We start from the raw sequence: 111,278 nt of genomic DNA on the forward strand, positions 1-111,278 counted from the left end.
GTTTTTCCTGGGCTCTTTTTGCATCAATGCGTCCGGGCCGCATTTGGGGGCCAAAACCCGGGTTCCGCGGGGGGGGGGGGGTTGTTTTTAAATTTTTTATTTCGGGAAACACGCGGGCCCCCCCTGGGGGGGCCCCCGCGCCGCCGCGTTGCCGCCCGCCGCTCCTGTCTCCGCCCCGCTATGGCCGGCCCCGCTGGCGGCGCAAGGAACGGGGTGGCGGTCGGCAGAGCAGGTTGGACCCCGGACAGGCTGTCCGGCCCGGCGTGGCCAGGTCACGGCCGATGGTTGCCCGCCGTTCGTTCGGGCCCCCCGCCGCCCGATTCTCCGGGGCGAACGGAACCCGTCAAGCCCGCACCGCTCGCCACCGTCGCCACGCACAGGCCCGTACATGCGGGCTTGACCGAACCCGCCCGCCCCTACAACTCGGCAGCTATCGGGGGGCCCGACCGGAATGGCGCCCCGCATGCCACCACCACACCGGCCGAGTCCCGCACATGCCCCATCCATCACGCTGACCCTCAGTCAGAAATTCGCTCTGAACATGCCTCCGGCCCCGGTACCATGCGGCACCAGGGCTGGTCAGCGAGGTCAGCTCGCCGCCGGACCACCCTCCCCGCCAAGGTCAGGGGTGGTCCGGCGCGCTTATGAGGTTGTCGGGGTTGCGCCTGTGGTTCAGGCCGACTCGGCGGTGAGAAGGAAGTCGTCGGCGACGGCGTCCATCAGCAGTTCGTCGCAGGGACGACCCAGCCAGTAACCCGACTGCCGCAGTCGGCCGGCGGGCTGGAACCCGGCCTTCTGGTAGGCCGAGATGCCCGCCGCGTTCGGTTCCAGGACCTTGAGCCACACCATGCGCAGGGCCGTGTACTCGAAGGCCCAGCGGAGCGTCAGCTCAGTGGCCTCAGCGGCGAAGCCCTTCCCGCGCGCCTCGGGGGCCAGGAGGATCACGTACTCGGCGGTCCGCACGGCCGGATCGATCTGGAGCGTCGTGATGCCCACCGGGGTGTGGTCGTCGGCGGTGACCACCTCGAACTGGGGGTAGTCGCGGTTGCGGCCCTGGGCCTCCCAGCCTCCGGCGCGGACCTCCCAGGACTGGGCGACCTGCGTGCCGAAGCCGAGGATCGTGCCGGGGTCGTTCTCCCAGCGGTGGTAGTCGGTCAGGTGGTCACGGTTGGTCATCGCCAAGCTGACGCGCTTGCCGGGCAGCAGGATGTTCGGAGTGGGCATCGGGGCCTCGTTCCAGGTCGGTTGGTGCGTTGATCGGCGTGTAGTCGCCAGTGTGCTCGGGTTCTTCGACCGGCAGGCCGTGAACGTCACAGATCCAGGCGTGCAGCCGTATCGGGTCGGTGGCTACCCCGTGCCGCCAGGCGCCCCCACGGCCGCCGAGAGCGAGCAGGAGCGAAGCCGCGGTGGACTCCTCCAGACACGCGACGCGGGCCGGGAAAGCGCGAGCGGCCCAGCGGACCGAGCGTATCGCCAGGCGGGCGTGGGCCGTTGTCGGCAACGGGAGGTCCCCGCCCAGTTCGGCGAGGTGGCGCAGGCGGCCGAACTTCGATCCCGGGCGGCCGGCGGTGCGCACGGCAAGGGTCGCCGCCAGCACGGCAGCAGCAGCCAGGCGCCAGGCCAACGGCGGTGAGACGAGCGCTTCCAGGCGGGCGGGGGCCTCACTCGTGCCCCAGGACACCTCCGAGTCCCGGACCGTCACTGGGGCCGGAGCCGGGCTCTGCCCCAGGGCACCGAGCCAGCGAGCGAGTGCGCCACCCGTGAGGACGATCGTCTCGCCGGTCCGGTAGTTGACGACGACGCCCGCCCTGCCGGTCAGGGCGGTGCGCGTGTACGAAGTCGGCACGGGTGTGGTCACGCTGTCTCCTCCCACTGAATCGCCTGTCCGACAGCCGTCGAGGACCGGAGCCATAGCTCCGTGCCGAGGACGGGTTCGATCAGCCCCCACGGGATGTCCACGCCGAGCACGGCATTGCCCAGCAGCGAGCGCAGGGCCGCCGGGTGGACGAGGCCGAGGTCCGCGAGGTAGCCGCCCGTGAGATCCAGGACACCCGCCTTGTTCGCGCGCAACCCGTGGTGATGGTCGGCCGCGAACACCCCCTTGGCCCCGCGCTGGAGGACACCGGGAGGCAGGAGACGAGCCACGACATCGGTCAGCAGGGGCTTGTACCGGTGCGCGGACCACCGCTCGGGCGCGGGTGTGGCGAGGACGGCTTCCACGATGCGGGTGTCCGTGAAGGGGTTGTGCATCTCGATGCCGTGCGCGGCGGCGAGCTGGTTCTCCGTCGCAGCGCTCCGGCCGACGTAGCGGGCTTCCTCCAGGAGGTGGCGGTCCGCGTGCCCGAGACCGTTCACCTCCGGGTACGGAGCGGTGACGGCGTCGGCCAGGTCGAGCGAGTAGCGGGTGAGCCACGGCCTTGGCGCCGATGCCCCGCCGAGCTTGCCCGGGGCATTGCAAGCGGCGGCCACCGCCGTCCAGGGGCTTGACCGGTAGAGGCGCGCCCATGCCTGTGCGTCGCTGGCCAAGCGTAGGAAGCGGCCCGATCGGGCCAGATCGGCCATGTGCACGGGCGGTGGCATGAACAACGAGTCGCCACCGTCGCCCGTCAGATGGACATCGACGCCCTCCGAACCCAACATGTCGAGCTGTGCGCCCAGTTGGGCGTGAACCATGGCGGACGGCGCTGGCTCGTCCGTCAGTGGGAGGGAACCGAGGCCGGTGAACGGCAGGTGCTCCGGGCCCAGGGCCATGAAGCGGTGGCGGATCGAGGGAAACGCGCGGGCGACGGCACGGGCGTGGTCGATGTCTCCACCGCTCTCCCTGCCCTTGGGGTGGTAGGTCAGGCCGGTGACCGGACCACACTGGGCGGCGAGGGCCGCGAGGGTGCTGGAGTCCAGACCGCCCGACAGATCCGAGGAGGCCGCACGACCAGAGACGCGGATCAGGACGCCGTCCGCCAGGTCAGCGCGCAGCCGCCGCACGGCATCGGCCCAGGCGATATCCGGCACCCGCCAGAACGGGGTGAAGCCGGACGTGCCCGACGCGGTAGCCGACCAGCGGTGCCCCGGCGGTACCTGTTCCACTCCCGTCCAGGCCGACCGGCCGGGAACCCACTCGGTCGGGTCGGCCAGGTGCGCGGCCAGCCAGGCGGTATCGGGCTCGGCGCCGAGCAGGGAGGCCAGCGCGAGCGAACTCGACGCCCACACCGGAGCCCCGTCCATGCGGGCCGTATAGACGGGGGCGGCGCCCGCCGGATCGGCCCACACCGTGCACACGCCGTACCCGTCATCGAAGACCAGGGTGTACGCGCCCGCCCAGGCCGTAGCCGCCACGTCCAGGGCGCGCAGGTCCGCAGAATGGACAAGGCGGATCAGCTCGGCGTCCGTCGCCCCGCACGGGCCGAACACAGCCAGGCGCCGCCCACCCGCACCCTTCGCCGAGCGCACAGGAGCACCCGCCGACCAGGCCAACGGCCCGCGCCACACAACCCGTGCACCGACCGGCACCCGGGACGGAGCAGAACGGGAAATCGACCCACCGAACAAGCTCATGTGATCACCTCCGTGAACTGAGCGCGAGAGTGGTGCGGCGGCACCCCACCGGGGGTCCTGGGGTACCGCCGCAGTACTGCCGTTAGGCGTCGTAGGGCGAGCGCTTGCCCTCCACACTCTGGCTGTTGCTGCCCTTCGTCAGGAGCGCCGCGTCACCCAGGACGACGACCTCCTCCTCCGGCTCGGGGTCGAGCCGAGCGAAGTCCTCCATGCTGATCACCTCCCTTCGTTGCCGTAGGGCGTGGCGGGTCCAGTCCCGTCACGGTGGTGCGCCCCCCGCCCCGGTGTCGTCGTCGAGGCCGGGGGGAGTCTTGAGGTGAGCCGATGCTCAGGCCGGCGGTTCGTGGTCCGGCGCCGACAGCGCGGTGTGCGCCAGGCCGTGGTGGTCGGCGTCCAGTTGGTTCACCACGGCGGTTCCGAGGAGGAGCACCGTGATCACGTGCCCGAGCGCCCAGACCCCCGTCAGCACCGTGCCAACGGGATCACGATGCTCGCCACGGTGTTGACCGCGAGCGCCAGTCCCGTTCGAGGTCATGGCGTCACCGTCCTCAGCGCGAACCAGACCCACTTGCCGAACGGGGCCCAGTCCACCCCCCAGCGGAACGAAAGGGATTCCACCAGGCCGAGGCCATAACCGGACTCCGCCTGATCCTCGGGCTCCGTGCGGCACGGCAGCGCGCGGGACGAGTCCCGGACCCCCACCCACACCGACGCCTCCTGCCGGTCCACCGAGACGGAGATCCGCGAACACCCCGTGTGCTTGGCCGCGTTGGCAACCAGCTCGGTCACCAGCAGCTCAGCCACGTCCGCGAGGTGCTCAAGGGACCAGGCCGTCAGAGCGGTAGCCACCAACTTGCGTGCGGTCCCCGCGGATTCGGGGTGGCAGCGCAGATGGAGCAGACACCCAAGATCGCCAGGTCGTACTACCGGGATCTCGATGTGCTCGGTGCCTGATGGGCCGGCGGTCTTGATCAGGCTCATCGGTAGGACCGCCCCCTCCATCAGTCGGGCTCCGGGTGTCCCCCCGGAGGCGATCTCAGAATCCCGGGGCAGGCGGTATCGAAATAAGGCCAGCGCGTGTACCCACGATGGGTAAACTCGCGGTCGGTTATCTCGCGTGACACTGAGCGATGATCTTCCTTGCCCTGGGGGTAGCTGGCCATGAGCGAGTCCACACCGTCACCAGGGCTTCCGCGTCGACTGCTCGCGGACCCCGAGATGGTGGCGGCATGCGCGGAGAGAGACTTCGCGTTGATCTTCCAACTCGCCAAGCGCAAAGGCGGGTTTCACCCGTCGCGCATCGCCCGTGCATGCGAGTTGACGCCCAGCAGGGTCGGCGAGGTGATGAAGGGTCGACCGAAGATCACCAACATGGCCGTCATCGAACGCATTGCGGATGGCCTACGGATTCCGGGGCGGATGCTCGGTCTGGCGGACCGCAGTTGGGAACCGTCGCCGATCCCGCGCCAAGGCCCGACACCGGCGGTCGGGCCTGCCCGTGCCCCGTTGCCGGTCGTGGATTCGCGTTCAGGCAGCGATCTCGACAACATCCTCGCCATCGCGGCGGGCACGCGGGTCACGCCCAACGTCCTGCGGTCCCTCCAAGCGTCCATCGAGGACTACTGGCGGCGCGATGACCAGCACGGCGGCGAAGCGCTCCGGCCGGCGGTGATCGGTCAGCTCAGATACGTCACGGGCATAATGCGCGACACCGCCGATCCCAACTACCGGCGCAGTCTCCACGGCATCGCTGCTGAGCTTGCACGCCTCACCGGGTGGACGTACTTCGACGCACGGCAGTACAACACGGCGCAGGGCTACTTCACCGAGTCGCTTCGGTTCGCACGGGAGATCGACGACCGTCCGTTCATCGCCAACGTGCTGGCCTGTCTCAGCCTCCAGTCGACCTACCAGGACAGGGCACAGGACGCGATCACGCTCGCCCGAGCCGCGCAGGACAGCGCGCGCCTTGTCGGCGGTACGCCGAGGCTGATGGCCATGTTGTCGATGCGCGAAGCATTCGGCCACGCGAGCGCACACGACCAGGAGCCGACCCATCGAGCGATCACCGAGGCGCAACAGCACTTCGAGCGCATCCGCGAGGGGGACGAGGACCCCGCATGGGTCGAGTACTTCGACCACACCAAGCTCACCGTGGACACCGGAATCGCCCTCGGTCAGCTGGGGGACGCGACCGCCGCCGAACCCCTCATCGCCGAAGCCTTACGGGCCGAACCGACGACGAACCTCCGGGGCCGCGCGTTCCACAGCTTTTGGCTCGCACGGACCCAGCTCCAGCGACGGCAGGTCGAGTTGGCGTGCGCTACCGCCACGGAAGCCCTCGACCTCGCGGCAGTGATCGAGTCACCCCGAGTGGTCGCCCACCTCCAGGAGTTCCGCCACCTGCTCAAGCCCTACCGGGCCAATGCCTCAGTAGCGACGTTGGCCGACCGGATCACCAGCGCGGCCAGCTGATCAAAGGCCGGCCTCATCCAGCAGCAGGTAGAGCACGCCCACGAGCGTGCCGCTGCTGACGATCTCGCGGCGGTCGATCATGCCGCGCAGCTCGGACAGCGGAACCCACTCGATCCGGTCGGACTCGTTGCGCTCGGTCGGTGGGCCCACGTACTCGATGGCATCGGCCCGGAAGACGAAGTGCTCGGAGTCGGTGATCCCGTTCGCTGGCTGGGCGTAGATCAGCGGCTTCATCTCGCCGACCTTCCAGCCGCTCTCCTCCAGTGCCTCGCGGGCTGCCGCATCTGCCGGGGTCTCGTCCGGCTCGATGAGCCCCATCGGGAGTTCCCAGGCCCAGGTGTCGGTGATGAAGCGGTGCCGCCACATCATGAGTACCTGCTTCTGGCTGTTCACGATGGCGGCCACGGCCAGGTGCCGCAGCTTGACCACGTGGTACTCCCAGCGGCGCCCGTCAGGCTGCTCGACGTCTGTCAGCCACAAGTTCACCCAGGGGTTCTCGTAGATCGGACGTTCCCCGTGGATCTTCCACTGCATCGCTGCGGCCCCTCTCGCTGGAACTTCAGCATGTCAGACCGTGGAGCTTAGCGGCGCAGTTCCGGCAAATTTGCGTCAGTCTGACGAAATGTCGGGGCTAGCTTGCAGGGTCTCCGGTCTGGAACACAGTGTGGTCTTCCAATGGGTCTGCCGCGCTTGCTGAGGCGGACACGCTCGTAGGCGCGCGGATCGCCGAGTGGTCCGCGCGCCAGGCGAGATTTTGTCGTCAGCGGATGCGTCCTCCGCCTTCTCATCGAAGCAAGGTCAGCCCAGGGCGTTGGCCCTCGGTGGTGTGTGCTGCCTCGACAGCACTACCTCCGCTACATTCTGTGCGGCTAGTTCGGGATCTTCGTGCTCCCACACCCGGATGACAAGCCATCCTGCTGCCCGTAGTGCCTCGTTGGTCTCAGCATCACGGGCTTGGTTTCCCGCGATCTTGTCATGCCAGAACGCCGCGCCCTTTTTAGCGGGGCGAAGGTGCTCCGGGCAGCCATGCCAGTAGCAACCATCGACGAAGACGGCGACGCGTGCTTTGGTGAACACCACGTCGGCTGTACGGCGGAGGTCTGACAGGGGCCTTACCCCGACGCGATACCGCAGACCACGTCTGTGGAGTGCGGACCGCAAGAGAATCTCGGGCTTCGTGTCCCGTCCCTTGTTGGCGGACATTACTGCGCGGGAAGCGGGAGAGGACGCCCACGAGCCGGGCGGAAGGGGCTCGGTTGTCACATAACCGGCGGCGTGAGCCATCTCCCATGCTTTTGCGAGGTTCGCGGCGCGGGTGCCGGCGTCTACCTCGCCGACGTACTGCTCCCGTGTGTCGCCTTCTTGTGACCACCGTAGGTAGGCACGGATGCGACGCGTCCTGCGGTACACGCGCAGAGCGATGGACGCACGTGCGTATCGGCCCTCGCCGATTTCGACCGCGCGTGTGAGGCGGCTGCCGGCGGCTCGGTCCTGCTCAGCGGCCCGGGCATCCCTGGTCATCCCCACTCTGGGCTTCCACGCCCGATCGGGAGGCATCTGATCGTTCCAGCGCCCCTGCCGACCGCTCGCGGCTTCGGTCACTTCCGCTTCTCCGGGACCGACTTGAGGGCTTCAGCGACAGCCTTGGAGAAGGCCATCCCGAGCTTGACGGGCACAGCGTTCCCCAGCTGCCGCATCTTCTCTCCCCGCGGCCCGTCGAGAATCCAACGGTCCGGGAACGTCATGACCCGCGCAGTCTCACGTACGGTCATGTATCGGTAGCCAGTCCCGCCGCCGAAGTTGGCGAAGTCGACGTCGTCAAGCTTCATGACGGATTCCCCGCCCGGGACACCGTGCACGCCCGCCTTCACGGTCTTCGCCGGCCGGTCCAGGAGGTTCGGAGTGTGTCCGGCGTACATGCGCGCGCCAGGCCAGCCGATGTGGTCCGGGATGCCCCCAACGATGACCTTGTTCTTAACCTCTTCCTCGGAAACCGGAGGAAGAGGCTTTCCCTCGTTCTCGTCGATGCCCGCGATCGCGTCACGCAGAGTACGCCACGGATCGAGCTTTAGCTTCTCCTTGACCTTCTCGTTCTCAAGATCGAGTTCTGGAAGGTTGTCGATGACGCGCTTGCGAGCGGCGGCGTCCACCTTATGCCGGGCCCAGTAGGGCCCGCCCTCACGCATGGAGTGGATCATCGACTCCTCGGAGTGTGTCGGCTTGGGCATGAACTTGGCCCAGTCGATTCCGAGGTCAGCGCGGAACGCGACGATGATGACTCGGTTCCGGATCTGAGGAACGCCGTAGTCAGCCGCGTTGACCTCCATCTCCTTTACCACATATCGCTGCGACAGCTCGACGGAGTCGTTAGCGATCAGCTTTTCAAGGACGTCGTTGTGCTCTTCCCATGTCGCGTCCTTTTCGCGCTTGACGAACGGCAGGCGCATCTCGTTCAAGATGTATTCGAAGTAGGGCCTGAAAGACGGTCGGAGCAGGCCACGCACGTTCTCGCAGATGACCGCCTTCGGCTTCAGCTCACGGATGGCGCGGAACATCTCGGGGAACATGTTCCGCTCGTCCTCCATGCCCTTGTGGGCGCCCCCCAGGCTGAAGGGCTGGCACGGCGGTCCGCCGGCGAGGACGTCGACCTCGTCCTTGACGTGGTCAGTGAAGTTGATGATCTCGCGCACATCGCCGGGGATGAGCGGCCAGCGCTTCTCTGGCTCCTTGGGGTCCGGCGGGTTGTTCCGCAGCGACTCGCAGGCTCGTGGGGCGTACTCGTTCACCAGGAGCGGGCGGAAGCCCGCGGCGTGCACAGCCATGGCGAGTCCGCCGCCGCCGGCAAACAGCTCGACGCAGGTCCCCACATCTTGGCGTTCTTCTCGCAGCTCAGGCATGTCCAAAGTGTACCGCGGAGTTGGCGATCATCAAGCACATTTCAGAGATGTGCGCAACTTGCGCCTCTCGTTCACCAGTTAAGGTGATGTCGATCACTCGCCCGAAGGGAGCCAGGCCGTGTCACTGGAGAACCACGCCGAGTTCAAGCTGAGCATCACTCAGGCGCTCGGCGATCAGTTGGCTGCGGCACTTAGAGGGCTGGAGCCAGCGCCTCTGACCGATGAGAACATCGACCTCCTTCCGAATCACAAGGGGGTGTATCAGCTCTACCGGCACGGTGACCCCGTGTACATCGGGAAGGCTGATGTCACCCTCGGTCAAAGGCTGAGGAAGCATCTCAATAAGCTGAGTGGGCGCGAAAATATTCACCTGGACTGGATGAGCTTCAAAGCCTTGTCCGTGGATGAGGATTTCGCTGCAGTCGCACCGGAGAAGCTTCTCATTGACAGGTTTCAGGGCGATGGTCGGGCGCCTTGGAATTTTAATGGTTTCGGCATCAATGATCCTGGAGCCGAGCGCGATACCACGGTTTTCTCTGGTGATCACTTCGATCAGTTGTACCCTGCCAATCTTGACTGGGTGATACGTGATCTCCCTCAGGGGGATCAAAGTCTGCGCTCTATCCTGAAGTTCGCCAAGGATGCTCTCCCCTACACTTTCAGGTTTGCGCACCATCGAACCAAGAGGGAGAGCTACTACGAGCAGTTCCAGGTTGATATTGGCTGGCCTGAGATGACGGCGAATGAGTTCTTTCGGTTCGTGAGCGCAAGGCTTCCCGATTCCTGGCAGATAATGGCACTTCCTGGATATGTCGTGATGTATCAAAAGGAATTGCATTCCAAGAGTGCGCGAAAGTATTACATCGCCGGTGAGGAGCTCCCTGCCGTCGCCGCAAGCTAATTGTGAGACAGGTGCCCCGCCCGTGACGTGAGGTCGCGGGCGGGGCGCACTGTTTGGGCGTCCCTGTCGCGGAGAGCGCCCAGTTCCTCCGCCGGTCCGGGTGCGAAGGGACGTGGGGCTGGCCGGTGCGGTTACGCAGCCATAGGATGTGTATCCCACTCAATCGTTTGGACGATGAGCGGTCCGTCGTTCACGCGGGGAAGCCCTCCACTGGCTGACAGGGTGGTTTGACGCAGACCCTCCAGTGTCGCGCATCGCGGGTGGTGCGCGGGAGGGTGTCCCGGAGTGACCACGGTGTGTGGTCGCTCGTTGGGCTGGCCATGAAGAAGTCGAAGCGTGTTCTCACCGCCCTCGCCCTGATGGGCTCGGCCTTCGCGGCCACCGCCGGTTCGGCCGGTTCGGCCCACGCCCTCGCGGGCATCGGCGAGGGGCCCGGCGGCCTGATCGCGGCGCCCGGGTTCCTGCTCGCGGACACCGTCACCGGGGGTGCGGTGCCGGTCGGGCAGGGGCAGATCGGCAGCCTGGCGGACAAGGCCGTGCAGGAGAAGATGAAGGAGGCGCAGCAGGGGCACTGAGGCCCGCGGGTCACTCGTCGAGTTCCGCGACGCCGGTGATGCGGTGCAGGGCGAAGGTGCGGAGTTCGTCGGCGTGGTGGTCGAAGGCGGTGACGAAGCCGCCTTCGACCTTGACCGGGTCGATGATCCGCTGGCTGGCGATGCCCTCGGCGTTGAGGTAGCCGATCCACACCCGCTCGCCGAGCAGGACGGCCGTCTGGAGGGTGGCCAGGGTCTCGGCGGCGGCGGTGCGGGGGAGGTGGCGCGGGTCGGGGGCGGGTTCGCGGCGGTTGGCGGTGGCGGCGCGGTCGCCGGCCCGGACGGCCTTGACGGCCGCGGCGAGCAGGACGTCGTCGGGGGTCGGCGGGCCGTCGGGGACCGGGACGGGCGCCGTGCGGGGCGGGGTGCGGTGGCTGTCCGGGCGGGTGATCAGCACGTCGCCCTCGGCGGACTCGGCGGCCGGGGCGTAGCCCATGGCGCGCAGGGCGGCGAGCAGGACGTCCGGGGCGGCCTGGGAGGCCAGGACGGTGGGGGCGAGCAGGCGCAGCCGCAGTTCGGCGGAGCGGCGGTCGGCGAGCACCTCGCCCAGCAGGGACGGGTCGTCGCAGCGCAGGTAGGAGGAGGCGGCGCCGACGCGCAGGATGCCGTGCCGGCGGGCGACGTCGTCGATCAGGTAGGCGAGCGGCTGCGGGACGGGCGTGCGGCTGTGCTGCTCCAGGAAGGCCCGCAGGTCGGTGGCGGTGCGGCCGGCGTCGAGGGCGCGGCGGACCGAGGCCGGGGTGAAGCGGTAGACGGTGGCGCCGCCCTTGGACTCGATGTCGGCGCAGAGCGCGAGGGCGTGGGCGAGCGGGGTGAGCAGCGGGCCGGGGGCGATCGCGGTGAGGTCCGGCTGGAGGATCACGTGGTCCAGGGGCTGCGGGAGCAGCGGGGCGAGCACCTCGGCCGGGTCGGCCTCGGCGGTGAGCAGGGCGCGGGCGGGGGAGGCCAGGGCGCCGCGGCCGGTGATGCCGAGGAGTTCGGCCTCGTCGAGGGTCCAGGCGGTGAGGTCGTCGCGCAGCTCGCGGCCGTCCTGGCCGGTGGGGCCGCCGCGCAGCGGGCGCTGCCAGCGCAGGGCGGGGAGCAGTTCCCCGGCGGTGGCCGGGGTGCCGGGCGGGAGTTCGGCGAGCAGGGCGAGGGCGGCGCGGCGGACGGACGGGGCCAGGGTGCGGTCCAGTTCGGGGCCGAGGGCGGCGCGCGGCCTGCCCTTGCCGTCCGGGGTGCCGGTGAGGGCGGGGACGCGGGTGGCGGCGAGCCAGGCGGTGGCGAGGACGGACCAGCGCTCGGCGGTGTCCAGGTGCAGCCAGGTGTCGTACCCGGGGGTCGGGGCCCAGCGTTCGTCCGCCTCGCCGTCGGGGGCCAGCAGCCCTGAGGTGTAGGCGAGTTCGAGCCAGAAAGCGGTCTGCTGCTCGGTGCTCTCCAGGGACTGGGCGGTGCGCTTGAGGTCGCGGACGCCGAGGCCGCCGGCGCGCAGGGTGGGCGGCGGGGTGAGGCCGAGGTGGTCGAGCAGTTCCTCGACGGTCTTGACCGCGGTGTGCGCCTGGCCGGCCGCGGCGCCGTCCACGGCCTGGGGGTCGCGCGGGGCGGCGGCGGGCTCGGGTTCGGGCTGGACGGGTTCGACGGTGCGGTGGGTGCGGCCGCCGCGCAGGTGCAGGGCGAGCTCGCGGGGCAGCACGACGCTGCCGGGGCTGGTGGGCAGCAGCAGGCCGCGGGCGAGCAGCCACTCGACCGGGCTCTGGGCGTCCTCGGCGGTGACCGCGCGGGTGGCGTCCGGGACGGTGCCGGTGGGCGGGCCCCAGACCAGCCGCTCCAGCAGCCGCAGGGCGGCCTCGGGCGCGGTGTCGAGCAGCGCGGCGCAGCGGGTGCGGTCGGTGAGCAGGCCGGTGAGCGCGGCGACGGCGGTGACCGGGTCCGGGGTGGGGGGCTGCCCGGCCGAGGCGAGCAGTTGCTGGAGCCTGGCCGGGGACATGCCGGTGGTGGCGTCGGCGAGGGTGGGGCCGAGGCCGGTGCGGCCCGGGTTGTTGGCGGTCGGGGCGAGCGCATCGCGGACGGCGAGGACCAGTCGCAGGCCGTTGTCCGGGCCCCAGAGCAGCGCCCGGTCGCGCAGGGTGGCGATGGCCCGGGGCAGGGCGTCGGCGACGGCGGACCGGTCGGCCGGGGTGAGCGGGGTGGCGCCGGGGTGCGGCCTGACCTTGGCCGGGCCGGTCAGCAGGGTGCGGACGGTGGCCAGCGAGGCGCCGTCCTGGGCGGTGGCCAGGGCCTCGGCGACCTGGAGGGTGAACCGGTCCAGCCGTTCCAGGGCGCGCAGCGCGGAGGCGCGCGAGGAGAGCCGGGCGGACAGCTGGGTGAGGTCGCCGGGGACGGGGTTCAGCAGGTCGGGGCGGGTGCGGAGCAGGGCGGCGAGCGCGTCGTCGGGACGGGCGCGCAGTTCCTCGGCGAGGGTGCGTGGGCCGGTGGCGGACCTGCCCCGGCGTTGAGGGCCCTGCTGTGTGGTCATTCGACCTAGGTTAGTCGGGTGCGGGGACGGCGAGGTGTCCCGCACGGCGCCGTATCGCCGTACTGCTCGCCGTGCCGTTCGCCGTGCCGCCCATCGCGCCGTTCGTCGTACCGCGTCGTACCGCTCGCCGTACCGCGGTACGGCGGTGACGAGCGGGGCGGACGGACTCGCGCGGTCGGGGGCGGGGTGGGTAGCGTCTCGCCGAGGGCGGTTCGTGGGTGGCCGGTACGGGCGAGGCGGGTGGTCGGTGATGACGGACGGCGAGTGGTGGCGCAAGAGCGGGCCGTGGAGCGAGCGTTCGGGCGGCGGCCCGGCGGAGGCCGCGTCCGGCGGGGCCGCCGACGTCCCGCCCGCGGCCGCGCCTGACCCCGGGCCCGACTTCGACCCCGACAGCGTGTACGACCCGCCGGCGCCGAGTGTGGCCGGCTTCCCGTCCGTGTCGCTGGACCTGCCGGACACGGCCGTCACCGAGGAGCGGGCGGACGCGATCCCGCCGCCGACGGTGTCGAGCACCGGCCCGTGGACCATGACGATGTTCGACTTCTCGGACGGGCCGCGGCCCGCGCCGAAGCCGATCCCCGAGCAGCGCGCCGCCGAGGGGGACGAGGCGGCGGCCGGGCCCGGGACGGCGGCGGAACCCGCCGAGCCCGCCGAGCTGAAGAAGAAGCCGCGCCGGGGCCTGTTCGGGCGGACGGCGCCCGAGCCCGCTCCGCCCGCAGGGAAGACCAAGGGCAAGGACAAGGCCAAGGGGAGGAAGGGGAGGAAGGAGCAGGAGCAGGCCGCGCCCGCCCGCAGGCCCTCCCCGCTGGTCCTGCTCTCCTGCGGCCTGCTGGCCGGCGGGGCGGTCTCCGGCGTCTTCCCGGTCATGCTGGCCGGCTGGGGCCTGGGCTACCTGTCCCGCCAGATCTCCGAGCTGATGCGCAAGTTCGTGGTCCTCGGCATTCCGCTGATCACGATCAGCGGGTCCACGTTCTACTCCATGCGGCAGGCCCGGCAGGGCGGGGGAGGACAGGTCGGCGGCCTCCAGTCGGGCTCCCCGCTGGGCGAGATCAGCTGGACGTCCGCCCCGGGCGTGCTGCGGCTGGCCGCCGGGCTGTCGGCGGTGGTCCTGCTGCTGCTCGCCCTGCGCCGCCGCCCGCCGCAGCAGGGCGAGCAGGGCTGAGCGGCCGCACGCCTGCCGAACGCGGCCGGGCCGGTCTCCGCGGGGGCGGGGGCCGGCCCGGCCGCCGTTCCGACGGCCGTGCCGGGTCGGCTGCTTGTGGATGAAGTGGCCGGAGCTGTCCAGGACGGCGGGGGTGCCGCCGTTGTGGCCGTGGAGGCTGACGGTGCCGTCCCCGCCGCTCGGGCCGTGGTGGCCGAAGACGTCGGAGATGACGTGCACGCGGCCCGAGTCGACGCCTGTCGGCAGAGTCACCGTCGGCTGACGGCCGGCTGCCGGTAGGCCGCCGCTCCTCGCGGTGCTGACGGAGCATCAGTCGTCGGCGAGGTGGACGACGCGGCGGAAGGCCTCCGGGTCGCCGAGGTGGTCGGTGATCCAGCGGGCGACGGTGGCGCGGGTGACGGTGCCGGCCCGGGGGAGCGGCCGGTCGTACGAGACCTGGGGGCCGACGGCCGGCGGTCCGTCCTTGAGCATCGGCACCCGGACGACCGTCCAGGGGGTGTCGGAGCCGGCGAGCACCGCCTCCATCCGGGCCAGGTCGTGGTGGATCTCCCGGTACAGCCGGTCGACCACCAGTCTGCTCACCACTCGCTGGGCGAGCGGGAGCCGGCTGGTGTCCAGGCCCGCCGAGCTCATCGTCACCAGGTGCCCGGCGCCGCCGTCCCGGACCGCGGCGGTCAACTCCCTCGCGCCGTCGGAGAAGACGGTGGTGGCCCGGCGGCCGGTGGTGCCGAGGGCGGCGACCACGGCGTCCTGGCCGTTCAGCGGTTCGTACAGGGAGCCGGGGCGGCCGACGTCGGCGCGGGCGGTGAGCACGGTGCCGTGGCTGAACCCGGGCAGCCGGGCGGGGTCGCGGGCGACGGCGGTGACGGTGTGCCCGGCCGCCAGCGCGAGTTCGACCACCAGCCGGCCGGTGCGTCCGGTGGCGCCCACGACGGCGATCCTCATCGGTTCCTCCTCGGGATGTCCGGGACTCAGGCGGTCCCGGTGGACTCGGGCGGGCCCGGTGCGGGCTCGCTTGGTGCGCGTCCTGCGGGGTGTGCGTCCTGTTGGGTGTGCGTCTTGCGATTCATTCAGACGGACTGTATGAATGAAACCAAGTGAACCACAGCACACCGCGAACGCAAGCCCAAAGGAGCGATGGCACATGGGAGTTCGACAGGCCGGATACCCGGATCTGGACGGCCGGGTGGTCGTGATCACCGGCGGCAGTCGAGGCATCGGCGCGGAGACCGCCCGCGCCTTCGCCATGCAGGGCGCGGCCGTCGCCGTCCTCGGCCGCGACGAGGCGGCGCTGGCGGAGGTGGCCGGGGAGCTGCGGGCGGACGGCGCCAGGGCCGTCGGCCTGGTCGCCGACTGCACGGACGCGGCGGCACTCGGCTCCGCCGCCGAACGGATCGAGCGCGAGCTCGGACCGGTCGACGTCCTGGCCGCCTTCGCCGGCGGCGACGGCTACCCCGTCCCGACCGTCCGCGAGACCGAGGAGCACTGGCGGGCCGTCCTGGACGGCAACCTCACCGCCACCTACCTCACCGTCCGGGCCTTCCTGCCCGGCATGACGGCGCGCGGCAGCGGCTCGATCGTCACCATGGCCTCCACCGCGGGCCGACTGCCCAGCGGCGCCTCCGCGGCGTACGCCACCGCCAAGGCGGGCGTGCTGATGTTCACCCGGCACCTCGCCCTGGAGGTGGCCGGCGACGGCGTCCGGGTCAACGCCATCGCGCCGGGCGCCGTCCGCACCGAGCGGACCGCCGCGCAGATGCCGCCGGAGGTCCGGGCCACGGTCGCCGCCGCGCACCCGCTGGGGCGCCTCGGCGAAGCGGCGGACATCGCCTCGGCCACGCTGTTCCTGGCCTCCGACGCGTCCTCCTGGATCACCGGGCAGACCCTGGACGTCAGCGGTGGGCGGGTCATGCTCTGAGCGCCCGGGCCGCCCCGGCGGGGGGCGGGGCGGCCCGGGCCCGGGTGAACCGATCGGCGATACTGCCAGTTCACGCGGAACGAGTGGAGGCGAGCGGGATGAGCCCCCGGTCCTACCGGATGGGACAGCGGCAGGCGGAGGTCGACGAGACCCGAGCCCGGATCGTCGCGGCCGCCCGCGCGCACCTGACGGAGACCGGCGGGGTGTCGCTGGACGCGGTCGCCCGCCGAGCGGATGTCGCCAGGGCGACCGTCTACTACCAGTTCGGCTCCAAGGCGGGCCTGCTGGAGGCGGTGTGCGACGCCCTCGCCGCGCAGGGCGGCATGGCCGGGCTCGGCGAGGCCTTCTCACTGGCCGACCCCTGGGCGGCGGTGGACCGCTTCGTCGAGGTGCTGGGCGGCTTCTGGGCGGTCGACCGGGTCTGCACCCGCAGGCTGCGGGCGCTCGCCGCGCTCGACGAGGAGGTGGGCCGGGTCATCGCCGACCGTGACGCCCGCCGCCGGGAGGGCGCCGCCGTCCTGTGCGGCCGGCTGCCCGCCGCGCCGCCGGACGCCGTGGGCCTGCTCTTCGTCCTCACCGCCTTCGAGACCTTCGACGGGCTGGCGGCGGAGGTGGAGCGGGCGGGCGGCCGGGCCGCCGGCGGTGACGGCGGTGACGGCGGTGACCTGACCGCGGCCACCCCGGCCGTCCTGCGCCTGGTCCGCGCCGCGCTCGGCGGGCCCGCGGCCGGGTAGCGCCGCATCCGGGCCGGACGGCCCCCGGGGGGGGGTGCGCCCGGCCGTCCGGCCGGGGCCGTGCGGTGCCCGCGCCGGGGATCGCGCCCGGGTGGGCCCCGGCGCGGGCAAGGGGGTTAACACCCCTACGGGACGGGTGCTTTCCCCGTTCCCCGGCCCGGGCGGCCGCAGCAGAATCGGGGCATGCCTGCGCAGCCCGTGATGACGCCCGAAGCGCCCGAAGCCCTCCTTCCCCGGCCGGGGAGCGGCGGCAGCGACTTCGCCCAGTTGACCCGCCGGATAGCCGCCGAGGGCCTGCTCGGCCGGCGCCACGGCTACTACGCCGTGCGCGCGGGCCTGGTGCTCGCCGCCTTCCTCGGCGGCTGGTGCGCCCTGTTCGCGCTGGGCGACACCTGGTGGCAGCTCGTCCTGGCGGCGGCGATGTCCGTCGTCTTCGCCCAGCTCGGCCTGCTCTCCCACGATCTGGCGCACCGTCAGGTCTTCGACCGGCGGCTGCCGAGCGAGGCGGGCGGGCGGATCGTCGCCAACCTGCTGATGGGCATGAGCTACGGCTGGTGGATGAACAAGCACACCCGCCACCACGCCAACCCGAACCACGAGGAGCGGGACCCGGACGTCGCCCCCGAACTCCTGGTGTGGTCCAGGCGGCAGGCCCGGCAGGCGAGCGGCCTCGCCCGGTTCATCGGCCGCCGGCAGGCGTACCTGTTCCTCCCGCTGCTCCTGCTGGAGGGCCTCAACCTCAGCTTCAACAGCTTCCGCGCGCTGCGCAGCCCCATGATGAAGCGCCCGCTGCTGGAGGGCGTGCTGCTGGTCGTCCACTTCGCGGCCTACTTCGGCCTGGTGTTCGCCGCTCTCCCCGCGGGCAAGGCGGTCGCCTTCCTCGCCGTGCACCAGGCGCTGCTCGGCGTCTACCTGGGCTGCGTCTTCGCCCCGAACCACAAGGGCATGCTGATGGTGACGCCGGAGATGAAGCTCGACTTCCTGCGCCGCCAGGTGCTCACCTCGCGCAACGTCCGCGGCGGAGCGGTCATCGACGCGGTGATGGGCGGTCTCAACTACCAGGTGGAGCACCACCTCTTCCCCAGCATGCCGACCCCGGCGCTCGGGCGGGCGGCCCGGATCACCCGGGAGTTCTGCGCCGAGAAGGGCGTCCCGTACTGCGAGACGGGTCTGTTCCGCTCCTACCGGGAGATCTTCGTCCACCTGCACCGGACGGGTGAGCCCCTCCGCTCCGGTTCCGGCTCCGGGGTCGTCTCCGGCGGGTGACCGTCACATCCGGCCGCCGGGATCCGTCGGTGGAGCGACAGGGCGACACCGAGGGTACGGAGGAACAGCACGATGCTGACGGACATCATGTACGTGACGGTCTACGTGACCGACCAGGAGCGCTCCCTGGGGTTCTACGTCGACGGGCTCGGCCTGGAGAAGCGCGTCGACCACCCGGGCCCGGACGGGCGGTTCCTCACCGTGGCCGCCCCGGGCGGCGCGCTGGAGATCGTCCTCTGGCCGCACCCGGCGTCGGCCGGGCTGCCGGCCGGGCGGAAGCCCGGGGTGGGCACGCCGGGGCCGGTCTTCCTGGAATCCGACGACCTGCGGGCGGACTTCGAGGTGCTGCGCGGGCGCGGGGTGCTCTTCGAGCAGGAGGAGCCGGAGGACTACGGTTTCGGCGTCCGGATCGAGGCGGTCGACCCGGACGGCAACCGGATCGCGCTGCGTCAGCGGGCGGCCTGGCAGGGTGGCGGGAAGGACTGACCGCGGGTCCGCGCGGGAGGACGGCCCGGCCCCGTCCTCCCCGCGCGCGACCGCCTTCCGCCGGCACCGCCCGGGTCGTTTCCGCGTTCGTGCCCGTACCATGCCAGGGCAGGGTGGTCGGAGGGCGGAGTGGGCGTGGATCGGTTCTGGCTGCGAGCGGTGCTGACCGTGGTCCTGGGGGTGGCGGTCGTGGGCGCCGGTTCGCTGGGGTGGCGGTCCTACCTCGCCACGGCCATTCCGGCCGCGCCGGACGTCCCGGGTCTGGCCCAGGCCCCGGAGACCGGGGAGGCCCGCCGGGCGGCGGCGCAGCGGATGGACGGCCGGATCGACCGGTTGCCCGAACTGCTGCCGTGGGCCCAGGCGTTGGGGAGGTCGACGGTCGACGTGTGCCGGACGGACTACCGCAGCGACATGTGGTCCGGAGGCCGGTGGCTGCCGACGGCCTGCGAACGGACCGTGAACGTGTACCTGGCCTTCGACGACGGCGACGTCCGGTCGCGGCTGGCCGAGGTGGACCGGTACCTGGGTGCCGAGGGCTGGCAGAACCACCAGTCGTGGCAGGGTCTGGTCGCCGCCGACGAGGACGCGCACCGGCCGCCCGCCGACCCGGCGCCGGGGGAGGTGGAAGCGGCGGCGGCCAGGCCGATCACCCCGTCCGTGACGCTCACGCCGTCGGCGGAGGCGGAGGCCGGGGCGGAACTGGCCGTGAGCGTCGCCCCGGCGCCGGATCCCGAACTCCTCAGGTCCGGCGAGGACTCCTGGTACGAGCGGCACGGCAGCCGGCGCTACCGGAACGACGAGGGGCAGCGGGCCGAGTACCTGACCTGGGAGCCCCTGCGGCCGAGCGAGGTGACGCGGCCGGCCGAGGGCCGCTACGTGCTGCTCCTCGGTTTCACGACCAGGTACCTGGGGGAGCCCGCGGTGCTGTGACCGGTCGCCGGTGACGGTCAGCCAGGAGTTCCGAGGGGCGGGGAGAGCGGCAGGGTGGCGGTGACCCGGAAGCCCGAGCGGTAGGGCGAGGCGGTCAGCTCGCCGCCGAACAGCGCGATGCGCTCGGCGAGTCCGAGCAGGCCGTGGCCGGTGGACAGCTCCCGACGGGCCTCGGGGCGGCGGCCCGCGCCGTCGTCGACCACGTCGAGGGTCAGCACCTCGGACCAGTCGATCCGCACCGCGGCGTGGCTGCCCGGGCCGGAGTGCTTGATGATGTTGGTGACGGCTTCCTGGATCAGCCGGTAGGCCGTCAGGTCGACGCTGTCGTCGAGGTGGGCCGGAGTGCCGCGCACCTCCAGGTCGATCAGGACGCCGGCCCGGCGGGCGTCCTCCAGGAGCGGGCCGAGGTCGGCGAGTCCGCGTCGTACGGCGCTGTCCGCCACGGGTACGTCGGCGGTCCGCAACAGCCGGAGCATGCGGCGCAGTTCGGCCATCGCGTTGCGGCCCAGCGCCTCGATGTCGCCGAGGGCGCCGGCCAGCCGGTCCGGGTCGGCGGGCGCCGTGCTGCGGGCCGTGTCGGCCTGGAGCACGATGACGGCCACCGCGTTGGCCACGATGTCGTGCAACTCGCGGGCGATCTGGACGCGTTCGCTGAGGACGGCCTGCCGGGCCCGCGCGAGTTCGCGCTGGTCGTGCTCGGCGGCGAGGGCGGCGGCCAGGACCCAGCGGCCGGCGCCCCAGGCCACGGCGGTGACCGGCAGGTAGAAGGCGATGCCGCTGATGATCGTCGCCGTCTGGTAGCCGGGGCGCACCGCCCCCGTGGCGATCGGGTTCCAGATGCCCAGGGCGACGGGGAGGCCCGTCACCACGAGGGTGGTGAGGGCGGTGGGCCGGTCGCTCTGCCGGGCCACCGTGTACAGCGCGGTCAGCAGGCCGAAGAAGGGCGTGAAGCCGAAGTCGGCGTTCAGGGAGAGCAGCGCCGCGCCGACGGCGGCGGCCCAGACGACGGCGAACACCGCCACCGGCCACCGTCGGCGGAAGGCCAGGGCGGCGGCCTCCGGGAGCGCGAAGACGGCCACCAGCAGCTGGTCGCGCGCGGTCACTCCCGGCGCGAGCGGGGCCGCGTAGAAGAAGACGTCGGGGACGGTGATCGCCAGCGCCAGCGCGACGTCCTGCACCGTGCCGGCCTGCACCGTGCCGGTCTGCGCCGCGCCGGCCGGTGCCGTGGTGTCCGGTGCCGTGCCGGCCGGTGACCTCCGGCGGCGGGCGCCGTCCGTCACAACCGGAGTTCCCGGCAGCACGAGTGGTTCGAGCCGAGGCAGCACCAGGCCTCGGTGAACGGCGGGACTCCGGCGGTCTGGACGTCGGACCACCACGGTTCCGGTGCCGCGGCGTGCTCCGGCGGGCGGATCGGATAGCCGAGTGCGACGTGTGCGGCCCACAGGTCGCCGTGGTGCTGCCGGAGGGCTTCGACGAGCTGCTCCCGGGTGACCTCGGGGATGCCGGTCGCGTGCCGGGACGGCGTGAGCAGGGCCAGGAAGGCCGCCGCGGTCCGGACGTCGTCGGTGTCGAGGGGGGAGAGGCCGATGCCGGCCACACGCAGGGCCTCCGGGCCGTCGCCGGGGTCGGGGTCGACGGTGATGCGGACGGCGAGGCTCTGCCACGGGTCGCCGACGGTTCTCGGCGGTTCGGGCACCAGGACCGTCCGAGGGCCGAGGAGGAAGCCGTGGGCGAGGGCAGGACCGGTGCTCCCGTCCGACTGGACCTGGTGCACGGTGGCGCCGACGGCGGGGCGCGGGGGCGTCCGTTCGTTCATGGTGGGGCTCCCGGAGGGGAGTGGAATGAGTGGGACCTCTACCCCAGTCGTAGCGCGCCCCGCCGTGCGTCGCCTGCGGGAATGACCGCTCGGGTGAGTGGCCGGCCGGAGCGGCCCGGTGAGTGGCCGGGCCGCGGGGCCCGTCTCCGGAGTCGAGGACGGGCCCGGGGCCGTCTCACCCGCCGAAGCCGGCCAGCAGCCCGCGCGGGTCGAAGGTCACCCGGATCCGGGTGATCCTCCCGTCCTCGACGTGCATCCAGTTCGCGGTCGGGGCCGGCGGCGCGATGCTCGTGCACAGCTCGAACCAGGTGATCACCTCGTCGCCCTCGGCCACCCGGACCTTCACGTCGATCCTCTCCAGCACCCGCCCGAGCCCCTTCAGCCCGGCCAGCGCCTCCTCCACTCCCGAGGCGGTCCCCAGCGCGCCGACGAAGTCGACATCGTCGGCCAGCAGCCCCCGGACGGTCTCGAAGTCGCCCGCCTCCCAGGCGGTGAAGTAGGTCTCGGCGAGCTCACGTGCGGTCTTCGTCGTCATGTCTTCATCCTCCCGGCCGTCTTACTCATCCGTCCAACAGATGGATCGGATGGAATCCATCGCCCCTGGTTATGAATGATGTGCGCGGTGCGTGATCGTCGGCTCACCGTCATCACGATGAGTGAATGTCAGCTGAGGTGGTTTCGGACTCCGGTGCCTGGTAAGGCGCTCAGCGCTGGAACGTGAAGGAGGCGTGAACCGTGATCACTGAACAGCAGGCCCGTTCGATGCTGCACCACCCCGTCCACGACGCACAGGGCAACAAGATCGGCAAAGCGGACCACATGTTCCTCGACGACACCACCGGCAGGCCCGAGTGGGTCAGCGTCAAGACCGGGTGGTTCGGCGCGAGCGAGTCGTTCGTCCCGATCCGCGACGCCCGGGTCGTCGGGGACCACCTGGAGGTGCCGTACCCCAAGGAGAAGGTCAAGGACGCGCCGCTGGTGGACGTGGACCGCGGCGGGCACCTCTCCGAGCGGGAGGAACGGCGGCTCTACCAGTACTACGGCATCGACCTGGACGAGGCCTGGAAGGCCGCCAACCGGCCCGGCGCGGGCGGTGGGGCCGCCGCGGGCGCTGCCGCCGCTGCCGGGGGCGCCACCGCCGGGACCGCCGCCGGCCGCACCGGCACGGCCGGTGCCGCGGGCGCGACCGGGGCCGCCGCCACCGGGGCCGCCGCCACCGGGATCGGCCACACCGCGATGCCGCCGAGTGCCACCACCCGTGCCGCCGCCGCTCCGGGTGCCGTCGGCTCCGCCGCAGGGCGGGCCGGTGTCCACCACGGGAAGGACGAGGCGATGACCCGCTCCGAGGAGCGGATGAGCGTCGGCGTCGAGCGGTACGAGGCCGGCCACGCGAAGCTGCGCAAGTACGTCGTCACCGAGGAGGAGCGGCAGACCGTGCCGGTGCGGCACGAGGAGGTCCACGTCGAGCACGAGCCCATCACCGACGCCAACCGGGGCGCCGCGATGTCCGGTGAGCTCATCTCGGAGGCCGAGTACGAGGTCACCCTGCACGCGGAGCGGCCGGTCGTGCGCACCGAGGCCGTCCCGGTCGAGCGCGTGCGGCTGGTGACGGAGGAACGCGTCGAGGAGCGGACCGTCACCGGTCAGGTGCGCAAGGAGCGCATCGAGGCCGAGCTGCCCGACGGGAAGAAGGCCGGCACGACCATGGGGCAGGCACAGGGCACGGAGATCCTGGGCAAGGACCGCCGTCGGTGACGCCCCCCGGCCGGTGACGCCCCCGGGCCGTGACACCGGTGGGCCGTGACACCCGCGGGCCGTGACCGCCTCGCGCGGTCGCGGTCGCGGCCCGTCCGTCCGGCCGGCGGAGCCCCCGGTCGAATATCGTCACCGGTCATGGAGATGCACCAGCTGCGCTACTTCGCCGCCGTGGTCGACGAGGGGACGTTCACCGCCGCGGCCGCCCGGCTGCACGTCAGCCAGTCCGGCATCAGCACCCAGGTGGCCAAGCTGGAGCGCGAGTTGGGCCAGCAGCTGCTGGAACGGGCGGGCCGGCAGGTGCGCCTCACCCCGGCCGGGGAGGCGGTCCTCCCGCTGGCGAAGAACGCCCTGGCCACCCTCGACGCGATCCGGCACGCCGCCGCCGAGTTCGCCGACGCCGTCCGCGGCCGGGTCCGGCTCGGCATGATCACGGGCTGCTCGATCCCGCCCTTCCTGGACACCGTGGCCGACCTCGGCCGCAGCCACCCCGGCATCGAACTCAGCCTGCACGAGGGGCCGTCCGAGGACCTCCAGGCCCAGGTGCTGGCCGGCTCCCTCGACCTGGCCCTGATCGGCTACGCGGGCGAGGTCTGCGCCGGGCTGGAGGCCACCGTCGCCGTCGACGAGCCGATCGCCGCCGTGGTGCCCGCCGGGCACCCGCTCGACCGGGCCCGGCTGCGGCTCGCCGACCTGCGGGGCGAGAAGATCCTCTGCCTCTCCTCCGGCACCGGCATCCGCGCCGCCTACCGGGACTCCTGCCGCCGGCTCGGCCTCGACCCGCGGGTGGACATCGAGGCCAGCTCGCCGGCCGCCCTGCTCCGGCTGGCCGAGCGCGGCGCGGGCGTGGCCGTCCTCAGCGCCTCCTCCGCGGCGGGCGCCGGGCTGCGGGCCGTCCCGCTGTCCGACGCCGCCACGTACGCCCGGCTCGGTCTCGTCGCCCGCCTCGACCAGCAGTCCCCGGCCGTACGGCTGTTGCGGGCCAGGCTCAGGGCGGCGCTCCGCTCCGGGTGACGGGCGGCGGGTGACGGGCGGCGGGTGACGAGCGGCGGGTGACGGCTGACCGCTGCCCGCCGGCCCCGCGTACCGGGTCGGGCTCAGGCCTTCCAGCGCGGATCGCGCCCCGAGGCGGCCAGCGCGCGGTCCCACGCGGAGGCGTCCTCCGGCAGGGCCACCGACTCGGCGAAGCCCGCGTACTGCCGGTACAGCTCGGCGTTCTCCGCCACGATCTCCCCGGCCAGCAGGGCGAGTTCCTCGTCGACCTCGATCCGCCCGCCGGTCGCCAGAGCGACGTCCCAGCCGTGCAGCAGCAGCTCCAGGGACAGCATCCGGGCGATCCCGACGGCCGGTACCGGGGCGCCGCCGAGGTCGACGTCCCCCTCCCAGACGGCCGGGTCGGCCCAGGCCGCGACCGCGCGCTCCAGCCGGGCCGCGTAGGCGGAGCGCCAGTCGGCGTCGGCGGTGAAGTCCCGCGAGACCAGCTCCTCGGGCAGCTCGGTCCGCCGGGCCCGGTGCTCCAGGCCGTGCGAGGTGTACAGCACCCAGTGGTTGATCAGCGCACGGGTGTCGAACTCCGTGCAGGGCGTCGGTGCGTCCAGCGGCCGGCCGGCCGGGACGGCGGCGGCGACGCCGGCCGCCGCGGAGGCGGCACGGGCCAGGAACGGGTGCATCGGGTGGGCGTTCATGGCGTCGATCCTGCACCGGCCCGCACCCGCCGGTCTTGAAGAAACGCGACGGCTAGCCTGGCCGCCATGGACTCCCCGGACTCTCCCGACCTCGGCCGCGGCGTGCTCCACCCGGCCAGGGCGGCCGAGCTGATCACCGTGGACCGGCTCGCGCCCGACCCGGCCGTGGCGCGGTTCGTCGAGTACTACTGGCTGGTCCGCTGGGACCTGCACGGCCTGCCGCCGTACGAGCAGAAGGTGCTCGCCCACCCCAACGTCCACCTGGTCTTCGAGGCTCCGGGGGCGCGCGTGTACGGGGTGGACCGCTCGCTCTTCGTCCGCCGGCTGGAGGGCGCGGGGCACGTGCTGGGCGTGCGGTTCCGCCCCGGTGCGTTCCGCCCGCTGGCCGGGCACCCGGTGAGCCGGCTGGCCGACCGCTCGGTGCCCGCCGCCGAGTACTTCGGAGCCGGGGCCGACCGGTTCACCGCGGAGATCCTGGCGGCGCCCGGCAGCCCCGCCGCCCTCGCCGACGCATTCCTCGGCCCCCGGCTGCCCGCCCCCGACCCGGTCGCCGCCGAGGTCGCCGCCGTGGTGGACCGGATCACCGGCAGGCCCGACCTCTGCCGGGTCGACGCGCTGGCCGCCGAGCTGGGCCTGACCGTCCGCCGCCTCCAGCGCCTGTTCGCCGAGTACGTCGGCGCCTCCCCGAAGTGGGTGCTGCGCCGCGCCCGCCTCCACGAGGCCGCCGAACGGGCCGGCGCGGACGGCGGGCTGGACCTGGCCGCGCTCGCCGCCGAACTGGGCTACGCCGACCAGGCGCACCTGACCAGGGACTTCACCGCAGCCGCCGGTGTCTCCCCGGCCCGCTACGCGGCCCCGGCGGGGAGCCGCACGCCCTAGAACCCCAGGAAGCGCTGCAACTCGTCCAGCAGGTAGTTGGCCCCGGTGTACCCGATGCCCTGGAACCACAGCTGGTCGTCCACCGGGAACGCCCGGTGCCCCTTGACCGCCCCCAGCGCCCGCCAGCCCGGGCTCGCCAGCGTCGCGTTGGCACCCGACAGGTCCGGATCGCCGTACGTCGCGTACAGCAGCAGGTCGCCGTCCACCCTGGCGAGCTGGTCCGGCGGGACCTCGACGTCCGGCTGGTCGACGTTCTGCGCGTCCGGTCGGCCCACCTGGGCGTCGGCGAGCACCGTCCCGGGGAAGCTCTGCCGGCCGAACATCCGGATGCCGCCGCCTTCCACGAACCGCACCAGGCTCACCCTGCGCCCCGACAGCTTCGCCGCCGCCAGCGTCTGGGCCACCTGCCCGGCGTGCTTCTGGTACGACCCGGCGAAGGCCGCCGCGGCGGCCTCCCGGCTCAGCGCCTGGGCGTGCAGCTGGACGTTCGCCTTCCACGGCGCCCCGGTGGTCTGGGTGAGCACCGTCGGGGCGATCTCCCGCAGCTGTTCGTAGCGGTCGCCGTCGCGGGTCTGGCTGGACAGGATCAGGTCGGGCCGCAGGGCCCGTACGGTCGGCAGGTCGGGCGCGCCGGCCGGGCCGACCAGCCGGATCCCGGCCGTCCTGGAGTCCGGCCAGTACGCGGGGTAGCGGGTGTCGCGGCCCGGGAGCGCGGCGCCGACCGGGGTGATGCCGAGGGTCAGCGCGGAGTCGAGCACGTCGGTGTCCAGCACGACCACCCGCATCGGCGCGCCCGGCACCACCACCGGGCCGGTGGCGGCGTTCACCGTCACCGGGGGCACCGGGGAGGGGGACGGCGAGGCGCCGGTGCCCAGGCCGTCCGAGGCCCCCGGGGCCGGCGGCCGGGCGGTGCAGCCCGCGGTCCCCGCGAGCGCGGCTCCGCCGAGGCCGGTGAGGAAGGTGCGGCGGGAGATCCGGGGCATCGGCGGTCCTCGGGCGGAGAGGCGGGATCGGGGCGCCGTCGAATTATGTCCGAAATGGAGGCTAAAGTGCCGTTAAGTGCGGGCGTGGCCGGGCGCGGGAGCCGCCGAGTGCGCCCCCTTCCCCTCAGGCCTCCACGGCCGCCGCCTTCGTCGCCCACGGGGCGCCCGGCACGACCAGCGGGGTGCCGGTCACCGGGTCGGGCACCACCACCGAGTCCAGCCCGAACACCTCCCGCACCAGCTCGGCCGTCACCACGTCCCCGGGCGCGCCCTGCGCCACCACCCGGCCGTCCCGCATCGCCACCAGGTGGTCCGCGTACCGGGCGGCCTGGTTGAGGTCGTGCAGCACGGCGACGACGGTCCGGCCGCGTTCGACGTTCAGCCGGCGGACCAGGTCCAGCACCTCGACCTGGTGCGCGATGTCCAGGTAGGTGGTCGGCTCGTCCAGCAGCAGGATGTCGGTGCCCTGGGCGAGCGCCATCGCGATCCAGGCGCGCTGGCGCTGGCCGCCGGAGAGTTCGTCCATGCTCCGTTCGGCCAGCTCGGCGGTGGAGGTGCGCTCCAGCGCCTCGGCGACCGCCGTCTCGTCCTCCGGCGACCACTGCTGCCACCAGCTCTGGTGCGGCTGGCGGCCGCGCGCGACCAGGTCGGCCACCGAGATGCCCTCCGGGGCGGTCGGCGACTGCGGCAGCAGGCCGAGCCGCTGGGCGATCCGCTTGGTCGGGATCCGCGCCAGCTCCTCGCCGTCCAGCAGCACCGCGCCCCGGACCGGCTTCAGCAGCCGGCCGAGGGCCCGCAGCAGCGTCGACTTGCCGCAGGCGTTCGGGCCGACGATCACCGTCACCCGTCCGTCCGGGACGGTGACGTCCAGGTCCTCGACGACCGTGCGCGCGTCGTAGGCCAGGGTGAGGCCCCTGGCCTCCAGACGGTGTCCGGACGGCGGGTGCGCGGACGGCTGGTGTCCGGACGGCGGGTGGGCGGACATCAGGAACCTCCACGGCGGGATCGGATCAGCAGCCACATCAGGTACGGCGCGCCGACCATGCCGGTCACCACGCCCACCGGCAGCTCGGTCGGCGCCAGCAGCCGCCGGGCGATCAGGTCGGCGAGGACCACCACCAGCGCGCCGGTCAGCGCCGAGCAGAACAGCGGGACCTGCGCCGAGCGGGCCAGCCGCAGCGCGATCTGCGGGGCCATCAGCGCGACGAAGTCGACCGGCCCGGCGGCCCCGGCCGCGCAGGAGGCCATCACGATGCCCAGCAGCGCCATGCCCAGGCGGATCCGGTCCAGGCGCAGGCCGAGGCCGACGGCGGTGGCGTCGTCGAAGGAGATCGACCGCTGGGCGCGGGCCGCCCACAGCGCGACCGGCAGGGCGGCGAGCAGCACCCAGGCCAGCCACCCGGCCTGGTCGTAGCCGGAGCCGTTCAGGCTGCCGGTCATCCAGACCTTGGCGGCCTGGGCCTGGAAGCCGTCGCCCTTGGTGAGGAAGACGGAGGTCAGCGAGGAGAGCGCGACGCTGATCCCGATGCCGATCAGCACGAAGCGCTGCGCGTGCAGGCCGCGCCGCCAGGCCAGCGCGTACACCAGCAGCCCGGCCACCAGGCCGCCGGCCACCGCCGCGTACGGGGCCTCGCCGGTCGAGCCGACCACGCCGTACGCCATCAGGCCGACCACGGTCGCGGTCGCGCCCCAGGTCACGCCGACCACGTCGGGGCTGGCCAGCGGATTGCGGGCGACGGTCTGGATCAGCGCCCCGGCCAGTCCGAGCGCCAGGCCGACCAGCAGCCCGACCACCACCCGGGGCAGCCGGAACTCGCCGACCACCAGCTCGTGCGGGCTCGGCTGCCCGAGCACCACCTTGACCACCTCGCCCGGCGGCACGGTGGACTCGCCGAGGCAGAGCGAGGCCACCACGGTCACCGCCAGCGCTACCAGCAGCCCGGCGGCGACGGCCACCGAGCGCCGGTGCACCAGGAAGGACGCCCGCCCGGCCCGGACGACGCCGTAGCCGCGCAGGGAGACCGGAGCCGTGAGCCCGCTCATGCCGCCACCACCTTCCTGCGGCGCACCAGGGCGACCAGCACCGGGACGCCGACCAGGGCGGTCATCACGCCCGCCGGGACCTCGGACGGCGGGAACAGGACCCGGCCGAGGGTGTCGGCGAGCAGCAGCAGCGCCGGGCCGAGGACGGCGGAGAAGGCGAGGATCCAGCGGTGGTCGGCGCCGGCCACCGCGCGGGCGGCGTGCGGGACGGCGAGGCCGACGAAGGCGATCGGGCCCGCCGCCGCGACCGCGGAGCCGGTCAGGACGGTCGCGCCGAGCGCGCCGACCACCCGGACCAGGCCGGTCTTGGCGCCCAGGCCCTTCGCGGTGTCGTCGCCGAGCGCCAGCGCGTCCAGTCCGCGTGCCACCGCGACCACCAGCACCGTGCCGACCGCCAGGAACGGCAGCAGCTGCCAGGCCACGTCGGAGGTCCGCCCGGAGAGCGAGCCGACGTGCCAGAAGCGGAACTGGTCCATGGTGGCCGCGTCCGTGGTCAGCACCAGGGTGTTGAGCGAGGCGATGAAGGCGGACATCGCCGAGCCGGCCAGCGCCAGCTTGATCGGCGTCGCGCCGCCCCGGCCGCGCCCGGCGAGCCCGTACACCAGCACGGTGGCGATCACCGCGCCCGCGAAGCCGAACCAGACGTACCCGGTGAGGGTGGAGACGCCGAAGCCGGAGATGGCGACCACCACGCCGGCCGCCGCGCCCTGCGAGACGCCGAGGATGCCGGGGTCGGCGATCGGGTTGCGGGTCAGGCCCTGCATGACGGCCCCGGCCAGGCCGAGCGCCGCGCCGACGGCCAGTCCGACGACCGTGCGCGGCACCCGCAGCTCGCGGATCACCACGGCGTTGGCGGTGTCGCCGCCGTGCAGCAGGGCGTCGAGGGTCTCGCCGAACGGGACGGTCCTGCTGCCGACCGCCAGGCTCAGCAGCACCGCGGCGGCCAGGACGGCGAGTGCGGCGGCGAGCCACAGTATTCGGCGCCGCGGCGCGCGGTACGGCGCGCGGGGCGCACCGGGCGGTGCGCTGGTGTCGGTCATGGGCCCTCTCCGCAGACAACTCAGGCAAACCTAAGTTCCACCGCGAAGCCGGGGCAAATCGCCTCGTGGGCCGCGGCGCCCGTTGGGTAGCCTGGCGGCATGCCCGCGACCTCATCTGCTCCGCTGACCGTCGGCTTCGACCTCGACATGACGCTGCTGGACACCCGGCCGGGTATCCGCGCCACCTACCTGGCGCTCTCCGCCGAGACCGGCACCCACATCGACGCGGACCTGGCGGTCACCCGGCTCGGCCCGCCGCTGCTGGATGAGATCCGCAACTGGTTCCCGGAGGCCGAGGTGGAACGGGTGGCCACCCGCTACCGGGAGCTCTACCGCGACCACGCCTTCGCCCCGACCGTGGCCCTGCCCGGCGCGTACGCCGCCGTCGAGGCGGTCCGCGCCCACGGCGGCCGGGTCGCGGTGATCACCGGCAAGTACGAGCCGAACGCCCGCCTCCACCTGGAGCACGCCGGGATGGCCGCTGACGCCGTGATCGGCGACCTGTGGGCGGAGACCAAGGGCGAGGCGCTGCGCGAGCACGGCGCGAGCGTCTACGTCGGCGACCACCTCGGCGACATCAGGGGCGCCCGGCACGCCGACGCGGTCGCGGTCGCCGTGGCCACCGGGCCGTACGGCGCGGACGAGCTGCGCGCGGCGGGCGCGGACGTCGTCCTGGACGACCTCACCGGCTTCCCGGACTGGCTCGCCCGGCACCTGGCCGGGCACTAGCGCCGCAAGCGCCGTCGCGGTACCGGCCCTGGCCCCCGGCGGCGCTCAGGACTCGACGGGCCCGATCCGGCGGCGCTGGGCCCGCGCGTTCAGCAGCAGCCCGGTCAGCGCCGCCAGGAAGCCGGCCGGCATCAGCATGCTCAGCCAGTACGCGACCGTCGGCAGCGGCGTCAGGTGCAGGAACAGCGGGACGAAGGTGACCAGGGTGGCGAGCGCGCCGAGACCGAAGACGATCGCCCCGGCCTTGACGTACACGTCGCCGGGGTCGGTGCTCTGGCTGTTCACGTCTGCTCACTCCTACGGGCCGGTCGGAACTGCCCCCAGTCTGGCAGAGCGGCCGCCGGGGGTGCCCACCGGAGCGGGCCGGTCACGTTGCGCAGTTTTCCGGCAGCTGAACGTTTTGATCCCTGCTGAGCGGGGGTATGCACGGGGTGCCGAGGGGCGCTGCAGGCGCGTCCCGAGTCCTCAGACCCGGGGGTGTGAGCCGATGGACCGCGCGGAGCCGCGCCGCGGCCGTGCCACGGCCGGGTTGCCCCCGACCTCGAGATCCCGCGTTCCCGCCGCCCCGTACGGGCCTCGGAGCGCGTATCCCTCGCGGAACGCGGACGAGGCAGTGACGGACCGTTAGTCTGCTCCTGACAGCGTGCCGACCACGAGCGCCCACCGGCGCCGAGCCGCGGTCGGCCGCTTCTCCCCACCACCCAGTGATCCCCGGCCAGGGCCGGGATCCCTCACACCCATTCGAGGACTGTTCGAGATGCCCACCGGCCAGGTCAAGTGGTTCAACGAGACGAAGGGCTTCGGCTTCCTGTCGCGCGACGACGGCGGCGACGTCTTCGTCCACACCAAGGCGCTGCCCGACGGTGTCACGTCGCTGAAGCCGGGCCAGCGGGTCGAGTTCGGCGTGGTCGCCGGCCACCGCGGGGACCAGGCGATGGCCGTGCAGCTGCTGGACGCGCTGCCCTCGGTGGCCGCCGCCCAGCGCCGCAGCGCCGACGACATGGCGCCGATCGTCCAGGACCTGATCACCACGCTGGACGCGGTGCTGCCCGGTCTCCAGCGCGGGCGCTACCCGGCCAAGCCGACCGGCCAGAAGCTGGCCGGCCTGCTGCGCGCGGTGGCCGACCAGTTCGACGTCTGACCGCGGGGACGAGCGGCTAGAACGCGAGCGCACCCGGGTCGAGCGGGGGCACCAGCCCCTCCGCGGCGGCCCGGGTGAGCAGCGCGCGGACGGCCGCGTAGCCCTCCTCGCCGAGGTCCTCGGTGAACTCGGTGACGTACAGCCCGATGTGCTGCTCGGCCACGCCCAGGTCCATCTCCTGGGCGTGCGCCAGCACGTACCCGCGGCTCGCCGCCGGGTCCGCCCAGGCCTGCCGGACGGAGGCGCGGATCGCGTCGCCGATCGCCCGCAGCCGCTCGGCGCCGAGCGAGCGCCTGGCGACGATCGCGCCCAGCGGGATCGGCAGGCCGGTCTCCCGCTCCCAGGCCTCGCCCATGTCGGCCAGGCTGTGCAGTCCGTACTGCCGGTAGGTGAAGCGGGCCTCGTGGATCACCAGGCCGGCGTCCACCCGGCCGTCCCTGACGGCGGGCATGATCTCGTGGAACGGCAGGACGACGATCTCGCCGAAGCCGCCGGGCACCGCCTTCGCGGCCCAGAGCCGGAACAGCAGGTAGGCGGTGGAGCGCTCGGAGGGCACCGCGACGGTCTTCCCCGCCAGGTCGGCGGGGGAGTCCACGCCCGGCAGGGTGAGCACCAGCGGGCCGCAGCCGCGGCCCAGCGCGCCGCCGCAGGGCAGCAGGACGTACTCGTCCAGGACCCAGGGCAGCGCGCCGTAACTGATCTTCAGCACGTCCAGCTCGCCGCGCTCGGCCAGGCCGTTGGTGACGTCGATGTCGGCGAAGGTCACCTCGGGGGCGTCCGCCCCCGGCACCAGGCCGTGCGCCCAGGCATGGAAGACGAAGGTGTCGTTCGGGCAGGGCGAGTACGCGATGCTCAGCCGTTCAGCCACGGCCGGCCTCCTCGATCGGTTCGTGGCCGGCGGCCGGTTCGTGGGCCGTGGCCAGTTCGTGGACGGGCAGCGCGGCGAAGGCCCGCTCCAGGGCGGCCAGCGCCTCGCCGATCCGCCAGGCGGCCCGGTCGCGCGGGCCCACCGGGTTGGACACGGTGCGCAGTTCCAGGGCCGGCACGCCGTACCGGGCGGCGGCCTCGGCCACGCCGAAGCCCTCCATCGCCTCGGCGGCGGCCCCCGGGTGACGGGCGGCCAGCGCGGCGGCCCGCTCCGCGCTGCCGGTGACGGTGGAGACGGTCAGCACCGGGCCGACGGCGAGGTCCGGGCCGCCCAGCGCCCGCGCGGCCAGCGCGACGGCGGCCGGGGGCGGGGTGTGCCGGACGGTGCCGAAGCCGAGTTCGGTGACGTCGGCGAAGCCCTCGGCGGTCTGCGCACCGAGGTCCGCGGCCACGATCGCGTCGGCCAGCACGGTGGCGCCGACCGGGGCGACCGGGGCGAAGCCGCCGGCGATCCCGGCCGAGACGGCCAGGGCGTACGGGTGCGCCGCCAGCGCGGTGGCGGTGGCGGCAGCGGCGGCGGCCGGGCCGACCCCGGCGGCCAGCACGTCCACCGGCGCCCGGGCGGCCCGGTGCAGCGTGCCGCCGGGCAGCGGCAGCGCGGCGGACCCGCCGGGCAGGCCGCGCAGCACCGCCTCGGCCTCGGCGGGCACCGCGACGACGACGAGCAGCCGGGCCCGTGCGGGGCCCGGCCGCTCGCCCCGGCCGTCGGTGACGGCGTGCGCGGTCATCGCGGGACCGTCAGCTGTTGTCCTTGGTGTTCAGCTGGAAGTACCAGACGGCGGTCGGGTTGTCCGAGTCCTTCTCGGCCTCGACCACGGTGACCAGGGTCTTGCCGCTGGCGTTCAGCACCTTGTTGGCCTGCTGGGCGCCCGACCAGGTCGAACCCTGGGCGAACGAGGACAGGCTGTAGCGCCCGCCCTGGCCGGTCGAGCCGCCGTTGGTGAAGGCCCACCAGCCGGTCTTGGCCACGTTCGGGGAGACCCCGACACCGACCCGGTCGCTCGACACGACGTCCGAGGAGGGCAGCGTGCCGTTCTTGAGGGCCTCGGTGGCCTTGCGCTGGCACTCCTCCTGGATGTCCTCGGTCAGCGGGCTGCCGGCGTTCCAGCACAGCGGCTCCGCGACGATCGAGGAGTTGCCGACCGTGAGCGTGGCCTGGTGGGAGACGTGCGCGGTCTGGCCGGCGGCGATGGCGACGGAGGTGCCCACCGTGGCGGCGCCGACCACGACGACGGCGCCGAGGGCGGCGATGGCACGGGAATTGAGGCTCATGCGTCAGAATCTACCGGGCCCGGCCGATCACGCGACGCGGGGGTCGGCCACCGCGTGTTGCCGCCCGCCCCGTCAGGCCACCCGGGGGGCCGTCGAGTGGCGCCGCAGACCCACCCGGAAGAGCGAGTGGATCGTCCACAGCAGCGCCAGTCCGACCACACCGGCGGCGATCGACAGACCCAGCCGCCCGTTCAGCGGCAGCAGGATGCCGACCGCGCCGCCGGCCACCCAGGACAGCTGCATCAGGGTCTCCGAACGGGCGAACGCCGAGGTCCGCACCGCCTCGGGGACGTCCCGCTGGATCAGCGCGTCCAGCGCCAGCTTGCCCAGCGAGGCCGCCATCCCGGCCATCCCGGCGACCAGAACCACCGTTACCACGCCGTACCAGAGCGCGGCCGCCGCCGTCACGCCGGTCGCCAGCAGCAGCATCACGGCGACCGTCGGCTCCTGGCCCCGGGTGCGCAGCCAGGAGCCGAGCACCGAGCCCAGCGCGTTGCCCGTCCCGGCCGCCAGCGCCACCACGCCCAGCGCCACCGTCGGCCGCAGGCCGCCGATCGGCTCCTGCCGCAGCAGGAAGGCCAGGAACATCACCAGGAAGCCGACCAGCCACTTCATCGCCGACATCGCCCGCAGCGCCAGGATCACCGACGGGCCGACCGTGCGCAGCGAGGCCCGGACCGGCGGCGTCCTGTGGTGGATCAGGTGCGAGCCCTCGCCGTGCACCTCGGCGTGCAGGACGGCGCGCTGCTCGCCCTTGGCCGAGTCCACCGCGGGCGGCAGGTGGAAGGCCATCAGGGTGCCGATCACGAACACCAGGAAGGCGCCGCGCAGCGGCCAGCCGGGGCCGACCAGGTGCAGCAGCCCGCCCACCCCGGCCGCCACGCCGGTGGCCAGCAGCCCGGCCAGGGTGACCCGGGAGTTCGCCTTCACCAGGGACAGCCGGCTCGGCAGCAGCCGGGGCACCACCACGCTGCGCACCACGCCGTACGCCTTGGACGCCACCAGGACGCCCAGCGCCTCCGGGTAGAGCGCGATGCCGCCGCCGACGATCACCCCGGCCATCGTCCAGGCCAGCACCGCCCTCGCCAGCATCGCCATCGCCATGGCGGCCCGGCGGCCGTGCGGCAGGCGGTCCAGCAGCGGGCCGATCACCGGGGCCAGGACGGCGAACGGGGCCATCGTGATCATCAGGTAGAGCGCGACCCGGCCGCGGGCCTCGCCGGTGGGCACCGAGAAGAAGATGGTGGAGGCCAGCGCGACGGTGATCAGCATGTCGCCGAAGGAGTTGAGCGCGTGCAGCTCGATCAGCTTCGCGAGGCCGGACTCGCCCGCGCCCTCGGCCGAGGTGGCCCGGCGGATCCGGCGGCCGGTGCCGTGCACCACCTTGCCGGTGCGGGCGCCGGCCGCGGAGGCGGTGCGCAGCAGGAAGGGGCGGCGCGGCTCGGGGACCTCGCCCTCGTCCGGTTCCGCCGGGGCCGGGCCCGCGCCGTCCTCGGGCCCGCTCGGGTCCTCGGGCTTGCGCAGGTCCACCGGGGCGGCGGACACCTCGGTGCGGTCCGCCGGCCGCGGTTCGCCCGCGCCGGGGACCGGAGGCTGCTGTCGCGGCACGGCGTCCGTCCGGTCGGGTCCGTCGGCCTGCGAGGCGCGCAGTGCGTGCTGCGACGGGTCGTGGTCCGCCACAAGCCCATCCTGCCCCAGAAACGCCGCGCCGACGCGGGATCGGGCCCCGCTCGGCGCGGCCCCGGAAGGGTCGCGTCCGCCCCGGACTGTGCCGGGGCACCGAGCGGCGGGTAGCCTGCCCAAGGTCCGCCCTCCGAGTCGCCACAGCGCCGGTCGGCCGGTCGAGCGGCGCGGTCGGTACCCGAGGGGGCTTCCGGTCGCGCAGAATGGACGAGGGACTACCGAGCCGCGACGGAACAGGCAACACGCCGTGGGCGACAGAAGAACTGGGAGAGAATCGACGCCGTGAGTGCTGCGATGCGAAGCCGTACCCCCGACCGGCTCTGTGCCGAGGCCGTCGAACTCGCCCGTCAGGCAGCCGAGGAGGCCGTCGGGCCGGAGGCCGTCGGGCCGCACCTGGGCGTCCAGGCGGACGCCGACCGCGTCGTCACTCACACCTTCGAGTGCCTGGACGCGGCATACCGGGGCTGGCACTGGGCGGTCACCGTCGCCCGCGCCCCGCGCGCCAAGAACGTCACCCTGGACGAGGTCGTGCTGCTCCCGGGAGCCGACGCGGTCCTCGCCCCCCAGTGGGTGCCGTGGAGCGAGCGGCTGCGCCCCGGTGACATGGGCCCGGGCGACCTGCTGCCCACCGACGCCGACGACGTGCGGCTGGAGCCCGGCTGGAGCGGCGAGGACGAACCCGCGCCGAACTCCGTGGTCGCCCTGGCGGACGACGAGGACCTGGTCGTCACCGACCCGCACGTCCAGCCCGCCCCGGCCCGTGCCCGGATCGACGCCGTCGCCGAGGAACTCGGCATGGGCCGCAGCCGGGTGCTCTCCCGGCTCGGCCTGCACCTGGCCGCCGAGCGCTGGGAGAAGGCCCACGGACCGCAGACCCCGATGGCGCAGGCCGCCCCGGCCTCGTGCGCGAGCTGTGGCTTCCTGGTCCCGATCGGCGGCTCGATCGGGCAGGCCTTCGGCGTGTGCGGCAACGAGTTCGGCCCGGCCGACGGCCAGATCGTCTCCTTCGCGTACGGCTGCGGCGGGCACTCCGAGGCGGCCGTCATCCCGGCCCCGCCGGCGCCGTCCGAGCTGATCCTGGACGAGCTGGTGGTCGAGCCGCTCCCGCTCCACGCCGACCGCACCTCGGGCTCCGTCGAACCCGACGCCCCGGCCGAGGAGCTCGGCCACTCCTGAGCCCGATCGCCTCCGCGGCCCGCCCGGTCACCGACCGGCGCGGGCCGCGGTGCTTTCCGGGCGCCTCAGGGCGGCGCACGCCGCTCCGGGGCCGGCCCGGGACCGCCGGACCCGTCCCGGCGCCGCGCGCCCCGCGGCGCCGCCCTGTGGCCCCGCCCGGGCCGCGGGCGGCGGGGCCGTGGTCGGGAGCAGTCGGTGGGGCAGGGAAGAATGCCCTACGACGTACAGGGCGGCGGAAGGCGGCAGGTCCAGTGGAACCTCGGATCATCGGCAGCGGCACGGACGAGCACCCCGCGGACCCCTTCGGGAGCGCCGCGCTGCGCCGGCGGGTGCTGGACGCCTGGGCCGCCTCGCCGGCCCGGTTCCGGGAGGACGCCAACGCCGAGGAGGAGCTGGCGCTCGGCGGCTACCGGGACCGCCTGGTCGTGGAGTTGGCGCAGAACGCGGCCGACGCCGCGGTCCGGGCCGGCCACGGCCCCGGCCGGCTGCGGCTGACCCTCGCCGACGGCGTGCTCGCCGCCGCCAACACCGGCGCCCCGCTGGACGCGGCCGCCGTCGAGTCGCTGTCCACCCTGCGCGCCTCCTCCAAGCGCGGCGAGGAGCCCGCCGTCGGCCGGTTCGGGGTCGGCTTCGCCGCCGTCCTCGCGGTCACCGACGAGCCCGCCGTGCTGAGTGCCACCGGCGGGGTTCGCTGGTCGCTCGGCGAGGCCGGGGTGCTGGCCGGGGCGCAGCCCGAGCTGGCCGACGAACTGCGCCGCAGGGACGGCCACGTGCCGCTGCTGCGGCTGCCGTTCGCGGCCGAGGGCCCGGCCCCCGCGGGCTACGACACGGTGGTCGTGCTGCCGCTGCGGGACGCCGCCGCCGAGGACCTGACCCGCCGTCTGCTGGCCGGGATCGACGACGCGCTGCTGCTCACCCTGCCCGGCCTGCGCGAGGTCGTGGTGGAGACCCCGGACGGCACCCGGACGCTCACCAGGGAGGCCGCCGAGACCCGCCCCGACGGCGTCACCGAGGTCACCGTCACCGACGACGCGGACGGCCGGCCGCGGCAGACGGTCTGGCAGACCGCCGGCACCTCCGGCCGGCTCGACGCCGAGCTGCTCACCGACCGGCCCACCGAGGAGCGCGCCCGCCCGTACTGGACGGTGACCTGGGCCGTCCCGGTCGGCCCCGACGGCGTCCCGCAGCGCCCCGCCATCGCCTCCGTGCTGCACGCGCCCACGCCGAGCGACGAGCCGGTCGGCCTGCCCGCGCTGCTGATCGCCTCCTACCCGCTGGACTCCACCCGCCGGCACGTCGCCCCGGGGCCGCTGGCCGACTTCCTCACCGAGCGGGCCGCCGACAGCTACGCCGAGCTGCTGCGCGCCCGCGGCGCAGACCTCGGCTCGCTCGGCCTCGTGCCCACCCCGCTCGGCCAGGGGGCGCTGGACAACGCGCTGCGCGCCGCGGTGCTCTCCCGGCTGCCCGAAACGCCGTTCCTGCCGCACCCGGCGCCGGTCGAGGACGGCACGCCGGCGCTGCGGCCCCGGGACGCGACGCTGCTGGAGGGCGCGGACGGCTCGGTGGTCGAGGCGCTCTCGCCTATCTTCCCCGGGCTGCTGCCGGCCGGTCTGGAGCGGCGCACCGAGCTGCGGGTGCTGAACGTGCGCCGGGTGCCGCTGGCCGAGGTGGTGGACCAGCTGGGCGGCCTGGACCGCGAGCCCGCGTGGTGGCGCAACCTGTACGCGGCGCTCGGCGCGGCCGACCCGGAGGCGCTCGGCGCGCTGCCCGTACCGCTCGCCGACGGGCGGACGGTCACCGGGCCGCGGCGGGTCCTGCTGCCCTCCGAGGACGCAGACTGGGCGGCCTTCCCCGGCTACCCCGAGTCGCTCGCGGACGCGCTCGCCGCGCTCGACCTGCGCCTGGCCCACCCCGAGGCGGCCCACCCGCTGCTGGCCAGGCTCGGCGCCGGCACCGCCACCCCGGCCGGGGTGCTGGACACCCCCGAGGTGCGGGCCGCCGTCGCCCGCTCCTACGAGCTGGCCGAGGACGACCCGGACGCCGCGCTGGAACTCGCCGACGCCGTCCTGGCGCTGGTGAAGGCCGCCGCCCCGGAGCCGGGCGCCCACCCGTGGCTGGCCAGGCTGGCGCTGCTCGACGACGAGGGCGAGCCCGCCCGGGCGGGTGAACTCGTGCTGCCCGGGAGCCCGTTCGCCATGCTCGCCCGCGAGGAGGACGCCGGCTGGGTGGACGACGAGCTGCTGGAGCGCTGGGGCCCCGAGGTGCTCGCCGCCGTCGGCGTGCCGGCGGACTTCGTGCTGGTGCGGGCCGAGGACGTGGTGCTCGACCCGGACGACCTGGAGCGGCTCGACCCCACCGCCCCGGCCGACCGCGCGGCCGGCGGCCACCCCACCGGCCTGCTGGACGAGGCGCCGGACGGGCTCGCCGAGTGGGCCGAGGACGTGCTGGAGGCGCTCCAGGCCGACGAGGCGGTCGGCGTCCCGCCGGTGGCCGCCGAGCTGCTGGCCGTGCGCGACCTCGACCTGGTGGACGACGACGCCTGGCCGGAGGCGCTCGCCGCGCTGGCCCGCCCGCCGTACCGGGACGCCGTGGTCACCCCGGTGCGCACCCTGCTGCCGGACGGCTCGTACGCCGACCTGCCGCCGTACACCGCGTGGTGGCTGCGTGACCACCCGGTGCTGGAGGGCCGCGAGCCGGCCGGTCTGCGGTCCGCCGGGGCCGACCCGCTGCTGCGCGGCCTGTACGACGAGGCCCGCACCACCCTGGACGAGCAGTTCCTGCACGCGCTCGGGGTGTGCACCACGCTGGCCGCGCTGCTCGCCGAGCCGCACGGCCCGGACGAGGTGCTGGACCGGATGACCGACCCGGCCGCCGAGGTCGGCCACCGCCAGCTGCACGGCATCCACACCGCGCTGGCCCGGGTGGACACCGGGCGGATCGAGCCGCTGGACGTGGTGCGGGCGCTGCCGCCGCTGGACCCGGCCACCGGTCGGCGGCCGGACCACACGGTGGTGGTGGACGCCACCGAGGCGGTCGTCGCGGACGCCCCCGACCTGGTCCAGCTGCTGCACCCGTACCCGCTGCTGCCGGTCGCCCCGGCGCTGGCCGCGGACCTCGCGGAGCGGCTGCACGTGTCGCTGGCCAGCGAGGTGGCGGGCGGCCGGGTGCTCTCCGAGGGCGTGCTGCACCGGGTCCCCGCGGTGGTGCGGGAACTGCTGCCGGGCTGCCCGGTCGCGTACGAGGAGCACGAGGACCTGCTGGTCGTCGGGCCCGACGGCGGCGAGGCGGCGGTGGACTGGCGCTGGGACACCGGGGCGGACACCCCGGAGCCGCCGTACGACCCGGAGCTGGCCGAGGCCGGCGACGAGGACGACGAGTTCGAGGTCCCGCCGGTGCCCGGTCTGCTGCACGCGGCCACGCCGGAGGGCCTCGCCGCCGGCCTGGCCTGGTCGGTCGGGCAGTGGCACCGCCGCTTCGAGGTGCTGGCCGCCCTCAGCGAGCCGGACCGCGCCTACGAGCTCTCGGCCGCCCGCGACTTCGAGGGCTGAGCCCGGACGGGCGCGCACCCGGTCTCAGCGGGGGCGCGCCCGCAGCCGCAGGTAGACCGTGACGGTGACGGTCGGCCAGACCGCGCCGAGCGTCACCAGCGCGGCGGTCCGCAGCGCGGGCGTCGGCCTGACCGCCATGCCGAGGCCGGCCATCGCCAGGGCGGTGAGGCCGACGGCCGGCAACCCGCCCAGGAAGGCGATGAACGCCTCCAAGTCCCCGCCCCTGCGCGCCATCCGGCACCCCCTTCGGGGTCATCATCGGGTGCGCGCGGGAGCTTGTCACGCAGTGGCGGTCCTGGCCCGTCACTCCATGCCGCGGCGCTTCATGACGCGCCAGGCGACCTCCAGGGCGATGCCGCAGACCACCGCGACGGCGACGCCCGTCAGCGGGTCGCGGAAGCCGACCAGGGAGAGGTCGAAGAACCTCTTCAGCGGCGGGACCAGCAGGACCAGCGCGAAGGCGCCGCCCATGGTGCCGATCAGCAGCAGGCGCCACCAGCTGTACGGGCGGGCGACGATGGCGAGGACCCAGATGGCGATCAGGAAGAGCGTCAGGGTGGCCACGCTGGTGTCGGCCTTGAGGTCGGTCGCGTGGTCGGTGCGGGCGAGCGTGTAGGCGACGAAGGTGCCGACACCGGCGATGGCGCCGCCGGGGATCGCCAGCCGCAGCACCCGCTTCACGAAGCCGGTGCGGGCCCGCTCGTTGTTGGGGGCGAGCGCGAGGAAGAAGGCCGGGATGCCGATGGTCAGCGAGGACAGCACGGTGGAGTGCCGGGGCAGGAACGGGTACGGCGAGTGGGTGAAGATCACCAGCAGCGCCAGCAGGACGGAGTAGACGGTCTTCACCAGGAAGAGTGAGGCGACCCGCTCGATGTTGCCGATCACCCGGCGGCCCTCGGCCACCACCGAGGGCAGCGAGGCGAAGGAGTCGTTGAGCAGCACGATCTGGGCGACCGCCTTGGTGGCGTCGGAGCCGGTGCCCATCGCCACGCCGATGTCGGCGTCCTTGAGCGCGAGCACGTCGTTGACGCCGTCGCCGGTCATCGCCACGGTGTGGCCGCGGGACTGCAGCGCCCCGACCAGCCGGCGCTTCTGCTGGGGGGTGACCCGGCCGAAGACGCTGGTCCGGTCGGCGGTCTCGGCGAGCTCCTCCGGGTCGGCGGGCAGGGAGCGGGCGTCCAGCGGGTGGTCGGCGCCCGGCAGGCCCAGGTGGCCGGCCACCGCGCCGACCGAGACCGCCGCGTCGCCGGAGATGACCTTGGCCCTGACCCGCTGGCTCTCGAAGTACCGCAGGGTCTCGGCGGCGTCCGAGCGCAGCCGCTGCTGGAGCACCACCAGGGCGAGCGGTGTGAGGCCGGCCGCCGGGTCGGGGGAGTCCAGCGGGACGGGCGTGCGGCCCAGCAGCAGCACCCGCAGGCCCTGGGCGCCCAGCTCGTCCACCTCGGCCAGCGCGGGGTGCCCGGCGGGCAGCAGCACGTCCGGCGCGCCGAGCAGCCAGCTGGCCTCGCCGCCCTGCGGCTCCAGCAGCTGCACGCCGCTCCACTTGCGGGCGGAGGAGAAGGGCATCGCCTCGATCACCCGCCAGCCGTCGCGTCCCGGAGCACCGTCGGAGGCGTCGCCGCGCCCGTACGCGTCGATGACCGCCTGCATGGACGCGTTGGGGCGGGCGTCGGCGCCGGCCATCACGGCCAGCGCGTGCTTGACGGTCTCCGGGGCGACGGCGGCGGGCTCCCCGTTCGAGAGCACCCGCAGGTCGACCACGTCCATGCCGCCCTCGGTGAGGGTGCCGGTCTTGTCCAGGCAGACGGTGTCCACCCGGGCCAGGCCCTCGATCGCCGGGAGCTCCTGGACCAGGCACTGCTTGCGGCCGAGCCTGACCACGCCGATCGCGAAGGCGACCGAGGTCAGCAGCACCAGTCCCTCGGGGACCATCGGCACGATGCCGGCCACCATCCGCCGCACGGCCTCGCGCCAGTCCCTGCCCTCGACGGCCAGCTGGCTGATGATCAGGCCGAGGGCGGTGGGGATCAGCAGGTAGGTGATGAACCGCAGGATGCTGTCGATGCCGGTGCGCAGCTCCGACTTGACCAGGGTGAACTTGCTGGCCTCCTCGGCGAGCCGGGCCGCGTAGGCCTCGCGGCCGACCTTGGTGGCGGTGAACGTGCCGGCGCCCGCCACCACGAAGCTGCCGGACATCACCTGGTCGCCGGGCTGCTTGAGGACCGGGTCGGGTTCGCCGGTGAGCAGCGACTCGTCGATCTCCAGGCCGTCCGCCTCGGTGACCTCGCCGTCCACGATCACCTTGTCGCCGATGCCGAGCAGCACCGTGTCGTCGAGGACGATCCCGGAGACGCCGATCTGCTGGACGGTGCCGTCCCGGCGGACCTGCGGGCGGGCCTCGCCGATCAGGGCCAGGCTGTCCAGGGTCTTCTTGGCGCGCAGCTCCTGGATGATGCCGATCGCGGTGTTGGCCACGATGACCAGGCCGAACAGGCCGTCCTGGAGCGGACCGACGATCAGGATGATCCCGAACATCACGCCGATGATCGCGTTGAACCGGGTGAAGACGTTGGCCCGGACGATCTCCCTGGTGGACCGGCTGGACCGCACCGGAACGTCGTTGACCTGGCCCTTCGCGACCCGCTCCGCGACCTCGGCGGCGGTCAGGCCGCCGCGCCGCCCGGGCAGCAGGCCGAGCGGGTGTGCTCCGTCCGGGTGGTCCCCGTCGGCCGGCTGCTCTTCCGCGGGCTGGGCAGGCTGCGTCATGGCACCGACTCTACGGGTGCCTTATGTCCGGTGCGTGCTACTAAAGGACTATTCAGTCCGACCGGGTGGCAGGGTCCTGGCCGTCGTCCTCGGCGGCGCGTTCGACGGTGTGTCCGGCCGGGCCGGCGGCCGCCTCGGCGGCGCGGCCGCGGGCGATCGCGTCCCGCCGGGCGCGGCAGTACCAGAGGCCGATCAGGCCGAGCAGGCCGCCGGAGAGGCAGATCCAGGGCCAGGTGCCGTGCCCGTGGTCCGAGAGGGTGCCCTGGAAGGGCAGCAGGGCGACGAAGGCGACGAACCACAGCACCGTGCCGCCGCCGACGATGGCGACGTCGTTGGCCTCCAGCGGAGGGGGCGAGGGGTGCAGTGGCGTCCTGGGCATGGGCCTAGCGTACGGTGCGGTGGGGCGCCTTGACGGGCGCGGAGGCCCCGTGCGGGCTCTACGCGCGAAGATAGCGCGTGTGCGATCGGGAAACCATACTTAAAGATCTGCGCCCGGCCATCGTCGCCCCGGGCGTCCCCCTCCCTCTCCTCAGCTCCCCCACAGAGGACGCACGCATGCCTGTGGTCCAGCCGACCACCGAGTCGCCCGAACCCGCCGACGCCGCGCCGAAGCCCCCCACGAGCGCCGTCGACCGCTTCTTCCGGATCAGCGAGCGAGGCTCCACCCTGCCGCGCGAGATCCGCGGCGGTGTCGCCACCTTCTTCACCATGGCGTACATCCTGGTGCTGAACCCGATCATCCTGGCCAGCGGTACGGACATCACCGGGGCCCACCTGGACAGCGGCCAGCTGGTCACCGCCACCGCCCTCACCGCGGGCCTCACCACCCTGCTGATGGGTGTGATCGGCAACGTCCCGATCGGCCTGGCCGCCGGCCTCGGCGTCAACACGATCGTCGCGCTCCAGCTCGCCCCCAAGATGACCTGGCCGGACGCCATGGGCATGGTCGTGCTGGCCGGCTTCGCGATCATGCTGCTGGTCGCCACCGGTCTGCGCGAGCGGGTCATGAACGCGGTGCCGCTCGGCCTGCGCAAGGCCATCGCGATCGGCATCGGTCTGTTCATCAGCCTGGTCGGCCTGGTCGACTCCGGCTTCGTCAGCCGCATCCCGGACGCCGCCCACACCACCGTCCCGCTCCAGCTCGGCGGCAACGGGCACCTGCTCGGCTTCCCGGTGCTGATCTTCGTGGTCGGCCTGGTGCTCACCCTGATCCTGCTGATCCGCAAGGTGCCCGGCGCCATCCTGATCAGCATCGCGGTCTCCACCGCGCTCGCCGCGATCATCGACAAGGTCGCCGACATCCCGGCGCTCAAGTGGGGCCTCACCGTCCCGACCTGGCCGGGCAACCCGGTCTCCGCGCCGGACTTCGGGCTGGTCGGCAAGGTCAGCCTGTTCGGCGGCTTCGAGAAGGTCGGCGTGCTGACCGGCCTGCTGTTCGTCTTCACCGTGCTGATGTCCTGCTTCTTCGACGCGATGGGCACCATCCTCGGCGTGGCCGACGAGGCCCACCTGCTGGACGAGAAGGGCGACCTGCCCGGCATCAACAAGGTGCTGATGGTCGACGGCATCGCCACCGCGGCCGGCGGCGCCACCTCGGCCTCCGCCAACACCTGCTTCGTGGAGTCGACCGCCGGCGTCGGCGAGGGCGCCCGGACGGGCTTCGCCTCGATCGTCACCGGCCTGCTCTTCGTGGTGGCGCTCTTCCTCACCCCGCTCGCCACCATGGTCCCGGCCCAGGCCGCCACCCCGGCCCTGATCACCGTCGGCTTCCTGATCCTGGCCAACTCGATCAAGGAGATCGACTGGGCCGACTACACGATCGCGATCCCGGCCTTCCTGACCATCGTGATGATGCCGTTCACCTACAGCATCACCAACGGCATCGGCCTGGGCTTCGTCGCCTTCTGCATCCTGCGCGTCGCCGCCGGCCGCGGCCGCGAGGTGCCGGTCCCGATGTACGCGGTGGCGTCGGTGTTCGCCTTCTACTACCTGATGCCGGCCTTCGGCCTGCTCTGACGCCGTACGGCCCCCCGACGGCCCCGCGCTCCCCGGAGCGCGGGGCCGTCGGCGTCTCCGCGGGCCCGCCCGGTCAGTGGACGCAGAACTCGTTGCCCTCCGGGTCCTGCATGATCGTCCAGGCGCCGCCGGGCTCCTCGACGTGCCGGAGCGCGGTGGCGCCGAGGGATTCGAGGCGGGTGACGGTGGCCTCCCGCTCGCCCGGGGCGGCGTGGACGTCGAGGTGCAGGCGGTTCTTGCCCTGCTTGGGCTCGGGGACGGCCTGGAACAGGACGCGCCGGCCGAGGCCGGTGTCGGAGGCCGGGTCGAACGGGTCGTCGGGGTGGCGGACGGCGGCCAGGGACCGCCAGGCGGGGTGGCCGTCCACCTCGGTGAGGGCGTCCGGGCCGACGGCGCCGGCGGCGAGCAGCCGGGCGATCAGCGTGCTGTGGTCCTCCGGCGCGTACTCCAGGGCGGCGGCCCAGAAGGCGGCCTGGCGGTGCGGGTCGGCGCAGTCGATGACGAGCTTCCAGTGCAGCGGCATGTAACCGGTTATATCGGTTACCCGGACACCGGGCAATGATCTCGGTCGGAAGCTGTCAAAAAGGCACCCGTGTAGGCGAGTTGGCGGAGGGAATACTGGCTGGACGGAGAAGGGGGAGGGGACTCGACCAATGGTGCAAGAGGATCCGCCGGGGGGCGTCGAGGCACGGCTGCTGCCGGAGCTGTTCCGGACGACGGACAAGGCCTCGCTGGACGGCCAGCGCGAGACGCTGCGCTGGTACCGGGGGCTGATCGCGATGCTGGTGGTCGCCGCCGTGATCGGGTCGTTCCCCGGCCCGGACGACGACAGGAGTGGCGTCGACCCGTGGCCGATGCTCTCGGTGGCCGCCTTCCTGGTGGCCGGGTACTTCTGGTCCCGGCTGCGCCGCAGCAACCCGCAGGGGCGCTGGTACCAGGCCAGGGCGGCGGCCGAGTCGGTCAAGACGCTGGCCTGGAAGTACACCGTCCGGGCCCGGCCGTTCGACGGTGAGGCCGAGTCCGCGGACGTCGACCGCGGCTACCTGCTCCAGGTCGAGGACGTGCTGCGGGCCTTCGAGGATCCGGAGATCGTGCCGCCCGACAGCGTCGCCGAGATCACCCCGGAGATGCGGCGGCAGCGCGCCGAGAGCCTGTCCAGCCGGCGCACCCTCTACCTGCGCACCCGGGTCGAGGGCCAGCGCACCTGGTACCGCTCCAGGGCCGAGGCCTGTGACTCGCAGGCGGTCTCCTGGGGGCTCGGCATCGCGGTGCTGATCATCGTCGGCGCGGCGGCGGCCATCGCCCAGGCCACCGGCGCGCTGTCGGTGCACCTCTTCGGCGCCACCTCGGCCGCGGCCGCGGCGATCATCGCCTGGACGCAGCTCAAGCAGCTCGGCCCGCTGGCCGCCGCCTACCAGCTGGCCGCGCGGGAGCTGGAGAACGTCGGCAACCAGCTGTCCGACCTGGACCTCAAGGTGCCGGACGCCGAGGCCCGCTGGGCCAGGCTGGCCGCCGAGGCGGAGGACGCGGTCTCCCGGGAGCACACCACCTGGCGGGCCCGCCGGGCGTTCCCGCGCTGAGCCGTACGGAACCGGGGGTCGGGCAGGACCGGGGGCCGGGCGGGACCGGGGGCCGGGCGGGACCGGAGGGGTCGACGGGAGAGAGTACCCGGCGGGAGCGGGGAGTCGGGGAGATCCGGCGAGACGCGGGGGTCACTCCAGGGGGGCTAGACCGAACGGATGCCCGGCCGGATCGATCAGCACCCGCAGGGTGCGGCCGTGCTGGTAGGCGGGCTCGGTGGCGCCGAGTGCGAGGGCCTTCGCGGTGGCCTCGTCCAGGTCGTCGACGTAGAAGTCGAGGTGGAAGTGCTTGCTGCCGTCCGGCTCCGTCCACGGCTCGGGCCGGTACCCGGTCACCCGCCCGAAGCCGAGCGGACTGCCACCCTCGGGGTTGTCCAGGATCGCGAAGTTCTCGTCGGTGTGCCTGGTCTCCCACCCCAGCAGCTCGCCGTAGAACGACGCCAGCGCGACCGGGTCGGCGCAGTCGATGGTGACCATGGCGAGTCGGCCGAAGCCGGTGTCGCCGGACCCCGCCTGCGCGGACCGCTCGGACGGCTGCGGCCGTCCGGACTGCTCGGACTGCCGGGACTGCTCGGTGGCGACGTCGGACATGACTGGTCGGCCCTTCTGGGAGTCGAGAGCTGGGGCCCAAGACCCAATATGGCACCGGGGTGACCCCTCGGCACGGTGGCGGATCTCATTTTCCTTAGCGTAAGTAATGACGTAGGCTAAAGAGATGCCCGAGATGTCCGAGCCGGACTTCGCAGCGATCAGTCAGCTGCGGTCGTCCACGATGCGCCTCTCCCGACGACTCAAACACCAACGGGTGGAGGAGTCGCTGAGTCCCACCGAGATGGGAGTGCTGGGCACCCTCGCCCGGTGCGGGAAGGCGACGCCGGGTGAGCTCGCCCGGAAGGAGCACGTGCAGCCTCCTTCGATGACCAGGATCGTCGCGATGCTGGAGGAGAAGGGGCTGGTGCGGCGCGAACCGCACCCCGAGGACCGCCGTCAGGTGGTCGTCAGCAGCACCGAGCAGGCCGAGACGATCCTCGCGGAGAGTCGCCGGCGCCGGAACGCCTGGCTCGCCGAGCTCGCCCAGGGGCTCGACGAGGAGGAGTGGGCCGTCCTCAGGGAGGCCGCGCCCGTGCTCTACAAGCTCGCACACCTCTAGGGCGCGTCTGACGATTCGCGTCGCGAGCCCGACTGGAATTGTCAGACAAGCCCTGGGCACACCGAATCCGGCGAGCCGCCGGGAGAAGAAGGAGTACCGCATCACCGCAGGACCGACCAAGGACACCAGGAGCGCGACGGCCACCGCCATGGCCGTCGCGCCGCGAGGGGAGACCACAGTGACACCGCCGGCCGCAGCCAGCGCCGCCGCCATCCGCACCGACGACCCGACCACCGAATCCGCCGCGGCCAGTGCCGCGGCCGCCGACGCCCAGGCACCCGCCCCCACGGGGCAGCCGGGCAACGGCGACGACGACCCCGACGAACGCACCGCGGCGGACCCCGCCGCTCCCGGCCGAGCCCACCTGCCGGCCCCGTCTCCCACAGGTGCCGAATTCACCCGGCCCCGGGGGATGTTCTCCTCTCTGCGCGTTCGCAACTACCGCTACTACTTCGCCGGCCAGGTGGTGTCCAACACCGGTACCTGGATGCAGCGGATCGCCCAGGACTGGCTCGTGCTGAGCCTCACCGGCAGCCCGCTCGCGGTCGGCATCACCACCGCCATGCAGTTCCTGCCGATGCTGCTGCTCGGCCTGTTCGGCGGCGTGCTCGCCGACCGGATGCCCAAGCGCCGGCTGCTGATCTACACCCAGGGCGCGATGGGCCTGCTGGCCGTCGGCCTGGCGGTGCTGACCATCGGCGGTGCGGTGACGCCGTACTACGTGTACGCCTTCGCGCTGCTGCTCGGCCTGGTCACCGTGGTGGACAACCCGGCCCGGCAGGCCTTCGTCGCCGAGATGGTCGGGCCCGAGGACCTCGCCAACGCCGTCAGCCTGAACGCGGCCAACTTCCAGACCGCCCGGCTGGTCGGCCCCGCCGTCGCGGGCCTGCTGATCGCCGCGGTCGGCAGCGGCTGGGCGTTCGCCGTCAACGCGCTGTCCTTCGTCGCCGTGATCGGCGGGCTGCTCGCGATGCGGGAGAGCGAACTGCGCCCGACCGAGCCGATCGCCCGGGAGAAGGGGCAGCTGCGTGAGGGGCTGCGGTACGTCAGGGAGCGGCCCGAGCTGCTCTGGCCGATGGTGCTGGCCGGGTTCGTCGGCACCTTCGGCTTCAACTTCCCGACGCTGCTGGCCGGTTTCGCGTACGACACCTTCAAGGTGGGCGCCGGCCAGTACGGCCTGCTGAACACCGCGATGGCGGTCGGCTCGCTGACCGGTGCGCTGCTCGCCGCCCGCCGGGGCGTGCCGCGGCTGCGCCGGCTGGTCGGTGCGGCGCTGGCCTTCGGCGCGCTGGAGGTGGTCGCCGCGTTCGCGCCCGACTTCTGGACCTTCGCGCTGCTGCTGATGCTGGTCGGGGTCTTCGGGCTGAGCTTCAACACCTCGGTCAACGCCTCGTTGCAGCTGGCCACCGACCCCGCGATGCGCGGCCGGGTGATGGGCCTGCTGGTGCTGGTCTTCACCGGCGGCACGCCGATCGGCGCCCCGATCGTCGGCTGGGTGACCGCCTCGTACGGGCCCCGGCTCGGCCTGCTGGCCTGTGGACTGGTGTCCGCGGCGGCGGCCGGTGTGGTCGGCCTGGTGCTGGCCCGCAGCGCGGACCTGCGGGTGCGCTTCGACCTGCACCCGGGCCGCGGCGGCCGGGTGGTGGCCTTCGTGCCGCGGACCGGTGCGGCGCGCAAGTCGGAGCTGGCGACGGCCTGCTGACGGACCGTCCGGTTTCCCTGGAGGTCGACGGGATCTTCGGGGAAACCCGTGGGGTCAGAGCCGGATGGCGAGGACCTGGCCGGGCCAGACGCCGTCCGGGCGTTCGACCTCGAAGCCCTCGGTCTCGGTGAAGCCGAGCGCCCGGTACTGGGCGACCAGCCTGCGGTCGGCGCCGGCGTAGCAGTCCACCCGGAGCAGGCCGATGCCGCGCCGGCGGGCCTCCTCGACCGCGTCGGCGATCAGCGCGGCGCCGATGCCCGAGCCCTTGAGGCCGCGGTCGGTGACCAGGTTGCGGACGAACAGCTCGCGCTCGTCCACGGCGGGGACGAACGTGCCGCGCTCCTCGGACAGCACGCAGGAGCCGACCGTACGGCCCCGGCCGTCCACCGCGAGGCGGATCAGGAACGGCTCGGCGCCGTACCTGCCGATGTGCTCCACCCTGGCCGGGTCGGTGCTGAAGGGCTGGTCGCCCCACTGGCCGGTGCGCTCCTGCCCGGCCAGCCAGGCCACGGCGCCGTCGAGCAGGGCGAGGACGTCGGGGATGTCCTCGGGGCCTCCGGTGCGGATCTTCACGCCGCTGGAATCGATCATGGACCCGTTCTATCCCGGACCGGGGGTGCGCGGGAAGGCGTCCGCCCGCGCGGGAGGATGGGCGCATGAGGTTGTTCGTGGCGGTGCTCCCGCCGGCCGAGGCGTTGCGGGGGCTCTCCGACGCGGTCGCGCCGGTGCGCGGGCTGCCCGGGGCGGACCGGTTGCGCTGGACCGGGGTCGAGGGCTGGCACCTGACCCTGGCCTTCCTGGGCGAGGTGCCGGCCGAGCGGCTGCCGGAACTGGGGGAGGGCCTGGCCGCCGTGGCCGGGGTCCACCCGGTGCACCGGCTGCGGATCGCGGGCGCCGGGCGGTTCGGCGACCGGGTGCTCTGGGCCGGGGTGGAGGGCCAGGGCCGGGCGCTGCGCCGGCTGGCCGAGGCCGTCACCGAGGCCACCGCGGACGTGACCGGTGCCACCGACGGCTTCGCCTTCCACCCGCACCTCACCCTCGCCAGGGCCGGTTCCCACCGAGGCCGACGGCGGGCCGTGCAGCGGGTCGCCGCGGCCGAGCTGGACGTCCTGGTGGCGGCGCTGGCCGACTACCGGGGGCCGGAGTGGGAGGCCGCCGAGCTGCACCTGGTGCGCAGCGACCTGGGCGGCGGCTTCGCGCACTACGAGTCGCTGCGCTCCTGGGCGCTGGCGGACTGGAGCTGAGGACGGCCCCGGGCCCGGGAGTCCGGGACCGGGGAGCCCGGGGAACGGCGGACCGCTCCCCGGGCCCGGTGGATCAGCTGGTGTAGTAGCCCTGGACGTCGGCCACCAGGTCCAGGCTGCCGTGCGGGTTGTACAGCTCGATGAAGCCGTCGGCGCTGACCGGGACGATCGTCATGGAGGCGATGTCCTGCCCGGCGGTGTAGTTCAGGTTGGAGGTGGCGGGCACCGGGGTGCCGGCCTTGTGCGCGGTGACGTGGCCGGCCTGGTCGGCGTTGGTGCCGGTCAGGTTGAGCACGACGGCCGCGACGTTGTCCGGCACGCCGCCCAGCCCGGTGACCTTCACCCGGGTGGTGGAGCCCGGGCCGGCCTGGTGCTGCGGGGCGCCCAGGCCCTCGCGGGTGTCGAGCACCCGGGTCGGGGTGGCGGGGACGAACAGGCCGTGCTGGCCGGCCGGGGTGCCCGACACGTTGCCCTCGAACTTGCCGAGGTAGTCGACCACCACGTGGGCCGCGCCGGAGTTGGTGTAGAGCGCGAGCTTCCCTTCCCGTCCGGTGTACGCGTACGACAGGTTGGTGGCCGTCTGGCCCGCCGAGAAGTTGACGTCCGAGATCGACCAGGGCTGCTGCCCCGCCGGGTACATGGTCAGGTGGGCGTCCTCGGTCGGCTCGGTGACGGTCGCCTGGACGACCTGGAGGCCGCTGATCGAACCGACCGAGGAGATGTCCAGGTCGAAGACGTTCCCGGCGCCGCCGAGCAGCTTGCCGGGGTGGCCGCCGAGGTCCGTGCGGGTGTCCAGGAGACGCCGCGGCTCGCCGAGCTCGAAGGTGAAGCCGGGAGTCGTCACGGGGGCCGCGCTCCGGGGGACGTACCAGCCCTGGAGGTCGGCGACCAGGTGCACCCGGCCGATGTGGTTGTACAGGTTGACGATGCCGTCCGGGCCGACCCGCACGGTCACCCGGTTGCTGGTGACCTTGTGCTCGGTGTCGACGTTCAGGTTGGACACCACCGGGCGGGCGGCGCCGCCCGGGTAGGCGGTGATGTAGCTGTCCTCGGTCGAGTCGACGGCGGTGACGTTCATGACCACCGAGCTCGGCAGCCGGTCGGCCGGGACCTGGAGCAGCTTGGCGATGTCGAGCCTGACGACACCGTCCGGGCCGACCTTGCCGCTGGGCGCGCCGTTGCCGACCCGGGTGTCGAGGATGCGCCAGTTCGAGGCCGAGTACCAGACGCTGGCCGGGCCGACCTGGTCGGCGGCCGGGGTGCTCGGGGTGGCGAAGGCGGCCGGCGCGGTCGGCAGCACGGTGCCGGCGGTGAGGACGAGCGCGGCGAGGGCCGCGGCGCGGGACGTGCGCATCAGAATTCCCCCCTGATTGTGACGATCATATGATCGTGCTGTGCACATCGTAGTGGGGGGCCCCGGGCCGCGGCCACGGGGTTGACTCCCGTGCGGCACACGGTAGTTCGGGCCCGGAGCAGCCGGTCGCGGCGGGGTCGGAGGGGGGCTCCGCTTCGGTCCTGGGTGGGCCGGAGGTACGCTCGTTGACCGTGGATCCCAAGACTCGTATGCGCATCGTCTCCGGCACCCTGGTGCTGCTGCTGGTCGTCGTGCTGATCAGCTCACTGGTCGGCCGGTAGGCCCGGAACGGCGAGAGGGCCACCGCCGGTCGGCGGTGGCCCTCGGCCGTGTCCTGCGGAGAACCGGTCCCCGGGCCCTCAGGGGGCCGGGTCCGGTGTCCTCGGGACGGTGGTCAGAGCTGCTCGACCACGTAGTCGATGCAGTGGGTGAGCGCCTCGACGTCCGCCGGGTCGATCGCCGGGAACATCGCGACGCGCAGCTGGTTGCGGCCCAGCTTGCGGTACGGCTCGGTGTCCACGATGCCGTTGGCACGCAGTGCCTTGGCCACCGCGGCGGCGTCCACCGACTCGTCGAAGTCGATGGTGCCGACCACCTGGGAGCGCTCGGCCGGGTTCGCCACGAACGGGGTGGCGAAGGAGGACTTCTCGGCCCAGGAGTACAGCCGGGACGAGGAGTCGGCGGTGCGGGCGACGGCCCAGTCCAGCCCGCCGTTGCCGTTCAGCCACTCCAGCTGGTCGGCCAGCAGGAAGAGGGTGGACAGCGACGGGGTGTTGTACGTCTGGTCCTTCGACGAGTTGTCGATGGCCGTCGGAAGCGAGAAGAACGGCGGGATGTAGCGGCCGGAGCCGGCGATCTCGGCGGCGCGCTCCAGGGCGGCCGGGGAGAAGGTGGCCAGCCACAGGCCGCCCTCGGAGGCGAAGGACTTCTGCGGGGCGAAGTAGTAGACGTCCGTCTCGGTGATGTCCACCGGCAGGCCGCCGGCGCCCGAGGTGGCGTCCACCAGGACCAGCGAGCCCTCGTCCGCGCCCACCGGGCGCCTGATCGGCATCGCGACGCCGGTCGAGGTCTCGTTGTGGGTGAGCCCGTAGACGTCCACGCCGGCCTCGGCGACCGGCAGCGGGTGGGTGCCGGGGGCGGTCTTGATCACGCTCGGCTCGCCGAGCCACGGCGCGGCCTTGACCGAGGAGGCGAACTTCGAGGAGAACTCGCCGAAGTCCAGGTGCTGGGACTTCTCCCGCACCAGGCCGAAGGCGGCGATGTCCCAGAAGGCGGTGGAGCCGCCGTTGCCGAGGACCACCTGGTAGCCATCGGGCAGCGAGAACAGGCTGCTCACGCCCTCGCGCACGCGCTTGACCAGGTTCTTCACCGGGGCCTGGCGGTGCGAGGTGCCGAGCAGGGAGGTCTGGGTGGCGGCGAGGGCACTCAGGGCCTCGGGGCGCACCTTGGAAGGTCCGCAGCCGAAACGGCCGTCTGCGGGCTTGATGTCAGCGGGGATCTGGATCTGAGCCACCCGGGCAGCCTACCGGCCGGGGGCCCGGCGGGGGTACGGTCGTCCGCCCGCTGAGACTGTGATCGCGGCCGCAGGGAGGCCGCCCCCGGGCGCCCGGCAGCGGGCCCGGCCGGAGCCGGACCCGCTGCTCAGGGGCACTGACCGGACGCTCGTCCGGTATCCGCCGGCGCGTCGTCAGCGGGCGATGGCGTCCCAGCCCTCGATCTCCTCGGGGCGGCGCGGACCGGGGCCGATGTAGCGCGCGGAGGGGCGCACGAGCCGGCCCGTGCGCTTCTGCTCCAGAATGTGCGCCGACCAGCCCGCGGTGCGCGCGCAGGTGAACATCGACGTGAACATGTGCGCGGGGACCTCGGCGAAGTCCAGCATGATGGCGGCCCAGAACTCGACGTTGGTGGCCAGCACGCGGTCGGGGCGGCGGTTGTGCAGCTCCTCCAGCGCGGCCTTCTCCAGCGCCTCGGCGACCTCGAAGCGCGGCGCGCCGAGCTCCTTGGCGGTGCGGCGCAGCACCCGGGCGCGCGGGTCCTCGGCGCGGTAGACGCGGTGGCCGAAGCCCATCAGGCGCTCGCCCTTGTCCAGGGCGTTCTTGACCCAGGCGGTCGCGTCGCCGGTGCGCTCGATCTCCTCGATCATGCCGAGCACCCGGGACGGCGCGCCGCCGTGCAGCGGGCCGGACATCGCGCCGACCGCGCCGGAGAGCGCGGCCGCGACGTCGGCGCCGGTGGAGGCGATGACCCGGGCGGTGAAGGTGGAGGCGTTCATGCCGTGCTCGGCGGCCGAGGTCCAGTAGGCGTCGACGGCCTTGACGTGCTTCGGGTCCGGCTCGCCGCGCCAGCGGATCATGAACCGCTCGACGACCGTCCCGGCCTTGTCGATCTCGCTCTGCGGGACCATCGGCAGGCCCTGGCCGCGGGCCGACTGGGCGACGTAGGACAGTGCCATCACGGCGGCCCTGGCGAGGTCGTCGCGGGCCTGGTCGGCGTCGATGTCCAGCAGCGGCTTGAGGCCCCAGACCGGGGCGAGCATGGCGAGCGCCGACTGCACGTCGACCCGGATGTCGCCGGAGTGCACCGGGATCGGGAACGGCTCGGCGGCCGGCAGGCCGGGGTTGAACTTGCCGTCCACCAGCAGGCCCCAGACGTGGCCGAAGGAGACGCTGCCCACCAGGTCGTCGATGTCGACACCGCGGTACCGCAGGGCGCCGCCTTCACGGTCGGGTTCGGCGATCTCACTCTCGAACGCGACGACTCCCTCAAGCCCGGGTACGAAATCGGACATGCGACGGCTCCTTCAGTGTTCTGCGATCGGCGCCCCGCCGTGGTGGGGCGGCGCACCAGTGACCGAATGGTGTTTGGCACTCGGTGCCAGGGTGACAGGCACGGGGTGCATTGCGCCATACACCACCGTGGTGATGTTTCCCGCGGGCCCGCTCGGATCTCCCGTCAGGGGGCCCGACCGTGCCCGGCGGAGTCCCCGGAGACCCCGGAATCCCTGGAACCAAACGCCTGGTACCGGACAATTCCCCGCAGGGCGGGCAGTCAAGCGGTGGCGGGTCACCTGATCTCCCACCGGGGTTTGTCCGGAGGTAGCGGTGCCGGTTGCTTGTCGTACGGGATGATGTTGGCGTGCAGACCCCGGATCGCGCCCAGTCGACGCCCCCGAGCCCCGCCAACCGGACCCTGGCCGACGAGGCCCGCCCCGGCCCGGACCTCACCGTGATGCGCAAGCACTACAGCCACGAGGGCCTGGTCGAGGAGCAGCTCGCGCCCGAGCCGATCGGCCAGTTCACCCGCTGGTTCCACGAGGCGGACGACGCCGGGGTGGTGGAGCCCAACGCGATGGTGCTCTCCACCGCCGACGCCGGGGGGCGGCCCAGCTCGCGCACCGTCCTGCTCAAGGGCTACGACCCGCGCGGCTTCGTGTTCTTCACCAACTACGGCTCCCGCAAGGGCTCCGAGCTCGCCGTCAACCCGTACGCGGGGCTCCTGTTCCCGTGGATCGCGCTGGCCCGCCAGGTGATCGTCCAGGGCCGGGTGGAGAAGGTCGGCCGGGACGAGACCGCCGCCTACTTCCGCACCCGCCCGCACGGCTCCCAGCTGGGCGCCTGGGCCAGCGAGCAGTCCAGCCCGGTCGGCGGCCGGGCGGTCCTCGAACAGCGCTACGCCGAGCTGGAGCGCCGCTACCCGGAGGGCGAGGGCGTGCCCGTCCCGCCGTTCTGGGGCGGGTACCGGGTGGTCCCGGAGAGCGTCGAGTTCTGGCAGGGGCGGGAGAACCGGCTGCACGACCGGCTCCGCTACGTCGCCGACCCGTCCGCCCCGACGGGGTGGCGGGTGGAGCGGCTCTGCCCGTGATCCGTTCGGCCCACGGTTCCGCGCGCCGCCGCCGCGGAACTGATGGACCGTCATCTCGCGGGTGTAGGATGCCCGTCGCGGACCTGGGCCGATGCACATCCGGCCGGCAGCCCGCTGTGCCGACACGATCGAGTGAGGGACTGATGGGCGTCACCGGTGCGGAAACCGCCGCTGGACTCGGCTCTGACCTGGTCGACGTCGCCGCCCTGCCGCTCGACGAACTCGACGCCCTGCCCGACACCGTCCTCGGCGACCTGCTGCGCCGGGTGGTCGCGGACGCCCTGACCCCGGGCGCGGAGCCGCTCGCGGCGTTCCAGTCGGCGCTCGACCGGTAGCACTCCGCGGCGCGTCCGAGCGGTGGCGGCCGTCGGCGCGCCCCGCGATCCCGTCCGCGCGCCTCCGGGCGCCGGAGTGCCCCCGGCTGTCCGGGTGCGCCTGACCACCGGCTAAACCACCCGAGGTATCGAATCCCCCAACTCGCCAGCGGGGCAAGGGGAGTTCGCGACATGCTGGGGTATGAAACCAGCGCCGTCGCGGACCGTCGGGCACGGGGGGAACGAGTGGTGGAGCAGGAACAGCAACGGCCGTACTTCTTCTTCAGCTACGCGCGCCGGGACTTCGAGGCCGAGGACGCGTTCGTCAACCAGTTCTTCAACGACCTGCGGGACGAACTCGGCCGGCTGGTCGGGGTGGCCGTCCGGGCCGAGGAACTCGCCTTCCGCGACACCGAGCAGCTGCGCCTCGGCGACGACTGGGCCGAACGGCTGGCGACGATGCTGGGCCGCAGCCGGACCATGATCGCGCTCTACTCGCCGGCCTACTTCGCCAGCCTGTACTGCGGCAAGGAGTGGACCGCCTTCCGGGGCCGGGTGCGGCGCCACCACGAGGACACCGGGGAGCTCGTCCCGGCACTGATCCCGGTGCTCTGGGAGCCCGTCGGGCCGGGTGAACTGGCCGCCGAGGTGACCAAGGTGCAGTGGGCCCAGCCGGACATGGGCGACGCCTACACCCGGCACGGCCTGCGGGCGCTGCTGCGCACCGCGCAGGGCGAGGCGTACGAGCAGGTCGTCCGCGTGGTCGCGGAGCGGGTCAGGGACGCGGCCGCGCGGCGGCTCGGCGAGCTGCCCGAGTTCGACCTGGGCGCGGTCCGCGGCTACTTCCCGCCCCCGGCGGCGCCGGAGCCCGCCCCCAGCCCCGGGATGGTGCGGCTGTTCATCGCGGCCGGGCGCGCCTCCGAGGCCGCCGCCGAGGGCGGCTCGTACGCGGGCGGCTGGTACGGGGCCAAGCCCTGGCACTGGGCGCCCTACTACCCGCCCAACCGGCCGTCCCTGGCGGCGCGCGCCCAGCAGGTGATCACCGCGGCCGGGCACACCACCACGCTGGAGGAGATCGGCCCCGGACTCGGCGAGAAGCTCGACCAGGCCCGCGAGGACAGCCAGGTCAGCGTGCTCCTGATCGACCCGTGGGTGGCGGCCGGAGACCGCTACCGGGCCGCGCTGAGCGAGTACGACGACCAGAACCACCCGGTCACCGGCGTGGTGGTCCCGATCGGCGGCAACGACCCGGACGGGGAGCGCGAAGCGCCGTGGACCGGCGTACGCGGCGTGCTCCGCCGCAACTGGTTGCGCCGGCGCGACCTGGAGCACTTGTTCCGGGTGCGCGTGAACCAGGAGAGCTTCGACAGCGACCTCACCATCATGGTGACGGTCGCCCAGAACAAGCTCATGGACGACAACCTCGATTGGGGAGACGATGGCGGGGACGCCTTCGGCTTCGGTTCCGGGGGCGACACCTTCGGGTTCGGCGACGGCCCGGACATGCCCGGGCTGACCATCCCGGCCGGTCCGCCCCGTCAGCCGGGTCCGCCGGGCCGGCGCCGGGGCCGGCCGCCCGCGCAGCACCACCCGGATCCCGCTCCGAAGGAACTGCCCGGCCCGCGCCGGGGCCAGGACGACGCTGTCCCGCAGAGGGGAGACCAGGACGATGACCACTGAGCCAGGTGCGGAGCCGGAGCGCGGCGGACCGGGATCGGTCGTCACGTTCTACTCCTTCAAGGGCGGCACCGGCCGCACCATGGCGCTCGCCAACGTCGGCTGGATCCTCGCCAGCCGCGGCCTGCGCGTCCTGGTCGTCGACTGGGACCTGGAGGCGCCCGGCCTCCACCGCTACTACCACCCGCTGCTGGTCGACCCGGAACTGCACTCCACCGACGGCCTGATCGACCTGCTGCGCTCCTACGTCAAGCAGGCACTGCCCTCCACCGCCGGGCCGGTCGGGCAGTCCCCGGCCGCCTGGCTGGACGAGCCGGGGCGCCTGGACGGCTACGTCTGCGGCCTCGCCCTCGACCTGCCGCCCGGCGGCCGGCTCGACTTCCTGCCGGCCGGCCGCCAGAACGCCGCCTACGCCGCCGCCGTCACCAGCTTCAACTGGCGCAGCTTCTACCACGGCAGGGACATCCGCGGCGGCGAGTTCCTGCGCGAGCTGCGCGAACGCTGGGCCCGCGGCTACGACTACGTGCTCATCGACAGCCGCACCGGCGTCAGCGACACCTCCGGCATCTGCACCGTCCTGATGCCCGACAGCGTCGTGGACTGCTTCACCTTCAGCGCCCAGAACATCCGCGGCGGCGTCGACGCCGCCCGCGCCATCGCCGAGACCGAGGAACGGGCGATCCGGGTCCTGCCGGTGCCGATGCGGGTCGAGGACGCCGAGCAGGAGCGGCTGGAGGCCGGCCGCGACTACGCCCGCGAGGCGTTCGCCCCCTACCTCGGCCGCTGGCTGGCCGCCGACCGCAGGGCCGGCTACTGGGCCGACGTCGAGGTGCCGTACAAGCCCTTCTACGCCTACGAGGAGGTGCCGGCCACCGTCGCCGACCGGCCGCAGGAGGCCCGCAGCCTGCTCAACGCCTTCGAGCGGCTTGCGGGTTGGGTCACCGACGGCCGGGTCACCACCCTGCGCCCGCTCACTGCCGAGACCCGCCGCCGGCTCCAGGGCGCCTACCTGCGCTCAGCCCGCGCGGTGCCGCGCCAGGTGTTCGTCAGCTACGCGCCCGAGGACCGGATGTGGGCCGAGTGGGCCGCCGGGACGCTCACCCGCTTCGGCTACCAGACCTCCCTGCACAGCGCCGCCGAGCCGTACACCGGGGCCAGGCCGCCGGAGGTCACGGGGCCGGTCGACGGCCAGGGCCGGCTGCTCGCGCTGCTCTCCCCCGAGTACACCGCGCTGCCCCGCGCCGCCGAGGTCTGGCAGCTCCTCCAGGGGCGCGAACTGGTCTCGGGCTCCCCGGCGCTGGTCGCCTTCCGGCTCCAGGACCCGGACGACCCGGTGCCCCGCCCGTTCGCCGGACAGCCCGTGACCGAGCTGGTCCGCTCCTCCGCGGTCGGCGCCGAGTCCCAGCTCTACGCCGAACTCGGCCCCCCGCCCGGCAGCAGCCGCCAACCCGACACCGACAGCGGGGAGTTCGCGGCTCCCGCCCGCTTCCCCGGCACCGCCCCGCAGGTGCAGGAGGCGCCCTCGCGCAACGCCGCCTTCATCGGCCGCGGCAAACTGCTGGAACTGCTCCGCAACCGCTTCACCGGCGGGCCCGCCGCCGTGCTCAGCCAGGTGCTCTACGGCTTCGGCGGCGCCGGCAAGTCCCAGATAGCCGCCGAGTACGCGCACCGCTTCAAGGCCGCGTACGACGTGGTCTGGTGGGTGCCCGCCGAGGAACCCGCCAACATCCCGCAGAAGATCGCCGAACTCGCGCCCCGGCTCGGCGTGCCCACCAGCGACGACGTCGCCCACACCGCCGCCGCGGTGCTGGACGCGCTGCGCCGCGGCCAGCCGTACCGCCGATGGCTGCTCGTCTTCGACAACGCCGGCACCCCCGAGGAACTCGCCCCCTGGCAGCCGGCCGGCTCCTCCGGCGGACACGTGCTGATCACCTCCCGCAACCAGGGCTGGGCCAGGCACGCCGGCCTGGTGGAGGTCGACGTCTTCCTCCGCGAGGAGAGCGTCCGGCTGCTGCGCCGCTTCAACAGCGGCCTCAACCCGGAGGACGCCGACCAGGTCGCGCACCGCCTGGGCGACCTGCCGCTCGCCGTAGGGCAGGCCGCCGTCTGGCTCCAGGAGACGTCGATGCCGATCGCCACCTACCTCGAACTGCTCGACGAAGAGCTCACCGAGATGCTGGAGCGCACCCGGCTGCGCGCCGCCGACTACCCGCACTCGGCCGCCGCGACCTGGCGCATCTCGGTCGAGGAACTGCGCCGGATGAACGCCCCGGCCGCCCAGATCCTGGAGATCTGCGCGTTCTTCGGCCCGGACGCCATCCCGATGCGGCTGCTCTACAGCCGGGCCGTCACCCGCGCCCTGCGGCTGCCCCCGCGCGCGCCCCGCGACAAGCTCGCGATCGGCGAGTTCCTGCGCGCCATCAACCGGTTCGGGCTCGCCCGCACCGACCAGGGCAGCGAGACCATCACCGTGCACCGGCTGGTCCAGGCCGTGCTGCGGGACCAGGTCGAGGAGGAGCGGCGGGCCGAACTGCGCGGCGTCGTCCACGCCGCGCTCGCCACCGCCAACCCCGGCGACCCGGACGTGCCCGCCAACTGGGCCGAGTACGCCGAACTCCTGCCCCACCTCTGGCCGTCCGGGGCGCTCGACAGCGCCGACGAGGACGTCCGGCAGTGGATCATCGACTCGGTCCGCTACCAGTGGAAGCGCAGCCTGCACGAGTCCGGCCGGGACCTGGCCGGACGGACCCTGGAGCACTGGCGCCAGGACGGCTACGGCGGGCCCGGCTTCGACGTCGACAACGACGCCCAGACGCTCATGCTGCGCACCCAGCTGAGCAACATCCGCCGCTCCCAGGGCGCCCTCCAGGAGGCGTACGAGATGGACCGGGACATCCTGGACCGCTTCACCGCGACCCTGGGCCCCGAGCACTCCCACACCCTCGCCGTCGCCAACAGCCTCGGCGCCGACCTGCGCTTCCTCGGCCGCTACGACGAGGCCAGGGCGCTCGACCGCCGCACCCTGGACGCCGCCCGGCGCACCCTGGGCCCCGACCACCCGCGCACCCTGATGATCACCAACAACCTCGCCGTCTCCGACTACCTGGCCGGCGACCGCAGGGCCGCCCTGGAACGGCACCGCAGCAACTACCTCCAGCAGCGCGACGCGCTCGGCGCGCACAGCCTGTACGCGCTGTCCTCGGCCTCCAACTACGCCCGCGACCTGCGCGAGACCGGACGGCTGCGGGAGGCCCTGGACCTGCTGGAGGAGACCGTCCGGATCTACCAGCAGACCATCGGCGACGGCCACACCGACACCCTGCGCGCCCGCAAGAACCTGGCCGTGGCGCTGCGCCGGGCCGGCCGGTACCACGAGGCCCTGGAGATCGACGAGGACATCTACCAGCGCTACCTGGACATCAACGGCGCCGAGCACCCCGACACCCTGGCCGCCGCCACCAACCTGGCCAGCGACCTCAACGCGCTCGGCGACACCACGCGGGCCATCCCGCTCGCCGAGCGGGCGCTCGGGAGGTACCGCGACTACCTGGGCGAGGACCACCCGGTGACGCTGGCCGGCGCCAACAACCTCTCGGTGTACCTGCGGCTGGCGGGGCGCGCGACGGAGGCGCGCGAGCTGTCCGGCCGTACGCTGGCGCAGTTCCGCACCGTCCTCGGCGCGCACCACCTCTACATCCCGATCGCGATGATGAACCACGCGAACGACCTGGCGCTGGCCGGGGAGCTCCGGGCCGCGCTCGAACTGGAGCTGGAGGCCGAGCCGCTGATGACCGCCGCCCTCGGCCAGGACCACTACGACTCCATCGGCCTCAACTCCAACCTCTCGCTGTCGCTGGCCGCGCTCGGGTACACCGAGCGGGCCGCCGAGCTGCGGGCGGAGTGCATCCGGCGGTCCCGGGTCACCCTGGGGGAGGAGCACCCGACGACCGTCGCGGTGCGGGCCGGGACACGGCTGGACTCGGACGTGGAGCCGCCGCACGTGTGACGGACCGTCAGTCGGCCGGGTGGCCTAGGCTCGCGCCATGGTGGCGTTCCGGCAGTTCCTGCTGAAGATCCACAGTCGGTGCAACCTGGCCTGCGACTACTGCTACGTGTACCAGGGCGCGGACCAGAGCTGGCGCGGGCGGCCGCGGCGGATGGAGCTCGCGACCGTCCGCCGCACCGCCCGGCGGATCGACGAGCACGCGGCCGAGCACGGTCTGGACGAGGTCTCCGTGGTGCTGCACGGCGGTGAGCCGCTGCTCGTCGGCGCGGCCCATCTGGACGCGCTGCTGGGCGAGTTGGCGGCGGTCGGGCCCCGGGTGCGGTTCACCGTGCAGACCAACGGGCTGCGGCTGGCGGACGAGCCTGAGCTGCTCGACGTGCTGCACCGCCACCGGGTCGCGGTCGGGGTCTCGCTGGACGGCACCAGGGCCGACCACGACCGGCACCGCCTGCTGCCCTCCGGCGGGGGCAGCTGGGCGCGCACCGCCGAGGCGGTGCGGCTGCTCGGCTCGGACCGGCACCGGGAGCTGTTCGCCGGCCTGCTCTGCGTCGTCGACCTCGCCGCGGACCCGGTGGCCACCTACGAGGCGCTGCTGGAGTTCGCACCGCCCAGGATCGACCTGCTGCTGCCGCACGCCACCTGGCGGGAGCCGCCGCCGGGCCTCATGCCGGGCCTCATGCCGCGGACGGTGCCGCACGCGCCGCCGTCGGGCTCGGCGCCCGCCCCGTACGGGGAGTGGCTGATCGCCGCCTTCGACCGCTGGTACGGCGCACCGCGCCGGGAGACCGGGGTGCGGCTGTTCGAGGAACTGGCGGTGCTGCTGCTCGGCGGCCGGGCGGCCAGCGAGGCGGTCGGGCTGGCGCCCGTCGACCTGGTGGTGGTCGAGGCGGACGGGACGATCGAGCAGGCGGACAGCCTCAAGGTGGCCTACGACGGCGCCCCGGGGACGGGCCTGGACGTGTGGCGGCACGGCTTCGGGGAGGCGGCGGCGCACCCGGCCTTCCGGGCCCGCCAGCGAGGCCTGGCCGGCCTCGGCCCGGTCTGCGCCGGCTGCCCGCTGGCCCGGGTCTGCGGCGGCGGACTGTACGCGCACCGGTACGCGGGGGACGGCTTCGGGCACCCGTCGGTGTACTGCGCGGACCTGGACCGGCTGATCCGGCACATCGCGGGGCGCCTGCGGTCGGGGGTGACGGGGCTGGCGGGAGCCGGGCGGGCGGGTGCGGGGAGTTGACGGCCTCCGTCGGCTCACCCGTCCGGGTCATGCCCGGCCGCCGTCCGGCTGATCCGTCCCGGTGCGGGAAGACCGCAGGTTGACCGGGCGGGTTGGGCGGACCGGGCGGGTCGGGCGATGGACCGGCCGGCCGAACGGGATGGCGGCCGGACGGGCCGGCGGCCGGACGGACGAGGAGGAGGACCGGTGACGGGAACGGGCGAGGTGGTGGCGGCCGGGGTGCCCGGAGCGCGCGGGGCGGACGGGTTTCCCCGGCACGGCGTGGACCGGGAGACGTTCCTGGCGATCGCGGGCGCGCGCGGCGGCCCCGGGGCCGTCCGGCTGCTGCGTGCAGGGCAGTTGAGCAAGCGGGCGCTGCTGCTGCTGGCACTGCGCCGGGCGGCGCCGGAGCACGGCGGCTACCGGGAGGCGTACGCCCGGGTGCGGGCGCTGCAACGGGACGACCCGGCGCGGTGGGAAGAGGTGCTGCTGCGGCCCGAGTTGGACGCCTGGGCGGCCGACTGTCTGCGCGGCGCGGCGGCGGCGGCGGCCGTTCCGCTGGACGGACTGGGCGAGTTCCTGCGCGGTGGTCCTGGACCGGCCCTCGCGCTGGAGTGCGACGGGCTGCGCTGGGCGCCGTCGGTGGACCACGCCGGGCCGCGCCGGGTGGACTACGGGCGCCCGCCGTCCGGTCCGCTGACGGCCCCCGAACTCGCCGCCTGGGATGAGCGGTTGGCCGAGGCCTGGAACATCCTGGTGCGCCGCCACCGGCGTCACGCGCTTGCCCTCTCGGCCTGTGTGACCACCGTCGTGCCGCTGCGGCCCGCGCCCGGCGGGGAGGCGGTCAGCGCCGCGGCCCGGCGGGCGTACGGCGCGGTGGCGGCCTCGCTGCCGGGCGATCCGGTGCTGCTGGCGCTGGCCCTGGTGCACGAGTTCCTGCACGTCCAGCTCGGCGCCCTGCTGGACCTGGTGCCGCTGCACCGCCCCAACGGCGCGGCGGTCTACCACGCCCCCTGGCGCCCCGATCCGCGCCCGGCCGGGGCGCTGCTCCAGGGGACGTACGCGCACCTGGGCGTGGCGGACTTCTGGCGGACGGAGGCGGCCGCGGGGGCGGGCGACGGCGCCCGTGCGCGGGCGGAGTCGGTGCGCTGGCGGGAGCACACCCTGGCCGCGGCACGGACGCTCCTGGACTGTGGCGAACTGACTCCGGGCGGAGTGGAGTTCACCGAGGAGCTGGTGCGTGCCGTGTGCGCGCCGGGTGCTTGAGGGGTGTCGGGTGCGCCGGGTGCTTCGGGGGTGCCGGGGGTGCCGGGGTCGCCGGGGGAATGAATCCGGGGCGCCGGATGCTTGGCCGGATGGCGCGCTTGTCCGGGTGCTTCGCGGGGCACGCCCGGGGTGTGCTCAGTGGCCGGCTCTGGTTCTCGTCTCCGGGCCCGTTCCGGTGTCCGTCCCGCGGTTCGTCCCGCTGTCCGCCCTGCCGCCCGTCCCGGCGACACGCTTCGGCGCGCGCCACGGCGAAGTGCGCGACCGCTGAACGGGTGATTTCTGGGGGGTCAACGCGCTGTCGTGCGACGTCGGCCGCCCGGGGAGCCCAACGTGAGTCCGCAAGGTGCCGCGCGGAGTCTTCGCGGGCACTACATTGGTCGCAACCGGGTGGGTTTACCCACCCTCGGCAGGTCCTAACCGCGCCTAAGGAAACGAATATGACTCCGGTAACCAGCACCAGGCCGGCCGGCAAGCTCACTGACCCTCAGGAGACGCCGGAACACCTCTCCCTCGCCGATCTCGCCGCGCTCGGCGCGGAGGAGCTCGCCTCCCGGCTCCAGCGCGCGCTGCCCAGCGCGGATTCCGGCCTCGTACCGGTCGCCGCCTTCAACTCCTCGATCTGACCCCGCCCGGACCTCCGAGCGGAACCCGGACCGAGCAGAACGAGCCGAACCGAACAGCCCCATGACGACGTCGATGCCGCTGCCTTTGACGCAGTTCGTGGTCAAGATGCACAGCAGGTGCGATCTTGCCTGCGACCACTGCTACGTCTACGAGCACGCGGACAGCAGCTGGCGCACCCGCCCGAAGGTCATCGCGGACGGGATCCTGGCCAAGGCCGCCGAACGCATCGGCGAGCACGCGGCCGCCCACCGGCTGCCCGCCGTCCGGGTCGTCCTGCACGGGGGAGAACCCCTGCTCGCCGGCCCGGACCGCCTGCGGCGCGCCGCCCGGACGCTCCGGGCGGCGCTCCCGCCCGGCTGCGCGCTCGACCTGCGCATCCACACCAACGGTGTGCTGCTGAGCCGTGACTTCTGCGCGCTGTTCGCGGAGCAGGACGTCAAGGTCGGCATCTCGCTGGACGGCGACAGGGCCGCCAACGACCGCCACCGGCGGTTCGCCGACGGGCGCAGCAGCCATCCGCAGGTGCTGCGGGCCGTCGCGCTGCTGAACGAGCCCGAGTACCGGCACCTGTTCGCCGGGCTGCTGTGCACGATGGACGTCGGGAACGACCCGGCGGCCGTGTACCGGGCGCTGGCCGAACTCCGCCCGCCCGCCGTGGACTTCCTGCTCCCGCACGCCACCTGGGACGAGCCGCCCAGGCGCCCCGCCGCGCTGGGTGCCACCCCGTACGCCGACTGGCTGCTGACCGTCCACAGGCTGTGGGAAGCGGACGGGCGGCCGTTCGCCGTACGGACCTTCGAGTCCGTGCACCGGACCCTGCGGGGGTTCTCCAGCCTCACCGAGTCGCTCGGGCTGGAGCCCTCCGACCTTGCGGTCCTGGAGACGGACGGGACCTTCGAGCAGGCCGACAGCCTGAAGACCGCGTACGACGGCGCGCCCGTCACGGGGATGAACGTCTTCGCGCACAGCCTCGACGACCTCGCCCGCCACCCCGGCATCGCCGCCCGGCAGTCCGGCCTGGCCGGGCTGAGCGAGGCCTGCCGCGCCTGCTCCGTGGTCCGCTCCTGCGGTGGCGGTCTGTACGCCCACCGCTATCGGAGCGACGATGGAGGAGGCAGCTTCGACCATCCCTCCGTCTACTGCGGTGATCTCATGACGTTCATCAACGGCCTTGCGGGGAGCGGGAGGTCGGCGGACCCGGCGGCCGCCGTGCCGGCGCAGGGGGCCGCCGCCCCGGTGCCGGGCGCCGGGCCGCTGCTGCCCGGCGCGCTCGGCCCGTCGCACATCGACGAACTCGCGCGCGGATACGGGGGCGCGGACACCGTCGCCGCGCTCGGCCGCTCCCAACTCGCCCTCACCCGGGCGATGCTGGCCGCCGCCTGGGACGCCTCAGGACAGGGGCGGGCCGAGGCGTGGGCCCTGCTGGCGGAGCTCGACACGGCGGCCCCCGCCGCCGTGGACGCCGTGCTCGCCCACCCGTACGCCCGCGCCTGGGCGGCCCGCCGGCTCGCCGGGGACCTCGCCGTCGGGCTCGGTCCGCTGGCCGCGCTCGCCGCGGCGGCCGCGGTGCGGGCCGGCCGGGGCGACGCGGTGGCGGTGCCCGTCCGGGGCGGCCGGCTGCACCTGCCGACGCTCGGGACGATCGCCGTGCCCGACGGCGAGGCCGTGGTCACCGGACGGTCGGACGGCTTCGAGGTCCGGGCGTCCGACGGCTCGGTGCGCACCGGTGTCGACGAACCGCTGCGGCGGGTCCGGCCGGCCGACGGCTGGACGGTCGCCCTGGAGGACGGCGATCCGCTGCGCGACTGCCACGACCACCCGGTCGCCGACCGCCTCTCCGAGAGCGAACTGCTCGACTGGACGGGCGCGTTGCGCGAGGCCTGGGAGCTGCTCGGGCGGGACCTGCCCGGGTACGCGGAGGGCATCAGGGCCGGCCTGACGACGGTCACCCCGTTGCGTCCCGGACCGGTCGGCCGGGACGTCAGCTCGGCTGCCCGGCAGGCGTACGGCGCGGTCGGCATCGCCAGGCCCGCCACCGCGCCGACCCTCGCACTGCTGCTCGCCCACGAGTTCCAGCATGTCAAGCTCGGCGCCGTACTGGACCTGACGGACCTGTACGACCGCGCCGACACCGAGCTGTACTTCGCGCCCTGGCGGCCCGACCCCCGGCCGCTCGAAGGGCTGTTCCAGGGCACGTACGCCCACCTGGCCGTCACCGAGTACTGGGGCACCCGCACCCTCGCGTACGACGGACTGCCGGGAGAGGCCGCCGACCGGGCGCGGGCACAGTTCGCGCTCTGGCGGCGGTACACCGCCGAGGCGGTGGAGCGGCTGGCGTCGACCGGGGCCCTGACCGGGACCGGCCTGCGCTTCGCCGACGGCATGCGTGCCACCGTGACACCCTGGCTCGCCCTGCCGCTGCCCGCCGCCGCCGAGCAGGCGGCCGACCGGGCACGGCGGGACCGGGCCGGGGTCTGACCTTCCCCACTCGCGCCGCCCCGGGTCCTCCCTCGCCCGGGGCTCCCGATCCCCCCGGAGGATCGCCATCCTCACCGAAACCCGCGCCGGCGGCGTCGCCGTCGCCGCCCCCGTGATTCCCGTCGCCACCCCCGTCGCACCTGTCGCCCCCGCTGTCCACCCGCTCGTCCCCGCGTTCGCCGGCCTCGGGGTCCGTCCGGGCACGGTGCTGCACGTCCAGGCGTCCCTGCGCGCCCTCGGGCCGGTGCCGGGCGGGGCGGCCGCCGTGGTCGGGGCCCTGCTCGAAGTGCTGGGCCCCGACGGCACCCTGGTCGCCTACACCGCCACGCCCGAGAACTCCGCCACCTCCCGCGTCCACCAGTCCGCCACCGCCGGCCTCTCCCCGGCGGAGGTGGCCGACTACCAGGCCGGGATGCCCCGCTTCGATCCGGCCACCACCCCGGCGTCGCCCTCCGTGGGGGTGCTGTCGGAAACGGTCCGCACGCACCCCGCGGCGCTGCGGAGCCGGCACCCGCAGACCTCCTGGGCAGCGGTGGGCCGGCGCGCCCGGGAGGTCACCGAGCAGCACCCGCTGACCTCCCACCTGGGCCCCGAGTCGCCGCTGGGGCGGCTCTACGACCTGGACGCCCGGGTGCTGATGCTCGGCGTCCCGATGAGCCGCTTGACCGCCTTCCACCTGGCCGACCTGCGGATGCCCGACGTCCCGGTGCGCGAGTACCGCTGCGTCGGCCCCGAAGGCTGGACCACCTTCCGGGCCCCCGACCTGGACGACCTCCACTTCGGCCCGCTCGGCGCCGAGGTCCTGCGCACCGCCCGCGGCATCACCACCGGCCGGATCGGCACCGCCGACTGCCGCCTCGTCCCGATCCGGGAGGCCGTCGACCTCGCCGAACACATCCTGCGGCGCCTCCGCCCCTGAACCCCGCCCCGGTTTCCACCGGTACTTCCGCCTCCCGCCGTCTCCCACCCCCCGCCCCGCCGCCCCACCCCGCCCGACCGTTGCCGCTCCGGCTCCGCCGGAGCGGCAACGGGCAGGGTCGGGCCCCTCGCGTGCGTGGGAAGTCGGCCGACCCGACTTCCCATGACGGGATCCTCCCGTTTCGGCAACTACGTTCAGAGCTTCGAAGTGGTCTGGGCCCAAGCGCGACCCTGGACGCTCGATCAGGAGGAAGCCGCCGCACACGGGTAGGACTGAGTACTACAACGACCCTGACGCTCCCAAGGCCAACACCCTCATCCCCGCCAGCAACCTGCTCGTCGTCGACGACTCCGGTGCCATCCTGTTGCAGCGCCGCCGCGACACCGGCCAGTGGCCCTGCCCGGTGGAGCCCAGGACATCGGTGAGACCGCTGCTTCGACGGTCCGTTGTAGTCGTCTAGTGCCTCCAGCCGGAAGGCCTCCCGCCGGAACGTCGAGAAGAGGTTCTCGAAGTCCTCACCCGAGATGGTCACGGAACAATCCTCCGAATCAGCGAAGCCGGAACGCGACCGCGCTCTCCCCGTCGGGGAGCTGGATGGCCGTCAGCGCAGCGACGTCGTTCACGACATATCCCTGGATGATGAGGTCTTCCGTGCCATCCACGGCGTACGCCGTCGAGAACGTCGACGTGATGTGGGTTCCTCGGAACTCGGTGACCCGATTCATCGACGCCGATACGATCTCCCCACCCGTCCTGGCCGCCCTGGAGGAGCAGACGTGACACAGCAGAGTGCGGACGAACGCCCGGGCATTGCCGCCGCGATCGTGGTCGATGAAGGCCGCGTCCTGATGGTCCGGCGAAGGGTCAGCGAGGGCCAACTCTCCTGGCAGTTCCCGGCTGGTGAGATCGAGGCCGGTGAGTCGTCGGAGGAGGCGGCCGTCCGCGAGACCGCGGAGGAGACCGGACTGGAAGTGGCCGCCGTCAAGCTCCTGGGCGAGCGGGTTCATCCGAAGACCGGTCGGCTGATGTTCTACACGGCCTGCGAGGTCGTCAGCGGTACCGCCGAGGTGGTCGACACGGAGGAGCTGGACCAGCTCGCGTGGGTAGCTCTCGCCGAGATCCCCGAATACGTGCCGTACGGGCTCTTCGAGCCGGTGCAGAGGTACCTGGACTCTGCTCTCAAGTAGTCGTCCCCTGTGCCCCGGAGGTCGGCCGGGGCACAGGGGACGGGGCGGGCTCCGACGGGCTGGACGGCCGAGTGCTGATGCTCGGCGTCCCGATGGCCCGCTTCCCACGTACGAAGACCGCCCGCCTGGTGTACGGAGGAAGTGACGGCCTGCGCCCCAGGACACCCGGGGCGCAGGGCCCGGACCGACCCGCAGCGTCGAAGGCGTGAGGCTGCTGTACTGCCCGAGGACGAGGTTCCCGCGGTGGTCCCTGCCCTGTTCCGAGTGGGACTCTCGGAACTCGTCGCGCAGCGGCTGGCCACAGCGGCGCGGTTCGGGTCCGGGCGCCTCCGCAGGCGGCCCGGACACCCGGGCCGGGGCTCGGTGGTCCGGCCCGACCGGGGGATCGGGCCGGACCGCCCGGCCTATGGCCAGGTGCCGACCAGCACCGGCTCGGGTCGGAGCCTGATGCCGGTCACGATCTCGACGTGGGCCGAGAGATCGGTGAGGGCTTGGGCGAAACCTGTTGCGGTGGCGCCGTCGTGGGCGGTGAGGGTGAGGGTGCGGCGATTCGAGCAGTGGATGCCGGCGGCGATCTTGTAGCCGGGGCGGTAGCCGATGTGCTCCAGGAGCCAGCCGGCGCCCGCTCGTGGCTGTCCGTCGTTGTCGGCGTGGACCGGGCATCCGGCGGCCTGGGCTGCGGTGACGGGTGGGTTGAGGAAGACCGATCCGGCTGCGGGCGTCGGGTCCGTGCGGGTCGAGAAGGAGCCCCCGGCGGCAGCGGTTGGTGAGGACGGCGGCGGTCACCTCGGCCACGGGTGGGCGGGCGCCCAGCCGGACGCCGAGTTCGTCGGCGAGGGGCTGGTAGGCGATCGGGGCAGCCGGTGAGCGGGTGAGGTGGAACGTCGCGGTGAGGATGGTCCAGCGGCCGGGGTGGTGAGCGGCGCGAGCGTGGAGTGGGGCACGGGGCCTCCTAGGGTTCGGCTGTGATGGCCTTTAGCGCCAGGGCCCGCAGCGGGGCCAGACGGGTGCGGTTGTCCTGGTGGTGGTAGACGGCGTTGGTGCAGATGGCCAGGTAGCGACCGGTGGCCGGGGCGAGGTAGAGGCTGGTGCCGGTGAAGCCGTGGTGGTAGGCGACCCTGCCTTCGTCGGCGAGGATCCAGGCCAGGCCACGGTCGAGGCCCGGCTCGATCTCGGCCTGCGGCTGCATGCCGGCGGTCAGCCATCGGCCCAGGGCCCCGCCGGTGGCGTGGGAGGTCAGCAGGTGGGTGGCGAAGGTGGCGAGGTCGGCGGGGGTGGTGAACACCCCGGCGTGGCCGGCGACTCCGCCGAGCAGGGCGGCGTTGTCGTCGTGCGGCAGGCCCCACAGCCGGGGGCCGCCTTGCAGTCGCTGCTCGGTCGGGGCGACACGGGCGGAGCGGGGCACCGGCCCGTATGTCGTGTCGGTCATGCCGAGGTGCTGCCAGAGCTCGGCCGCGAGTTCGTCCAGGCGTCGGCAGCGGTAGTGGGCGAGGGCCAGGCCGAGGAGGATGAAGCCTCGGTTGACGTACTGGTGGCCGGCGCCGGGCTCGGCGATCAGCGGCTCTGCGCAGATCAGTTGGGCGAGCGGTTCGGGACGGTGCCGGTACCGGTCGAGGCGGGTGTCGGCGCGCAGGCCGGAGGTGTGGGCCAGGATCTGGCGCACCGTGACCCGGCCGCCGGGCGCGTCGGCCGCGATGCCGGACAGCAGCTCGCGGACCGGGGTGTCCAGGGTGAAGTCACCGATGAGCGAGGTGCCGACCAGCGGCCAGGTGGCCAGGACCTTGGTCAGCGACGCCACGTCGTACACCGTGTCCGGCCCCGGCCGGGCGTCGCCGCACTCGGGGGCGACGACGCCGGAGGCCAGGTAGCCGGGCTCGGTGTCGAAGGTGCCGTGGGCGATGACACCACCGGGGACCGTGCCGTCGACGGTCATCAGGTCCAGGCAATCGCGCAGGTCGGCGAGCGCGTTCGAGGTCCACGGCACGGTGTTGGTCACGGCTACTCCTGGTCGATCGTCAGGTCGGCACCGAGTGCGGCCAACTTCGGCAGCAGGCCGCCGTATCCGCGCCGCAGGTGGTACATCCCTCGGATCGTAGAGGTGCCCTCGGCGGCCAGGGCGGCGATCACGAGCGCGGTCGCCGCCCGGATGTCCTCGCCGACCACCTCCGTGGCCTTCAGCGCGGATCGTCCCCGAACGGTGATCACCGGCCCGCTCGCGTTGACGGTCGCGCCGAACGAGTGTCCCATTGGACGTAGATCCGTTCTTCGATGCGGGAGGCACCTTTGGCCTCGAATCCGGATCCACCACGCCTCCCGATGCCGATCACGGCATCGGGCAGCTCCCGACGCGCGCAGCCGCCCTTGAGGCGGGGCTGTGGGGCGGCGTCGGTGCGGGAAATTGTCGGGGAGCGGGCGCCCGGGCGGTGCTACGGTCGGGCGCCATGAGCTGGCTTCCCGATGACTTCGTCCATCCCGTCCAGGTACCGCTGCCGGGCGGGGCCCATCACCTGCGGCCGGTCCGGGAGGCGGATGCGTCGCTCGACTATCCGGCCGTGACGGGCTCGCGCGAGCGGCTGTTCACCATCTTCGGCCCGGCGTGGGGCTGGCCGGCGGCCACCATGACCTACGAGGCCAACCAGGCCGACCTGTTGCGGCACGAGAAGGAGATCGCCGCCCACCAGTCGTTCAACTACGCGCTGTTCGACGCGGCGGAGACGGCCCTGCTCGGCTGCGTCTACATCGACCCGCCCGCGAAGGCCGGCGCGGACGGTGAGATCGCCTGGTGGGTGGTGGACGAGCTGGTGGGTGGAGAGGTCGAGCAGGCGTTTGACGCGCTGGTGCCGCGGTGGATCGCCGCCGACTGGCCGTTCGAGCAGCCGCGCTTCCTCGGCCGGGGGATCTCCTGGTCGGACTGGCTCGCCCTGCCCGCGCACCCCGAGGCGTGAGGAGACCTCGTCCCCCGGGGCACGGGGGACGAGGTCAGGCTTCAGTGAGGTGGTCGAACTCGCCGGCCTTGGCGCCGCGGATCCAGGCGTGGAGCTTGGCGCGGGTGGTGGTGACGACGGTGGTGGGGTCGTCGGACTCGCGGATGTGGATCAGCTCGCCGGCGGAGGGGGCGATCTCAAGGCAGTTGGTGTTGGTGCCGCTGAAGCTCGACTTCTGCCAGTTGAGTTGAGTCATGCTTGCCTGTCCTGTCACGAGGCACGGAAGGTCGGTGGGGCCGACTTTCTGCGCGAGACTTGGGGGGGCGGGTGAGATGGCCGGGGCTCCGCGTGCCCCGACCGGGGCACGCGGAGGATGTCGGTCAGGGTTCGATGAGGTGGTCGAACTCGCCGGCCTTGGCGCCGTGCAGCCAGGCGTGGAGCTTGGTGCGGGTGGTGGTGACGATGGTGGTGGGGTCGTCGGACTCGCGGATGTAGACCAACTCGCCGGCGGAAGCGATCTCGACACAGTTGGCCTGGTCGCTGCTGAAGCTGGACTTCTGCCAGTTGAGCTGGTGCATGGCTATCTTCCCTGGACCTTGTAGCGAATGTGCTGGATCAAACCCAACGAGTCCCGATCGGCGGGTGACGACGCGGATGTCGCCGCAGACAAGGGTGGGAGAGCCAAGCCCCTGAGTCGGTCGAACTTCCGGTCAAATGTTGTCACGACCTCGGGGTCGCCGAGGAAGTTGGATCCATGTGGATGTTCGAGGAGCACCGTGCCAAGCCGGGTGTGAGCGCCGCGGATCAGTAGGAAGGGCGTGTCGTTCGACGCGAATGTGGTGCAGTCGAACGGGAGGATCTGGATCGTCACGTTGGGCAGCTTGCTCATCTCGATCAGATGATTCAGCTGGTCCCACATGACCGTTGCTCCTCCGTACATCATGTGCAGGGCTGCTTCGTGGATCACGGCCCGGTACGGTGGGGCGTTCTTGCCCGCCAGGACCTTGTGACGTTCGTGGCGGAACTCGACCTTCTTCTCGGTGTATCCCTGGATGACCTCGCTGTAGGCCTTGGTCTGCAAGAGGCCCGGGATCAGCAGGGATTCATAGTTGTCCAAGCCTGTTGCGCGAGCCTCCGCCTCGGCCAGGTCGAGCGAGCTTCGTGTGACGTGGGTCTTGAACTCGGTCCACCAGCCCTTGCCTGAACTCTCACTCATGGCGGCGAGGCCGGCCCGGTAGTCGGGGTCCGTGATGTCGCACCGGTCGAGCCAGATGTTCAGTCGTGGAAGATTTAGGCCCATCCTGCCGGACTCGATGTGGCTGACGGCGGGACCCTTCACGCCGATTGCCTGCCCGATCTCCACCGCTGAGCGTCCAGCGGCATCGCGTGTCCTGCGAAGCTCTTCGCCGAGACGACGCTGACGTTCGCTGATCCCACTCCCGAATGCCATGGGCATACCTTCCTCGCGGATCGTCACCTACGGAAAGTGTAGAGGCATGCGCGGAGAGTGTTGCCAATTTTGATGGAAATCCACTAAAGTTTCACTGCACTGCTCGCCGGATGGGACGTCAGGTCTCTCCGTGCGTAGCTCATTTGAGCTGATGGGAGATCCCCCATGTGTGACCCCCGCCTCAACTCCCCCTCCCTCACCGTGTCCCGCGAGGTGTTGCGCGACGCCATGTCGCGCGCCGGGTACCCCGACTCCTCCATCGGGGATGCCGAACTCGCCATGATCGAGCTGGTGGTGAACGCCTGGCGGCACGGGGCGACCCTCTCGCCCGTCGTCACGGTCGTCTACTCCGGCAACACCCTCCGCGTCACCGTCGCGGACCGCAGCTCCGAGCTGCCGCAGCGTCAGAAGCCTGACCTCCGCGCCGAGTCGGGTCGCGGCCTTCAGCTGGTGGAGGGTCTCACCCACCGCTGGGGTGCGGAGCTCCAGAAGCTCGGGAAGCGGGTCTGGTTCGAGTTGGACGGTGCCGCGTGAACGCGCTCTACCCCATCCGGCCCGGCGATCCCGCGATCCGTCACCTCACCAGTCGGCAGCTCGGCGGGCTGATCGTGGAACTCCGCACCGAAGGGCGCGAGTTCGGCCTCCTGTGGCCCTCCGCCCAGTCCGGGGAGGCCATCCTGGACGGTCAGATCCTGGTCTCCCTGGGCAATGTTCCGGCCAGCACCGTGATCAACCTCCTCGCACTCCTGCGCGAGTTCAAGCGCCACCGGTGACAGGCTCAGGCGCTGAAGCCTGAGGCGAGCAGGTCGAGCCGGGCGAGCAGGGCGTCGGCGAGGGGGTAGCCCGCGTCGGCGGCGAGCCAGCGGCCCAGGGTCGTGATGTAGGTGTCGAACAGCAGGTCGGCGACCGCCTCGGGATCCACTTCGAGGCGGAGTCCGCCCCGGCGGGCAGCAGTGGTGAACGCGGCGGGCGTCGCGGCGCCGAGGGCGAAGGCGGCGTGGAGCACTCCGCTGTCGTGCAGCTCCTTCGCCAGCGCGTACTCCCGCTCGTTGAGGTGCGCGAGGGTGCGCAGGGCGTCCGTGAGCGCCTCCACGGCGGAGCCGTCGCCGGTCGCGCTCTCCAGTGCCTCGTGCCGCTGCCGGACCCAGGCCGTGACGAAGTCCTCCTTGCGGCGGAAGTGGTTGAAGGCCGTCTGTCGTCCCACGTCCGCGCGTTCGGCGATGTGGTCGTAGGTGGTGGCCGCGTATCCCTGGGTGGCGAACAGCTCCAGGGCCGCGCTGAGCAGCCGTTCCCGGGTCGCGGTGCGGCGCTGGTCGTGTCGGTTCGGCGAGGTCACGAGAAAAGTGTACTTGAATCCACTGGTGTACTGGAGTACATGTTAAGCCTCCAGTACATCTAGCGAGGAGGTCACCCATGACCGTCCCGTACACCCTCGGCCTGCACGAGATCGCCGACGACACCTACGCCTACCTTCAGCCGAACGGCTCCTGGGGCCTCAGCAACGCCGGGCTGATCGTCTCCGGCGGTGAGGCGCTGCTCGTCGACACGCTGTTCACCGTCCCGCAGACCCGGGACCTGCTCGCCGCCGTCTCGCGGACGCTGCCCGCCGTCACCGTCGACACCCTGGTCAACAGCCACAGCGACGGCGACCACTGGTGGGGCAACCAGCTGCTCCCGCACGCCACCGTGATCGCCTCCGAGGCCGCCGCGGCCGACATGGGCCGCGACCACCTCCACGAACTGCTCGCGGCGCCGGGCGACGTGCCGCTCCCGCGCGTCGTCCGGGACATGCGGCAGGCCTTCGACTTCACCGGCATCGCCCCGGCCCTGCCGAACCGGACCTTCAGCGGCGAACTGGAGGTCGCCGTCGGGCTGCGCACCGTCCGGCTGATCGAGGTCGGCCCCGCCCACACCCGGGGCGACGTCCTGGTCCACGTGCCCGACGCCGGCGTGCTGTTCGCCGGGGACATCCTGTTCGTCGGCGGCCACCCGGTGATCCACAGCGGCCCGGTGGAGCGCTGGATCGCCGCCTGCGACCTGATCCTCGGCCTGGACGTCGAGACGATCGTGCCCGGGCACGGCCCGGTCGTCGGCAAGCCCGAGGTCCGCACCTTCCGCGGCTACCTGGAGCGGGTCCGCGACCACGCCACGCGCGCGCACCGGGCGGGCACCCCGGTGCTGCGGGCCGCGCGGGAGATGGACCTGGACGGCTTCGCGGACTGGGACGACCGCGAGCGGCTGCTGCTCAACGTCGGTGCCGTGTACCGCGAACTGAACGGTGACGGAACCCCGGTCGAGGAGGAACTGCTGTTCGGGCTGGACGAGTTCACCGCAGGGGCCCGGCCGGCGCCCCGGCCGGCGCCCCGGCCGGCGCCCCGGCCGGCGCCCCGGCTGGCACCGCGGCCCGCGGCCGAGATCGCCGCCCTCGCCGGACGGCTGGAGGGCCCCGCGGCCGCCCTGTTCACCGACGGCGCCGGTCCGCTGGCGGGCCGCCCGGTGCTCAACGTCCTGGCCACCATCGGCCACCACCCCGACCTGCTGGTCGCCCTGGCGCCCCTGCTCGCCCAGCTCAACCAGGGCCTGCTGCCGTTCCGTGAGCGGGAACTGGCCGTCCTCCGCACCGCGCACCGCACCGGTTCGGCGTACGAGTGGGAGCACCACGTCCGCCTCGGTGCCGCGGCCGGGCTGACCGGGCCCGAGATCGCCCGGGTGCCGGACGGCCCGGAGCACCCCGACTGGACCGAGGCCGACCGCACCCTGCTGCGGGCCGTCGACGAGCTGCACGACGGACACGCGCTCGCCCCGGACACCTGGCAGTCCCTGGCCGAACGGCACTCCGAGGCGCAGGTGCTGGAACTCCTGGCCCTGGTCGGGACGTACGGGACGATCGCGGGCATCCTCAACTCCTGCGGGGTGCCCGTCGACGCCTGGCTGGCCGGGGTGGACGCGTAAGCCGGCTGCGGGGGAGGCCGACTGCGCGGGACCCCGGCTGCGTGGGAAGTCGGCTCAGCCGACGTCCCACGCAGTCACCGGCTGAAGCCGCCGCCGCCGGTACGGCCAGGGCGGCGGCTCGGCGGGCCCGAACCAGACCCGGACGTCCTCGCCGGTGCGGACGGGCAGCCGGGGGAAGTCGTTCGCGGCGTGCTCGGTGCGGTGCACCGCGTGCTCCGGGCCCAGGTGGCGGCCGGCATGGACGTCGAAGGCGGCCGCCCCGGTGGGGTGGCAGACGGTGGCGAGCACCTCGCGGGCACCCGGTTCCGGGGCGAAGCCCGGGCCGCGCAGCAGCAGGACGTCGTCGCTGTCGAGCATGGTGGCGTTGGCCGCGCCGCGGTGCTCCCGCCACACCGGGCACGCCGGTGGGTACCGGCTGGTCGACGGCTACCGGACCCGGCTCACCGGGCTGACCGCCGACGAGGCGCAGGCCGTCTCCCTCGCCGCACTCCCGGGTGCCGCCGCCGAGCTGGGCCTCGGCGAGGCGCTCGCCGCAGCCCGGCTCAAGCTGACGGCGGCCCTTCCGGCGGAGCTGCGCGAGCGCGCCGGGCGGATCCAGGAGCGCTTCCTGCTCGACGCGCCCGGCTGGTACGCCGACGCGGACGGCACCCCGCACCTCGCCGCCGTCGCCGCCGCGGTGTGGGAGCGGCGGTCGGCGGTCCTGCGGTACCGGCGCCGGCGGGCGCCGGAGGAGATCGAGCGGCGGGTGGACCCGTACGGGCTGGTGCTCAAGGCCGGGCGCTGGTACCTGGTGGCCGCCGGTCCGTCCGGGATGCGCACGTACCGAATCGATCAGATCATCGGACTGCGCGACCTGGCCGAGGAGTTCGAGCCGGCGGCCGGCTTCGACCTGGGCACGTACTGGACGGGCCACCTCGCCGGCTTCCGGGCCCGGTCGCACACCGGGGAGGCACTGGTCCGGCTCACCCCGGAGGGCGCCCGATGCCTAGGTCTGGCACCCGGGGGCGACGGCTGGACGCGGGCCCGGGTGCCGATCGAGTCGGTCGACCACGCCCACGGGGAGTTCATGCGGCTCGGCGCCGACGTCGAGGTGCTGGAACCGGCCGAACTCTGTGACCGCATCACCGCGACGGTACGGACCCTGGCGGCCCGCTACCCGGGGTGACCCTCAGGCGACGAAGTGGTCGAACTCGCCGGCCTTGGCCCCGAGGACCCAGGCGTTGAACTTGACCCGGGTGGTGGTGACGATGCGGGTGGGGTCGTTGGACTCGCGGATGTAGACGTGATCGCCCTCGGAGGCGATCTCGATCCAGTCGTCCTTGTCGCTGCTGGTGCTGGACCTCTGCCAGTCGAGATGGTTCACGGATGTCCTCCCGGGGGGGTGCGCGGCGGCCGGAACGAGGGTACTGCTCCCTGTGCACGGGTGGCGGCATCGTTTCGGTCATGTCAATTCGTGCGAGACGTTGTGCTATTCCATTGGGGTGTCAGTCGTTCCTACACTGAAGCCCCGCCGCACGGGGGCTGCGGGAGGCAGGTTGCCGACGGGCCCGGGGGAGGCGCGTGTGACTGACCGGGGCTGGGACGAGGACGACGCCCGGCCGTACTTCTTCCTCTCCTACGCGCACACCCCCAAGGCCGGCGCGCGGGGCGCGAGCGATCCGAACCACTGGGTCAGGCAGCTGTACCGGGACCTCTGCGAGGCGGTGCTCCAGCTCACCACCGTCCCGGACGGGGTCGCGGTCGGCTTCATGGACGAGTCCATGCACCAGGGCGAACTGTGGGCCGAACGACTGTCCGACGAGTTGGCCTCGTGCCGGGTATTCGTACCCCTCTACTCCCCGAGGTACTTCAACAGCGTTCCGTGCGGCCAGGAATGGCACGCCTTCACCCGTCGCCCGGTCTACCCGGCGAACCTCGACTCCGAGCGCACCAGCGGCATCGTCCCGGTGCTGTGGGCGCCGATGAGCCGCTACCGGCTGCCGAACGTGGCCGGTGAACTCCAGTTCAACCACGCGAGTTTCGGACCCGAGTACGCCACCGAGGGCCTGTACGCGCTGATGAAGCTCAGCTACTTCCGCGCCGCCTACGAGCTGGCCGTGCACCGGCTGGCGGCCCGGATCGTGCAGGTCGCGGAGGAGACGGTGATCCCGGTCGGGCGCCGCCTCGAATTCAACACGCTCCCCAGCGCGTTCAACGTCACCGCCCCGACCAAACAGCTGCGGATCTCGGTACTCGCCTACCACCGGGGCGAGTTGCCGGACGACCGCAGCCCCGACTACTACGGCGAGCGGCGCACCGACTGGCATCCGTACCGGCCGGTCGGCTCGCCGATCGCGCAGCACGCGGCCCGGCTGGCCAGGCAGCTGGGGTTCCAGCCGACCGTGCACGAGTTCGACGAGGAGGTCGAGTCGATCATCGGAGGCAGCGCCGAGGCGCCCGGCCTGCTGCTGCTCGACCGGTGGGCGCTGCGCGACCCGCGCCGGCGCGAGCTGGTCCGGCGCTTCGACCGCTCGGACGCCACCTGGGTGAGCATCCTGGAGCCGTTCAACGGCGACGACCCGGAGTGCGGCGAACGCGCGGACGAACTGGGAGAGTTGAGCGACGAGACGCTGCGCATCACCCGGCGGGCGAGCCGGCCGAGCTTCCTCGGCGCCATCGGCCCGACCGGCGGGCTGCACACGCTGGAGGACTTCGACGACGCGCTGCCCAGGGCGGCGATGAAGGCCAAGTACGCCTTCGAGGGCCGCACCAGGGCCGAACCGGAGGAACCGCCGCCGCCCCGGCCGAGCCTGCGGGACGCGTTCCGGCGGGCAGGGGGCGGGTACGGACCGGACGGGGCCCCGGTGGATCCCTTCGACGAGGACCAGGACGCCGACGGAAGCGGCAGAACCAACGGCAACGGAAGCGGCAACGGGAACGGCAACGGCCGCACCACCCGCCGGAGCCGGACCAACGGCGACGACCCGTACGGAGAGCAGGCCCCGCACCGAGAGCAGGCCCCGCACCGAGAGCAGGCCCCGCACCGAGAGCACGACCCGTACCGCGAGCAGACCCCGTACCGCGACGACGGCGATGAACCCGATGACGGGATGGCGCCCCTGGGAGGAAGAGGACCGCGATGAGCGAGCGAAGCCGGCGAATCATCGAAGGGCGCGCGTCTCACGAACCGACCGCCGAGCGCAGCGAGGTGTCCGCATGAGCGACAACCGCACCAGGAACCTCCGCCTCGGCGGCATCACCCCCGCCGACCTCGCCGCCCAGCGGGAGACCGAGCGGCGCGCGGCGGAGCAGGACCGCAACGGCCGGATCATCACCTTCTACTCGTACAAGGGCGGCACCGGCCGCACCATGGCGCTGGCCAACACCGCCTGGATCCTGGCCGCCAACGGCTTCCGGGTGCTCACCGTGGACTGGGACCTGGAGGCGCCCGGCCTCGCCAAGTTCTTCCACCCGTTCCTCGACCCGGCCTCGCTGGCCGGCACCACCGGCATGATGGACCTGATCGCCGAGTACCGCGAGGAGGCGCTGCGCCCGGTCGAGCACGCCGAGGGCTGGCACCTGGACTTCGCCCGGGTGCACCCGCACGCGCTCTCGCTCACCTGGCAGCACTTCCCGGCCGGCGGCAGCCTGGACTTCCTCTCCGCGGGCCAGTTCAACCGCGACTACTCCGAGGCCGTCACCCACCTCGACTGGGACATCTTCTACGACCGCTTCGACGGCGGGCAGTTCTTCGACGCCCTCAAGGCCGACATGACCAAGCGGTACGACTACGTGCTGATCGACTCGCGCACCGGCCTGTCCGACATCGCCGAGATCTGCACCGTCCAGATGCCCGACGACCTGGTGGTCTGCTTCACCCTCAGCGACCAGTCCATCGACGGGGCCTCCCGGATCGCCCAGCACATCCACGACCGCTACCGCGAGCGCGGCATCCGCATCCTGCCCGTGCCGATGCGCATCGACGAGGGCGAGAAGGAGAAGGCGGACGCCGGCCGGGCCCTCGCCCGGGTCCGCTTCGACGGCCTGCCCTCCGGCCTGAACGGCGAGGAACTCGCCCAGTACTGGGGCCAGGTGGAGATCCCGTACCGGCCGTTCTACGCCTACGAGGAGATCCTCGCGACCTTCGGCGACCAGACCGGCACGCCCACCTCGATGCTGGCCGCCTGCGAGCGGCTCACCTCGAAGATCACCGAGGGCCGGGCCCGCTCGCTGCCGGTGCTGGACGAGGAGCTGCGGCTGCGCTACGTGGACGCCTTCACCCGCCGCCGCCCCTCCGTGCCCGCCGACCTCTACCTCTCCTACGTCCCCGAGGACCGGATGTGGGCGGACTGGATCGAGTCCGTCCTGACCAGGGCCGGCTTCCGGGTGCTGCCGCGCGACCTCAGCGCCGGCACCGACCCGCGCGAGGAGACCGAGCGCGGCATCGACTCCGCGTACCGGACGGTCGCCGTGCTCTCGCCCGCCTACCAGCGCTCCCCGCAGGCGAGGGCACTGTGGGAGTCGGTGGTCAGCTCCGACCCCTCCGGCACCCGGCGCCAGCTGCTGCCCATCCGGGTCGGCGACGTGCGCCTGACGGCGCCGTTCAGCAACCGCAACCCGGTCGACCTGGTCGGCCGCGACGAGGCGCAGTCGGTCCAGAGCCTGCTGCGCGCGCTGGACCGCGGCGACGTGGCGCTCGGCGACGCGCCCAGCGGTGGCCCGCGCTTCCCCGGCAGCAAGCCCTCGGTGTGGGACGTCCCGCCGCGCAACCCCTCCTTCACCGGCCGCGCCGCCGTCCTGGAGCAGCTGCGCAACCAGCTGCGCGGCGGCATGGCGGCCGTGCTGCCCACCCCGCAGACGCTGTACGGGCTCGGCGGCGTCGGCAAGACCCAGGTGGCGCTGGAGTACGCCCACCGCTTCATGTCCGACTACGACCTGGTCTGGTGGATCGACGCCGAGCAGATCGAACTGGTCGCCCCGGCGCTCGCCGAACTCGCCCGCCGGCTGGGCCTGCGGGTCGGCGACTCGGTCACCGAGGCCGCCGAGGCGGCCAGGGAGGCGCTGCGGCGCGGCGTGCCGACCTCGCGCTGGCTGCTGATCTTCGACAACGCCGACGAGCCCGCCGAGATCCGCCGGTTCTTCCCCGGCGGCTCCGGCCACATCCTGGTGACCTCCCGCAACCAGGCCTGGACCGGGCACGCCGAGGCGCTGGAGGTCGACGTCTTCACCCGCGGCGAGAGCGTCGAGCACCTGTGCCGGCGCGCCCGCAGCCTCTCCCGCCCGGACGCCGACCGGGTCGCCGAGGCCGTCGGCGACCTGCCGCTGGCCGTCGAGGTGGCCGCCGCCTGGCTGGACACCACCGGCACCCCGGTGGAGACCTACGTCACCCAGCTGCACGCCGAGGCCGCCCGCGCGCTGGCCGTCGGCCGCCCGGCCGACTACCCGACCCCGGTCGCCGCGACCTGGAACGTGTCGATCGGACGGCTGCGCCAGCAGTCCCCGGCGGCCGTCCGGCTGCTCCAGCTCTGCGCGTTCTTCGCCCCCGAGCCGATCTCGATGAACCTGTTCTACAGCGACCAGATGATCCGGGCGCTGGTGAAGTTCGACGCCGACCTCAGCGACAAGTTCATGCTGGGCAAGGTGATCCAGGCGATCGGCCGGTACGCGCTGGCCAAGGTCGACGCCGGCAGCAACAGCTTCCAGGTGCACCGGCTCGTCCAGGCGGTGATCCGGGCCGGGATGAGCGACGACGAGCAGGAGATCGCCGTCCACGAGGTGCATCGCATCCTCACCGGCGCCAGGCCCGTCCTCGGCGACACCGACGACCCGGCCAACTGGCCCGCCTTCGACGAGATCTGGCCGCACCTGTCGCCCTCCAAGGCGCACAACTGCGACGAGGCGGACACCCGCCAGCTGCTCATCGACCGGGTCCGCTACCTGTGGAAGCGCGGCGAACTCGACCGCGCCCGCGACCTCGGCCACGCCCTGGACGTGGAGTGGACCGGCAAGCTCGGCGAGGACGACCGGCAGACCCTGCTGCTGCGCTTCCAGCTCGCCAACGTGCTGCGCTCCCAGGGCAACTACGGCGAGGCGCTGGCCCTGGACGAGGACACCCTGGAACGCCAGCGGGCACTGCTCGGCGAGCACCACCCGTACACCCTGATGACGGCCGGCTCGCTCGGCGCCGACCGCCGCGCGCTCGGCCGCTTCCAGGCCGCCCTCGACCTCGACCGCGAGATCCTCGACCAGTTCCGCGAACTGTTCGGCGACGACAACCCGCGCACCCTCTCCATGGCGAACAACCTGGCCATCGACCACCGGCTCGTCGGCGACAGCGAAGCCGCCCGCGAACTCGACCAGGAGACCCTCGACCGGCGCACCGCCGTCCTCGGCCCCAAACACCCCTACACCCTCTCCACCAAGTCCAACCTCGCCCGCGACCTGCGCGAACTCGGCGACTACCGCGGCTCCGTGAACCTCCTCCAGGAAGTCACCTCCGACCTCGGCGACGTCCTCGACCCCGACCTGCCCGAGAACCTGCGCAACGCCAAGTCCCTCGCCGTCTCGCTGCGCCGGATCGGCCAGCTCGCCGAGGCCCGCCGGATCACCAAGGAGACCTACGAGCGCTACCTGGAGCGCTACGGCGCGGACGCCCCCGACGCGCTCGCCTGCGCGCTCAACCTGGCCGCCGACCACAGCGCCTCCGGCGACAAGGAGGCCGCCCGCGACCTCTGCTCCACCGTGTTCGAGGGCCACCGGCGGCTGTTCGGCGACGAGCACCCGTTCACCCTGGCCTGCGCCAACAACCTCGGCATCTACCTGCGGGGCAGCGGCGACGTCCAGGGCGCCATCGAGCGCGGCCGGCTCACCGTCGACGGGCTGACCCGCTCGGTCGGGCAGGAGCACCCGTACACCCTCAACGCGATGATCAACCTGGCCAACGCCTACGGGGACGACGGGCAGATGGAGCGCGCCGAACGGCTCGGCCGGGCCGCCTACCAGGGGCTGTGCGGCCGCTACAGCGCCGAGCACCCGGACGCGGTGGCCTGCGAGGCCAACCTGGCGATCACCCTGCGGGCGGCGGGCCGGCACACCCAGGCCGCCGAACTGCGGGCCAGGGCGATCTCCGAGCTGATCCGGCAGTTCGGCGAGGAGCACCCCAACACGGTCTCCGCGCGCGGCTGGAAGCGGATCAACCGGGACCTGGAACCGCAGCCGGTCTGACCGGGAAGGGGCGGAGGTACGCTGCGGAACCATGATCGAGCAGACCCCGCCCCCGCCCCCGGTCCTGGTCACCCGGCGCCTCGCCCCCGGCGTCGTCGAACGGCTCACCGCGCACCACGCCGTCACCTGTCACGACTCCGACCTGGCGATGGACCGGGCCGGGCTGCTGGCCGCCGTCCGCGGCCGGCGGGCCGTGATCACCACCCTGGACGACCGGGTGGACGCCGAGTTCCTGGACGCGGCCGGGCCGCGGCTGGCCGTCGTCGCCAACCACGCCGTCGGCTACCACAACGTGGACGTGGCCGCCTGCGCCGAACGCGGCGTCCTGGTCACCAACACCCCCGGCGTGCTCACCACCGCCACCGCCGACATGGCCTGGGCGCTGCTGCTGGCCGCCACCCGCCGGCTCGGCGAGGGCGAGCGGCTGCTGCGCGCCGGCACCCCCTGGACCTGGGCGCCGAACTTCCTGCTCGGCCTGGAGCTGGCCGGCACCCCGCTGGGCGTGCTCGGGATGGGCCGGATCGGGCAGGCGGTGGCCCGCCGGGCCCGCGCCTTCGACATGCCCGTCAGCTACCACAACCGCCGCGAGCTGCCGCCCGAGGAGGCCGGGGACGCCGGCTGGAAGCCGCTGGAGGAACTGCTCGCCACCTCCACCGTGCTGGTCGTCACCTGCCCGTTCAGCGCGGAGACCCGGCACCTGCTGGACGCCCGCAGGCTCGCCCTGCTGCCGCGCGGCGCGGTGGTGGTCAGCATGACCGCGGGCGTGGTGGACGAGGAGGCGCTGGCCGCCGCGCTGGAGTCCGGCGCGCTGTTCGCCGCCGCCGTGGACAACTTCGAGCACGAGCCGGCCGTCCCGTCCGCGCTGCTCGCCCAGGAGCGCGCGGTGCTCGCCCCGCACCTGGGCAGCGCCACCGTCCGCACCCGGCAGGCGATGGGCGGCCTGGCGGTGGACAACGTGCTGGCGGTGCTGGACGGCGGCGAGCCGCTGACGCCGGTGAAGCCCTGACGCCGGTGAAGCCCTGACCCGGGGGCGTGCTCAGCCCGCCGCCCAGGCCAGCGCGGTGGTCATCACCCGGAACGCCCCGAAGTGCGCGGCGCCGGGCTCCAGGAACAGCTCGGCGCCCGGGATGTGGTCGGCCAGCCAGCGGGAGTGGTCGACCGGCGAGAACTGGTCGTCCGCGCCGTGCCAGAGCCAGGTCGGCACCCGGACCGAGCCGACCTCGAACCCCCAGTCGGCGGTGAAGGCCAGCACGTCGTCGATCCAGCCGTCGGCGCCGTGCCGGAACGCCTCCCGGTAGTTGCTCTGGAGCATCCGCCGCAGCCCGCTGTCGGCCACCACCTCCCGGTCGGCGGCGGAGAGTTCGGTGCGCAGGCCGTTCAGCAGCCGGACCGGGTCGTCCTTGATCTGCCGGGAGCGGAACTCCATCGCGTCGGCGATCCGGCCGTGCCCGCGCTCGGCCTCCCGGTACGCGCGGACGTTGGACGGGGTCATCCCCGCGTACCAGTCCAGGCCGGCCGCGGTGCGCGGCGCGAGGCCGACCAGCACCGCGGCCCGGCTGACCCGCTCCGGCAGCAGCGCCGCGCAGGCCAGCGCGTGCGGGCCGCCGCCGGAGCGGCCGAGCACCGCGAAGCTCTCCAGCCCGAACTCGTCCGCGATGGTCCGCACGTCCGCGGCGGCCGCGCTCACCCGGCGGCCGAGCAGCCGGGTCGAGTCGCCGTAACCGGGCCGGTCGTACGAGATCAGCCGGACGCCCAGCCGGTACAGCACGGTGCTGCGCGGGTGCGGGCCGACCCGGCTGCCGGGCATGCCGTGCAGCAGGAACACCGGCCGGCCGCGCGGGTCGCCGAGGGACTCGACGGCGAGCGTGCGGTCCTCCGCCGTTTTGACCATCCGTAACGACACCTGCGGCCTCCTCAGGGTTCCGGGTCGGTTGCGTGCTCCCGGTCGGTGGTGGTGCGCACCTCCCGGCGGGCCTGCCAGGTGGTGTGCTCCCGGGAGATCGCGTCCTCGGCGTCCCGGGCCAGGCGGGCCCAGGTCTCCTCGGCCTCCGGCGACTCCAGGTCCAGCCGGGCGAGCTGGTGCTGGATCTGCGCCAGCTCCTCGGCGGCCAGGGCGTACGCGGCGGCCAGCGGCCGGTACTGGCGCAGCTGCGCCCAGGCGGTGACCGAGGCGGCCACCGCCGAGACCGTGCCCAGCGCGTCGTAGCCGAACGCGCCGAGCGCCCGCAGCACGGCGAGCACCAGGCCGAGCGCGGGCAGCAGCACGCCCAGCACCCCGGCCCAGTGGCCGGCCCGGGCGCAGTAGCGGGCCTTGGCGCGGTACCAGTCGTGCTGCAGCTGGATCCGCTCGGCCAGGTACACCTCGCGGCGCACCGCCAGCGGCTGCCCGCGCAGGTCGCGCATGGTCCGGGTGATCTCCACCCCGCCCTCGGGGACGGTCACCGGGCTGTCCCGGAAGGCGCCGAGCACCCGGGCGAGCTGGAAGCGGTACAGGCCCTCGGCGTCCGGCAGGGCGCGCGGCGGCGGCTGGTAGGCGTCGGCCCCGACCGCGTACTTCCAGGCCAGCGTCTTCACCGACTCGGCGGCCGCCCGGCCCTCGTACCAGAGGCCCTGCGGGTTCTGCCGGCTGACCACCACCGCCAGCGCGATCGCGCCGAGGTAGGCCGCCGCCGCCGGCCAGGCCCAGGGCTCGCCGTCGGCCGAGCCGGTCGCGGCGGCGACCACCAGCAGGACCAGCTCCCAGGCGGAGAGCAGGACCGAACGCCGCTGTCCGCGCAGCGAGGCCGAGTCGGCGGCCCAGAAGAACTCGGGCAGCAGGGCCCGCTCGTTCACCCACCCGGTCCGTCCCGCAACAGACGCCATGTTCGGCCCCCACCAGTCGCTCCGGTCGCACCGCTCTCCTGCCCCCGGCGGCTCGCCGGTACGCCTGGGGACGGCCGGGGCGGCCGGATGTGGCCGGGAAGCCCCGGTGGTTTGTCCGGTACTCCCCGTGTTCGGTCCGGCACCCAGCGTGCGGAGTGGTGGTGGGGGGCGTGCGGCGGCCGGCGGGTGTGCGCGGGCGGCCGGCGGGCCCGGCCGGGGCGGGTCAGTGGGTGTAGAAGACCCGCTCGGCGTTCTCGGCCATCTGCTTGGCGTTCCACTCGGTGCCGCCGGGGACGTTGCCGGAGCGGAACAGCGGCGGCGCGGGGCACTCCCCGGCGGCCGCCCGGTCGGCCAGCCGGCCGACCGCGGAGGCGACCACGGCCTGCATCAGCGCGCTGGTCACGATGGTGGAGACCGGGCCGAAGGTGGTCTCGGCGCCCGGGTGGGTCAGCTCGCCGTCGCCGACCGCGATCTTGCTGTCCAGCACCACGTCGCAGTGGTCCTTCAGGTAGGTGCCGGTCGGGTGCGCCGAGGACACCTCCTCCGGGTACGCCAGCGAGGTCACGCCGACCACCTTGAGGCCGCGGTCCCTGGCGTACCTGGCCAGCTCGACCGGCATCACCTGGCGGCCGGAGAGCGAGATCACGAACAGCAGGTCCCCGGTGGTCGCCGGGGTCAGGTCCAGGGTCGCGGTGGCCAGCCCGGAGACCCGCTCCAGGGCGCTGGACAGCGGCGCGGGCATCACCGTCACCCCGGCCACCCCGGGGACGTTCAGCAGGTTCACCGGGACCAGCCCGCCGGCCCGGTAGACCACGTCCTGGGCCGGCAGCGCGGAGTGTCCGGCGCCGAAGGTGAAGACCCGGCGGCCCTCGGCCATCGCCTCCGCGAGCAGCGCGGCGGCGGCTTCGATGGTGTCGGCCTCCTCCTCGCGGACCCGCTGGAGGTGGGCGATCGCGGCGTCGAAGTACCTGCCGACCAGGTCGTTCATCTGGTGCCTTCGCTCTCTGCCGGTGGGGGATCCGGCCGGGTGGGGTGGTCCGGGTGGTCCAGACCGCCGGTGGAGAAAGCTTCGGCGAGCACGGTCGCGCCCCGGCGGCATCGTTGTCAACAGGAACAAAATCGGGACCCCTCGGACCGGGGGCGCGCCCGATTGTCGGTCCGGTACGTCAGAATTGGCGGTGAGTACACCGAAGAACGGAGCCAGCGGCGATGTCTGGGCTGATCGACACCACTGAGATGTACCTCCGCACCATCCTGGAGCTGGAGGAGGAAGGCATCGTCCCGATGCGCGCCCGCATCGCGGAGCGCCTGGAACAGAGCGGTCCCACGGTCAGCCAGACGGTAGGCCGGATGGAACGCGACGGGCTGCTCCAGGTCGCGGGGGACCGCCACCTCGAACTGACCGAGGAGGGCCGCCGGCTCGCGGTGCGCGTCATGCGCAAGCACCGCATCGCCGAGTGCCTGCTCGTCGACGTGATCGGCCTGGAGTGGGAGCAGGTGCACGAGGAGGCCTGCCGCTGGGAGCACGTGATGAGCGAGACGGTCGAGCGCAAGGTGCTCGCCATGCTCGGCCACCCCACCCAGTCGCCGTACGGCAACCCGATCCCGGGCCTGGACGAGCTGGGCGACACCAAGGCCGAGGGCGAGGGCTTCGATGCCGGGCTCGTCCCGCTGGACACCGTCAAGCCGGGCGACGCCGGGGCCGACGTGGTGGTCCGCCGGATCGGCGAGCCGATCCAGACCGACAGCGCGCTGATGAGCACCCTGCGCCGGGCCGGGGTCCGGCCGGGCTCCACGGTCAAGGTGAGCGCCGGGGTCGGCGGCGTGCTGGTCGGCACCGGGGAGAACGCGGCGGAGCTGGGCAAGGACATCGCCCAGCACGTCTTCGTCGCCCAGGCCTGAGCCCGCACCTCGCCGGTACGGCGAACCGGTAGGGCGAACCGGTACGGCGAAGGGGCCCGCGTCCCCGTGGCGCGGGCCCCTTCGTCCTCCCCGTTCCCTCCCGTTCCCCTCCGCCCCTCCCGCTTCCCCTCCGTCGCCGCCGCCCGGCTTCCCCGTCCGAGCGTCCCTGTCGGCGTCCCCACACATCGCAATTCCTCCCCTCGGCCGATCATGGCAATCCTTGAGTGCTGTCACTCGTACGAGGGGCTTCTCCGTCTGACCAGCGGGTACACGGAGGCCTTATCCGGACATGCGTGTGACGGGCCCCGTCTCCGGTGGGGGACAAGGCCCGTCACGCACGCGCGTGGTGTCGCGCGGAGCGCGCCCTCACCCGATCGGCGGAGGGCGCCGTTGTGGGGGCCGGCCGGGGCCGGCCCGGCTCAGCCCACCGGGGCCGGCCGGGCGGCCCGGAACGAGGGCGCCTCGCGGCCGCAGGCGTACGCGAGCGGACCGATCAGTTCGGCGGCGTCCGGCAGCCAGCGGTTGAGCGCGGAGGGGGAGCGGGCCCACTGGGCGTACCCCAGGGAGCCGATCCGGGACGGCGGGGCGACCGTCCAGTCCCCCTCGCCGCGGGCGACCAGGTCCAGCCGGCCGGCCGACCGGCCGAGCCTGCGGAGCATCTCGGGGAGCCTGGCCGCGGCCCCGGGCAGCACCAGGAAGTGCAGCCGCCGCCCGATCCGCCCGGGCGCGGCGGGCTGGACCGCCACCGGGCCGAGCTGGAGGTCCATCCGCTCCATCCGGGCGAGCGCCAGGCAGCCGGCCGCCTCCGGGACGTCCAGGACGTCGAACGACCGCCCGGTGGGAAGCAGGATCGACGCCTGCGGCCGCTCGGTCCACCAGTGCCGCACCGCACCGGGGCCGGCGCTGGCCTGCCGCGCCCAGTCCGGGTCCAGCGGGTGGGCGCCGGGCAGCGTGCAGCGCGGGTCGCCGCAGGAGCAGCGGACGCCCCCGTCGCCGTCGACCGGCCAGGTGCCGGGCGCCACCTCCCAGTGGCGGTGCGCGGCGTAGCCGACGGCTTCGGCGAGTAAGGGGGGCGGGGTGGCCTTCTCGTTCCGGCCCGAGGCTTCGGGGATGTTTTCCACGGGGTGCTCAACTACCGTGTGTGAGGCTGGTTACGGCCCGATGACGCCCGGTCGGGTGTATCCGGGGGATGTCACCCGTTCCGGTTAGTCGACCGAGTTGGTGGGGTCGAGGGCAGGCGCAGCGGGGGCGCACGGGAGCATTTCCCAGGGCGCAAGGGGGGTGCGGTTCGTCACCGTGGGTATCCCGCTGGCGTTGCTGATCGCTAACCTGGTGTCAGATTCCTTGGACGGTCGGACAGTCGGCAACAGATCAGCAGAATCGTCGCCCGCCGGCCGGGGCCGGAGGGTGTGGGGAGGCGAAGCCCAATGGCCGCGAGACCACTCGTCGCACGACAGCCCAACGAGCGTCTGCAGCAACTGATCCAGGAGGCCAGCTGCTCCAACGCCGGCCTGGCCAGGAGGGTCAACCTCTGTGGCGCCGAGCACGGGCTGGACCTTCGGTACGACAAGACCTCGGTGGCCCGCTGGCTGCGCGGGCAGCAGCCGCGCGGGCAGGCGCCGGCCGTGATCGCCGAGGCCCTGGGCCGCAAGCTCGGCCGCAGCGTGTCGGTCGAGGAGATCGGCATGGCGGACGGCAAGAACCTGAGCTCCGGCATCGGGCTCCAGTTCGCGCCGACCATCGGCGCCGCCCTGGAGCAGGTCTGCGAGCTGTGGCGCAGCGACGTCGGCCGGCGGGACTTCCTGACCGGGGCGACGGTCGCCGCCTCCGCGCTGGTGGAGCCCAGCCGGGACTGGCTGATCACCCCGCCGGACCCGGTGGTGGCGCGGGCCGGCGGCCCCAGGGTCGGTCCGACCGACGTGGCCGCGATCAGGGCGACCACCGCGATGCTGGTCGACCTGGACCACCGCTTCGGCAGCGGCCATGTGCGCCCGGTGGTGGTGCACTACCTCAACTCGGTGGTCTCCGGCCTGCTCGGCGGCGCCTACCGGGAGGAGACCGGCCGCCAACTCTTCGCCGCGGTGGCCAGGTTGACCGAACTGGCCGGCTACATGGCGGTGGACACCGGGCAGCCGGGGCTCGCCCAGCGCTACTACATCCAGGCGCTGCGGCTCGCCCAGGCGGCCGACGACCGCGGCTACGGCGGCTACGTGCTGGCCGCCTCGATGAGCCACCTGGCCGCCACCCTCGGCAACCCGCGCGAGATCGCCCAACTCGCCCGCGCCGCCCAGGAAGGCGCCCGGTCGGTGGCCACCCCGACGGCGATGGCGATGTTCTACGCCGCCGAGGCCCGCGGCCACGCCCTGCTCGGCGACGCCCGCTCCTGCGAGGCGGTGTCGGCCAGGGCCCTGGAGATGATGGAGAAGCGCCGCCCGGAGGACGACCCGGACTGGATCGCCCACTTCGACGACGCCTACCTCGCGGACGAGCTGGCCCACTGCCACCGGGACCTGGAACAGGCGGGCCAGGCCGAGCACTACGCCCGGCGGGCGCTCGACCTGCACCCGCCGACCCGGGTCCGGCGCCGCGCGGTGGACCTGGTGCTGCTGGCCACCGCCCAGCTCCAGCAGCGGGACCTGGAACGCGCCTGCGAGACGGGCGCCCAGGCGGTCCGGCTGCTGAGCGGGCTGCGCTCCAACCGGGGCGTGGAGTACCTGGACGAGTTCCGCCGCCGGCTGGAGCCGTACCGGGAGCAGCGGGTGGTCCGGGAGTTCCACGCCAGAGCGGACGCCGAGGCGGCGTAGGTCCGGGGGCGGCCCGGGCCCGGCCAGGACCCGGGGCGGCCGCGGATCGTCTGTGCAGGGAGCGTGACGGATGTCCCGCCCACGTGGTCACCCGGCGAGGCGAACCGGTAGCGTGGGCGCGACGTCCAAGGAACTGTGATGCTCCCAAGAACCGACGAGATGTGGTCCGCCGTCAGTGCGCGGTCCTGCACAGGTGAGGAATCGCGTTGAGTCAGCGCCGCTCGTACCCGAACTCCGGTGACTTCAACCTGGACGACCTGTTCCGCCCCGAGCCCGCCGGCCCGCAGGGGCAGCCAGGCCAGCAGCAGGGCCAGCCGCAGGGCCACTCGGCCGTGCCGCCGGTGGGACAGCCGTCCGGGCAGCCGGAGTACCTCGGTGAGGGCGGGCCCGCGCTGCCGACCCAGGCCATGCCCGCCCAGCCGGCCCCGTGGGGCGCTCCGCAGCCCGGGTACGGCGCTCCGCAGCCGGGGTACGGCGCTCCGCAGCCCGACCAGGCCCCGGAGACCCAGCACCTGCCGCCGTACCCGGGCGGCGACCCGCAGGCGGCCGGCCACCCCGCGGCGCAGCCCCGGTACGGCTACCCGCCCGCGCCGGCCCAGCCCGGCTACCAGCAGCAGCCCGCGCCCGGCTACCAGGCCTATCCGCAGGCCGCGCAGCCGCAGCAGGCCTACCCGGCCCAGGACTACCACCAGGGCTATGCCCCGGAGCAGGGGCAGGACTACGGCCAGGGCGCCGGCCAGGGATACGACCAGGGGTACGACACGACCAGGGCGGGCGGGTCCGGGCGCGGCGGAAGCCGGTCCACCAAGCTGGTCATCGGCGGCGTGGTGGCGGGCTGTGCGGCGGCCGGCATCCTGGTCGCCGTCCTGATGGGCGGCGACGAGCCCGCCAAGGACGACAAGACCACCCCGGTGGCCGCCGCGAGCACCGGCGCCACCACCCCCGCGAAGGCGAGCGCCAGCGGCTCCGGCGCGGCCGTCGACCCGGACGTCAAGGCCCAGGCGCAGCCGCTGTCGGACCTGCTGGGCACCGCGAGCGACAGCCGCAGCTCGGTGGTCTCCGCGGTCGCCTCGGTGCAGAAGTGCGACAAGCTGCCCGAGTCCCAGCAGGCCCTGACCGCCGCGGCCGGCAAGCGGCGCGAGCTCCAGGGCAAGCTCGGCCAGCTGAAGACCGACAAGCTGCCCGGCGGTCAGCAGCTGGTGGAGCAGCTCAACGCGGCCTGGACGGCCTCGGCCCAGGCCGACGACGAGTACGCGGCCTGGGCGCAGGACGCGCAGGGCTCCTGCGACGCCAAGAAGCAGGACAACCCGCACTACAAGAACGCCGTGCAGGCCAGCGGCACCGCGACCACCGCGAAGAAGCAGGCCTCCACCCTCTGGAACACGATCGCAGCCCAGAGCGGACTGCCCAACCGGAGCGACGGCGACCTGTGAGCGACGGGACGGAGGGGGGACGGGCCGCGCGGCCCGTCCCCCCTCCGCCGGGCGTTCCGCGTCAGGCCGGCGGACGGCCCCCGGTGAGCGCCCAGCGGATGTCCACGAAGCCCGGCTGCTGCAAGGTCATCCGGCCGTTCCTGACCACCTGGTAGGTGACCCAGGTGTTGACCAGCCGCGGCGAGCCGCCACTGGGCAGCATGTTGGTGGTGCCCCAGTTCAGCGGCGGGGTGATCCCGACGTCGATGCCCTCGCCGCTGTCCAGCATCGAGGAGACCGCCTTCGGGGTGACCGGCTTGCCGCCCTCCGCCAGCTTCTGCACCACTGTCCTGAACACCTCGTACGCGACCCAGGTGGTCTGCACGCCCGGGTCGGCGACGTCGATGGGGTGCCCGCCGGTGGTGTCGGTGCGCACCACCGCGCGCAGCCCGTCCCAGATCTTCGCCGACTCCGGCGGGTACCAGCTGGTGACGTAGGCGCCGCCGAGCGGGCCGGTGTCGCCGCCGGTGGAGTCCACCACCGACTGCTGGACGCTGCCGATCACCGAGGCGATCCGGGTGTTCTTCGGGTTCAGCCGGCGGTAGGAGTCCAGCAGGTTGCCGGTCGGCTCGGCGGCCAGGGCGCTGGTGACGCAGTTGCCCGGCTCGTCCTTGCCGATCGCCTTGCGGGCCACCGGGCTGTAGTCGGAGGACTGCTCGGGCGCCTTGACGTCCGTCAGCCTGATCCCGGCCGGCCGCAGCGCGGTGCCCAGGTAGCCGAGCAGGTTGTCGCCGGCCGGGGTGTCGGGCCGGACCAGGGCGACGGACTTGCAGCCGGCGTCCACCAGTTGGCGGCCGTTGCCCGCGATCAGGGCGGGCATGCCGCCGGACACCGGGTAGGACAGCGGGCTGGAGAACTCCGGCTGGGAGAGCCCGTAGCCGCCGATCAGCGGGATGCCGGCGCGCTCCAGCACCGGCATGAACGCCTCGCCCCACTGGCTGTAGGAGCCGATCACGGCGGACACCTTGGAGTCCACCGCCTGCTGGGCGCAGGCGCGGGCACCGTCCGCGGTGTTGTGCTCGTTGCAGGTGATCACTCGCAGCCGGTGGCCGTTCAGGCCGCCCTTGGTGTTGACGTCCTGGCTGATGGCGGAGGCGAGCGCGGTCATGCCCGGCCGGTCGGCGCTGCCGGTGCCGGCCGGGGCCCAGGTCATCACGGCGATCTCGCTGCCGCTGGTGGAGGCATCGGCCGGTCCGCCGCACGCGGAGGCCGAGAAGAGGGTGGGGAGCAGCACCGCGGCGGTGGCGGCGGCTGCGATCGGGCGACGGCGTCGCCCGAGCTGGGGACGGCCCTGGAACGAGTCCCTTCGGGTGGTCATCGGTATTCCCTCTCTGGGCGCACTCCGGCGCACCGGAGACAGCCAAGCCCCGGCGCCGCAAGCCGAGAGGGCCGAAGTGCGAACGGACGGCGAACGGACGCCGAACTCCGGCGGGGGACGCGTGTAGATCGCGAGTGGAGTACGAACGGACGGGGAACGTACGATCGTTCACCATGTCCGCCAGCACAGATTCTTCGCACCGGTCCGCCCGAAACCCTTCTCGTCCGGGCCACCGCTCCAGCACGATGGGCGGCATGCCGCTCAACGACCTGCCCTGGTGGCGCTGGCGAGCCCGACTGCGCTCGGCGCTGCACATGCTGTCCGACCCCGCTTTCCAGCAGGAGACCTGGCTGACCGGACGGGAGGGCTACGGGGACGTGACCGACGCCGTGTACCGGCTGGTCGAGGACACCTGGCTGGACCGCTGGTCCGCCGAGAAGTACATCGGCACGATCCTCCGGGACTCCGCCGAGGCCGCGCTGGTGGACGTCGCGGTGCTGCGGGCCGTGCAGATGCTGCACGAGGTCGGTGCGGACGCCCCCGCCTCCGCCTACCTCGGCCACCCCGGCTGGCCGGAGACCGTCCGGGCCGCCCGGGAGGCGCACGTGGCGCTGGCCGCGGGCGACGGGGAGGACCCGGACGCGGCACCCAAGTCGCTGGACGTGCTGCGCATCCTCACCCGGGTCTGAGGCCCGGCGCCGGGCGGGACGGCGGCCGGTCGCGGCCGTCCCGCAGTACGGGCAGCGGGGCGACGGTTGTCCGGGATGTGACACGCTGGACCGTCCACCCACGCCACGACCCAGGACGGATACCCCCAGTGGAACAGCAGCCGGCCAGCGCCCAGTACGTCCTCACGCTGTCCTGCCCCGACAAGCAGGGCATCGTCCACGCTGTCTCCAGCTACCTCTTCATGACCGGCTGCAACATCATCGACAGCCAGCAGTTCGGGGACGGCGACAGCGGGCTCTTCTTCATGCGGGTGCACTTCTCCGCCGCCGAGCCGGTCACCGCGGACAAGCTGCGGGCCAGTTTCGCCGCGATCGGGGCGTCCTTCGGGATGGACTGGCAGATCCACCCGACCGAGCAGCGGATGCGGATCGTGCTCATGGTCAGCAAGTTCGGGCACTGCCTGAACGACCTGCTCTACCGCACCCGGATCGGCGCCCTGCCGGTGGAGATCGCCGCGGTGGTCTCCAACCACACCGACCTGCGGGACCTGACCGAGAGCTACGGCGTCCCCTTCCACCACATCCCGGTCACCAAGGACACCAAGGCCGAGGCCGAGCAGCGGCTGCTCGACCTGGTCGCCGAGGAGAACGTCGAACTGGTCGTGCTGGCCCGCTACATGCAGGTGCTCTCCGACCGGCTGTGCACCGAGCTGTCCGGCCGGGTGATCAACATCCACCACTCCTTCCTGCCGAGCTTCAAGGGCGCCAAGCCGTACCACCAGGCGCACGCGCGCGGCGTGAAGCTGATCGGCGCCACCGCGCACTACGTCACCGCCGACCTGGACGAGGGCCCGATCATCGAGCAGGAGGTGGCCCGGGTCACCCACGACGTCAGCCCGGACCAGCTGGTCGCGCTCGGCCGGGACGTGGAGTGCCAGGCGCTGGCCCGCGCGGTCAAGTGGCACAGCGAGCACCGGGTGCTGCTGGACGGGACCCGTACGGTCGTCTTCGCCTAGACCGGGGCCCGGGCCCCGCGGCTCGCGCCTCAGGTCCGCGTCCCGGGGCCGGGTCTCAGGGCCGGGAGAGCAGCGGGAGCGCGTGCAGCACCTCGCGGACCGCGGCGCGGTCGCCGTGCTCGCCGACCGGCAGCCGGTCCGGGTCGCGGTGCGCGGCGGCCAGCTGGCACAGCTCCAGGCCGTCCAGCACCATCGAGGCCACCGGCTCGGGTCCCGGCGGCGGCTCGGCGCCGCCGGCGCGGACCCGGCTGCTGCCGCCGTCGCCGTCCAGGGTGATCAGCCACTCGCCGCCCGCCGGTCCGTCGACCATCAGCCGCACCCGCCGGGCGGTCCCGGCCCCGTCCCCGGGTGCGCCCGGCGCCCCGGCGGGTTCGGGGCGCGCCGCGCGCAGCCCGGCCAGCGCCCGGGGGAGCAGCCGGACCACCAGCTCCACCATCTGCCGCAGGTGCTGCGGCGCCGGCGGATCGTAGGGGTAGGCGACCGCCCGGGCCACGTCCTCGCCGTGCACGAAGCACTCGAAGGCGCGGTCCACGAAGGCGTCGCGCAGCGGCAGCACCGCGAAGCCGTAGTCGACCGGGGTGTTGCCCTGCGGGACGAGTGCGGCGCTGCGCACCAGGTCGTGGGCCTGCCGCCGCCAGTGGGAGCGCACCGACTGCGGCGCCAGCGCGCGCTGGCCGGCGATCAGCCGGGCGGTGCGCGCGGTGATCGCGGCGTACCGGCCGCCCTGCTGCGGGACGCGCGGCACCGCGGGCCCCGCGGCCGGCTCCTGCGGCGGCACCCGTCGCCCGGCCGGCGCCGCGGGCACGCCGGGAGCGGCCGGCACCGGGTCGGGCAGGCCGAGGGCGACCGCCAGGAAGCCGTCCACCGCGGTCAGGTGGCCGAGCACCTCGGCCGGCCGCAGCCGCTCGGTGCCGCCGTGCCACGGCAGTTCGGCCACCTCGTGCCACTCCTCGGGGCCGAGGTCGCGCAGCAGCGCGTCGAGCTTGGCGGTCTCCGCCGTGTACGGCATGCCCCAGGCGGGGACGGGCAGTTCGGCGGGACGGCGGGTCAGGCACCAGTCGAGCACCTGCTGGCGCAGCGAACCGGGCTGGTCCAGCGGCTCGTCCAGGGAGAGCCAGCCGGCCGCCTCGCGCAGCCGGGCCGCCTCCTCGGCGCACTCCCGGCAGTCGTGCAGGTGCTGCTCCAACTCGCGGGCCTCGCGGTCCTGGCAGGCGCCGAGGGCCCACGCGCCGAGCAGCGAGCGCAGGGCGTCGTGCTGCTCCTCAGTGCTGCTCACGTCTCCCCGCTCCCGTTTCCGCTCCCGTGTCCGTTCCCGGCGCCGTCCTGGCGGGCGCGTTCGTCGGCCAGTTCGGTGGCCAGCAGCTCCAGACCGAGCCGCATCCGCTGCTTGGCGGCCTGCTCGCTGATGCCGAGCAGGCGGGCCGTCTCGCGGTAGGTGCGGCCGTCGTAGTAGGTCACCGCGATGGTCTCACGCAGGGGTTGGGGCAGGGAGTCGACCACGTACTGCACCCGCGCGGCGGTGGCCACGGCGCGGATCTCCGCCTCGGCGCCCGGTGCCCGTTCGGCGGCCCGCCGGGCCCGCAGCCGTTCGACCGCGCGGTGGTGGGTCAGGGCGCCGAGCCAGGAGCGGAGCGTGCCCCGGTCGGGGTCGAAGTCCTCGGGGTGCTCCCAGGCATGGGCGAATATCTCCCGGGTGAGCTGGGCGGCGGCGGCCTGGTCGCCCAGTATCCGTCCGGCCAGGCCGTGCACCATCGGTGCGAGCCGGTCGTAGAGCTCGCCGAGCGCGGTCTCCTCGCCGCGGGCGAGGCGGCGCTGCACCTGCTCGTCCCAGCGCGGGGCCTGCTCCGGGGTGGCCATCGGGAACCACCCTCCTGACCGGGTTCGCTGGCGTACCCAACGGTATCTTGCGGCCGGGCGGCGCCGGGGCCGATTCCGGCAAGAACGGAACCCTTCCTCGCGGATCCGCGTCCTTGTGAACACCCCTCCCCGCCGGGCTCCTTGGTCGCGCCGCACGGCTCGGCAGGTCCGCCCGGGACCGGATCGTCCGATGGTGCGACGGTCGGCTGGTGGGACCGCCCGGCGAGGCCGCTGTTCGAGGGCGCTGGACATATGTCGCACGGGTGGTTCGCGAGTGGCGGGCGGGGCGGCGGGGGCGCGCGGAGGTAGGTTCCCGACTGCGGGACCGGAGGGTCGGCCCGGGCCGGACGATCACCGGTACGAGGCTCGCGAGAGTGAGCGGGACAGTATGCACCGCGCTGTCGCCCGATCGCCGGAATATGCCCGAAGCGCTTGCTGCGGTCCGTGCCCCCGCCCATCCTGAGGCGTATTCGTGTCGCGGCCGGTGCCCGACCGACGGGACGGCGCGGACGAGTGGGCGCGGGCGGACGGATCGGGCGGTCGCCCGGGTACGGCCCGGGTGGCGCCGGGCGACGTGCGAGGGCCCGCCGGCCGCCGGCCCGATCGGGACTATGGCCGAACTGCGAGTGCGGGTGGTGGAGCGGTGCAGGTTCTTCAGGTACAGCTGGCGGTGCAGGCTGACCCCGCCGAGGTCGGCCGGGCCCGCCGGTGGGTGCGCTCGCGGCTGTTGAACCACGGGGTGGACCCGGACGCGCCGATGGCCGAGACGGTGGTGCTGGTGGTCTCGGAGCTGGTCACCAACGCCGTGGTGCACACCGGCTGTCCGGCGGTGCTGAGGCTCTGCCTGCCGGTGGCCGGGGGCCCGCAGGAGGGCGGCCCGGCCGCTCCGCTGCGGGTGGAGGTCGCCGACGCGAGCCGGGCCGCCCCCGCCCCGCGGCACACCGGCGCGGACGAGGACGCGACCAACGGGCGCGGCCTGGAGCTGGTCGAGCTGCTCTGCGAGCGCTGGGGCTGGTACCCGGACGGTTCGGGCAAGCGGGTCTGGTGCGAGATCGGCAGCGACGCCCGCCCGGCCGATCCGCTGGCCGACGCCGACTGGGCGGCTTTGGCGCAATAGCGGCTTTCGCGGCGGCCGTCGGGTGGGTCGAACACCCGCGCCGATCACCGGCCGAAAGGTGACGCAACCATTCCGAATTTCGGACTACCCATTGACGTGACGTATCCGACTGATCACGCTTGGGTGCGGCGCTCCGTCGCGAGGGGACGCCGAGGGGATGTCCGTCCACCGCCGCGGTGTTGCTGTCCAGGGAAGTTCGCGCCAGCGAGGGGGACCGTCGGCAGCCGGGCGAGGCCTGCTCCTTGGCGAGTGCGGAGGGTGCGGCGCGGGTTCAGGGCTCGCGCGCCGCGGTTGGATGGCGGCTTGCCGTGCTGCGCTCGGGGTGCGCGCGGTGTGCCGCCATCCAATGCGTCGCCGGGGAGCGGCGGGATCCGGCCACCGGCAGGTCGATTCCCAGGGTGTGCTCAGGAAGCGCGCCCGGCAGGGAGTTCGGCAGGGAGTTCGGCGGCGGTGGGGTTTCCGGCGGTGGGGTTCTCCGCGGCGACGGGGTGCTCCGGGAGGGCGCGGAAGGTGCGCCGGTAGGCGCTCGGCGCGACGTCGAGCCGGCCGCGCAGCCGCAGCCGCAGCGAGGCGGCGGTGCCGAAGCCGGACTCCCGGGCGACCTGGTCGACCGTCAGATCGGTCCGCTCCAGCAACTGCCGCGCCCTTTCGGTGCGCTGGGTGGTGATCCACTGCCCCGGGCTGGCGCCGGTCTCCTCCCGGAAGCGCCGGGTGAAGGTCCGTACGCTCATCCCCGCCCGGTCGGCGAGCTCCCGCAGCGCCAGCGGCCGGTCCAGGTGCTCCACGGCCCAGGCGCGCACCGCGGCGGTGCCGCTGCCGCCGGAGTCCACCGGGCTGGGGGCCTCCACGTACTGCTTCTGGCCGCCCTCGCGCCACGGCGGCACCAGGCAGTTGCGGGCCACCGCGTTGGCCACCGCGCTGCCGTGGTCGCGGCGCACCACGTGCAGGCACAGGTCCACCCCGGCGGCCACCCCGCCGGAGGTGAGGACGTCGCCGTCGTCGGTGTAGAGCACGTCGGGGTCCAGCAGCACCCGGGGGAACAGCCGGGCGAAGCGCTCGGTGTAGCGCCAGTGGGTGGTGGCCGGGCGGCCGTCCAGCAGGCCGGCGGCGGCCAGGACGAAGGAGCCGGTGCAGATCGACATCAGCCGGGTGCCGGGCCGGATCCGGGCCAGTGCGGCGGCCAGCGCCGGGGTGAAGCAGGTGTCGGCGACCGCCGGAGCGGAGACGGCCGAGGCCGGGATCAGCACCGTGTCGGCCCGCTCCAGCAGTTCGGGGCCGTGGTCGACGGTGATCCGGAAGTCGGCGCTGGTGGTGACGGGCCGTCCGTCCAGGGTGCAGGTGGCCACCTCGTACAGCGGCCGTCCGGCCGGGTCCTTGGCGCCGCCGAAGATGCGGGCGGGGATGCCGAGTTCGAAGGCGATGACGCCCTCCAGGGCGAGTACCGCGACCAGGTGTGCCATGTCGTCCCCTCGGGTGCCGGTGGGTCCGGGCCAGGCTACCGCGGGCCCTGGCCCGATTCTTGCGAAAGCTGTCATTCAGGCCACTCGTCCGGCCCGGGGCGGCCCCGGGACACTCGTCCGCGTGACCGAACGCAGCGCCCTCGTCCCCACGCCCCTCTCCGAACCGACCGCCCCGTCCGGGCGCCCCCGGGTGCACTACGCCTGGGTGGTGGCCGCCGTCTCCCTGCTCGTCCTGCTCGGCTCGGCCGGCTTCCGCTCCACGCCGAGCCTGATGATGGACGCCCTGCACAACGAGTTCGGCTGGTCGCTCGGGACGATCTCCGTCGCCACCTCCGTCAACCTCACCCTCTACGGCCTCACCGCCCCCTTCGCCGCCGCCCTGATGGACCGGTTCGGGGTGCGCCTGGTGGTGGTCTGCGCGCTGCTGACCATCTCGGTCGGCGCCGGACTGACCATGCTGATGCGCGAGCCCTGGCAACTGGTGCTCTGCTGGGGCGTGCTGGTCGGCCTCGGCAGCGGCTCGATGGCCGGGGCCTTCGCCACCACCATCACCGGCCGCTGGTTCCAGGCCCGTCAGGGCCTGGTCACGGGGGTGCTCACCGCCGCCGGAGCGGCCGGGAACCTGGTCTTCCTGCCGGTCGGCGCCTGGCTGGTCGAGCAGCACGGCTGGCGCTCGGCCGTGGTCGTGGTCTCGCTCGCCGCCAGTGCCGTCGCCGTCCCGGTCCTGCTGCTGATGCGCGAGCGCCCGGCCGACCTCGGCCTGCTCCCGTACGGCGCGACCGAGGCCCCTCCCGCGCCGGCCGCCGGAGGCCGGGCCCTGGCCCGCTCGCTGCGGGTGCTGCGGGACGCCGCCAGGGTCCGGGCGTTCTGGCTGCTGGCCGGCTCCTTCGCGATCTGCGGCGCCACCACCGCCGGCCTGGTCGGCACCCACTTCATCCCGGCCGCGCACGACCACGGCATGCCGGTCACCACCGCCGCGAGCCTGCTCGCCCTGATCGGTGTGTTCGACGTGCTCGGCACCGTCTTCAGCGGCTGGCTCACCGACCGGGTCGACTCCCGGCTGCTGCTGACCGTCTACTACGGGCTGCGCGGGCTGTCCCTGCTCCTGCTGCCGCAGCTGCTGGCCGGCTCGCTCCAGCCGCCGATCCTCGCCTTCGTGGTCTTCTACGGCCTGGACTGGGTGGCCACCGTGCCGCCGACCGTCGCGCTCTGCCGCCGGCACTTCGGCGAGGACGCCCCGATCGTCTTCGGCTGGGTGCTCGCCGCCCACCAGATCGGCGCGGCCGTCGTCGCCGGGCTGGCCGGGCTGGCCCGCGACGCGCTCGGCAACTACGACGTCACCTGGTACGGCGCCGGCGCGCTGTGCGCGGTCGCGGTCGGGCTCTGCCTGGCGCTGCGGACCGCGCGTTCCGAGGGGCCGGCGCCGGCGCTCCGGTGACGGCGGCACAGCCGGGGCGGCCGTCACGGGAGCGCGGTCCCGGGGCTTCCGGAGGGGCCGTCGTACCGGAGGTCCTGGGCGTGTCTGACAATTGGCGTCGCGCACCCGGCGGGAATTGTCAGACACGCCCTAGGCTCCGCCCCATGGCGCTCATCTTCACCCTGGACCCGAAGCTCGACCCCGACCTGCGGACGGACGTCGTCCGGCTGTGGGCCGACGTCACCAACGCCGGCGGTGCGGTCGGGTTCGTGGCACCGGTCACCGAGGAGGAGGTCTGGGACACCGCCGACCACCAGTTCGCCGGGGTCGAGCCGGACGGCCCGGACCGGCTGCTGGTCGCCCACGAGAGCGGGACGGGCCGACTGGTCGGCGTGCTGTTCTTCGAGTCGATGCGCTTCGGCCTGATGGAGCACTGGCGCATGCTCAAGCGGGTCATGGTGCACCCCGACTTCCAGGGCCACGGCCACGGTGCCCGGCTGCTCGCCGAGGCCGAGCGGGTGGCGCGGGAGTGGGGCCTGGAGTCGCTGCGGCTCACCGCGCGCGGCGGCCAGGGGCTGGAGCGGTTCTACGCCCGCAGCGGCTACCGGGAGGTCGGCCGGGTGCCGGCCGCGATCCGGGTCGCCCCGGGGGACGACCGGGACGACATCACCATGTGGCTCGACCTGCGCTGACGACGGCCCCGGACGGGCGGGGCGGGCCGGATCCGGTGCCCCGTGCCCCGCCCCGGCCGTCAGGCATGCTTGACTGGAGAACCCGCCCCGGCGCAACGAAGAAGGAAGTGTCCAGTGCCCAGCAACGGCCCGGAGAAGTCGCACGCCACGCTCCGCTACACCTCGCTGCGGGTCAGCATCTTCCTCGGCTGCCTGCTGGTGGCCCTGCTGCTCGGGCACTTCGGGATCATCCCGGTCAGCGGCGACGCCGGCGTGATCTTCCTGTTCCTGCTGGCCGCGTTCGCCTCCGCGCCGCTCAGCTACGCGCTGCTGGGCAGGCAGCGCGACGAGATGTCCGCCCAGATCAGCGGCAAGGTCTCCGGGATGCGCAACCGCACCGCCGAGCGGATCGCCACCCAGAACGCCGAGGAGGACGCCGCCGACGACGCCGCCCGCGCGGCCGCCGCCGGCCAGAGCTGAGCCCGGTACCACCGCCGACACCAGCGCCGACTCCAGCCGCCGTGCCCGCCACCCGAGACTCCGCGCCGTCCGAGCCGCCTTCGGAACCGCCCGCCGAGCTGCCCTCCGGACCGTCGTCCGGTTCGTCGGCCGGACCGTCGTCCGGGCCGCCTCCCGCCGAGGGGGCGTCCGGCACCTGGCCGGCCCCCGTGCGCCGGCCCACCGGACGGGACGTGGCCCGGCTCGCCGGGGTCTCCCAGGCCACCGTCTCCCTGGTCTTCTCCGGCGCCGAGGCCGGCCGGCGGGTCTCCGAGGCCACCCGGGAACGGGTCAGGGAGGCCGCCCGCAGCCTCGGCTACCGCCCCCAGGCGGCCGGCCGCCAGCTGCGGCTCGGCCGCAGCGGGATGGTCCTGCTGGCCGTGCCGAACCTCCAGGGGCCGTTCTTCGGCCGGGTGCTGGAAGGCGTCCACGAGGAGGCCGGACGCAACGGCCTGGCCGTCGTGGTCAGTTCCGGCTGGGGCCGGGCCACCCTCGCCGAGGCCGCCACCGCCGGCCGCTTCGACGGCCTGCTGATCTGCTCCCCGGACGACAGCCAGCTCGGTGAGCTGCCCGCCGACACCCCCGCCGTCTTCCTGGACGCCGACCCGGGCACCGACCGGGCGCGTCCCACCGTCGAGCTCGACGTGGCCGGCGGGATGCGCGCCGCGGTCGAGCACCTGGCCGCGCTGGGCCACCGCAGGATCGGCCGGCTGCGCTCCAGCCACGCCGCGTACACCTTCCGCGTCCGGCAGGCCGCCTTCGAGCAGGCCGTCCGTGAACTCGACCTGGACGTCGTGGAGTTGGGCGTGAGCCTGAACGACGGCCATCGGGCCGCGCGGACGGTGGCGGGCCGGCTGCTGGAGCGGGCCGACCGGCCGCGCGCGGTGATCTGCGACGACGACGTGGTCGCCTCCGGGGTCTACCAGGCCGCCGCCGAGCTGGGGCTGCGGGTCCCGGAGGACCTGTCCGTGGTCGGCATGGACAACGTCGCGGTGGCGGCGCTGCTCGCCCCGCCGCTGACCACCGTCGACCTGCCGGGCGAGGAGCTGGGCCGGGCGGGCGCGGCCGCGCTGGCGGCGCTGCTGCGCGGGGAGCGGGTGGCGCCGGTCGCGCCGCTGGCCACCTCGCTGGTGCTGCGCGCCTCGACGGCGCCGGCGGGCGCGGCCTCGCAGCGCTGATCACCCGTGAGTGAATGAGAAGACCGCGCCCGCCGGCCAGACCACCGGTGGGCGCGGTCGTTCGTGGGGGTGGGTCAGCCCACCGGGACGGGCTGCGCGGCGGGGACGAGCGGCGCCGGATGGAACCAGCGCCGGGCACCGAACAGCAGCAGCGCGCCGAGTGCGATCCCGCCGGCCGCGCACAGCGCCACCGGGCGCAGTGAGTCCTCGGCGAGCTTGCCGGAGACGGCGTAGCCCAGCGAATTGCCGGTGGCGAACAGCGTCACCAGCCAGGCGAAGGCCTCGGTGACGGTGCCGGTCGGCGCCAGTTCGGCGACCAGCACGAACGCCGCCGCCAGCAGCGGGGCCAGCATGATCCCGGAGAGGAAGGCCAGCGCGGCCATCGGGTACGGCCCGGGCAGGGCGACCAGCGGCAGGTAGCAGGCGGCCATCGCGAGGGCCATCATCCAGGTGCGGGTGGCGGTGTTCTGCCGCCACTTGATCACGCCGTAGGCGAGCGCGCCGAGCAGGCCGCCGAGCGCCGCCAGTGCCAGCAGGGTGCCCCCGCCGCCCGGCAGCGCGCCGGTGTGCTGTTCGGCGTAGGCGATGAACAGCACGTTCTGGGCGCCGACCGCCCAACCGGCCCCGGCCAGTCCGACCAGCAGCAGCACCAGGCCTGGGGAGCGGAGCGGTCCGAGCAGTCCGGCGGACTGCTCCTGGGCCGGGGCGCGCCAGGACCGGGCCGGCCCGGTGGTGGCCACGATCAGTGCGCCGGCCAGTCCGAGGCCGGCGGCCACCCAGAGCGCGGCGACCGGGCTGAACAGTCCGGAGATGGCGGCCACGGCCAGCGGCCCGGCCACGTAGAGGGTCTGCTGGGACGCGGAGTCGAAGGCGTACGCGGTGTCGAGCTGCTTCTCCTCGACCACGTCCGGCCAGAGCGAGCGCAGGCAGGGTTCCAGCGGAGGCATCGCGAGGCCGGCGATCGCGGCCCCGACCGGCGCGGCGATCGCGGAGCCGGGGGCGAGGGCGAGCAGCGCGTACCCGCCGCCGGCCACCACGGCGGAGGCGATCAGGACGCGCGGCTGTCCGGTGCGGTCCACGATCCGGCCGAGCACGGGACCGCCGACGGCGGCGGCGATCGCGTAGGCGGAGGTGGCCAGCCCGACCCGTCCGTACGCCACCCCGGCGTCGCGCAGGGCGAGGGCGATGACGAGGGCGGTCATGCCGGCGGGCAGCCGGCCGAGCAGGGTGCCGAGCAGTAGACGGGTGACGTGCGGGGCACGGAGCAGGGCGAGGTAGCCCATCGGCGTTCTCCGGAGTGGGCAGGCGGGGGCGGGGACGCCGTCAAAGTTATACGTATAACTGCTCAGCGGTCAATCGGGTCGCCGAGTCGATCTGATGGTGCGTCAGCTTCGTTCGTGTCCGGACCGCAGGTTCGGGGCACAGCCCGGGCGGGCAGGGATTCCGCGTGAACTCAAACAAGTACTTTGAACATCTCAAACCTTTGCTGCTAACGTATCGGCCATGACAGCCTCGGACGCACTGCGGATGAACGGCCCGGGCCCACTGCCCGGCGCCGCCCGCCCGTGTGCTCTGGCCGGTGCTGTGGACAGCCCGCGCCGTTGTCGCGCCATGAGCTGTACTCCCCTGAGCTGTACCGCGGCGGCACGCCCCTGACCGGGGGTCGGACCCTTCCCGTCCGGCCCCGCGCCGTGCCGCCCGCTCCGCCCCACACCTCACCGTCAGCAACGCCCTCCCCCGGAGACGCTCCCCCATGTCCACAGCGCCCGAGGCGACCTCGTCGCCGTCCGTGCTCGCCCGCATCCGCAAGACGCCCTTCTGGGTGCAGATCGTCGCCGGCCTCGTGCTCGGCGTCGGCCTCGGCTACCTGGCCCGTGCCGCCGACATCTCCTGGCTGGCCACCACCCTGGAGACCATCGGCAAGATCTTCGTCCAGCTGCTCAAGCTGGCCGTCCCGCCGCTGGTGTTCACCGCGATCGTGGTGAGCGTCGCCAACCTGCGCAACGTGACCAACGCGGCCCGGCTGGCCACCCGCACGCTGCTCTGGTTCATGATCACCTCGCTGATCGCGGTCGGCATCGGTATCGGCCTGGGCCTGCTGACCAACCCGGGCAAGGGCACCAACCTGAAGACCGAGGGCCTGAAGGCGCTCGACTCCAAGGGCAGCTGGATCGACTTCCTGACCGGCATCTTCCCGACCAACATCGTCGACGCCTTCGCCAAGGTGAACGTGCTCCAGATCGTCTTCCTGGCGGTCGTGGTCGGTGCGGCGATCATCAAGCTCGGCGCCAAGGCCGAACCGGTCCTCAAGCTCAGCGAGTCCGTGCTGGAGCTGACCCAGACCGCGCTGTGGTGGATCATCCGGCTCTCCCCGCTCGGCACCCTCGGCCTGATCGGCAAGTCCGTCGCCAAGTACGGGTGGGACCTGCTCAAGCCCTTCGCCACGCTGACCCTGGACATCTACCTCGGCTGCGCGCTGGTCATGTTCGTCGTCTACTCGCTGGTGCTGCGCTTCGCCGCAGGGCTCAACCCGCTGCACTTCTTCAAGGGCGCCTGGCCCGCGATCCAGCTGGCCTTCGTGTCGCGCTCCTCGGTCGGCACCCTGCCGGTCACCCGCCGCGTCACCGAGCGCCTCGGCGTCCCGAGCGAGTACGCGTCCTTCTCGGTGCCGTTCGGCTCCACCACCAAGATGGACGGCTGCGCCTCGATCTACCCGGCCATCGCCGCGATCTTCGTCGCCCAGGTCTTCGGCATCGAGCTGGGCGTCAAGGACTACATCCTGATCGCGTTCGTCTCGGTGGTCGGCTCGGCCGCCACCGCGGGGCTCACCGGTGCGATCGTCATGCTGACGCTGACCCTGTCCACCCTGGGCCTGCCGCTGGAGGGCGTCGGCCTGCTGCTCGCCATCGACCCGATCCTGGACATGATGCGCACCGCGACCAACGTCGCCGGCCAGGTCGTCGTGCCGATCGTGGTCGCCGCCCGGGAGAAGATCCTGGACGTCGCCGCGTACAACAACCCCTCCGCGGACCTGTACGACGAGGACGTGAAGCCGGCTGCCGGCGGGAAGGGCGGAGCGGCTCCGGCCGTGGCCTGAAGGTGAACGTGCGGTCGCGCGTCTGAGGGGGCGTTCGACCGACATGAGGAAAAGGGTCTCTCCCGGTGACGGGAGGGGCCCTTTCCGCATTTCCTTTAATCCGTGTCCGAACTCATGTTTCGGACTCAGGCCCGGGTTCATGCCCCGGACTCATGCCCCGGACTCATGCCCCGGGTTCACGTTCCGGGCGGGCTCACGTTCCGGCACGGCTTTCGAAAAGGCAGGGGGCCCGCCGGATGGGCGGGCCCCCTTGGGTACTGCTCCTGTGCTCATGGTGGCGGCTGTCGGGAGCCGCCGACGGACCCGGTCGGGTCCCGAGCGATCAGATCATCAGAGGATGGTCAGACAGCGGTGACGTTCTCCGCCTGCGGGCCCTTCGGGCCCTGGGTGACGTCGAAGGTGACCGTCTGGTTCTCCTCCAGCGAACGGAAGCCGTTCGCGTTGATGGCGGAGTAGTGAACGAAGACGTCGGGGCCGCCGCCATCCTGGGCGATGAAGCCGAAGCCCTTCTCAGCGTTGAACCACTTGACGGTTCCCTGAGCCATGCCGTTCTCCTTGCGATGCGTGTCGGGGGCCACACTGTGTGACACCCGGTCCGCTGCGCTGATCGCCCTGCCTCCGGACGAGTCCGAAATTTTTCGATATTGCTGAAAAACTACAAAAAGCCTGCGGTTACATGCTCCGCAGGCTTCAAGTACTGCAAGGGGAATCAAACTGCAACTGAGGGCAACGCTAGCATGCGGCAGCTGTGACGACCAGAGGTCACTTGAGGCGTGGAAGCCGCGTGTCGTAAGGGCGGAAGCGGGTGTGGAAAGGCCGGTCCCGGACGCGTGAGGGCGTGTCGGGTGGCCGGTGCGAACCACCGGGAACAGCAGGCATACGCTGCGGGGAGGTACGAACAGCAAGGGAGCGGCGCAGTGGCAGCACCGGAAGCACCAACACCGGACGCGCGGACGCGGGAGCCCCAGGGGAACGGACCGGCCGGGCCGGCGGACACCCCGGTCAGGCCGCGGGTCGGCCACATCCAGTTCCTGAACTGCGTCCCCCTCTACTGGGGGCTCGCCAGGACCGGCAACCTGCTCGATCTGGACCTCACCAAGGACACCCCGGAGAAGCTGAGCGACCAGCTCGTCGACGGCGCCCTGGACATCGGCCCCATCACCTGCGTGGAGTACCTGCGCAACGCGGACGACCTGCTGGTCCTGCCGGACATCGCGGTCGGCAGCGACGGCCCGGTGATGTCCTGCCTGATCGTGAGCAAGGTGCCGCTCGCCGACCTCGACGGGCGCCGGGTCGCCCTCGGCTCCACCAGCCGCACCTCCGTCCGGCTCGCCCGGCTGCTCCTGGAGGAGCGGGAGGGCGTGCGCCCGGAGTACTTCAGCTGTCCGCCCGACCTCAGCGCGATGCTCGCCGAGGCCGACGCCGCCGTCCTGATCGGCGACCCGGCGCTGCGCGCCTACCTCGGCCAGGCCGCCGACCTCGGGCTGACCGTCCACGACCTCGGCGAGATGTGGAAGGAATGGACCGGCCTGCCGTTCGTCTTCGCGGTCTGGGCGGTGCGGCGCGAGTTCGCCGAGCGCGCCCCGGAGCTGACCGCCGCGGTGCACCGGGCCTTCCTGGAGTCCCGCGACCTGTCGCTGGTGGAGGCCGCCAAGGTCGCCGAGCAGGCCGCCCGCTGGGAGACCTTCGGGGCCGACGTGCTGGAGCGGTACTTCGGCGAGGCGCTCGACTTCTCGCTCGGCGAGCGGCAGCTGACCGGCGTCGCCGAGTTCGCCCGGCGGGTCGCGCACGACAGCGGGTTCGCCCCCGACGTCGCGGTGCGGCTGCTGGAGCCGGTCGCGCTGCCGCTGGGGCCGTAGGCGGGGCTCCCGCGGCCGACGGCCCGGGCCGCCTGCCCGGTCCGGGACCTGTCCGGGCCGGGACCGAGCCTCGGGCCGGGGCCCGGGCCGGGACCGGCTCCGGACCTGGTCCAGCGGGCTGACGCGGGGCGCGGAATGTGCTGGCGTAGGCTGGTTCGGCCGTACCCCAGTAGCACTTGAGAGAGAGAAGGCCGCCAGGTGACCGAGCTCGCAGCGACCACCCTCGATGCGTCCAGCACCGACCTGAAGGCCGTGCTCGACCGGGCCGCCGCCGGCGGCCGGATCACTCCGGAGGAGGCGCTGGAGCTCTACCGCTCGGCGCCGCTGCACGCCCTCGGCGCCGCCGCCGACACGGTGCGCCGCCGCCGCTACGCGGGTACCGAGCACATCGCGACGTACATCATCGAGCGCAACATCAACTACACCAACGTCTGCGTGACGGCGTGCAAGTTCTGCGCCTTCTACGTGCCGCCGAAGAGCGACAAGGGCTGGTCCCGGGAGCTCGACGAGATCCTGCGCCGCTGCGCCGAGACGGTCGAGCTGGGCGGCACCCAGATCATGTTCCAGGGCGGCCACCACCCGGACTACGGCGTGGAGTACTACGAGCGCGCCTTCTCGGCGATCAAGGCCGAGTTCCCGCAGCTGGTGATCCACTCGCTGGGCGCCTCCGAGGTCGAGCACATGTCGCGGATCTCGGGCGTCTCCATCGAGGAGGCCGTCACCCGGATCCACAAGGCGGGCCTGGACTCCTTCGCCGGCGCCGGCGCCGAGCTGCTGCCGGAGCGCCCGCGCAAGGCGATCGCCCCGCTGAAGGAGTCCGGCGAGCGCTGGCTGGAGATCATGGAGGTCGCCCACGGCCTCGGCGTGGAGTCCACCTCCACCATGCTGATGGGCACCGGCGAGACCAACGCCGAGCGGATCGAGCACCTGCGGATGATCCGCGACGTGCAGGACCGCACCGGCGGCTTCCGGGCCTTCATCCCGTACACCTACCAGCCGCAGAACAACCACCTCAAGGGCTCGACCCAGGCCACCGTCTTCGAGTACCTGCGGATGATCGCGATCGCCCGCCTGTTCCTCGACAACATCGCCCACATCCAGGGCTCCTGGCTCACCACCGGCAAGGAGGCGGGCCAGCTGTCGCTGCACTACGGCGCGGACGACCTCGGCTCCGTGATGCTGGAGGAGAACGTGGTCTCGGCGGCGGGTGCCAAGCACCGCTCCAACCTCACCGAGCTGATCCACCTGATCCGGGCCGCCGACCGCGTCCCGGCGCAGCGCTCCACCACGTACGAGCACCTGCGGGTGCTGGACGACCCGGCCAACGACCCGGTCGACCCGCGGGTCGCCTCGCACATCGCCTCCACGGCGCTGGCGGGGGGCACGGCGCACCCGGAGCTGAAGATCCTGGACAACTGAGTCCGCCTCTCCCTCTCCTTCTCCCGTCTCCTCTCCTGCCGGTGCCGGTGCCGGTGCCGGTGCCAGCGCTGGTGGTGTTGCCGTCGGTGTCTGCCGTCGAAGTCGAAGGTGCTGTTGTGCTGACTCTGCACCGGGCGGCGTTCGTGCTGCCCGACCCGGCCGATCCCACCGCCCCGTCCATCGCCGACGGGGCGGTGGTCGTGCGTGGCGGGCTGGTCGAGGCGGTCGGGCCGTACGCGGAGCTGGCGGTCGCGCACCCGGGCGCGCGGGTACGGGACTGGGGCGCCGCCGTGCTCGCCCCGGGGCTGCGCAATCCGTACGGGCACTGGCTGTTGGAGCGCGCGTACCACCCGGACCCGCGGGAGGAGGTCGGCGTCGAGCCGGTCGCGGACGGGCTGGCCGGGTGCACGGACGAGACGCGGTGCGGGGCCAGTGCGCGGCGCGGGCTGCAGCGGATGCTCGGGTACGGGGTGACGGCGGTGGCCGGCCCCTTCGAGCGGGCCTCGGTGCGGACGGCGGTGGCACGGTCGGGGGTCGTGGGGCTGCCAGGTTCTTCCAGTTCTTCCAGTTCTTCCGGTTCTTCTGATGCGTCTGATCTGTCTGACGCGTCCGGGGTGCCTGACGCGTCGGGGGTGTCCGGTCGGCCGGGCGGCGGGGGTGCCGGGCCGCTGGATCCGCTGGCCGTACTGTCGTTC

At 73.4% G+C, this 111,278-nt stretch carries 104 protein-coding genes and 3 pseudogenes (1 of these 107 only partly in view); 55 read left to right on the top strand and 52 right to left on the bottom strand.

Annotated features, from left to right (window positions below):
- Positions 1-672: 672 nt before the first annotated feature.
- The 6 genes from ACIQOW_RS25650 to ACIQOW_RS25675 all read right to left on the bottom strand — a co-directional run bounded on the left by ACIQOW_RS25650 (position 673) and on the right by ACIQOW_RS25675 (position 4,533).
- Positions 673-1,224 carry a GNAT family protein gene (locus tag ACIQOW_RS25650; RefSeq protein WP_350580333.1) on the bottom strand — a complete coding sequence of 184 codons (552 nt, stop codon included), beginning with the start codon at positions 1,222-1,224 and terminating at the stop codon, positions 673-675.
- A complete protein-coding gene (locus ACIQOW_RS25655; RefSeq protein WP_401088670.1) occupies positions 1,163-1,858 on the bottom strand; it encodes a lasso peptide biosynthesis B2 protein in 696 nt (231 codons plus the stop codon). The genes ACIQOW_RS25650 and ACIQOW_RS25655 overlap by 62 nt, the downstream gene beginning before the upstream one ends.
- On the bottom strand, positions 1,855-3,552 hold the full coding sequence (locus tag ACIQOW_RS25660; protein WP_401088671.1) for an albusnodin/ikarugamycin family macrolactam cyclase: 1,698 nt from the start codon (positions 3,550-3,552) through the stop codon (positions 1,855-1,857). The genes ACIQOW_RS25655 and ACIQOW_RS25660 overlap by 4 nt, the downstream gene beginning before the upstream one ends.
- Positions 3,553-3,634: 82 nt before the next feature.
- On the bottom strand, positions 3,635-3,763 hold the full coding sequence (locus ACIQOW_RS25665) for an albusnodin family lasso peptide (RefSeq protein ID WP_350580324.1): 129 nt from the start codon (positions 3,761-3,763) through the stop codon (positions 3,635-3,637).
- A 117-nt stretch (positions 3,764-3,880) separates the two neighbouring features.
- Entirely contained in the window at positions 3,881-4,021 is a 141-nt protein-coding gene (locus tag ACIQOW_RS25670) for a hypothetical protein (protein WP_401088673.1), read from the bottom strand.
- 62 nt (positions 4,022-4,083) lie between these two features.
- On the bottom strand, positions 4,084-4,533 hold the full coding sequence (locus ACIQOW_RS25675; protein ID WP_401088675.1) for an ATP-binding protein: 450 nt from the start codon (positions 4,531-4,533) through the stop codon (positions 4,084-4,086).
- A gap of 180 nt (positions 4,534-4,713) precedes the next feature.
- Between ACIQOW_RS25675 and ACIQOW_RS25680 the strand changes: the two genes are divergently transcribed.
- On the top strand, positions 4,714-6,027 hold the full coding sequence (locus ACIQOW_RS25680; RefSeq protein ID WP_401088677.1) for a hypothetical protein: 1,314 nt from the start codon (positions 4,714-4,716) through the stop codon (positions 6,025-6,027).
- Here the strand turns inward: ACIQOW_RS25680 and ACIQOW_RS25685 are convergent, their stop codons facing one another.
- The 3 genes from ACIQOW_RS25685 to ACIQOW_RS25695 form a co-directional block, all read right to left on the bottom strand.
- The gene (locus ACIQOW_RS25685) at positions 6,028-6,561 is read right to left on the bottom strand and encodes an NUDIX hydrolase (RefSeq protein ID WP_401088679.1); all 534 of its coding nucleotides are present in this window, start codon (positions 6,559-6,561) and stop codon (positions 6,028-6,030) included.
- Between the two features lie 264 nt (positions 6,562-6,825).
- Positions 6,826-7,584 carry a very short patch repair endonuclease gene (locus ACIQOW_RS25690; RefSeq protein WP_400844639.1) on the bottom strand — a complete coding sequence of 253 codons (759 nt, stop codon included), beginning with the start codon at positions 7,582-7,584 and terminating at the stop codon, positions 6,826-6,828.
- 41 nt (positions 7,585-7,625) lie between these two features.
- Entirely contained in the window at positions 7,626-8,924 is a 1,299-nt protein-coding gene (locus ACIQOW_RS25695; RefSeq protein ID WP_401088681.1) for a DNA cytosine methyltransferase, read from the bottom strand.
- Between the two features lie 118 nt (positions 8,925-9,042).
- Between ACIQOW_RS25695 and ACIQOW_RS25700 the strand changes: the two genes are divergently transcribed.
- The gene (locus tag ACIQOW_RS25700; protein ID WP_400808837.1) at positions 9,043-9,825 is read left to right on the top strand and encodes a GIY-YIG nuclease family protein; all 783 of its coding nucleotides are present in this window, start codon (positions 9,043-9,045) and stop codon (positions 9,823-9,825) included.
- A 320-nt stretch (positions 9,826-10,145) separates the two neighbouring features.
- Positions 10,146-10,400 carry a hypothetical protein gene (locus ACIQOW_RS25705; RefSeq protein ID WP_401088683.1) on the top strand — a complete coding sequence of 85 codons (255 nt, stop codon included), beginning with the start codon at positions 10,146-10,148 and terminating at the stop codon, positions 10,398-10,400.
- A gap of 10 nt (positions 10,401-10,410) precedes the next feature.
- On the opposite strand, the gene ACIQOW_RS25710 is transcribed toward ACIQOW_RS25705, so the two are convergent.
- On the bottom strand, positions 10,411-12,912 hold the full coding sequence (locus tag ACIQOW_RS25710) for a helicase-associated domain-containing protein (protein WP_401088685.1): 2,502 nt from the start codon (positions 12,910-12,912) through the stop codon (positions 10,411-10,413).
- 250 nt (positions 12,913-13,162) lie between these two features.
- Between ACIQOW_RS25710 and ACIQOW_RS25715 the strand changes: the two genes are divergently transcribed.
- Positions 13,163-14,074, top strand: a complete 912-nt coding sequence (locus ACIQOW_RS25715) for a hypothetical protein (protein ID WP_401088687.1) — start codon at positions 13,163-13,165, stop codon at positions 14,072-14,074.
- 309 nt (positions 14,075-14,383) lie between these two features.
- Here ACIQOW_RS25715 and ACIQOW_RS25720 read toward each other — a convergent pair whose 3' ends face one another.
- Positions 14,384-15,019 carry an NAD(P)-dependent oxidoreductase gene (locus ACIQOW_RS25720; RefSeq protein ID WP_401088689.1) on the bottom strand — a complete coding sequence of 212 codons (636 nt, stop codon included), beginning with the start codon at positions 15,017-15,019 and terminating at the stop codon, positions 14,384-14,386.
- A 199-nt stretch (positions 15,020-15,218) separates the two neighbouring features.
- Here ACIQOW_RS25720 and ACIQOW_RS25725 point away from each other — a divergent pair, with 199 nt between their 5' ends.
- From ACIQOW_RS25725 to ACIQOW_RS25745, 5 genes are all read left to right on the top strand, one after another.
- Positions 15,219-15,992, top strand: a complete 774-nt coding sequence (locus ACIQOW_RS25725) for an SDR family NAD(P)-dependent oxidoreductase (RefSeq protein ID WP_401088691.1) — start codon at positions 15,219-15,221, stop codon at positions 15,990-15,992.
- 98 nt (positions 15,993-16,090) lie between these two features.
- The gene (locus ACIQOW_RS25730) at positions 16,091-16,726 is read left to right on the top strand and encodes a TetR/AcrR family transcriptional regulator (protein WP_401088693.1); all 636 of its coding nucleotides are present in this window, start codon (positions 16,091-16,093) and stop codon (positions 16,724-16,726) included.
- 201 nt (positions 16,727-16,927) lie between these two features.
- Positions 16,928-17,992 carry a fatty acid desaturase family protein gene (locus ACIQOW_RS25735; protein WP_401088894.1) on the top strand — a complete coding sequence of 355 codons (1,065 nt, stop codon included), beginning with the start codon at positions 16,928-16,930 and terminating at the stop codon, positions 17,990-17,992.
- 72 nt (positions 17,993-18,064) lie between these two features.
- Positions 18,065-18,478 carry a VOC family protein gene (locus ACIQOW_RS25740; RefSeq protein ID WP_401088695.1) on the top strand — a complete coding sequence of 138 codons (414 nt, stop codon included), beginning with the start codon at positions 18,065-18,067 and terminating at the stop codon, positions 18,476-18,478.
- Between the two features lie 135 nt (positions 18,479-18,613).
- Positions 18,614-19,408 (top strand): hypothetical protein, encoded by a 795-nt coding sequence (locus tag ACIQOW_RS25745; RefSeq protein ID WP_401088697.1) that lies wholly within the window; start codon positions 18,614-18,616, stop codon positions 19,406-19,408.
- Positions 19,409-19,425: 17 nt separating this feature from the next.
- On the opposite strand, the gene ACIQOW_RS25750 is transcribed toward ACIQOW_RS25745, so the two are convergent.
- From ACIQOW_RS25750 to ACIQOW_RS25760, 3 genes are all read right to left on the bottom strand, one after another.
- Complete coding sequence (locus tag ACIQOW_RS25750; protein ID WP_401088698.1) at positions 19,426-20,688, bottom strand: sensor histidine kinase; 1,263 nt, start codon at positions 20,686-20,688, stop codon at positions 19,426-19,428.
- Positions 20,685-21,224, bottom strand: a complete 540-nt coding sequence (locus ACIQOW_RS25755; RefSeq protein WP_401088700.1) for a hypothetical protein — start codon at positions 21,222-21,224, stop codon at positions 20,685-20,687. Before ACIQOW_RS25755 ends, ACIQOW_RS25750 begins: the two co-directional genes overlap by 4 nt.
- A 175-nt stretch (positions 21,225-21,399) precedes the next feature.
- Positions 21,400-21,759, bottom strand: a complete 360-nt coding sequence (locus ACIQOW_RS25760) for a nuclear transport factor 2 family protein (protein WP_401088702.1) — start codon at positions 21,757-21,759, stop codon at positions 21,400-21,402.
- 200 nt (positions 21,760-21,959) lie between these two features.
- On the opposite strand from ACIQOW_RS25760, the gene ACIQOW_RS25765 reads away from it, so the two are divergent.
- Positions 21,960-22,979 carry a PRC and DUF2382 domain-containing protein gene (locus ACIQOW_RS25765; protein WP_401088704.1) on the top strand — a complete coding sequence of 340 codons (1,020 nt, stop codon included), beginning with the start codon at positions 21,960-21,962 and terminating at the stop codon, positions 22,977-22,979.
- Positions 22,980-23,117: 138 nt separating this feature from the next.
- Entirely contained in the window at positions 23,118-23,993 is an 876-nt protein-coding gene (locus ACIQOW_RS25770; RefSeq protein WP_401088706.1) for a LysR family transcriptional regulator, read from the top strand.
- Positions 23,994-24,076: 83 nt separating this feature from the next.
- Here ACIQOW_RS25770 and ACIQOW_RS25775 read toward each other — a convergent pair whose 3' ends face one another.
- On the bottom strand, positions 24,077-24,664 hold the full coding sequence (locus tag ACIQOW_RS25775) for a TIGR03086 family metal-binding protein (protein WP_401088708.1): 588 nt from the start codon (positions 24,662-24,664) through the stop codon (positions 24,077-24,079).
- Positions 24,665-24,730: 66 nt separating this feature from the next.
- Here ACIQOW_RS25775 and ACIQOW_RS25780 point away from each other — a divergent pair, with 66 nt between their 5' ends.
- Entirely contained in the window at positions 24,731-25,543 is an 813-nt protein-coding gene (locus tag ACIQOW_RS25780) for a DUF6597 domain-containing transcriptional factor (RefSeq protein ID WP_401088710.1), read from the top strand.
- Here ACIQOW_RS25780 and ACIQOW_RS25785 read toward each other — a convergent pair.
- The 4 genes from ACIQOW_RS25785 to ACIQOW_RS25800 all read right to left on the bottom strand — a co-directional run bounded on the left by ACIQOW_RS25785 (position 25,540) and on the right by ACIQOW_RS25800 (position 29,609).
- Positions 25,540-26,526 (bottom strand): ABC transporter substrate-binding protein, encoded by a 987-nt coding sequence (locus ACIQOW_RS25785; RefSeq protein WP_401088712.1) that lies wholly within the window; start codon positions 26,524-26,526, stop codon positions 25,540-25,542. The two genes, ACIQOW_RS25780 and ACIQOW_RS25785, sit on opposite strands and share 4 nt — an antisense overlap.
- A 124-nt stretch (positions 26,527-26,650) precedes the next feature.
- Positions 26,651-27,511 carry an ABC transporter ATP-binding protein gene (locus ACIQOW_RS25790; protein ID WP_188300868.1) on the bottom strand — a complete coding sequence of 287 codons (861 nt, stop codon included), beginning with the start codon at positions 27,509-27,511 and terminating at the stop codon, positions 26,651-26,653.
- Complete coding sequence (locus ACIQOW_RS25795; RefSeq protein ID WP_401088715.1) at positions 27,511-28,569, bottom strand: FecCD family ABC transporter permease; 1,059 nt, start codon at positions 28,567-28,569, stop codon at positions 27,511-27,513. The genes ACIQOW_RS25790 and ACIQOW_RS25795 overlap by 1 nt, the downstream gene beginning before the upstream one ends.
- The gene (locus ACIQOW_RS25800; RefSeq protein ID WP_188300870.1) at positions 28,566-29,609 is read right to left on the bottom strand and encodes an iron ABC transporter permease; all 1,044 of its coding nucleotides are present in this window, start codon (positions 29,607-29,609) and stop codon (positions 28,566-28,568) included. Before ACIQOW_RS25800 ends, ACIQOW_RS25795 begins: the two co-directional genes overlap by 4 nt.
- A gap of 99 nt (positions 29,610-29,708) precedes the next feature.
- Here ACIQOW_RS25800 and ACIQOW_RS25805 point away from each other — a divergent pair, with 99 nt between their 5' ends.
- Complete coding sequence (locus ACIQOW_RS25805) at positions 29,709-30,338, top strand: HAD family hydrolase (RefSeq protein WP_401088717.1); 630 nt, start codon at positions 29,709-29,711, stop codon at positions 30,336-30,338.
- Positions 30,339-30,383: 45 nt separating this feature from the next.
- Here ACIQOW_RS25805 and ACIQOW_RS25810 read toward each other — a convergent pair whose 3' ends face one another.
- Entirely contained in the window at positions 30,384-30,623 is a 240-nt protein-coding gene (locus tag ACIQOW_RS25810) for a hypothetical protein (protein WP_401088719.1), read from the bottom strand.
- Positions 30,624-31,095: 472 nt separating this feature from the next.
- On the opposite strand from ACIQOW_RS25810, the gene ACIQOW_RS25815 reads away from it, so the two are divergent.
- A complete protein-coding gene (locus ACIQOW_RS25815) occupies positions 31,096-31,479 on the top strand; it encodes a cold-shock protein (protein WP_188300873.1) in 384 nt (127 codons plus the stop codon).
- A gap of 16 nt (positions 31,480-31,495) precedes the next feature.
- Here ACIQOW_RS25815 and ACIQOW_RS25820 read toward each other — a convergent pair whose 3' ends face one another.
- The 4 genes from ACIQOW_RS25820 to ACIQOW_RS25835 all read right to left on the bottom strand — a co-directional run bounded on the left by ACIQOW_RS25820 (position 31,496) and on the right by ACIQOW_RS25835 (position 35,100).
- The gene (locus tag ACIQOW_RS25820; protein ID WP_401088722.1) at positions 31,496-32,347 is read right to left on the bottom strand and encodes a 1,4-dihydroxy-6-naphthoate synthase; all 852 of its coding nucleotides are present in this window, start codon (positions 32,345-32,347) and stop codon (positions 31,496-31,498) included.
- On the bottom strand, positions 32,340-33,134 hold the full coding sequence (locus ACIQOW_RS25825; RefSeq protein ID WP_401088724.1) for a futalosine hydrolase: 795 nt from the start codon (positions 33,132-33,134) through the stop codon (positions 32,340-32,342). Before ACIQOW_RS25825 ends, ACIQOW_RS25820 begins: the two co-directional genes overlap by 8 nt.
- A gap of 10 nt (positions 33,135-33,144) precedes the next feature.
- Positions 33,145-33,678, bottom strand: coding sequence for a hypothetical protein (locus ACIQOW_RS25830; protein ID WP_401088726.1), 534 nt, complete (start codon positions 33,676-33,678; stop codon positions 33,145-33,147).
- 72 nt (positions 33,679-33,750) lie between these two features.
- Positions 33,751-35,100, bottom strand: a complete 1,350-nt coding sequence (locus ACIQOW_RS25835) for an MFS transporter (RefSeq protein WP_401088896.1) — start codon at positions 35,098-35,100, stop codon at positions 33,751-33,753.
- A 555-nt stretch (positions 35,101-35,655) separates the two neighbouring features.
- Between ACIQOW_RS25835 and ACIQOW_RS25840 the strand changes: the two genes are divergently transcribed.
- Both ACIQOW_RS25840 and ACIQOW_RS25845 read left to right on the top strand, forming a co-directional pair.
- Positions 35,656-36,537 carry a DUF3027 domain-containing protein gene (locus ACIQOW_RS25840; RefSeq protein ID WP_401088898.1) on the top strand — a complete coding sequence of 294 codons (882 nt, stop codon included), beginning with the start codon at positions 35,656-35,658 and terminating at the stop codon, positions 36,535-36,537.
- A gap of 251 nt (positions 36,538-36,788) precedes the next feature.
- Positions 36,789-40,085: a sacsin N-terminal ATP-binding-like domain-containing protein gene (locus tag ACIQOW_RS25845; protein ID WP_401088728.1), complete on the top strand. Its 3,297-nt coding sequence runs from the start codon at positions 36,789-36,791 to the stop codon at positions 40,083-40,085.
- A 24-nt stretch (positions 40,086-40,109) separates the two neighbouring features.
- Here ACIQOW_RS25845 and ACIQOW_RS25850 read toward each other — a convergent pair whose 3' ends face one another.
- The 3 genes from ACIQOW_RS25850 to ACIQOW_RS25860 all read right to left on the bottom strand — a co-directional run bounded on the left by ACIQOW_RS25850 (position 40,110) and on the right by ACIQOW_RS25860 (position 43,230).
- A complete protein-coding gene (locus ACIQOW_RS25850; RefSeq protein ID WP_401088730.1) occupies positions 40,110-40,319 on the bottom strand; it encodes a hypothetical protein in 210 nt (69 codons plus the stop codon).
- A gap of 69 nt (positions 40,320-40,388) precedes the next feature.
- The gene (locus tag ACIQOW_RS25855; RefSeq protein WP_401088732.1) at positions 40,389-42,851 is read right to left on the bottom strand and encodes an HAD-IC family P-type ATPase; all 2,463 of its coding nucleotides are present in this window, start codon (positions 42,849-42,851) and stop codon (positions 40,389-40,391) included.
- A 52-nt stretch (positions 42,852-42,903) separates the two neighbouring features.
- On the bottom strand, positions 42,904-43,230 hold the full coding sequence (locus ACIQOW_RS25860; protein ID WP_401088734.1) for a DUF2530 domain-containing protein: 327 nt from the start codon (positions 43,228-43,230) through the stop codon (positions 42,904-42,906).
- A gap of 176 nt (positions 43,231-43,406) precedes the next feature.
- Here ACIQOW_RS25860 and ACIQOW_RS25865 point away from each other — a divergent pair, with 176 nt between their 5' ends.
- Positions 43,407-44,867, top strand: coding sequence for an NCS2 family permease (locus tag ACIQOW_RS25865; protein WP_401088736.1), 1,461 nt, complete (start codon positions 43,407-43,409; stop codon positions 44,865-44,867).
- A 73-nt stretch (positions 44,868-44,940) separates the two neighbouring features.
- On the opposite strand, the gene ACIQOW_RS25870 is transcribed toward ACIQOW_RS25865, so the two are convergent.
- Complete coding sequence (locus tag ACIQOW_RS25870; RefSeq protein ID WP_401088738.1) at positions 44,941-45,390, bottom strand: VOC family protein; 450 nt, start codon at positions 45,388-45,390, stop codon at positions 44,941-44,943.
- 130 nt (positions 45,391-45,520) lie between these two features.
- Here ACIQOW_RS25870 and ACIQOW_RS25875 point away from each other — a divergent pair, with 130 nt between their 5' ends.
- Positions 45,521-46,447, top strand: a complete 927-nt coding sequence (locus ACIQOW_RS25875) for a DUF4231 domain-containing protein (RefSeq protein WP_401088740.1) — start codon at positions 45,521-45,523, stop codon at positions 46,445-46,447.
- A gap of 132 nt (positions 46,448-46,579) precedes the next feature.
- On the opposite strand, the gene ACIQOW_RS25880 is transcribed toward ACIQOW_RS25875, so the two are convergent.
- Entirely contained in the window at positions 46,580-47,038 is a 459-nt protein-coding gene (locus ACIQOW_RS25880) for a VOC family protein (RefSeq protein WP_401088742.1), read from the bottom strand.
- 124 nt (positions 47,039-47,162) lie between these two features.
- On the opposite strand from ACIQOW_RS25880, the gene ACIQOW_RS25885 reads away from it, so the two are divergent.
- A complete protein-coding gene (locus ACIQOW_RS25885; protein ID WP_188301008.1) occupies positions 47,163-47,597 on the top strand; it encodes a MarR family winged helix-turn-helix transcriptional regulator in 435 nt (144 codons plus the stop codon).
- 148 nt (positions 47,598-47,745) lie between these two features.
- Complete coding sequence (locus ACIQOW_RS25890) at positions 47,746-49,299, top strand: MFS transporter (protein WP_401088744.1); 1,554 nt, start codon at positions 47,746-47,748, stop codon at positions 49,297-49,299.
- 54 nt (positions 49,300-49,353) lie between these two features.
- On the opposite strand, the gene ACIQOW_RS25895 is transcribed toward ACIQOW_RS25890, so the two are convergent.
- A complete protein-coding gene (locus ACIQOW_RS25895; protein WP_401088746.1) occupies positions 49,354-49,890 on the bottom strand; it encodes a GNAT family N-acetyltransferase in 537 nt (178 codons plus the stop codon).
- Between the two features lie 65 nt (positions 49,891-49,955).
- Here ACIQOW_RS25895 and thpR point away from each other — a divergent pair, with 65 nt between their 5' ends.
- Positions 49,956-50,543, top strand: coding sequence for an RNA 2',3'-cyclic phosphodiesterase (thpR, locus tag ACIQOW_RS25900; RefSeq protein WP_401088748.1), 588 nt, complete (start codon positions 49,956-49,958; stop codon positions 50,541-50,543).
- A gap of 73 nt (positions 50,544-50,616) precedes the next feature.
- Here thpR and ACIQOW_RS25905 read toward each other — a convergent pair whose 3' ends face one another.
- From ACIQOW_RS25905 to ACIQOW_RS25915, 3 genes are all read right to left on the bottom strand, one after another.
- Positions 50,617-51,897 (bottom strand): hypothetical protein, encoded by a 1,281-nt coding sequence (locus ACIQOW_RS25905; RefSeq protein WP_401088750.1) that lies wholly within the window; start codon positions 51,895-51,897, stop codon positions 50,617-50,619.
- Between the two features lie 394 nt (positions 51,898-52,291).
- The gene (gene serC, locus ACIQOW_RS25910; protein ID WP_401088752.1) at positions 52,292-53,410 is read right to left on the bottom strand and encodes a phosphoserine transaminase; all 1,119 of its coding nucleotides are present in this window, start codon (positions 53,408-53,410) and stop codon (positions 52,292-52,294) included.
- A gap of 174 nt (positions 53,411-53,584) precedes the next feature.
- On the bottom strand, positions 53,585-54,685 hold the full coding sequence (locus ACIQOW_RS25915) for a citrate synthase 2 (protein WP_401088754.1): 1,101 nt from the start codon (positions 54,683-54,685) through the stop codon (positions 53,585-53,587).
- A gap of 440 nt (positions 54,686-55,125) precedes the next feature.
- Here ACIQOW_RS25915 and pdxH point away from each other — a divergent pair, with 440 nt between their 5' ends.
- The 12 genes and pseudogenes from pdxH (at position 55,126) to ACIQOW_RS25975 (ending at position 69,439) form a co-directional block, all read left to right on the top strand.
- Positions 55,126-55,758 carry a pyridoxamine 5'-phosphate oxidase gene (gene pdxH, locus ACIQOW_RS25920; protein WP_401088900.1) on the top strand — a complete coding sequence of 211 codons (633 nt, stop codon included), beginning with the start codon at positions 55,126-55,128 and terminating at the stop codon, positions 55,756-55,758.
- Positions 55,759-55,901: 143 nt separating this feature from the next.
- Positions 55,902-56,093, top strand: a complete 192-nt coding sequence (gene fxsA / locus ACIQOW_RS25925; RefSeq protein ID WP_049656076.1) for an FxSxx-COOH cyclophane-containing RiPP peptide — start codon at positions 55,902-55,904, stop codon at positions 56,091-56,093.
- 228 nt (positions 56,094-56,321) lie between these two features.
- Positions 56,322-57,752 (top strand): TIR-like protein FxsC, encoded by a 1,431-nt coding sequence (locus tag ACIQOW_RS25930; RefSeq protein WP_401088757.1) that lies wholly within the window; start codon positions 56,322-56,324, stop codon positions 57,750-57,752.
- On the top strand, positions 57,742-61,755 hold the full coding sequence (gene fxsT, locus ACIQOW_RS25935; protein WP_401088759.1) for an FxSxx-COOH system tetratricopeptide repeat protein: 4,014 nt from the start codon (positions 57,742-57,744) through the stop codon (positions 61,753-61,755). Before ACIQOW_RS25930 ends, fxsT (ACIQOW_RS25935) begins: the two co-directional genes overlap by 11 nt.
- Positions 61,756-61,792: 37 nt before the next feature.
- The gene (locus ACIQOW_RS25940; RefSeq protein WP_401088761.1) at positions 61,793-62,986 is read left to right on the top strand and encodes an FxsB family cyclophane-forming radical SAM/SPASM peptide maturase; all 1,194 of its coding nucleotides are present in this window, start codon (positions 61,793-61,795) and stop codon (positions 62,984-62,986) included.
- Between the two features lie 186 nt (positions 62,987-63,172).
- Complete coding sequence (locus ACIQOW_RS25945) at positions 63,173-64,231, top strand: aKG-HExxH-type peptide beta-hydroxylase (RefSeq protein WP_401088763.1); 1,059 nt, start codon at positions 63,173-63,175, stop codon at positions 64,229-64,231.
- A 437-nt stretch (positions 64,232-64,668) separates the two neighbouring features.
- Positions 64,669-64,854: a hypothetical protein gene (locus ACIQOW_RS25950; protein WP_188300997.1), complete on the top strand. Its 186-nt coding sequence runs from the start codon at positions 64,669-64,671 to the stop codon at positions 64,852-64,854.
- A 73-nt stretch (positions 64,855-64,927) separates the two neighbouring features.
- Complete coding sequence (locus ACIQOW_RS25955) at positions 64,928-67,333, top strand: FxsB family cyclophane-forming radical SAM/SPASM peptide maturase (RefSeq protein WP_401088765.1); 2,406 nt, start codon at positions 64,928-64,930, stop codon at positions 67,331-67,333.
- Positions 67,334-67,445: 112 nt separating this feature from the next.
- Positions 67,446-68,252, top strand: coding sequence for an aminoglycoside N(3)-acetyltransferase (locus ACIQOW_RS25960; protein ID WP_401088767.1), 807 nt, complete (start codon positions 67,446-67,448; stop codon positions 68,250-68,252).
- Positions 68,253-68,493: 241 nt separating this feature from the next.
- Positions 68,494-68,687 (top strand): annotated as a pseudogene (locus ACIQOW_RS25965) (NUDIX domain-containing protein); the annotation flags it as partial.
- Positions 68,688-68,921: 234 nt separating this feature from the next.
- Positions 68,922-69,032: pseudogene (locus ACIQOW_RS25970) on the top strand (NUDIX hydrolase); the annotation flags it as partial.
- Positions 69,029-69,439 (top strand): NUDIX hydrolase, encoded by a 411-nt coding sequence (locus tag ACIQOW_RS25975; protein WP_401088769.1) that lies wholly within the window; start codon positions 69,029-69,031, stop codon positions 69,437-69,439. The pseudogene ACIQOW_RS25970 and the gene ACIQOW_RS25975, both read left to right, overlap by 4 nt.
- Before the next feature lie 404 nt (positions 69,440-69,843).
- Here the strand turns inward: ACIQOW_RS25975 and ACIQOW_RS25980 are convergent.
- From ACIQOW_RS25980 to ACIQOW_RS25990, 3 genes and pseudogenes are all read right to left on the bottom strand, one after another.
- A pseudogene (locus ACIQOW_RS25980) lies at positions 69,844-70,155 on the bottom strand (hypothetical protein); the annotation flags it as partial.
- 236 nt (positions 70,156-70,391) lie between these two features.
- Entirely contained in the window at positions 70,392-71,435 is a 1,044-nt protein-coding gene (locus ACIQOW_RS25985; protein ID WP_401088771.1) for a serine hydrolase domain-containing protein, read from the bottom strand.
- Positions 71,436-71,437: 2 nt separating this feature from the next.
- Positions 71,438-71,686, bottom strand: coding sequence for a hypothetical protein (locus ACIQOW_RS25990; RefSeq protein ID WP_401088772.1), 249 nt, complete (start codon positions 71,684-71,686; stop codon positions 71,438-71,440).
- Positions 71,687-71,880: 194 nt separating this feature from the next.
- Between ACIQOW_RS25990 and ACIQOW_RS25995 the strand changes: the two genes are divergently transcribed.
- Positions 71,881-72,384, top strand: a complete 504-nt coding sequence (locus tag ACIQOW_RS25995; RefSeq protein ID WP_401088773.1) for an N-acetyltransferase — start codon at positions 71,881-71,883, stop codon at positions 72,382-72,384.
- Positions 72,385-72,418: 34 nt separating this feature from the next.
- Here ACIQOW_RS25995 and ACIQOW_RS26000 read toward each other — a convergent pair whose 3' ends face one another.
- From ACIQOW_RS26000 to ACIQOW_RS26010, 3 genes are all read right to left on the bottom strand, one after another.
- Positions 72,419-72,619 (bottom strand): DUF397 domain-containing protein, encoded by a 201-nt coding sequence (locus ACIQOW_RS26000; RefSeq protein WP_401088774.1) that lies wholly within the window; start codon positions 72,617-72,619, stop codon positions 72,419-72,421.
- Between the two features lie 124 nt (positions 72,620-72,743).
- Positions 72,744-72,941, bottom strand: a complete 198-nt coding sequence (locus tag ACIQOW_RS26005; RefSeq protein ID WP_401088776.1) for a DUF397 domain-containing protein — start codon at positions 72,939-72,941, stop codon at positions 72,744-72,746.
- A 2-nt stretch (positions 72,942-72,943) separates the two neighbouring features.
- Positions 72,944-73,840, bottom strand: coding sequence for a helix-turn-helix domain-containing protein (locus ACIQOW_RS26010; RefSeq protein ID WP_401088778.1), 897 nt, complete (start codon positions 73,838-73,840; stop codon positions 72,944-72,946).
- 138 nt (positions 73,841-73,978) lie between these two features.
- Between ACIQOW_RS26010 and ACIQOW_RS26015 the strand changes: the two genes are divergently transcribed.
- On the top strand, positions 73,979-74,347 hold the full coding sequence (locus ACIQOW_RS26015) for an ATP-binding protein (protein ID WP_401088779.1): 369 nt from the start codon (positions 73,979-73,981) through the stop codon (positions 74,345-74,347).
- Positions 74,344-74,586: a hypothetical protein gene (locus ACIQOW_RS26020; protein ID WP_401088781.1), complete on the top strand. Its 243-nt coding sequence runs from the start codon at positions 74,344-74,346 to the stop codon at positions 74,584-74,586. The genes ACIQOW_RS26015 and ACIQOW_RS26020 overlap by 4 nt, the downstream gene beginning before the upstream one ends.
- A gap of 5 nt (positions 74,587-74,591) precedes the next feature.
- Here the strand turns inward: ACIQOW_RS26020 and ACIQOW_RS26025 are convergent, their stop codons facing one another.
- Positions 74,592-75,149, bottom strand: coding sequence for a TetR/AcrR family transcriptional regulator (locus tag ACIQOW_RS26025; RefSeq protein ID WP_401088783.1), 558 nt, complete (start codon positions 75,147-75,149; stop codon positions 74,592-74,594).
- Positions 75,150-75,226: 77 nt separating this feature from the next.
- Between ACIQOW_RS26025 and ACIQOW_RS26030 the strand changes: the two genes are divergently transcribed.
- A complete protein-coding gene (locus tag ACIQOW_RS26030) occupies positions 75,227-76,765 on the top strand; it encodes an MBL fold metallo-hydrolase (protein WP_401088785.1) in 1,539 nt (512 codons plus the stop codon).
- A gap of 54 nt (positions 76,766-76,819) precedes the next feature.
- Here ACIQOW_RS26030 and ACIQOW_RS26035 read toward each other — a convergent pair whose 3' ends face one another.
- Positions 76,820-77,122, bottom strand: a complete 303-nt coding sequence (locus tag ACIQOW_RS26035) for a hypothetical protein (RefSeq protein WP_401088787.1) — start codon at positions 77,120-77,122, stop codon at positions 76,820-76,822.
- Between the two features lie 7 nt (positions 77,123-77,129).
- Between ACIQOW_RS26035 and ACIQOW_RS26040 the strand changes: the two genes are divergently transcribed.
- Positions 77,130-77,930, top strand: a complete 801-nt coding sequence (locus ACIQOW_RS26040; protein WP_401088789.1) for a helix-turn-helix transcriptional regulator — start codon at positions 77,130-77,132, stop codon at positions 77,928-77,930.
- Between the two features lie 3 nt (positions 77,931-77,933).
- Here ACIQOW_RS26040 and ACIQOW_RS26045 read toward each other — a convergent pair whose 3' ends face one another.
- Positions 77,934-78,128, bottom strand: coding sequence for a DUF397 domain-containing protein (locus tag ACIQOW_RS26045; protein ID WP_188295700.1), 195 nt, complete (start codon positions 78,126-78,128; stop codon positions 77,934-77,936).
- 199 nt (positions 78,129-78,327) lie between these two features.
- Between ACIQOW_RS26045 and ACIQOW_RS26050 the strand changes: the two genes are divergently transcribed.
- From ACIQOW_RS26050 to ACIQOW_RS26060, 3 genes are all read left to right on the top strand, one after another.
- Complete coding sequence (locus ACIQOW_RS26050; RefSeq protein WP_401088791.1) at positions 78,328-79,887, top strand: TIR-like protein FxsC; 1,560 nt, start codon at positions 78,328-78,330, stop codon at positions 79,885-79,887.
- A gap of 73 nt (positions 79,888-79,960) precedes the next feature.
- Complete coding sequence (gene fxsT / locus ACIQOW_RS26055; protein ID WP_401088793.1) at positions 79,961-83,968, top strand: FxSxx-COOH system tetratricopeptide repeat protein; 4,008 nt, start codon at positions 79,961-79,963, stop codon at positions 83,966-83,968.
- Positions 83,969-83,999: 31 nt separating this feature from the next.
- Positions 84,000-84,974 (top strand): 2-hydroxyacid dehydrogenase, encoded by a 975-nt coding sequence (locus ACIQOW_RS26060; RefSeq protein WP_401088794.1) that lies wholly within the window; start codon positions 84,000-84,002, stop codon positions 84,972-84,974.
- 30 nt (positions 84,975-85,004) lie between these two features.
- Here the strand turns inward: ACIQOW_RS26060 and ACIQOW_RS26065 are convergent, their stop codons facing one another.
- The 3 genes from ACIQOW_RS26065 to ACIQOW_RS26075 form a co-directional block, all read right to left on the bottom strand.
- Complete coding sequence (locus tag ACIQOW_RS26065) at positions 85,005-85,859, bottom strand: alpha/beta fold hydrolase (protein ID WP_401088902.1); 855 nt, start codon at positions 85,857-85,859, stop codon at positions 85,005-85,007.
- A 23-nt stretch (positions 85,860-85,882) separates the two neighbouring features.
- Positions 85,883-86,800 carry a DUF4231 domain-containing protein gene (locus ACIQOW_RS26070; RefSeq protein WP_401088796.1) on the bottom strand — a complete coding sequence of 306 codons (918 nt, stop codon included), beginning with the start codon at positions 86,798-86,800 and terminating at the stop codon, positions 85,883-85,885.
- 253 nt (positions 86,801-87,053) lie between these two features.
- Positions 87,054-87,818: a sugar isomerase domain-containing protein gene (locus ACIQOW_RS26075; RefSeq protein WP_401088798.1), complete on the bottom strand. Its 765-nt coding sequence runs from the start codon at positions 87,816-87,818 to the stop codon at positions 87,054-87,056.
- Positions 87,819-88,039: 221 nt separating this feature from the next.
- Between ACIQOW_RS26075 and ACIQOW_RS26080 the strand changes: the two genes are divergently transcribed.
- Positions 88,040-88,732 carry a metal-dependent transcriptional regulator gene (locus ACIQOW_RS26080; protein ID WP_401088800.1) on the top strand — a complete coding sequence of 231 codons (693 nt, stop codon included), beginning with the start codon at positions 88,040-88,042 and terminating at the stop codon, positions 88,730-88,732.
- 419 nt (positions 88,733-89,151) lie between these two features.
- On the opposite strand, the gene ACIQOW_RS26085 is transcribed toward ACIQOW_RS26080, so the two are convergent.
- Positions 89,152-89,853, bottom strand: coding sequence for a bifunctional DNA primase/polymerase (locus ACIQOW_RS26085; RefSeq protein ID WP_401088802.1), 702 nt, complete (start codon positions 89,851-89,853; stop codon positions 89,152-89,154).
- A 306-nt stretch (positions 89,854-90,159) separates the two neighbouring features.
- Between ACIQOW_RS26085 and ACIQOW_RS26090 the strand changes: the two genes are divergently transcribed.
- Together ACIQOW_RS26090 and ACIQOW_RS26095 are read left to right on the top strand one after the other, a co-directional pair.
- The gene (locus ACIQOW_RS26090) at positions 90,160-91,536 is read left to right on the top strand and encodes a transcriptional regulator (protein WP_188295709.1); all 1,377 of its coding nucleotides are present in this window, start codon (positions 90,160-90,162) and stop codon (positions 91,534-91,536) included.
- A 206-nt stretch (positions 91,537-91,742) separates the two neighbouring features.
- Positions 91,743-92,969 (top strand): hypothetical protein, encoded by a 1,227-nt coding sequence (locus ACIQOW_RS26095; RefSeq protein ID WP_401088805.1) that lies wholly within the window; start codon positions 91,743-91,745, stop codon positions 92,967-92,969.
- A 61-nt stretch (positions 92,970-93,030) separates the two neighbouring features.
- On the opposite strand, the gene ACIQOW_RS26100 is transcribed toward ACIQOW_RS26095, so the two are convergent.
- Positions 93,031-94,326, bottom strand: coding sequence for an ABC transporter substrate-binding protein (locus ACIQOW_RS26100; protein WP_401088807.1), 1,296 nt, complete (start codon positions 94,324-94,326; stop codon positions 93,031-93,033).
- Positions 94,327-94,499: 173 nt separating this feature from the next.
- Here ACIQOW_RS26100 and ACIQOW_RS26105 point away from each other — a divergent pair, with 173 nt between their 5' ends.
- Positions 94,500-95,015 (top strand): hypothetical protein, encoded by a 516-nt coding sequence (locus ACIQOW_RS26105; RefSeq protein ID WP_401088809.1) that lies wholly within the window; start codon positions 94,500-94,502, stop codon positions 95,013-95,015.
- Between the two features lie 128 nt (positions 95,016-95,143).
- A complete protein-coding gene (gene purU, locus ACIQOW_RS26110; RefSeq protein WP_401088811.1) occupies positions 95,144-96,010 on the top strand; it encodes a formyltetrahydrofolate deformylase in 867 nt (288 codons plus the stop codon).
- A gap of 55 nt (positions 96,011-96,065) precedes the next feature.
- Here purU and ACIQOW_RS26115 read toward each other — a convergent pair whose 3' ends face one another.
- Together ACIQOW_RS26115 and ACIQOW_RS26120 are read right to left on the bottom strand one after the other, a co-directional pair.
- Positions 96,066-97,286: an MDMPI N domain containing protein gene (locus ACIQOW_RS26115; protein WP_401088813.1), complete on the bottom strand. Its 1,221-nt coding sequence runs from the start codon at positions 97,284-97,286 to the stop codon at positions 96,066-96,068.
- Entirely contained in the window at positions 97,283-97,867 is a 585-nt protein-coding gene (locus ACIQOW_RS26120) for a sigma-70 family RNA polymerase sigma factor (RefSeq protein WP_401088815.1), read from the bottom strand. Before ACIQOW_RS26120 ends, ACIQOW_RS26115 begins: the two co-directional genes overlap by 4 nt.
- Positions 97,868-98,510: 643 nt before the next feature.
- Between ACIQOW_RS26120 and ACIQOW_RS26125 the strand changes: the two genes are divergently transcribed.
- Positions 98,511-98,984, top strand: a complete 474-nt coding sequence (locus tag ACIQOW_RS26125; RefSeq protein ID WP_401088817.1) for an ATP-binding protein — start codon at positions 98,511-98,513, stop codon at positions 98,982-98,984.
- Positions 98,985-99,388: 404 nt separating this feature from the next.
- Here ACIQOW_RS26125 and ACIQOW_RS26130 read toward each other — a convergent pair whose 3' ends face one another.
- Positions 99,389-100,444 carry a GlxA family transcriptional regulator gene (locus ACIQOW_RS26130; protein ID WP_401088819.1) on the bottom strand — a complete coding sequence of 352 codons (1,056 nt, stop codon included), beginning with the start codon at positions 100,442-100,444 and terminating at the stop codon, positions 99,389-99,391.
- Positions 100,445-100,565: 121 nt separating this feature from the next.
- Here ACIQOW_RS26130 and ACIQOW_RS26135 point away from each other — a divergent pair, with 121 nt between their 5' ends.
- The 4 genes from ACIQOW_RS26135 to ACIQOW_RS26150 all read left to right on the top strand — a co-directional run bounded on the left by ACIQOW_RS26135 (position 100,566) and on the right by ACIQOW_RS26150 (position 104,208).
- Positions 100,566-101,882 carry an MFS transporter gene (locus tag ACIQOW_RS26135; RefSeq protein ID WP_401088821.1) on the top strand — a complete coding sequence of 439 codons (1,317 nt, stop codon included), beginning with the start codon at positions 100,566-100,568 and terminating at the stop codon, positions 101,880-101,882.
- Positions 101,883-102,025: 143 nt separating this feature from the next.
- A complete protein-coding gene (locus ACIQOW_RS26140) occupies positions 102,026-102,553 on the top strand; it encodes a GNAT family N-acetyltransferase (RefSeq protein WP_188301252.1) in 528 nt (175 codons plus the stop codon).
- A gap of 114 nt (positions 102,554-102,667) precedes the next feature.
- Complete coding sequence (locus tag ACIQOW_RS26145; RefSeq protein WP_188301251.1) at positions 102,668-103,012, top strand: DUF4229 domain-containing protein; 345 nt, start codon at positions 102,668-102,670, stop codon at positions 103,010-103,012.
- A 188-nt stretch (positions 103,013-103,200) separates the two neighbouring features.
- Entirely contained in the window at positions 103,201-104,208 is a 1,008-nt protein-coding gene (locus tag ACIQOW_RS26150) for a LacI family DNA-binding transcriptional regulator (protein WP_401088824.1), read from the top strand.
- A gap of 74 nt (positions 104,209-104,282) precedes the next feature.
- Here the strand turns inward: ACIQOW_RS26150 and ACIQOW_RS26155 are convergent, their stop codons facing one another.
- A complete protein-coding gene (locus tag ACIQOW_RS26155) occupies positions 104,283-105,491 on the bottom strand; it encodes an MFS transporter (RefSeq protein ID WP_401088825.1) in 1,209 nt (402 codons plus the stop codon).
- A 470-nt stretch (positions 105,492-105,961) separates the two neighbouring features.
- On the opposite strand from ACIQOW_RS26155, the gene ACIQOW_RS26160 reads away from it, so the two are divergent.
- Complete coding sequence (locus ACIQOW_RS26160) at positions 105,962-107,305, top strand: dicarboxylate/amino acid:cation symporter (protein WP_401088827.1); 1,344 nt, start codon at positions 105,962-105,964, stop codon at positions 107,303-107,305.
- Between the two features lie 341 nt (positions 107,306-107,646).
- Here the strand turns inward: ACIQOW_RS26160 and ACIQOW_RS26165 are convergent, their stop codons facing one another.
- Positions 107,647-107,850: a cold-shock protein gene (locus ACIQOW_RS26165; protein WP_188301247.1), complete on the bottom strand. Its 204-nt coding sequence runs from the start codon at positions 107,848-107,850 to the stop codon at positions 107,647-107,649.
- A gap of 477 nt (positions 107,851-108,327) precedes the next feature.
- On the opposite strand from ACIQOW_RS26165, the gene ACIQOW_RS26170 reads away from it, so the two are divergent.
- The 3 genes from ACIQOW_RS26170 to ACIQOW_RS26180 form a co-directional block, all read left to right on the top strand.
- The gene (locus ACIQOW_RS26170) at positions 108,328-109,164 is read left to right on the top strand and encodes a menaquinone biosynthesis protein (RefSeq protein ID WP_317620486.1); all 837 of its coding nucleotides are present in this window, start codon (positions 108,328-108,330) and stop codon (positions 109,162-109,164) included.
- A 198-nt stretch (positions 109,165-109,362) separates the two neighbouring features.
- Positions 109,363-110,583: a cyclic dehypoxanthinyl futalosine synthase gene (gene mqnC / locus ACIQOW_RS26175; protein WP_188301245.1), complete on the top strand. Its 1,221-nt coding sequence runs from the start codon at positions 109,363-109,365 to the stop codon at positions 110,581-110,583.
- Positions 110,584-110,699: 116 nt separating this feature from the next.
- Positions 110,700-111,278, top strand: the 5' portion of a protein-coding gene (locus ACIQOW_RS26180; RefSeq protein ID WP_401088828.1) for an imidazolonepropionase-like domain-containing protein. The gene runs 147 nt beyond the window's last position; only the first 579 of its 726 coding nucleotides appear in the window; its start codon is at positions 110,700-110,702; its stop codon lies beyond the right edge, outside the window.

Origin of the sequence: Kitasatospora sp. NPDC091335 (assembly GCF_044757205.1) — a bacterium.
Taxonomy (GTDB): Bacteria; Actinomycetota; Actinomycetes; order Streptomycetales; family Streptomycetaceae; genus Kitasatospora.

Excerpts from the sequence above, each read along its gene's own strand:
- ACIQOW_RS25650 (WP_350580333.1), bottom strand. The coding sequence starts at position 1,224 with ATGCCCACTCCGAACATCCTGCTGCCCGGCAAGCGCGTCAGCTTGGCG.
- ACIQOW_RS25660 (WP_401088671.1), bottom strand. The coding sequence starts at position 3,552 with ATGAGCTTGTTCGGTGGGTCGATTTCCCGTTCTGCTCCGTCCCGGGTG.
- ACIQOW_RS25665 (WP_350580324.1), bottom strand. The coding sequence starts at position 3,763 with ATGGAGGACTTCGCTCGGCTCGACCCCGAGCCGGAGGAGGAGGTCGTC.
- ACIQOW_RS25675 (WP_401088675.1), bottom strand. The coding sequence starts at position 4,533 with ATGAGCCTGATCAAGACCGCCGGCCCATCAGGCACCGAGCACATCGAG.
- ACIQOW_RS25680 (WP_401088677.1), top strand. The coding sequence starts at position 4,714 with ATGAGCGAGTCCACACCGTCACCAGGGCTTCCGCGTCGACTGCTCGCG.
- ACIQOW_RS25685 (WP_401088679.1), bottom strand. The coding sequence starts at position 6,561 with ATGCAGTGGAAGATCCACGGGGAACGTCCGATCTACGAGAACCCCTGG.
- ACIQOW_RS25690 (WP_400844639.1), bottom strand. The coding sequence starts at position 7,584 with ATGCCTCCCGATCGGGCGTGGAAGCCCAGAGTGGGGATGACCAGGGAT.
- ACIQOW_RS25695 (WP_401088681.1), bottom strand. The coding sequence starts at position 8,924 with ATGCCTGAGCTGCGAGAAGAACGCCAAGATGTGGGGACCTGCGTCGAG.
- ACIQOW_RS25705 (WP_401088683.1), top strand. The coding sequence starts at position 10,146 with ATGAAGAAGTCGAAGCGTGTTCTCACCGCCCTCGCCCTGATGGGCTCG.
- ACIQOW_RS25710 (WP_401088685.1), bottom strand. The coding sequence starts at position 12,912 with ATGACCACACAGCAGGGCCCTCAACGCCGGGGCAGGTCCGCCACCGGC.
- ACIQOW_RS25715 (WP_401088687.1), top strand. The coding sequence starts at position 13,163 with ATGACGGACGGCGAGTGGTGGCGCAAGAGCGGGCCGTGGAGCGAGCGT.
- ACIQOW_RS25720 (WP_401088689.1), bottom strand. The coding sequence starts at position 15,019 with ATGAGGATCGCCGTCGTGGGCGCCACCGGACGCACCGGCCGGCTGGTG.
- ACIQOW_RS25725 (WP_401088691.1), top strand. The coding sequence starts at position 15,219 with ATGGGAGTTCGACAGGCCGGATACCCGGATCTGGACGGCCGGGTGGTC.
- ACIQOW_RS25730 (WP_401088693.1), top strand. The coding sequence starts at position 16,091 with ATGAGCCCCCGGTCCTACCGGATGGGACAGCGGCAGGCGGAGGTCGAC.
- ACIQOW_RS25735 (WP_401088894.1), top strand. The coding sequence starts at position 16,928 with ATGACGCCCGAAGCGCCCGAAGCCCTCCTTCCCCGGCCGGGGAGCGGC.
- ACIQOW_RS25740 (WP_401088695.1), top strand. The coding sequence starts at position 18,065 with ATGCTGACGGACATCATGTACGTGACGGTCTACGTGACCGACCAGGAG.
- ACIQOW_RS25755 (WP_401088700.1), bottom strand. The coding sequence starts at position 21,224 with ATGAACGAACGGACGCCCCCGCGCCCCGCCGTCGGCGCCACCGTGCAC.
- ACIQOW_RS25760 (WP_401088702.1), bottom strand. The coding sequence starts at position 21,759 with ATGACGACGAAGACCGCACGTGAGCTCGCCGAGACCTACTTCACCGCC.
- ACIQOW_RS25770 (WP_401088706.1), top strand. The coding sequence starts at position 23,118 with ATGGAGATGCACCAGCTGCGCTACTTCGCCGCCGTGGTCGACGAGGGG.
- ACIQOW_RS25775 (WP_401088708.1), bottom strand. The coding sequence starts at position 24,664 with ATGAACGCCCACCCGATGCACCCGTTCCTGGCCCGTGCCGCCTCCGCG.
- ACIQOW_RS25780 (WP_401088710.1), top strand. The coding sequence starts at position 24,731 with ATGGACTCCCCGGACTCTCCCGACCTCGGCCGCGGCGTGCTCCACCCG.
- ACIQOW_RS25785 (WP_401088712.1), bottom strand. The coding sequence starts at position 26,526 with ATGCCCCGGATCTCCCGCCGCACCTTCCTCACCGGCCTCGGCGGAGCC.
- ACIQOW_RS25790 (WP_188300868.1), bottom strand. The coding sequence starts at position 27,511 with ATGTCCGCCCACCCGCCGTCCGGACACCAGCCGTCCGCGCACCCGCCG.
- ACIQOW_RS25795 (WP_401088715.1), bottom strand. The coding sequence starts at position 28,569 with ATGAGCGGGCTCACGGCTCCGGTCTCCCTGCGCGGCTACGGCGTCGTC.
- ACIQOW_RS25800 (WP_188300870.1), bottom strand. The coding sequence starts at position 29,609 with ATGACCGACACCAGCGCACCGCCCGGTGCGCCCCGCGCGCCGTACCGC.
- ACIQOW_RS25805 (WP_401088717.1), top strand. The coding sequence starts at position 29,709 with ATGCCCGCGACCTCATCTGCTCCGCTGACCGTCGGCTTCGACCTCGAC.
- ACIQOW_RS25815 (WP_188300873.1), top strand. The coding sequence starts at position 31,096 with ATGCCCACCGGCCAGGTCAAGTGGTTCAACGAGACGAAGGGCTTCGGC.
- ACIQOW_RS25825 (WP_401088724.1), bottom strand. The coding sequence starts at position 33,134 with ATGACCGCGCACGCCGTCACCGACGGCCGGGGCGAGCGGCCGGGCCCC.
- ACIQOW_RS25830 (WP_401088726.1), bottom strand. The coding sequence starts at position 33,678 with ATGAGCCTCAATTCCCGTGCCATCGCCGCCCTCGGCGCCGTCGTCGTG.
- ACIQOW_RS25840 (WP_401088898.1), top strand. The coding sequence starts at position 35,656 with ATGCGAAGCCGTACCCCCGACCGGCTCTGTGCCGAGGCCGTCGAACTC.
- ACIQOW_RS25850 (WP_401088730.1), bottom strand. The coding sequence starts at position 40,319 with ATGGCGCGCAGGGGCGGGGACTTGGAGGCGTTCATCGCCTTCCTGGGC.
- ACIQOW_RS25855 (WP_401088732.1), bottom strand. The coding sequence starts at position 42,851 with ATGACGCAGCCTGCCCAGCCCGCGGAAGAGCAGCCGGCCGACGGGGAC.
- ACIQOW_RS25860 (WP_401088734.1), bottom strand. The coding sequence starts at position 43,230 with ATGCCCAGGACGCCACTGCACCCCTCGCCCCCTCCGCTGGAGGCCAAC.
- ACIQOW_RS25865 (WP_401088736.1), top strand. The coding sequence starts at position 43,407 with ATGCCTGTGGTCCAGCCGACCACCGAGTCGCCCGAACCCGCCGACGCC.
- ACIQOW_RS25870 (WP_401088738.1), bottom strand. The coding sequence starts at position 45,390 with ATGCCGCTGCACTGGAAGCTCGTCATCGACTGCGCCGACCCGCACCGC.
- ACIQOW_RS25875 (WP_401088740.1), top strand. The coding sequence starts at position 45,521 with ATGGTGCAAGAGGATCCGCCGGGGGGCGTCGAGGCACGGCTGCTGCCG.
- ACIQOW_RS25880 (WP_401088742.1), bottom strand. The coding sequence starts at position 47,038 with ATGTCCGACGTCGCCACCGAGCAGTCCCGGCAGTCCGAGCAGTCCGGA.
- ACIQOW_RS25885 (WP_188301008.1), top strand. The coding sequence starts at position 47,163 with ATGCCCGAGATGTCCGAGCCGGACTTCGCAGCGATCAGTCAGCTGCGG.
- ACIQOW_RS25890 (WP_401088744.1), top strand. The coding sequence starts at position 47,746 with ATGGCCGTCGCGCCGCGAGGGGAGACCACAGTGACACCGCCGGCCGCA.
- ACIQOW_RS25895 (WP_401088746.1), bottom strand. The coding sequence starts at position 49,890 with ATGATCGATTCCAGCGGCGTGAAGATCCGCACCGGAGGCCCCGAGGAC.
- thpR (WP_401088748.1), top strand. The coding sequence starts at position 49,956 with ATGAGGTTGTTCGTGGCGGTGCTCCCGCCGGCCGAGGCGTTGCGGGGG.
- ACIQOW_RS25905 (WP_401088750.1), bottom strand. The coding sequence starts at position 51,897 with ATGCGCACGTCCCGCGCCGCGGCCCTCGCCGCGCTCGTCCTCACCGCC.
- ACIQOW_RS25915 (WP_401088754.1), bottom strand. The coding sequence starts at position 54,685 with ATGTCCGATTTCGTACCCGGGCTTGAGGGAGTCGTCGCGTTCGAGAGT.
- pdxH (WP_401088900.1), top strand. The coding sequence starts at position 55,126 with ATGCGCAAGCACTACAGCCACGAGGGCCTGGTCGAGGAGCAGCTCGCG.
- fxsA (WP_049656076.1), top strand. The coding sequence starts at position 55,902 with ATGGGCGTCACCGGTGCGGAAACCGCCGCTGGACTCGGCTCTGACCTG.
- fxsT (WP_401088759.1), top strand. The coding sequence starts at position 57,742 with ATGACCACTGAGCCAGGTGCGGAGCCGGAGCGCGGCGGACCGGGATCG.
- ACIQOW_RS25940 (WP_401088761.1), top strand. The coding sequence starts at position 61,793 with ATGGTGGCGTTCCGGCAGTTCCTGCTGAAGATCCACAGTCGGTGCAAC.
- ACIQOW_RS25950 (WP_188300997.1), top strand. The coding sequence starts at position 64,669 with ATGACTCCGGTAACCAGCACCAGGCCGGCCGGCAAGCTCACTGACCCT.
- ACIQOW_RS25955 (WP_401088765.1), top strand. The coding sequence starts at position 64,928 with ATGCCGCTGCCTTTGACGCAGTTCGTGGTCAAGATGCACAGCAGGTGC.
- ACIQOW_RS25990 (WP_401088772.1), bottom strand. The coding sequence starts at position 71,686 with ATGGGACACTCGTTCGGCGCGACCGTCAACGCGAGCGGGCCGGTGATC.
- ACIQOW_RS25995 (WP_401088773.1), top strand. The coding sequence starts at position 71,881 with ATGAGCTGGCTTCCCGATGACTTCGTCCATCCCGTCCAGGTACCGCTG.
- ACIQOW_RS26000 (WP_401088774.1), bottom strand. The coding sequence starts at position 72,619 with ATGACTCAACTCAACTGGCAGAAGTCGAGCTTCAGCGGCACCAACACC.
- ACIQOW_RS26005 (WP_401088776.1), bottom strand. The coding sequence starts at position 72,941 with ATGCACCAGCTCAACTGGCAGAAGTCCAGCTTCAGCAGCGACCAGGCC.
- ACIQOW_RS26015 (WP_401088779.1), top strand. The coding sequence starts at position 73,979 with ATGTGTGACCCCCGCCTCAACTCCCCCTCCCTCACCGTGTCCCGCGAG.
- ACIQOW_RS26030 (WP_401088785.1), top strand. The coding sequence starts at position 75,227 with ATGACCGTCCCGTACACCCTCGGCCTGCACGAGATCGCCGACGACACC.
- ACIQOW_RS26035 (WP_401088787.1), bottom strand. The coding sequence starts at position 77,122 with ATGCTCGACAGCGACGACGTCCTGCTGCTGCGCGGCCCGGGCTTCGCC.
- fxsT (WP_401088793.1), top strand. The coding sequence starts at position 79,961 with ATGAGCGACAACCGCACCAGGAACCTCCGCCTCGGCGGCATCACCCCC.
- ACIQOW_RS26060 (WP_401088794.1), top strand. The coding sequence starts at position 84,000 with ATGATCGAGCAGACCCCGCCCCCGCCCCCGGTCCTGGTCACCCGGCGC.
- ACIQOW_RS26065 (WP_401088902.1), bottom strand. The coding sequence starts at position 85,859 with ATGGTCAAAACGGCGGAGGACCGCACGCTCGCCGTCGAGTCCCTCGGC.
- ACIQOW_RS26075 (WP_401088798.1), bottom strand. The coding sequence starts at position 87,818 with ATGAACGACCTGGTCGGCAGGTACTTCGACGCCGCGATCGCCCACCTC.
- ACIQOW_RS26080 (WP_401088800.1), top strand. The coding sequence starts at position 88,040 with ATGTCTGGGCTGATCGACACCACTGAGATGTACCTCCGCACCATCCTG.
- ACIQOW_RS26090 (WP_188295709.1), top strand. The coding sequence starts at position 90,160 with ATGGCCGCGAGACCACTCGTCGCACGACAGCCCAACGAGCGTCTGCAG.
- ACIQOW_RS26100 (WP_401088807.1), bottom strand. The coding sequence starts at position 94,326 with ATGACCACCCGAAGGGACTCGTTCCAGGGCCGTCCCCAGCTCGGGCGA.
- ACIQOW_RS26105 (WP_401088809.1), top strand. The coding sequence starts at position 94,500 with ATGTCCGCCAGCACAGATTCTTCGCACCGGTCCGCCCGAAACCCTTCT.
- ACIQOW_RS26120 (WP_401088815.1), bottom strand. The coding sequence starts at position 97,867 with ATGGCCACCCCGGAGCAGGCCCCGCGCTGGGACGAGCAGGTGCAGCGC.
- ACIQOW_RS26130 (WP_401088819.1), bottom strand. The coding sequence starts at position 100,444 with ATGGCACACCTGGTCGCGGTACTCGCCCTGGAGGGCGTCATCGCCTTC.
- ACIQOW_RS26140 (WP_188301252.1), top strand. The coding sequence starts at position 102,026 with ATGGCGCTCATCTTCACCCTGGACCCGAAGCTCGACCCCGACCTGCGG.
- ACIQOW_RS26155 (WP_401088825.1), bottom strand. The coding sequence starts at position 105,491 with ATGGGCTACCTCGCCCTGCTCCGTGCCCCGCACGTCACCCGTCTACTG.
- ACIQOW_RS26160 (WP_401088827.1), top strand. The coding sequence starts at position 105,962 with ATGTCCACAGCGCCCGAGGCGACCTCGTCGCCGTCCGTGCTCGCCCGC.
- ACIQOW_RS26165 (WP_188301247.1), bottom strand. The coding sequence starts at position 107,850 with ATGGCTCAGGGAACCGTCAAGTGGTTCAACGCTGAGAAGGGCTTCGGC.